Annotated in this window: 99 protein-coding genes, 1 tRNA gene and 3 pseudogenes (2 of these 103 only partly in view); 48 read left to right on the top strand and 55 right to left on the bottom strand. The window is 66.2% G+C overall.

Annotation, left to right across the window (positions count from 1 at the left end; all coding sequences use genetic code 11):
• From AC1RNC_RS09805 to AC1RNC_RS09735, 15 genes and pseudogenes are all read left to right on the top strand, one after another.
• Positions 1-176: the final stretch of a phage distal tail protein, Rcc01695 family gene (locus AC1RNC_RS09805; RefSeq protein ID WP_492885788.1), read on the top strand. The gene continues 436 nt to the left of window position 1, outside the view; the window shows 176 of its 612 coding nt (coding positions 437-612); its start codon lies beyond the left edge, outside the window; the stop codon is at positions 174-176.
• Entirely contained in the window at positions 176-802 is a 627-nt protein-coding gene (locus AC1RNC_RS09800) for a phage/gene transfer agent baseplate hub protein (protein WP_492885786.1), read from the top strand. The genes AC1RNC_RS09805 and AC1RNC_RS09800 overlap by 1 nt, the downstream gene beginning before the upstream one ends.
• A 101-nt stretch (positions 803-903) precedes the next feature.
• Entirely contained in the window at positions 904-1,353 is a 450-nt protein-coding gene (locus tag AC1RNC_RS09795) for an NlpC/P60 family protein (RefSeq protein WP_492885785.1), read from the top strand.
• A 10-nt stretch (positions 1,354-1,363) separates the two neighbouring features.
• Positions 1,364-5,050, top strand: coding sequence for a baseplate multidomain protein megatron (locus AC1RNC_RS09790; protein WP_492885783.1), 3,687 nt, complete (start codon positions 1,364-1,366; stop codon positions 5,048-5,050).
• Positions 5,051-5,154: 104 nt separating this feature from the next.
• The gene (locus tag AC1RNC_RS09785; protein ID WP_492885781.1) at positions 5,155-6,096 is read left to right on the top strand and encodes a DnaJ C-terminal domain-containing protein; all 942 of its coding nucleotides are present in this window, start codon (positions 5,155-5,157) and stop codon (positions 6,094-6,096) included.
• A 206-nt stretch (positions 6,097-6,302) separates the two neighbouring features.
• A complete protein-coding gene (locus tag AC1RNC_RS09780) occupies positions 6,303-7,373 on the top strand; it encodes a sensor histidine kinase (protein ID WP_492885779.1) in 1,071 nt (356 codons plus the stop codon).
• 158 nt (positions 7,374-7,531) lie between these two features.
• A complete protein-coding gene (locus tag AC1RNC_RS09775) occupies positions 7,532-7,858 on the top strand; it encodes a PepSY domain-containing protein (RefSeq protein WP_492839750.1) in 327 nt (108 codons plus the stop codon).
• Positions 7,859-7,868: 10 nt separating this feature from the next.
• On the top strand, positions 7,869-8,543 hold the full coding sequence (locus AC1RNC_RS09770; protein ID WP_492839749.1) for a response regulator transcription factor: 675 nt from the start codon (positions 7,869-7,871) through the stop codon (positions 8,541-8,543).
• Positions 8,544-8,664: 121 nt separating this feature from the next.
• Positions 8,665-10,044 (top strand): ATP-binding protein, encoded by a 1,380-nt coding sequence (locus tag AC1RNC_RS09765; protein WP_492885776.1) that lies wholly within the window; start codon positions 8,665-8,667, stop codon positions 10,042-10,044.
• Positions 10,045-10,244: 200 nt separating this feature from the next.
• The gene (locus tag AC1RNC_RS09760) at positions 10,245-11,576 is read left to right on the top strand and encodes a hypothetical protein (RefSeq protein ID WP_492885774.1); all 1,332 of its coding nucleotides are present in this window, start codon (positions 10,245-10,247) and stop codon (positions 11,574-11,576) included.
• A 75-nt stretch (positions 11,577-11,651) separates the two neighbouring features.
• Complete coding sequence (gene ccmI / locus AC1RNC_RS09755; RefSeq protein ID WP_492885772.1) at positions 11,652-12,758, top strand: c-type cytochrome biogenesis protein CcmI; 1,107 nt, start codon at positions 11,652-11,654, stop codon at positions 12,756-12,758.
• Positions 12,755-13,231: pseudogene (gene ccmE, locus AC1RNC_RS09750) on the top strand (cytochrome c maturation protein CcmE); the annotation flags it as partial. The gene ccmI and the pseudogene ccmE, both read left to right, overlap by 4 nt.
• Positions 13,232-13,341: 110 nt before the next feature.
• Positions 13,342-15,324 carry a heme lyase CcmF/NrfE family subunit gene (locus AC1RNC_RS09745; RefSeq protein ID WP_492885770.1) on the top strand — a complete coding sequence of 661 codons (1,983 nt, stop codon included), beginning with the start codon at positions 13,342-13,344 and terminating at the stop codon, positions 15,322-15,324.
• Positions 15,321-15,773: a cytochrome c-type biogenesis protein gene (locus tag AC1RNC_RS09740; protein ID WP_492885768.1), complete on the top strand. Its 453-nt coding sequence runs from the start codon at positions 15,321-15,323 to the stop codon at positions 15,771-15,773. The genes AC1RNC_RS09745 and AC1RNC_RS09740 overlap by 4 nt, the downstream gene beginning before the upstream one ends.
• Positions 15,774-15,918: 145 nt before the next feature.
• On the top strand, positions 15,919-17,493 hold the full coding sequence (locus AC1RNC_RS09735; protein WP_492885766.1) for a Do family serine endopeptidase: 1,575 nt from the start codon (positions 15,919-15,921) through the stop codon (positions 17,491-17,493).
• An 8-nt stretch (positions 17,494-17,501) separates the two neighbouring features.
• Here AC1RNC_RS09735 and AC1RNC_RS09730 read toward each other — a convergent pair.
• Positions 17,502-17,593, bottom strand: a pseudogene (locus AC1RNC_RS09730) (hypothetical protein); the annotation flags it as partial.
• Positions 17,594-17,765: 172 nt separating this feature from the next.
• Between AC1RNC_RS09730 and uczR the strand changes: the two are divergent.
• The 5 genes from uczR to AC1RNC_RS09705 are packed head-to-tail and all read left to right on the top strand — an operon-like array spanning position 17,766 to position 21,512.
• Positions 17,766-18,437 (top strand): two-component system response regulator UczR, encoded by a 672-nt coding sequence (gene uczR, locus AC1RNC_RS09725; protein WP_492885764.1) that lies wholly within the window; start codon positions 17,766-17,768, stop codon positions 18,435-18,437.
• Positions 18,438-18,469: 32 nt separating this feature from the next.
• On the top strand, positions 18,470-18,685 hold the full coding sequence (locus AC1RNC_RS09720; RefSeq protein ID WP_492885762.1) for a hypothetical protein: 216 nt from the start codon (positions 18,470-18,472) through the stop codon (positions 18,683-18,685).
• 13 nt (positions 18,686-18,698) lie between these two features.
• Complete coding sequence (locus AC1RNC_RS09715; RefSeq protein WP_492839740.1) at positions 18,699-19,001, top strand: type II toxin-antitoxin system RelE/ParE family toxin; 303 nt, start codon at positions 18,699-18,701, stop codon at positions 18,999-19,001.
• 3 nt (positions 19,002-19,004) lie between these two features.
• Complete coding sequence (uczS, locus tag AC1RNC_RS09710; protein WP_492885760.1) at positions 19,005-20,411, top strand: two-component system sensor histidine kinase UczS; 1,407 nt, start codon at positions 19,005-19,007, stop codon at positions 20,409-20,411.
• A 21-nt stretch (positions 20,412-20,432) separates the two neighbouring features.
• The gene (locus AC1RNC_RS09705; protein WP_492885758.1) at positions 20,433-21,512 is read left to right on the top strand and encodes a threonine aldolase family protein; all 1,080 of its coding nucleotides are present in this window, start codon (positions 20,433-20,435) and stop codon (positions 21,510-21,512) included.
• A gap of 40 nt (positions 21,513-21,552) precedes the next feature.
• Here AC1RNC_RS09705 and AC1RNC_RS09700 read toward each other — a convergent pair whose 3' ends face one another.
• Positions 21,553-22,443, bottom strand: coding sequence for a M56 family metallopeptidase (locus AC1RNC_RS09700; protein WP_492885756.1), 891 nt, complete (start codon positions 22,441-22,443; stop codon positions 21,553-21,555).
• A 107-nt stretch (positions 22,444-22,550) separates the two neighbouring features.
• On the opposite strand from AC1RNC_RS09700, the gene AC1RNC_RS09695 reads away from it, so the two are divergent.
• The 5 genes from AC1RNC_RS09695 (at position 22,551) to AC1RNC_RS09675 (ending at position 27,842) form a co-directional block, all read left to right on the top strand.
• On the top strand, positions 22,551-25,445 hold the full coding sequence (locus AC1RNC_RS09695) for a bifunctional [glutamine synthetase] adenylyltransferase/[glutamine synthetase]-adenylyl-L-tyrosine phosphorylase (RefSeq protein WP_492885754.1): 2,895 nt from the start codon (positions 22,551-22,553) through the stop codon (positions 25,443-25,445).
• Between the two features lie 232 nt (positions 25,446-25,677).
• Positions 25,678-26,124, top strand: a complete 447-nt coding sequence (locus tag AC1RNC_RS09690) for an EF-hand domain-containing protein (RefSeq protein ID WP_492885752.1) — start codon at positions 25,678-25,680, stop codon at positions 26,122-26,124.
• Between the two features lie 26 nt (positions 26,125-26,150).
• Positions 26,151-26,717, top strand: a complete 567-nt coding sequence (locus AC1RNC_RS09685; protein ID WP_492885750.1) for an RNA polymerase sigma factor — start codon at positions 26,151-26,153, stop codon at positions 26,715-26,717.
• Positions 26,718-26,730: 13 nt separating this feature from the next.
• On the top strand, positions 26,731-27,165 hold the full coding sequence (locus AC1RNC_RS09680; protein WP_492885749.1) for a hypothetical protein: 435 nt from the start codon (positions 26,731-26,733) through the stop codon (positions 27,163-27,165).
• Complete coding sequence (locus tag AC1RNC_RS09675) at positions 27,162-27,842, top strand: periplasmic heavy metal sensor (protein WP_492885748.1); 681 nt, start codon at positions 27,162-27,164, stop codon at positions 27,840-27,842. The genes AC1RNC_RS09680 and AC1RNC_RS09675 overlap by 4 nt, the downstream gene beginning before the upstream one ends.
• 3 nt (positions 27,843-27,845) lie before the next feature.
• Here AC1RNC_RS09675 and AC1RNC_RS09670 read toward each other — a convergent pair whose 3' ends face one another.
• From AC1RNC_RS09670 to sfsA, 6 genes are all read right to left on the bottom strand, one after another.
• Complete coding sequence (locus AC1RNC_RS09670; RefSeq protein ID WP_492885747.1) at positions 27,846-29,096, bottom strand: dipeptidase; 1,251 nt, start codon at positions 29,094-29,096, stop codon at positions 27,846-27,848.
• Between the two features lie 119 nt (positions 29,097-29,215).
• Positions 29,216-29,962, bottom strand: coding sequence for a RadC family protein (gene radC / locus AC1RNC_RS09665; protein WP_492885745.1), 747 nt, complete (start codon positions 29,960-29,962; stop codon positions 29,216-29,218).
• An 11-nt stretch (positions 29,963-29,973) separates the two neighbouring features.
• Complete coding sequence (locus AC1RNC_RS09660) at positions 29,974-30,240, bottom strand: hypothetical protein (RefSeq protein ID WP_492885743.1); 267 nt, start codon at positions 30,238-30,240, stop codon at positions 29,974-29,976.
• A 60-nt stretch (positions 30,241-30,300) separates the two neighbouring features.
• Positions 30,301-31,131 carry a type I methionyl aminopeptidase gene (map, locus tag AC1RNC_RS09655; protein WP_492840551.1) on the bottom strand — a complete coding sequence of 277 codons (831 nt, stop codon included), beginning with the start codon at positions 31,129-31,131 and terminating at the stop codon, positions 30,301-30,303.
• Positions 31,132-31,245: 114 nt separating this feature from the next.
• Positions 31,246-31,635 carry a hypothetical protein gene (locus AC1RNC_RS09650; protein ID WP_492885741.1) on the bottom strand — a complete coding sequence of 130 codons (390 nt, stop codon included), beginning with the start codon at positions 31,633-31,635 and terminating at the stop codon, positions 31,246-31,248.
• Positions 31,636-31,692: 57 nt separating this feature from the next.
• Positions 31,693-32,412 (bottom strand): DNA/RNA nuclease SfsA, encoded by a 720-nt coding sequence (gene sfsA, locus AC1RNC_RS09645; protein ID WP_492885739.1) that lies wholly within the window; start codon positions 32,410-32,412, stop codon positions 31,693-31,695.
• A gap of 52 nt (positions 32,413-32,464) precedes the next feature.
• Here sfsA and AC1RNC_RS09640 point away from each other — a divergent pair, with 52 nt between their 5' ends.
• A complete protein-coding gene (locus AC1RNC_RS09640; RefSeq protein ID WP_492885737.1) occupies positions 32,465-33,244 on the top strand; it encodes a competence/damage-inducible protein A in 780 nt (259 codons plus the stop codon).
• A gap of 18 nt (positions 33,245-33,262) precedes the next feature.
• Here AC1RNC_RS09640 and AC1RNC_RS09635 read toward each other — a convergent pair whose 3' ends face one another.
• Positions 33,263-33,661 (bottom strand): helix-turn-helix domain-containing protein, encoded by a 399-nt coding sequence (locus AC1RNC_RS09635; protein ID WP_492840543.1) that lies wholly within the window; start codon positions 33,659-33,661, stop codon positions 33,263-33,265.
• A gap of 709 nt (positions 33,662-34,370) precedes the next feature.
• Here AC1RNC_RS09635 and AC1RNC_RS09630 point away from each other — a divergent pair.
• Both AC1RNC_RS09630 and AC1RNC_RS09625 read left to right on the top strand, forming a co-directional pair.
• A complete protein-coding gene (locus AC1RNC_RS09630) occupies positions 34,371-35,285 on the top strand; it encodes a hypothetical protein (protein ID WP_492885735.1) in 915 nt (304 codons plus the stop codon).
• Positions 35,276-36,028 (top strand): hypothetical protein, encoded by a 753-nt coding sequence (locus AC1RNC_RS09625; protein ID WP_492885733.1) that lies wholly within the window; start codon positions 35,276-35,278, stop codon positions 36,026-36,028. Before AC1RNC_RS09630 ends, AC1RNC_RS09625 begins: the two co-directional genes overlap by 10 nt.
• 146 nt (positions 36,029-36,174) lie before the next feature.
• Here AC1RNC_RS09625 and AC1RNC_RS09620 read toward each other — a convergent pair whose 3' ends face one another.
• From AC1RNC_RS09620 to traA, 8 genes are all read right to left on the bottom strand, one after another.
• Positions 36,175-36,441 (bottom strand): hypothetical protein, encoded by a 267-nt coding sequence (locus AC1RNC_RS09620; RefSeq protein WP_172272169.1) that lies wholly within the window; start codon positions 36,439-36,441, stop codon positions 36,175-36,177.
• Positions 36,442-36,542: 101 nt separating this feature from the next.
• Positions 36,543-37,685, bottom strand: coding sequence for a Fic family protein (locus AC1RNC_RS09615; RefSeq protein WP_492885731.1), 1,143 nt, complete (start codon positions 37,683-37,685; stop codon positions 36,543-36,545).
• A gap of 204 nt (positions 37,686-37,889) precedes the next feature.
• Entirely contained in the window at positions 37,890-38,162 is a 273-nt protein-coding gene (locus AC1RNC_RS09610) for a hypothetical protein (RefSeq protein ID WP_492885729.1), read from the bottom strand.
• A gap of 43 nt (positions 38,163-38,205) precedes the next feature.
• The gene (locus tag AC1RNC_RS09605) at positions 38,206-38,526 is read right to left on the bottom strand and encodes a sigma factor-like helix-turn-helix DNA-binding protein (RefSeq protein WP_492885728.1); all 321 of its coding nucleotides are present in this window, start codon (positions 38,524-38,526) and stop codon (positions 38,206-38,208) included.
• Positions 38,523-39,005 carry a HEPN domain-containing protein gene (locus tag AC1RNC_RS09600; protein ID WP_492885726.1) on the bottom strand — a complete coding sequence of 161 codons (483 nt, stop codon included), beginning with the start codon at positions 39,003-39,005 and terminating at the stop codon, positions 38,523-38,525. The genes AC1RNC_RS09605 and AC1RNC_RS09600 overlap by 4 nt, the downstream gene beginning before the upstream one ends.
• Positions 39,002-39,433 (bottom strand): hypothetical protein, encoded by a 432-nt coding sequence (locus tag AC1RNC_RS09595; RefSeq protein ID WP_492885724.1) that lies wholly within the window; start codon positions 39,431-39,433, stop codon positions 39,002-39,004. Before AC1RNC_RS09595 ends, AC1RNC_RS09600 begins: the two co-directional genes overlap by 4 nt.
• Before the next feature lie 404 nt (positions 39,434-39,837).
• The gene (locus AC1RNC_RS09590; RefSeq protein WP_492885722.1) at positions 39,838-40,524 is read right to left on the bottom strand and encodes a DUF6118 family protein; all 687 of its coding nucleotides are present in this window, start codon (positions 40,522-40,524) and stop codon (positions 39,838-39,840) included.
• Between the two features lie 6 nt (positions 40,525-40,530).
• A complete protein-coding gene (gene traA / locus AC1RNC_RS09585) occupies positions 40,531-43,239 on the bottom strand; it encodes a Ti-type conjugative transfer relaxase TraA (protein ID WP_492885720.1) in 2,709 nt (902 codons plus the stop codon).
• A 176-nt stretch (positions 43,240-43,415) separates the two neighbouring features.
• Here traA and AC1RNC_RS09580 point away from each other — a divergent pair, with 176 nt between their 5' ends.
• From AC1RNC_RS09580 to AC1RNC_RS09570, 3 genes are read left to right on the top strand one after another with little or no spacing between them, the layout of a single operon-like run.
• Entirely contained in the window at positions 43,416-43,724 is a 309-nt protein-coding gene (locus AC1RNC_RS09580) for a conjugal transfer protein TraD (RefSeq protein WP_492885718.1), read from the top strand.
• Complete coding sequence (locus AC1RNC_RS09575; protein WP_492885716.1) at positions 43,675-44,001, top strand: conjugal transfer protein TraD; 327 nt, start codon at positions 43,675-43,677, stop codon at positions 43,999-44,001. Before AC1RNC_RS09580 ends, AC1RNC_RS09575 begins: the two co-directional genes overlap by 50 nt.
• The gene (locus AC1RNC_RS09570; protein WP_492885714.1) at positions 43,998-45,566 is read left to right on the top strand and encodes a type IV secretory system conjugative DNA transfer family protein; all 1,569 of its coding nucleotides are present in this window, start codon (positions 43,998-44,000) and stop codon (positions 45,564-45,566) included. Before AC1RNC_RS09575 ends, AC1RNC_RS09570 begins: the two co-directional genes overlap by 4 nt.
• A gap of 11 nt (positions 45,567-45,577) precedes the next feature.
• Here AC1RNC_RS09570 and AC1RNC_RS09565 read toward each other — a convergent pair whose 3' ends face one another.
• Positions 45,578-46,105: an antirestriction protein ArdA gene (locus AC1RNC_RS09565; protein ID WP_492885712.1), complete on the bottom strand. Its 528-nt coding sequence runs from the start codon at positions 46,103-46,105 to the stop codon at positions 45,578-45,580.
• A gap of 630 nt (positions 46,106-46,735) precedes the next feature.
• Here AC1RNC_RS09565 and AC1RNC_RS09560 point away from each other — a divergent pair.
• The 3 genes from AC1RNC_RS09560 to AC1RNC_RS09550 are packed head-to-tail and all read left to right on the top strand — an operon-like array spanning position 46,736 to position 49,447.
• Positions 46,736-47,389 carry a sugar transferase gene (locus tag AC1RNC_RS09560; RefSeq protein ID WP_492885710.1) on the top strand — a complete coding sequence of 218 codons (654 nt, stop codon included), beginning with the start codon at positions 46,736-46,738 and terminating at the stop codon, positions 47,387-47,389.
• A 53-nt stretch (positions 47,390-47,442) separates the two neighbouring features.
• Positions 47,443-48,081: an NAD-dependent epimerase/dehydratase family protein gene (locus tag AC1RNC_RS09555; protein ID WP_492885708.1), complete on the top strand. Its 639-nt coding sequence runs from the start codon at positions 47,443-47,445 to the stop codon at positions 48,079-48,081.
• Positions 48,082-48,139: 58 nt separating this feature from the next.
• Entirely contained in the window at positions 48,140-49,447 is a 1,308-nt protein-coding gene (locus AC1RNC_RS09550; protein ID WP_492885706.1) for a UDP-glucose dehydrogenase family protein, read from the top strand.
• Here AC1RNC_RS09550 and AC1RNC_RS09545 read toward each other — a convergent pair.
• Entirely contained in the window at positions 49,444-50,625 is a 1,182-nt protein-coding gene (locus AC1RNC_RS09545; RefSeq protein ID WP_492885704.1) for a glycosyltransferase family 4 protein, read from the bottom strand. The genes AC1RNC_RS09550 and AC1RNC_RS09545 overlap by 4 nt on opposite strands.
• A gap of 21 nt (positions 50,626-50,646) precedes the next feature.
• Here AC1RNC_RS09545 and AC1RNC_RS09540 point away from each other — a divergent pair, with 21 nt between their 5' ends.
• On the top strand, positions 50,647-51,792 hold the full coding sequence (locus AC1RNC_RS09540; protein WP_492885702.1) for a glycosyltransferase family 4 protein: 1,146 nt from the start codon (positions 50,647-50,649) through the stop codon (positions 51,790-51,792).
• 98 nt (positions 51,793-51,890) lie between these two features.
• On the opposite strand, the gene AC1RNC_RS09535 is transcribed toward AC1RNC_RS09540, so the two are convergent.
• The 8 genes from AC1RNC_RS09535 to AC1RNC_RS09500 all read right to left on the bottom strand — a co-directional run bounded on the left by AC1RNC_RS09535 (position 51,891) and on the right by AC1RNC_RS09500 (position 60,798).
• On the bottom strand, positions 51,891-53,117 hold the full coding sequence (locus tag AC1RNC_RS09535; protein ID WP_492885700.1) for a glycosyltransferase family 4 protein: 1,227 nt from the start codon (positions 53,115-53,117) through the stop codon (positions 51,891-51,893).
• 30 nt (positions 53,118-53,147) lie between these two features.
• A complete protein-coding gene (locus tag AC1RNC_RS09530) occupies positions 53,148-54,302 on the bottom strand; it encodes a glycosyltransferase family 4 protein (protein WP_492885698.1) in 1,155 nt (384 codons plus the stop codon).
• Complete coding sequence (locus tag AC1RNC_RS09525) at positions 54,299-54,910, bottom strand: acyltransferase (protein ID WP_492885696.1); 612 nt, start codon at positions 54,908-54,910, stop codon at positions 54,299-54,301. Before AC1RNC_RS09525 ends, AC1RNC_RS09530 begins: the two co-directional genes overlap by 4 nt.
• Positions 54,907-56,424, bottom strand: coding sequence for a lipopolysaccharide biosynthesis protein (locus AC1RNC_RS09520; RefSeq protein WP_492885694.1), 1,518 nt, complete (start codon positions 56,422-56,424; stop codon positions 54,907-54,909). The genes AC1RNC_RS09525 and AC1RNC_RS09520 overlap by 4 nt, the downstream gene beginning before the upstream one ends.
• A complete protein-coding gene (locus AC1RNC_RS09515) occupies positions 56,417-57,295 on the bottom strand; it encodes a glycosyltransferase family 2 protein (RefSeq protein ID WP_492885692.1) in 879 nt (292 codons plus the stop codon). Before AC1RNC_RS09515 ends, AC1RNC_RS09520 begins: the two co-directional genes overlap by 8 nt.
• A gap of 146 nt (positions 57,296-57,441) precedes the next feature.
• Positions 57,442-58,410, bottom strand: a complete 969-nt coding sequence (locus AC1RNC_RS09510) for an NAD-dependent epimerase/dehydratase family protein (RefSeq protein WP_492885690.1) — start codon at positions 58,408-58,410, stop codon at positions 57,442-57,444.
• A 346-nt stretch (positions 58,411-58,756) separates the two neighbouring features.
• Positions 58,757-59,560, bottom strand: a complete 804-nt coding sequence (locus AC1RNC_RS09505) for a WecB/TagA/CpsF family glycosyltransferase (RefSeq protein ID WP_492885688.1) — start codon at positions 59,558-59,560, stop codon at positions 58,757-58,759.
• Positions 59,561-60,069: 509 nt separating this feature from the next.
• The gene (locus AC1RNC_RS09500) at positions 60,070-60,798 is read right to left on the bottom strand and encodes an FkbM family methyltransferase (protein WP_492885686.1); all 729 of its coding nucleotides are present in this window, start codon (positions 60,796-60,798) and stop codon (positions 60,070-60,072) included.
• A gap of 197 nt (positions 60,799-60,995) precedes the next feature.
• Here AC1RNC_RS09500 and AC1RNC_RS09495 point away from each other — a divergent pair, with 197 nt between their 5' ends.
• A complete protein-coding gene (locus AC1RNC_RS09495; protein ID WP_492885684.1) occupies positions 60,996-62,297 on the top strand; it encodes a hypothetical protein in 1,302 nt (433 codons plus the stop codon).
• Positions 62,298-62,441: 144 nt separating this feature from the next.
• Here AC1RNC_RS09495 and AC1RNC_RS09490 read toward each other — a convergent pair whose 3' ends face one another.
• The 7 genes from AC1RNC_RS09490 to AC1RNC_RS09460 form a co-directional block, all read right to left on the bottom strand.
• Positions 62,442-62,864 carry a GtrA family protein gene (locus AC1RNC_RS09490; RefSeq protein ID WP_492885682.1) on the bottom strand — a complete coding sequence of 141 codons (423 nt, stop codon included), beginning with the start codon at positions 62,862-62,864 and terminating at the stop codon, positions 62,442-62,444.
• Entirely contained in the window at positions 62,861-63,970 is a 1,110-nt protein-coding gene (locus AC1RNC_RS09485) for an FAD-dependent oxidoreductase (protein WP_492886554.1), read from the bottom strand. The genes AC1RNC_RS09490 and AC1RNC_RS09485 overlap by 4 nt, the downstream gene beginning before the upstream one ends.
• 35 nt (positions 63,971-64,005) lie before the next feature.
• Complete coding sequence (locus AC1RNC_RS09480; protein ID WP_492885680.1) at positions 64,006-64,851, bottom strand: glycosyltransferase family 2 protein; 846 nt, start codon at positions 64,849-64,851, stop codon at positions 64,006-64,008.
• Complete coding sequence (locus AC1RNC_RS09475; RefSeq protein WP_492885678.1) at positions 64,848-65,825, bottom strand: hypothetical protein; 978 nt, start codon at positions 65,823-65,825, stop codon at positions 64,848-64,850. Before AC1RNC_RS09475 ends, AC1RNC_RS09480 begins: the two co-directional genes overlap by 4 nt.
• Positions 65,825-66,670 carry a sugar phosphate isomerase/epimerase family protein gene (locus AC1RNC_RS09470; RefSeq protein ID WP_492885676.1) on the bottom strand — a complete coding sequence of 282 codons (846 nt, stop codon included), beginning with the start codon at positions 66,668-66,670 and terminating at the stop codon, positions 65,825-65,827. The genes AC1RNC_RS09475 and AC1RNC_RS09470 overlap by 1 nt, the downstream gene beginning before the upstream one ends.
• Positions 66,670-67,650: an NAD-dependent epimerase/dehydratase family protein gene (locus tag AC1RNC_RS09465; RefSeq protein WP_492885674.1), complete on the bottom strand. Its 981-nt coding sequence runs from the start codon at positions 67,648-67,650 to the stop codon at positions 66,670-66,672. Before AC1RNC_RS09465 ends, AC1RNC_RS09470 begins: the two co-directional genes overlap by 1 nt.
• A 235-nt stretch (positions 67,651-67,885) precedes the next feature.
• Complete coding sequence (locus tag AC1RNC_RS09460) at positions 67,886-69,235, bottom strand: O-antigen ligase family protein (RefSeq protein WP_492885672.1); 1,350 nt, start codon at positions 69,233-69,235, stop codon at positions 67,886-67,888.
• 222 nt (positions 69,236-69,457) lie between these two features.
• On the opposite strand from AC1RNC_RS09460, the gene AC1RNC_RS09455 reads away from it, so the two are divergent.
• Together AC1RNC_RS09455 and AC1RNC_RS09450 are read left to right on the top strand one after the other, a co-directional pair.
• Entirely contained in the window at positions 69,458-70,471 is a 1,014-nt protein-coding gene (locus AC1RNC_RS09455; protein WP_492885670.1) for an acyltransferase family protein, read from the top strand.
• Positions 70,468-71,427 (top strand): SGNH hydrolase domain-containing protein, encoded by a 960-nt coding sequence (locus tag AC1RNC_RS09450; protein ID WP_492885668.1) that lies wholly within the window; start codon positions 70,468-70,470, stop codon positions 71,425-71,427. The genes AC1RNC_RS09455 and AC1RNC_RS09450 overlap by 4 nt, the downstream gene beginning before the upstream one ends.
• A 12-nt stretch (positions 71,428-71,439) precedes the next feature.
• Here the strand turns inward: AC1RNC_RS09450 and AC1RNC_RS09445 are convergent, their stop codons facing one another.
• From AC1RNC_RS09445 to AC1RNC_RS09435, 3 genes are all read right to left on the bottom strand, one after another.
• Positions 71,440-72,384 (bottom strand): IS630 family transposase, encoded by a 945-nt coding sequence (locus tag AC1RNC_RS09445; protein ID WP_492885666.1) that lies wholly within the window; start codon positions 72,382-72,384, stop codon positions 71,440-71,442.
• A 239-nt stretch (positions 72,385-72,623) separates the two neighbouring features.
• Positions 72,624-72,697, bottom strand: a tRNA-Cys gene (locus AC1RNC_RS09440).
• A gap of 274 nt (positions 72,698-72,971) precedes the next feature.
• Positions 72,972-74,843, bottom strand: a complete 1,872-nt coding sequence (locus AC1RNC_RS09435; RefSeq protein ID WP_492885664.1) for a hypothetical protein — start codon at positions 74,841-74,843, stop codon at positions 72,972-72,974.
• A gap of 193 nt (positions 74,844-75,036) precedes the next feature.
• Between AC1RNC_RS09435 and AC1RNC_RS09430 the strand changes: the two genes are divergently transcribed.
• Positions 75,037-75,270, top strand: coding sequence for a helix-turn-helix domain-containing protein (locus AC1RNC_RS09430; RefSeq protein WP_492840295.1), 234 nt, complete (start codon positions 75,037-75,039; stop codon positions 75,268-75,270).
• Positions 75,271-75,688: 418 nt separating this feature from the next.
• Here the strand turns inward: AC1RNC_RS09430 and AC1RNC_RS09425 are convergent, their stop codons facing one another.
• From AC1RNC_RS09425 to AC1RNC_RS09390, 8 genes and pseudogenes are all read right to left on the bottom strand, one after another.
• Positions 75,689-76,897, bottom strand: a complete 1,209-nt coding sequence (locus AC1RNC_RS09425) for a tyrosine-type recombinase/integrase (protein ID WP_492885662.1) — start codon at positions 76,895-76,897, stop codon at positions 75,689-75,691.
• Between the two features lie 147 nt (positions 76,898-77,044).
• Positions 77,045-78,265 carry a type II toxin-antitoxin system HipA family toxin gene (locus AC1RNC_RS09420; RefSeq protein WP_492885660.1) on the bottom strand — a complete coding sequence of 407 codons (1,221 nt, stop codon included), beginning with the start codon at positions 78,263-78,265 and terminating at the stop codon, positions 77,045-77,047.
• 2 nt (positions 78,266-78,267) lie between these two features.
• Positions 78,268-78,879 carry a helix-turn-helix domain-containing protein gene (locus tag AC1RNC_RS09415; RefSeq protein ID WP_492885658.1) on the bottom strand — a complete coding sequence of 204 codons (612 nt, stop codon included), beginning with the start codon at positions 78,877-78,879 and terminating at the stop codon, positions 78,268-78,270.
• Positions 78,880-79,175: 296 nt separating this feature from the next.
• Positions 79,176-79,328: pseudogene (locus AC1RNC_RS09410) on the bottom strand (PaaI family thioesterase); the annotation flags it as partial.
• Between the two features lie 42 nt (positions 79,329-79,370).
• Positions 79,371-79,697, bottom strand: a complete 327-nt coding sequence (locus AC1RNC_RS09405; RefSeq protein WP_492885656.1) for a HigA family addiction module antitoxin — start codon at positions 79,695-79,697, stop codon at positions 79,371-79,373.
• A gap of 15 nt (positions 79,698-79,712) precedes the next feature.
• Positions 79,713-80,009: a NadS family protein gene (nadS, locus tag AC1RNC_RS09400; protein ID WP_492885654.1), complete on the bottom strand. Its 297-nt coding sequence runs from the start codon at positions 80,007-80,009 to the stop codon at positions 79,713-79,715.
• A 28-nt stretch (positions 80,010-80,037) separates the two neighbouring features.
• Positions 80,038-80,352 carry a type II toxin-antitoxin system RelE/ParE family toxin gene (locus AC1RNC_RS09395; RefSeq protein WP_492885653.1) on the bottom strand — a complete coding sequence of 105 codons (315 nt, stop codon included), beginning with the start codon at positions 80,350-80,352 and terminating at the stop codon, positions 80,038-80,040.
• 178 nt (positions 80,353-80,530) lie between these two features.
• Positions 80,531-81,928, bottom strand: coding sequence for a tyrosine-type recombinase/integrase (locus AC1RNC_RS09390; RefSeq protein ID WP_492885652.1), 1,398 nt, complete (start codon positions 81,926-81,928; stop codon positions 80,531-80,533).
• 645 nt (positions 81,929-82,573) lie between these two features.
• Here AC1RNC_RS09390 and AC1RNC_RS09385 point away from each other — a divergent pair.
• Genes AC1RNC_RS09385 through AC1RNC_RS09375 form a run of 3 tightly spaced genes read left to right on the top strand, consistent with a single transcriptional unit; the run spans position 82,574 to position 89,983 of the window.
• Positions 82,574-85,624 carry a TonB-dependent receptor domain-containing protein gene (locus AC1RNC_RS09385; RefSeq protein ID WP_492885650.1) on the top strand — a complete coding sequence of 1,017 codons (3,051 nt, stop codon included), beginning with the start codon at positions 82,574-82,576 and terminating at the stop codon, positions 85,622-85,624.
• Positions 85,625-85,640: 16 nt separating this feature from the next.
• Positions 85,641-88,151, top strand: coding sequence for a zinc-dependent metalloprotease (locus AC1RNC_RS09380; protein WP_492885648.1), 2,511 nt, complete (start codon positions 85,641-85,643; stop codon positions 88,149-88,151).
• Positions 88,152-88,177: 26 nt separating this feature from the next.
• Entirely contained in the window at positions 88,178-89,983 is a 1,806-nt protein-coding gene (locus tag AC1RNC_RS09375) for a CIA30 family protein (RefSeq protein WP_492885646.1), read from the top strand.
• 131 nt (positions 89,984-90,114) lie between these two features.
• On the opposite strand, the gene AC1RNC_RS09370 is transcribed toward AC1RNC_RS09375, so the two are convergent.
• The 3 genes from AC1RNC_RS09370 to AC1RNC_RS09360 all read right to left on the bottom strand — a co-directional run bounded on the left by AC1RNC_RS09370 (position 90,115) and on the right by AC1RNC_RS09360 (position 96,333).
• Positions 90,115-92,058: a sialate O-acetylesterase gene (locus AC1RNC_RS09370; protein ID WP_492885644.1), complete on the bottom strand. Its 1,944-nt coding sequence runs from the start codon at positions 92,056-92,058 to the stop codon at positions 90,115-90,117.
• Positions 92,059-92,120: 62 nt separating this feature from the next.
• Positions 92,121-92,858, bottom strand: coding sequence for a FadR/GntR family transcriptional regulator (locus tag AC1RNC_RS09365; protein ID WP_492885642.1), 738 nt, complete (start codon positions 92,856-92,858; stop codon positions 92,121-92,123).
• A gap of 136 nt (positions 92,859-92,994) precedes the next feature.
• Positions 92,995-96,333: a TonB-dependent receptor domain-containing protein gene (locus AC1RNC_RS09360; protein WP_492885640.1), complete on the bottom strand. Its 3,339-nt coding sequence runs from the start codon at positions 96,331-96,333 to the stop codon at positions 92,995-92,997.
• Between the two features lie 383 nt (positions 96,334-96,716).
• Between AC1RNC_RS09360 and AC1RNC_RS09355 the strand changes: the two genes are divergently transcribed.
• Genes AC1RNC_RS09355 through AC1RNC_RS09335 form a run of 5 tightly spaced genes read left to right on the top strand, consistent with a single transcriptional unit; the run spans position 96,717 to position 104,031 of the window.
• Positions 96,717-98,903 (top strand): polysaccharide lyase 6 family protein, encoded by a 2,187-nt coding sequence (locus tag AC1RNC_RS09355; RefSeq protein ID WP_492885638.1) that lies wholly within the window; start codon positions 96,717-96,719, stop codon positions 98,901-98,903.
• Between the two features lie 7 nt (positions 98,904-98,910).
• Positions 98,911-101,073: an alginate lyase family protein gene (locus AC1RNC_RS09350; RefSeq protein WP_492885637.1), complete on the top strand. Its 2,163-nt coding sequence runs from the start codon at positions 98,911-98,913 to the stop codon at positions 101,071-101,073.
• Positions 101,074-101,081: 8 nt separating this feature from the next.
• A complete protein-coding gene (locus AC1RNC_RS09345) occupies positions 101,082-102,380 on the top strand; it encodes an MFS transporter (protein WP_492885635.1) in 1,299 nt (432 codons plus the stop codon).
• The gene (locus tag AC1RNC_RS09340; RefSeq protein ID WP_492885633.1) at positions 102,380-103,132 is read left to right on the top strand and encodes an SDR family NAD(P)-dependent oxidoreductase; all 753 of its coding nucleotides are present in this window, start codon (positions 102,380-102,382) and stop codon (positions 103,130-103,132) included. Before AC1RNC_RS09345 ends, AC1RNC_RS09340 begins: the two co-directional genes overlap by 1 nt.
• Positions 103,133-103,146: 14 nt before the next feature.
• Positions 103,147-104,031: an alpha/beta hydrolase fold domain-containing protein gene (locus AC1RNC_RS09335; RefSeq protein WP_492885632.1), complete on the top strand. Its 885-nt coding sequence runs from the start codon at positions 103,147-103,149 to the stop codon at positions 104,029-104,031.
• A gap of 369 nt (positions 104,032-104,400) precedes the next feature.
• Here the strand turns inward: AC1RNC_RS09335 and AC1RNC_RS09330 are convergent, their stop codons facing one another.
• The 4 genes from AC1RNC_RS09330 to AC1RNC_RS09315 form a co-directional block, all read right to left on the bottom strand.
• Positions 104,401-105,279 carry an alpha/beta hydrolase gene (locus AC1RNC_RS09330; protein ID WP_492885630.1) on the bottom strand — a complete coding sequence of 293 codons (879 nt, stop codon included), beginning with the start codon at positions 105,277-105,279 and terminating at the stop codon, positions 104,401-104,403.
• Positions 105,276-106,535, bottom strand: a complete 1,260-nt coding sequence (fes, locus tag AC1RNC_RS09325) for an enterochelin esterase (protein ID WP_492885628.1) — start codon at positions 106,533-106,535, stop codon at positions 105,276-105,278. The genes AC1RNC_RS09330 and fes overlap by 4 nt, the downstream gene beginning before the upstream one ends.
• The gene (locus tag AC1RNC_RS09320; RefSeq protein ID WP_492885626.1) at positions 106,535-108,559 is read right to left on the bottom strand and encodes a TonB-dependent receptor domain-containing protein; all 2,025 of its coding nucleotides are present in this window, start codon (positions 108,557-108,559) and stop codon (positions 106,535-106,537) included. The genes fes and AC1RNC_RS09320 overlap by 1 nt, the downstream gene beginning before the upstream one ends.
• 248 nt (positions 108,560-108,807) lie before the next feature.
• The gene (locus AC1RNC_RS09315; RefSeq protein WP_492885624.1) at positions 108,808-109,734 is read right to left on the bottom strand and encodes a LysR family transcriptional regulator; all 927 of its coding nucleotides are present in this window, start codon (positions 109,732-109,734) and stop codon (positions 108,808-108,810) included.
• Positions 109,735-109,826: 92 nt separating this feature from the next.
• Here AC1RNC_RS09315 and AC1RNC_RS09310 point away from each other — a divergent pair, with 92 nt between their 5' ends.
• On the top strand, positions 109,827-110,660 hold the full coding sequence (locus AC1RNC_RS09310; RefSeq protein WP_492885622.1) for an oxidoreductase: 834 nt from the start codon (positions 109,827-109,829) through the stop codon (positions 110,658-110,660).
• A 119-nt stretch (positions 110,661-110,779) separates the two neighbouring features.
• Here AC1RNC_RS09310 and AC1RNC_RS09305 read toward each other — a convergent pair whose 3' ends face one another.
• The 3 genes from AC1RNC_RS09305 to AC1RNC_RS09295 all read right to left on the bottom strand — a co-directional run.
• Entirely contained in the window at positions 110,780-112,915 is a 2,136-nt protein-coding gene (locus tag AC1RNC_RS09305; protein WP_492885620.1) for a phosphocholine-specific phospholipase C, read from the bottom strand.
• A gap of 11 nt (positions 112,916-112,926) precedes the next feature.
• A complete protein-coding gene (locus AC1RNC_RS09300) occupies positions 112,927-113,637 on the bottom strand; it encodes an alkaline phosphatase D family protein (RefSeq protein WP_492885618.1) in 711 nt (236 codons plus the stop codon).
• A 99-nt stretch (positions 113,638-113,736) separates the two neighbouring features.
• A protein-coding gene (locus AC1RNC_RS09295; RefSeq protein ID WP_492885616.1) for an HD domain-containing protein crosses the window boundary here: on the bottom strand, positions 113,737-113,986 show its 3' portion. 314 nt of this gene lie beyond the right edge of the window; 250 of the gene's 564 nt are visible here — the last part of the coding sequence; the start codon falls outside the window, past its right edge; its stop codon occupies positions 113,737-113,739.

The following is a 113,986-nucleotide window of genomic DNA, read 5'->3' as shown; positions in this document are numbered from 1 at the left end:
ACACGACGACAGGCCTGGTGACCCTGGCCACGGCTCCGACCGTCGGGGCGGCGGTGACGGCCGGTTTCGAGTTCGACACGCCGGTGCGCTTCGATCTCGACCGGCTGGACGTGACCCTGGAGGGGTTCGCCGCCGGCCGGGTCACCGCCTGCGCCCTGGTCGAGGTGCGGGTCTGATGCGCGCCCTGCCCGAGGGCCTGGACGAGGCCCGCCTGTGCCGCGCCTGGATCGTGATCCGTCGCGACGGCGTGAGGCTGGGCTTCACCGATCACGACCGCGACCTGGTGGTCGACGGCGTTCCCTGCCGGGCCAGCGGCGGCTGGAGCCCCGGGGCGCGCGACGCGGCCGCCGGCTACGCGCCGGGGCAGGGCGCGGCGTTGGGCGTGCTGGACGACGCGGGGATCACCGAGGCCGACCTGGCGGCGGGGCTCTATGACGGCGCGCGGGTCGCCGAACTGCGCGTCGACTGGAGCGCGCCCTACCGCGTCGTGCGCCTGTGGACGGCGACGATCAGCGCGGTCAGCCGCGAGGGCGAGGCGTTCAAGGCGACCCTGGCCGGACCGCTGGCCGAGCTGGACCGGGTGGCGGGGCGGACCTTCACGCGGCTCTGCGACGCCCGGTTGGGCGATGCGCGCTGCGGGATCGCCGCGCCGGCGGGCGCGACCTGCGACAAGCGCTGGACGACGTGCGTGGGGACGTTCGCCAACGGCGTCAATTTCCGAGGTTTCCCGACGGCGCCGGGCGAGGACTTCCTGACGCTCTACCCGGTCGAGGGCGAGCGGAACGACGGGGGGAGGCGGTGAGTCAGCACTTCCCCCCACCTGACCTGCTGCGCAGGTCTGTCCGCCCCCAGGAGGGTGGCGGAGAGAGAATCACCGCCTCGGATTGTTCTCTCCTCCCCCGCTTGGGGGAGGGGGACAGCCGAACGGCGGTGGAGGGGGCTAGCTCCATCCTCGATCAAGCCCGCCTCTGGCTCGGCACCCCCTACCGCCATCAAGCCTCCACGCTCGGCGCGGGCTGCGACTGTCTCGGCCTGGTCCGCGGCGTCTGGCGCGCCCTGCACGGGGCCGAGCCCGAACCGCCGCCGCCCTACCGCCCCGACTGGGCCGAGACCGGCGGCCGCGAGCTGCTGCTCGAGGCCTTCGCCCGCTGGCTCATCCCCATCGACGCCCCGCAGCCCGGCGACGTCCTGGTCTTCCGCATGGCCCCCGGCGCGGTCGCCAAGCACTGCGCGATCCAGTCCGGTCCCGACCGCATGATCCACGCCTATTGGGGCCGGGCCTGCGTCGAGAGCGTCCTGGGCCGCTGGTGGCGCGAGCGCCTGGCGGCGGCGTTCAGATTTCCCGCAAACTGAAGGAGGCCGCATGGCCCAAGTCATCCTCTCCAGCGTCGGCGCGGCGATCGGCGGGCCGATCGGGGCCGTGGCCGGCGCGGCGCTGGGCGCGATGGTCGACCAGGCGGCGATCAGCGCTCTGAGCCCCACGCGTCAGGTCGGGCCGCGCATCCCCGAGCTGCGCCTGACCGGCGCGGCCGAGGGCGCGGCGCTGCCGTGCGTGTTCGGCCGCGCCCGCGTCGGCGGGCAGGTGATCTGGGCCGCCCGCTTCCGCGAGAAGCGGGTCGAGGGTCGGGTCGGCGGCTCCAAGGGGGAGAAGACCGCCAGCTACGCCTATAGCCTGTCCTTCGCCGTCGCCGTGGCCGAGGGGCCGATCGACGGCCTGGGCCGCGTCTGGGCCGACGGCAAGGTCATGGACATGACCGGCGTGACCATGCGCCTGCATCGCGGGACCGAGGACCAGGCCCCCGACCCGCTGATCGCCGCCATCGAGAGCGACGCTCCGGCCTATCGCGGCGTCGCCTATGTCGTGTTCGAGGACCTGGCTCTGGACGCCTTCGGCAATCGCCCGCCGCAGCTGTCGTTCGAGGTGTTCCGCCGGCCGCGCGCCCCCGGGACCCTTGGCCTGGAGGAGCGGCTGAAGGGCGTGTGCCTGATCCCCGGGGCGGGCGAGTTCGTCTACGCCACGCAGGCGGTTCTCCGCCGCGAGGGCCTGACCCGCACGGCCTCCGAGAGCGTCCACAACGCCGAGGGGCGGCCGGATCTGGTGGTGGCGCTGGACCAACTTCAGGCCCAGCTGCCCGCCGTCGATCACGTGACCCTGGTCGTGGCCTGGTTCGGGACCGACCTGAACTGCGGCCAGTGCGAGATCCGTCCCGGCGTCGAGCAGGCGGCCAAGGACACCCTGCCGATCTCCTGGAGCGTGGCGGGAGTCGACCGCTCGGGCGCGCACCTGATCTCGCTGAAGGACGGCGCCCCGGCCTATGGCGGCACGCCGGCTGATGCGGTGGTGCTGCAGGCCATCGGCGAGCTGAAGCGGCGCGGCCTGAAGGTGACGCTCTATCCGTTCATCCTGATGGACACGCCGACCTATCCCTGGCGGGGCCGGATTAGCTGCTCGGCGGGCGCGGACGGAACGGCGGCGGCGACCAGCCAGGTGAACGCCTTCTTCGATGGTGAGTGGGGCTTCCGGCGGATGGTGCTGCACCAGGCTTCGCTGGCCGCGCAAGCCGGCGGCGTCGACGGCTTCGTCCTCGGCTCGGAGCTGCGCGGCCTGACCACGGTGCGCGGCGCGGGCGGGACCTATCCGGCGGTCACGAAACTGAAGAGCCTGGCCGCCGAGGTCCGCGCCGTGGTCGGTCCAGCGACCAAGCTGGGCTACGCGGCCGACTGGAGCGAGTATTTCGGCCACCAGCCAGGTGGGGGTCACGCGGTGTTCCACCTCGATCCGTTGTGGGCCGATCCGAACATCGATTTCGTCGGCGTCGACTGGTATCCGCCGGTCACCGACTGGCGCGAGGGCGAGGCCCATCTCGACGCGGACGCCGGCTTTCTGGGCTTGCGCGACCCGGTCTATCTGCGGGCCGGCCTGACCGGGGGCGAGAGCTTCGACTGGTACTACGCCAGCCCGGCCGATCGCGACGCCCAGGTCCGCGCGCCGATCACCGACGGCGCCCATGGCGAGCCGTGGATCTGGCGGGCCAAGGACCTCAAGTCGTGGTGGAGCAACCCGCACCACGACCGGCCGGGCGGCGTGCGCTCGGCCACGCCCACGGCCTGGGTCCCGATGTCCAAGCCGATCCGCCTGACCGAGTTCGGCTGTCCGGCCGTCGACAAGGGCGCCAACGCCCCGAACCTGTTCGTCGATCCCAAGAGCGCCGAGAGCGGCCTGCCGCCGTACTCGACCGGCGAGCGCGACGACTTTGGCCAGCGGCGCTATCTGGAGACGGTGCTGGCCTGGCTGGAGGAGCCGGCCGCCAATCCCGTCTCGCCGCTCTATGGCGGGCCGATGATCGAGAGCGCCAGCGCCTGGTGCTGGGACGCGCGGCCGTTCCCCGACTTCCCGGCGCGCGCCGACGTCTGGAGCGACGGCGACAACTGGACCCTGGGCCACTGGCTGACCGGCCGGGCGGGAATCGCGCCGCTGCCGGAGCTGATCGAGGCCCTGGGCGCGCGGGCCGGCGTGGCGATCGATCCGGGCGAGGCGGGCGGGAGCGTCGGCGGCTATGTCGTCGACCGGCCGATGCGCCTGCGCGACGCGCTGACGCCCCTGACCGAGGCCTTCGCCCTGGATCCGGTCGAGCGTGGCGATCACGTGAAGATGCTGGCTCGCGCGGGCCGCGCCGTCGGGGTGCTGGCCGAGGACGACCTGGCTCTGCCCGACGACGCGCCGCGCGAGACGCGGACCCGCGCGCTCGACCCCGCCGCCGAGGCCCTGCGCCTGCGGTTCCTGGACGCCGCCCGCGACTACCAGGTCGGGGCGCTGGTCGTCCGCCGCGAGGCGGGGCGGGGAACCCGCGACGCCGACGCCCCGATCGTGCTGGCGGCCTCCGAAGCCGAGGCCGTCGCCCACCGGATGCTGGCCGCCGACGCGGCGGCGCGGCGTTCGCGGATCGTGCATCTGTCGCCCTCGGCGGCTCTGCGGCTAGAGGCGGGCGACCGCCTGAGCCTGGACGGCGCGACTTGGCGTATTCAGCGGCTGGATCTCGACGAGCGGCCGCGCGCCACCCTGGTTCCGACCGTGGCCGAGATCGGGGTGGGCGGCGGCGTCGACTGGACGCCGGCCCCGCCGCGCGATCCGCCGTCGCCGCCGGTGCTCCACGTGCTGGACCTGCCGGCCGACGGTGCTCTGACCGACGATCCGAGGCCGCTGGTCGCCGCCGCGAGCGAGCCGTGGCGGCCGCTGGAGGTCCATGCCGGCGCCGGGGTCGAGACCTTGAAGCTCCGCGCCCGCATCGCCAGCCCGGCGACCCTGGGCGAGACGCTGTCCGACCTGCCGCCGGCCTCGCCGCATCGCCTCGACCGCGCGGGCCGCCTGACCGTGCGGCTGGAAGGTCGGAGCCTGGCCTCCGCGTCGCTGGCCGCCGTGCTGGCCGGCGACAACGCCCTGGCCGTGCGCGCGCCGTCCGGCGACTGGGAGGTGATCGCCTTCCAGGCCGCCGAGCTGGTCGCGCCGGACGTCTGGCGGCTCTCGGGCCTGCTGCGCGGCCAGCGCGACGGCGCGGCGAGCGAGGTCGTGATCCCTACGGGCGCCCCGGCCGTGCTGCTGGACGCGGCGGTGGTCCGGCTGGACGTCGCCGCCTTCGAGCGCGGGACGCCGCTGATCGTTCGCGCCGCGCCGGCGGGCGGCCCGCCCTCGGGGCCGGCGATGACGGAAGTGTCGACGACATGGGGCGGCCGCGCCCTGCGTCCGCTGGCGCCGGCGCACCTGCGCAAGCGCTGGGGCGGCGGTGACCTGCAACTGGCCTGGATCCGCCGCGCCCGGCTCGGCGGCGACGTCTGGGAGGGCGAAGTCCCGTTGAGCGAGGGCGCCGAGCGCTATCGGGTGCGGGTGCTGGACGGCGCGGTCGTGCTGCGCGAGGCCGAGGTTCTGGCGCCGGCCTTCATCTACACCGCCGCCATGCGGACGGCCGACGGGCCCTCGGCGGACGGGCGGATCGAGGTCGCCCAAGGCTCGTCGCTTTACGGCTGGGGCGTCCCGGTGACGACACTTATGTGATAAATTAGCCACATGGGGCCTTGCGCGGCGCGCTGGACGTTCTAGATGGAGGGCGGTAACCCAACCTCCCCGTTTCTTGGGCCCCCTTCTGCAGAGGACACTCCTTGGCGCGCGACCCCTATCAGGAACTCGGCGTTTCCCGCACCGCGACCGCGGACGAGATCCGCAAGGCGTTCCGCAAGCTCGCCAAGGCCCACCATCCGGACGCCAATCCGGGGGACAAGAAGGCGGAAGAGAAGTTCAAGACGGTCAGCGCCGCCTTCGACATCATCGGCGACGCCGAGAAGCGCAAGAAGTTCGACCTGGGCCAGATCGACGCCGACGGTCGCGAAACCGCGCGCGGCTTCGGCGGCCAGCCTGGCAACGGCCCCTTCAACGCCGGCGGCTTCGGTCGCGGCGGGTTCCACCGTGACGAGGGACCGGAGATCGATCTCTCGGACCTGTTCGGCGGCATGTTCGGCCAAGGCGGCGCCCAGGCCGGCGGACGCGGCCCGTTCGGCGGCGGGGCCGGCGGAGGCTTCTCGTCCAAGGGCGCGGACATCAAGGCGCGCCTCGACATCGACCTGGAAGACGCCATCAAGGGCGGCAAGAAGCGCGTGGCCTTCTCGGACGGCCGCACGATCGACGTCACCATCCCGACCGGCGCCCAGGAAGGCCAGACCCTGCGTCTGAAGGGCCAGGGCAGCCTCGGCCGCGGCGGCCAGGGCGACGCGCTGATCGAGCTCTCGATCAAGCCGCACCCGATCTATCGCCGCGAGGGCGACGCCCTGGTCATGGACCTGCCGATCTCGATCCCCGACGCGGTGCTGGGCGGCAAGGTCGAGGCCCCGACCCCGGACGGCAATGTGATGCTGAACGTGCCCAAGGGCAGCAACAGCGGCCAGACGCTTCGCCTGAAGGGCCGCGGCATGCCCGACGCCAAGGGCAAGCGCGGCGACCTGCTGGCCAAGCTGGTGGTGACCCTGCCGGAGACGGTCGATCAGGACCTGGAGAAGTTCGCGGAGGCCTGGCGGGATCAGAAGCCCTACACGCCGAAACGCAAGTAGCCTGGCCTCTGACGACCCGACGGCGGATCGCCCTTGCGGCGCCCGTCGGTCGAGTTCCTGTTGAATCGGGCGAAGCTTCTCGCGATCCGTGTTAGAGTGACGCCATTGATCGGCGGCCTCCCCGTTCCTGGCCGCCTGACCTCACGGACACTCTGCCCGGGTATGGCTCTCGTTTCGAGAGCCTCCGGTTCTCAGAACGGCCAACCATGGTTGCCGCCACCCCGCTCCATCCCGACGCCACGCTGAACCTCGCCCTGGCGCTCGTGGGCTCTTCCAGCGCGCCATTGTTGCTGTTGGACGGGGATCTCTCGGTGATCGCGGCCAGCCTGTCGTTCTGCGAGGCCTTCGAGATCGATCCTTCGAGCGTGGTCGGTCGCCCGCTGTTCGCGCTTGGCGGCGGTGCGTGGGATGTGCCGCAGCTGCGCGTCCTGCTCGGCGCCACGGCGCGGGGCGACGCCGACATCCAGGCCTACGAGATGGACTTCAAGAGCGTCGGCCGGGGAACGCGGCGCCTGGTCCTGAACGTCAAGAAACTCGACTATGGGGACAGCGACCACGTCCGGCTGGTCGTGGCGGTGCTCGACCTCACGGACGCGCGGGCGGCCGAAAAGCTGCGGGACGCCCTGTTGCACGAAAAGGACGGGCTGCTGCGCGAGAAAGGCGTCCTCCTGCAGGAGGTCCAGCATCGCGTCGCCAACAGCCTTCAGATCATCGCCAGCGTGCTGCTGCAAAGCGCCCGCAAGGTGCAGTCGGAGGAAACCCGCGTCCATCTGCAGGACGCCCACAACCGGGTGATGTCCATCGCCTCGGTGCAGCAGCAATTGGCGGTCTCGAGGCTCGGCGACGTCGCGCTTCGCCCCTATCTCGAACAGCTCTGCCAAAGCCTGGGCGCGTCGATGATCCGCGACCGCGACCAGCTCTCGATCGAGGTGGACGCCGATGACAGCGCGACCAGCGCCGCCATCTCGGTGAGTCTGGGCCTGATCGTCACCGAACTGGTGATCAACGCGCTCAAGCACGCCTTTCCGGGGCATCGCGAGGGCAAGATCGTGGTCGCCTATCGCAGCGCGCCGTCGAGCTGGTCTCTGACGGTCAGCGACAACGGCGTCGGCATGCCCAAGGACGCCGAGAGCGCCAAGGCGGGCCTCGGCACGAGCATCATCCAGGCGCTGGCGGCGCAGTTGCAGGCCGAGTTGAAAGTCTCCGACGTCGGCCCGGGGACGAAGGTCGCGGTCGTTCACACCCGCTCTTCCGACATCGACGCCGCCGCCGCGTGACCGAGAGAGCCGGCCGCCTGTTCGCGACGTGACCGTTCGCGCCGGAACCTGGCCGTCCTGTTCGTTCCGGGCGTGTCCGGTCGTGACAGAACGTCGCGGCCCGTTCATAACCCGGACGTTCAGTCTCCATTCAGCCGCGATCCCTTAGACCGGAGAGCATGAAAACGATCCGCGCCATCATCGTCGCCGCCGCGCTGGCCGCCGCCCTACCGGGCGCGGCGTGGGCGCAGCGTCATGACCGAGGTCCCGACTCGCTGGGCGCCGACTGGCGCGCGCAGTCGGACCAGGCCCGGGGCGGCGTGCAGTCGGGTCAGCTGGTGCCGCTGTCGCGGGTGATCGACATGATCGGCCGCCGCGTGCCCGGCCGTGTGCTGGACGCCGGCCTGGAAGGCTCGAACTATCGCGTGCGCTGGGCCGCCGCCGACGGCCGCCGCATCGACTTCATCGTCGACGCGCGGACCGGGCAGATCATCAGCGGCGGCTAAGGAGTCTTCCATGCGTATCCTGCTCGTCGAGGACGATCCCGACCTGTCGCGTCAGCTGAAGCTGACCCTGGGCGACGCCGGCTATGCCGTCGACCACGCCCCGGACGGCGAGGAAGCCCAGTTCCTGGGCGAGACCGAGCCCTATGACGCGGTGATCCTCGACCTGGGCCTGCCCAAGGTGGACGGCGTGTCGGTGCTGGAGCGCTGGCGCCGCGGCAATGTCGCGACGCCGGTGCTGATCCTGACCGCGCGCGGCGCCTGGAGCGACAAGGTCGCCGGCTTCGACGCCGGGGCCGACGACTACCTGGCCAAGCCGTTCCATACCGAGGAACTGCTGGCCCGCCTGCGCGCCCTGCTGCGCCGCTCGGCCGGCCATGCCGCGCCCTCGCTCTCCTGCGGAGCGTTGCGCCTGGACCCCCGCGCCGCGCGCGCCAGCGTCAACGGCGAGCCGCTGCGCCTGACCTCGCTGGAATACCGCCTGCTGCACTACATGATGATGCACCAGGGCCGGGTGATCGGCCGCACCGAGCTGGTCGAGCACCTGTACGACCAGGACTTCGACCGCGACAGCAACACCATCGAAGTGTTCATCGGCCGTCTGCGCAAGAAGCTGGGCGCCGACCGGATCGAGACCGTCCGCGGCCTGGGCTATCGCCTGACGCCGCTGGAAGGCGAGACGGCGTGACAGCCCGCGGGTCCGCCCTCGTCCTTCGACAAGCTCAGGATGAGGGCTACTGCTGCGCTGTATTTGAAATCCCCGTCCTGAGCCTGTCGAAGGACGAGGATTTCAGCTTCCAGAGCGCCTGATGCTGGACCTGCGCCGCCGTTCGCTGGTCCGCCGCCTGGTCCTGATCGCCGGGATCTGGACCTTGCTGGTCGTGCTGATCGCCGGGGTGTTCCTGACGGCTCAGTTCCGTAGCGCCGCCATCCGGCGCTTCGACCAGTCCCTGGCCGTTCTGACCGACGACCTCTATGCCGGCTCGACGGTGGAGGACGGGCAGCTACGCGCGCCGTTCCTGACCGACATCCGCGCCACGCGCGCCTATTCCGGCCGCTACTGGGTGATCCTGGACAAGCGGCCCGACGGATCGATGGGGCCGGTCGCGCGCTCTCGCTCGCTGTTCGACAGCGACCTGATGCTGTCGTCCAAGCAGATCGACCGGCTGGACGCCGCCCCGGGCCAGACCCAGTACTTCAACATGCGCGGCCCGCAGGACAAGCCGCTGCGCGCCGCCGCCATCCTGGCCCGCCTGCCGGGCTATGCCGACCCGGTGGTGTTCCTGGCCGCCGAGGACCGCACGCCGATCGACGCCGACGCCGACCGCTTCGCCGGCGTCACGGCCATCGCCCTGGCGATCCTGGCCGGCGGCCTGGTGCTGGCGACGGTAGTGCAGGTGCGTTTCGGCCTCACGCCGCTGTTCCGCCTGCGCCGCGAGGTGGCGGCCGTGCGCCGGGGCAAGGCCGAGCGGGTCGACGGGGTCTATCCGGAGGAGCTGGAGCCGCTGGCCGTCGAGCTGAACGCCCTGCTGGCCCACAACCAGGAGGTCGTCGAGCGCCAGCGCACCCACGTCGGCAACCTGGCCCACGCCCTGAAGACGCCGCTGTCGGTGATGCTGACCGAGGCCTCCCAGCAGCCGGGCCAGCTGGCCGAGGTGGTCGAGCGCCAGGCTCAGACCATGCGCGAGCAGGTCGACCACCATCTGCGCCGGGCCCGGGCCGCCGCCCGCTCGCAGACCTCGGGCGAGCGCACGCCGGTCGAGCCGATCCTGGACGAGCTGGCCGTGACCCTGGAACGGATCTTCCAGGACAAGGGTGTCGAGATCGACTGGCGCTGCCCCGAGGACCTCTGCTTCCAGGGCGAGAAGCAGGACTTCATGGAACTGGCCGGCAACGTGATGGAAAACGCCGGCAAGTGGTGCAAGGGCCGGATCCGCGCCGAGGCCGCGCCATCGGGCGAGGCGCGGATGCTGCTGACCGTCGACGACGACGGTCCCGGCCTGCCGCCCGAGGAGCGCGCCCAGGCCCTGAAGCGAGGGCAGCGGCTCGACGAAAACGCGCCCGGATCGGGCTTGGGCCTGTCGATCGTCGATGAATTGACCCGCGCCTATGGCGGATCGGTGCGGCTTGGTGAATCGCCGATGGGCGGATTGCGCGTGACCCTGGATCTGCCGCGGGCTCAAGCCTAACTTCGGCTTGCGTTCAATTGTTACGGGGCGGGCCTGCCATGCACGTGATGCCCGTGGCCTAAACTTCTGGTGGATAAAGGCTTTCAAACCGGGACACGCGGTCGCGGCCCGGGTGAATTTTTCACGATTTCGGAAATCCTTAACCTCGTTCCGAACATGGTTGACGCCTGTCGGAATCGGTTGCGCCGACACGGGGGACCATGGCCGCCATCGCCGCGCACAAATTGCAGATCATCCGGACGCTGGTGGAAACCGCTCCGGACGCGGCGCTGCGCAGCCTGGAGCTGGCCCTGTCGAGCGCCGGCGCGACGGGCTCCCTGGCCGCCGTGCGCGGCCTGGTCGAGGACGAGACCGCCCACCGCTTCGTCCGCAACAACATCCTGGGCCCCATCGTGCCGCTGTGCGCCACGCGCCGCGAGGGTCAGGTTCAGTTCCCTTCGGCGGTGCTGCCGCGCCTGTGGCGGGCCCTGAGGGCCGTGGCCCCGTCGCGAGTCGAAGAGGCCGCCGCCAAGTGCAATCCGTGGGATCTCGAACAGGGCGTGCCCGACGTGTTCGACGAACTCTGCAAGACCGCCGCCGCTGGCCTGCGCGATCCCGAGAACGCCGCCTTCGACAGCGTGCGCTCGATCTGCGACCCCGAGCAGCTGGCCATGTGCCTGCAGCTGTCGGCCATCACCCGCTCGTGCTTGCCCAAGCTGTCGGAATGGGTCAGCCGCATGTCGGACGAGCGCGCCGCCGCCGCGCGCCTGGCCTATCGCGACGCCTGCCGGATCAGTGATGACGCCGGTCCCCTGATGCTGGACATCCTGTCGGCGCACCTGCCGGACGACTGGCGCATCCTGCGGGTGATCTCGGCGGTCATGGACCGGCCCAGCGATCGCTACCTGGCCTCGTCGGAGGTCAAGGCGTTCGGCGAGCGCGTGCTGGCCGAGATCGACGCCGCCATCGTTCAGGTCGAGACCTTCAACTTCTCTGACGGCGAGCGGGCGGGCCGCGCGGCCGCCCAGGCCGCCCACAGGGTCCAGCTGCAGATCGCCGAGTTCCAGCAGTCGGTCGACGTCGCCAAGGACGGCCCGTGGGGCAAGCGTCTGGCCCGGCACAAGCAGGCGATGGCCAAGGCGTGCGAGCAGCGCATGGACCAGGCCGACAAGACGCTGGAAGCGGCCCTGCCGCTGCGGTCGCTGTCGATGATGTCCAAGAAGGGCAGCAAGGGCGCGGCCAAGCTGACCGACGAACCGGACGAGGCGATGATCCGCCGCGCCCAGTCGGCGCTGGCCTTCATCGCCGAACTGCGCGCGTGCGCCGACAAGGCCGGCTACGGCAGCTCGCGCAACAAGGTCCTGGAAAAGCTGAACAGCCGCCTCGATCCCTATATCGAGGACGTCCTGCACGTCGCCCGCACGGGCGACGGCGGCGACGCGGGGCTGGCCGTGAAGTACCTGGACGTCGCCGCCGGCTTCGTCGCCTACACCCGCGACGATAAGACCGCCGAGATCGTGCGACGCCGCGCCGCGGCGGCGATCGCGGCCTGACAAACCTGGTCTTTCGGCCGCCCTTACGCACTTTTCCTACTAACGGCGGACGCGGGAACACGCTACCACGCGGCCATGATCGCTTTCTGGATCGCCGCGGCGGGGCTGTCGGCCGCGACGGCGGGGCTGGTGCTGCGCGGCGCGGCGCGCGCCCGGCCCGTCGACGACGCCCAGGCCAGGCTTGAACCGCATCGCCGCCGTCTGGCCGAGGTCGAGCGCCTGGCCATAGACGGCCTGCTGGCCGAATCCGAACTCAAGGCCGCCCGCGCCGAGGCGGGACGCGGCCTGCTGGCCGCCGCCGACCAGGCCGAGACCTGGGCGCGCGACGGCGCTGGTCCCCGCAAGGCGGTGGTGATCGCCGTCGGCGCGGCCTGCGTCGCCGCCGTCGGCCTCTATGTGACCGTGGGCAAGCCGGAAATGGCCGACCAGCCCTACGCCAAGCGCGTGGCCGAGTGGAAGGCCGCCGATCCGGCCACGCTGGAACCCGCCAAGATCGCCGCCGTGCTGGAAGGCGTCGCCGCCGAGCGGCCGAGCGATCCCGAGCCGCTGGTGTTCCTGGCCAAGGCCCGCGCCGCGGCCGGCGACCTGCCCGGCGCCGAGGCCGCCCTGCGCAGGGCTGTCCGCCTGGCGCCCAAGCGCGGCGATCTCTGGAGTCTTCTGGGCGAGACCTTCGTCATGGAAGCCAGGGGCCAGGTCGGGGCCGACGCCAAGCTGGCCTTCGGCGAGGCGCTGAAGGTCGCCCCGAACGACATCCGCGCCCGCTATTACCTCGGCCGTGGCAAGGTCGCCGACGGCGACGTGGCCGGCGGTCTCGCCGACTGGCGCGCCCTGGTGGCCAGCCTGCCGGCCAACGACCCGGGCCGCACGGCGCTGGGCCGGGAAATCGCCCAGGTCGAGGCCCAGGGCCGCCTGCCCAGCGACCAGCCGGCCGCCGACGCCAATCCGCAGGTCCAGGGCATGATCGTCGGCATGGTCGAGGGCCTGGCCGCGCGTCTGGCCCAATCGCCCGACGATCCGGACGGCTGGGTCCGCCTGGTCCGCGCCTACGCCGTGCTGGGCGAGAGCGCCAAGCGCGACGCGGCGCTGGTCTCGGCCACGGCCCGCTTCAAGGATCAGCCCAAGGTGCTGTCGGCCCTGCGCCAGGCCGCCGACACGCCCGCTCAGAAGATTACCCAGCCATGAGTTTCTGGCCCAAATCGCGGAAGGCGCGCCGTCGCCTGACCATCTTGCTGGCCATCGCGCCGGTGCTGGCCCTGGCCGTGGGCCTGGCCCTCTACGGCCTGCGCGACAGCATCTCGCTGTTCTACACGCCGGCCCAGGCCAAGGAGGCCCACGTCGCCCCCGGCCGCAAGGTCCAGCTGGGCGGCCTGGTTCAGCACGGCAGCGTGGTCAAGCATCCCGGCGGCGATGTCGATTTCGTGGTGGCCGACCACAAGGCCACGGCGAAGGTGACCTATCACGGCGACCTGCCGGACCTGTTCCGCGAGGGGCAGGGGATCGTCGCCGACGGCGCGTTCAATGAAAGCGGCGTCTTCGTCGCCAAGCAGGTGCTGGCCAAGCACGACGAGCGCTACATGCCGCGCGACGTCGCCAAGGCGCTGAAGAAGCAGGGCGAGTGGCGCGGCGAGGGCGCGGGGGCGCCGAGCTATGGATCCTCCCCCCAAGGGGGAGGCGGTCGCGAAGCGACCGGTGGGGGAAGTTCTGCCGCCCCGGCCACGCCCCCCTCCGACCTTCGGTCGCCTCCCCCACGGGGGGAGGATCGTCGATGATCGTCGAACTGGGCGCCTTCGCCCTGATCCTGTCGCTGATGCTGTCTGTCGCCCAGACCGGACTGTCGGCCGTTGGCGGCGCGCGGCGTTCGCCGGTGCTGGCCGGGGCCGGACGCGGCGCGGCGGTGGCGACCTTCGTGGCCGTGGCCGTGGCCTTCGCGGCCCTGATCCACGCCTTCGTGGTGTCGGACTTCTCGGTGGCCAACGTCGCCGCCAACTCCCACACCGCCAAGCCGCTGCTCTACAAGGTGGCCGGGGCCTGGGGCAGCCACGAGGGCTCGATGCTGCTGTGGTGCCTGGTTCTGACCGGGTACGGCGCGGCCATGGCCTTCTTCGGCGACAGCCTGCCGCCGCGCCTGCGCGCCTACGCCATCGCCATCCAGGGCGCGCTGGGCGTGATGTTCCTGGCCTATACCGTGTTCGCCTCGAATCCTCTGACCCGCCTGGTCGATGTCCCGGTCGAGGGCCGGTCGCTCAATCCGCTGCTGCAGGACTGGGCCTTGGCCGTCCACCCGCCGTTCCTCTACAGCGGCTATGTCGGCTTCTCGGTGGTTTATTCCCTGTCGCTGGCGGCCCTGATCGAGGGCCGGATCGACGCGGCCTGGGCCCGCTGGGTGCGGCCCTGGACCCTGGCCGCCTGGAGCCTGCTGACCATCGGCATCACGCTCGGCGCCTTCTGGGCCTATTACGAACTGGGCTGGGGCGGCTGGTGGTTCTGGGACCCGGTCGAGAACGCCAGCTTCATGCCGTGGCTGATCGGGGCGGCCCTGCTACACTCGGCCATCGTCACCGAAAGGCGCGGGGCGCTGCCGGGCTGGACGGCGTTCCTGGCCCTGGCGGCGTTCACCTTCTCGATGCTGGGCGCCTTCCTGGTGCGCTCGGGCGTGCTGACCAGCGTCCACGCCTTCGCCGTCGACCCGACCCGCGGCGTGCTGCTGCTGATCATGATGGGCGTCGCGGCGGGCGCGGGCTTCCTGCTGTTCGGCCTGCGCGCCGGCAGCCTGAACCCCGGCGGCCAGTTCCGCCCCGTGAGCCGCGAGAGCGCCATCGTGCTCAACAACATCCTGCTGTCGACGGCGACGGCGGTGGTGCTGCTGGGCACCCTGTATCCGCTGATCCGCGAGGCCATGGACGGCGAGGCCGTCTCGGTCGGCGCGCCGTTCTTCAACCTGACCTTCGTGCCGCTGATGGTGCTGGCCTTCGCCGTGCTGCCAGCCGGCCCCCTGCTGGCCTGGAAGCGTGGCGATGCGAAAAGCGTGGCCCGCAAGCTGTGGATCGTGCTGGCCGCCGCCGCCGCGCTGGGCCTTGTCGCCTACGGCGTCGTCCAGCCGCGCAAGGCCCTGGCCAGCGCGGGCCTGGCGCTCGGCTTCTGGCTGCTGGGCGGGGCGCTGCTGGAGATGAGCGAGCGCTTGAAACTGTTCCGCGCGCCCGCCGCCGAGAGCGCCCGTCGCGCCAAGGGGCTGCCGCGCGGCGCCTGGGGCACGACCCTGGCCCACGCCGGTCTCGGGATCTTCGTGCTGGGGGCCTCGTTCGAGACCGCCTGGCGCGTCGAAGCCGCTCAGGCGCTGAGCCTCAACGACAGCCACGCCCTGGGCGCCTACACCCTGACCCTGACCGATGTCGGCACGGTCGAGGGACCGAACTACCTGGCCGAGCGCGGGATCGTGAAGATCGTCGACAAGGCCGGCAACGAGATCTGCCACGCCGAGCCCGAACGCCGCTTCTATCCGACCGGGTCGCAGACCACCTCGGAAGTCGCCATCTGTCCGCGCATGCTGGACGACATCTATGTCGTGCTGGGCGAGCGCCGGGCGGGCGAGGGCGGCAAGCCGGCCTGGCTGGTGCGCGCCTATGTGAACCCGTGGGTGCGGCTGATCTTCCTGGGGCCGCTGATCATGGCCCTGGGCGGCGCCGTGTCGCTGTCCGATCGCCGCGTGCGCCTGGGCGTCGGCCGCCGCGCCGGCGAGGCCGTGTCGTGAGCCGCGTCCGCGCCCTGCTGGTGGCCCTGGCCGCCGTCGCCCTGATGGGCAGCGCCTCGGAACCCACCGAGCGTCTGCCCGATCCGGCGCAGGAGGCCCGCGCCCGCGTCCTCTTCAAGGAAGTGCGCTGCCTGGTCTGTCAGAACGAGTCGATCGACGACTCCGAGGCCCAGCTGGCCGGCGACCTGCGACGAATTGTCCGCGAACAGGTCAAGGCGGGCCGCAGCGATGGCGAGATCCGCGCGTTTCTTGTGCAGCGTTATGGTGAGTTCGTGCTGCTGAAGCCGCGCTTTTCCGCTGGCAATGCAGCGCTTTGGCTGGCGCCGGTCGGTGTTCTGCTGGTGGGCGGCGTCCTGATGGTCGGCCTTCTGCGGCGTCGCCGGACGGTCGAGACAGAGCTTTCGCAGGACGAAGAAGACCGCGTCGCTAAATTGCTGCAAGACGATTGACACGATTGCGCCGAAATGGAGCCGCAAGAAGCGGGCTCCAATGACGCGAAGGTAATCCGAGAACCATTGCACCTTTCGCCGTCACGACTAGGTTCTCAGATCCAAAGGGACCGCGCGCGGGACGCGCGGGTGAGGAAAGCAGAGAATGACCGCTAGGAAGTCGGGTTTCGTTGTGGGCGCCATCGCTGGCGCGGGCGTGGCTTGCGCCGCTCTGGCCGGTGTGGGCATGCGCATGGGAACGGCGGCCGCCGAGGCCCCCGTGGCCCGTCCGGCCGTGGCCGGTTCGCCGTCGTTCGCGCCGCCGCCGGGCGCGCCTTTGTCGTTCGCCGACATCTTCGAGAAGGTTTCGCCCGCGGTCGTCCAGATCAACGTGACCTCCAAGGCCTCGCCGCAGGCGCTGCGCATTCCGGGTCTGGAAGGTTTCGACATCGTGCCGCGCGGCCAGAAGGGCAAGCCGGGCCAGGACGGTGAGGACGGCGACACGCCGACCACGCCGAAGCAGCAGTCGGCCGGTTCGGGCTTCTTCATCTCGGCCGACGGCTACATCGTCACCAACAACCACGTCGTGGCCGACGCCGACGACATCCAGGTGGTGATGAAGGACGGCCGCGAGCTGAAGGCCACCCTGGTCGGCCGCGACGAGGGCACGGACCTGGCGGTGGTCAAGGTCATCGACCCCAAGGCCAAGGGCGCGGACTTCCCGTACGTGAACTTCGAGAACCAGGCCAAGCCGCGCGTCGGCGACTGGGTCATCACCATCGGCAACCCGTTCGGCCTGGGCGGCACCGCCACGGCCGGCATCATCTCGGCCTATGGCCGCGACCTGGGCGACAACACCTCGTCGTTCGTCAACTACATCCAGATCGACGCGCCGATCAACCGGGGCAACTCGGGCGGTCCGTCGTTCGACATTTACGGTCGGGTGATCGGCGTCAACAGCGCCATCTACTCGCCGTCGGGCGGCTCGGTCGGCATCGGCTTCGCCATTCCGGCGGACATCGCCGAGGCCACCGCCAAGCAGCTGATCTCGGGCGGCAAGGTCGTTCGCGGCTATATCGGCGTCACCATCCAGGACTTCAGCGCCGAGTCGGCCGAGGCCCTGGGCCTGAAGGACGTGAAGGGCGCGATCGTCGCCGAGCTGGTCCCGGGCGGTCCCGCCGCCAAGGCTGGCCTGCTGCCGGACGACATCCTGACCGGCGTCAACGGCGTGACGATCACCAACCGCTCGGAACTGACCCGCGAAGTGGCCAAGGCCCGTCCGGGCGAGAGCATCAAGATGTCGATCATCCGTGACGGCAAGCCGCGCGTGGTCGACGTCAAGTCGGGCACCCGTCCGGCCGAGAACGCTCTTGGCCTGAACGACGACGACGACGACAAGGATGGCGGCGCCGCGCCCACCCCGGACAAGCCCGTCAGCCAGAAGGTTGACGCCCTGGGTCTGACGCTCGGCCCGATCGATCCGGCCTCGCGCCAGACCTACAAGATCGACAGCGAGATCAAGGGCCTGCTGATCACCGGCGTGAAGGGCGACAGCGACGCTGGCGAGAAGGGCCTGGCCAAGGGCGACGTCCTGTCGAACATCAACGGCATGGCGGTGAACAGCGTCGTCGACGTCAACAACGCCGTGGCCTCGGCCAAGAAGGCCGGCCGCAACAGCGTGCTGGTCAAGGTGATCCGCCAGAACCGCCCGGTCTTCGTGCCGCTGAAGATCGCGCCGTAAGGCTGGCGCTTGAAATCCTCGTCCTTCGACACGCTCAGGATGAGGATTTCACGGCGACCGCGGTAGTCCTCACCCTGAGCCCGTCGAAGGGCGAGGGCGGGCCAACGATCAGCCCCGCTTCGGATCTCCGGAGCGGGGCTTTTTCTGTCCAAGGTTTAAGTTACGGCGCTCGCCGAAACCGCTATTGCAAGAGCAACTATCGCGCGATGCGTGGAATCGGGGGAACGTCGATCGTTCCGCCATTCCGCCCGAGCGCATGAGGGGCTCTGACGATGCGTATTCTGATTATCGAGGACGACCTGGAGGCCGCCGCCGCCATGGCTCACGGCCTGACGGAGGCCGGCTACGACGTCCAGCACGCGCCCGACGGCGAGGCTGGCCTGGCCGAGGCTCAGAAGGGCGGCTACGACGTTCTGGTCGTCGACCGCATGATGCCCAAGCTTGATGGTGTCCAAGTCGTCGAGACCCTGCGCCGCGAGGGCGACCAGACGCCGGTGCTGTTCCTGTCGGCCCTGGGCGAGGTCAATGACCGCGTGGTGGGCCTGAAGGCGGGCGCCGACGACTACCTGGTCAAGCCGTACGCCTTCCCCGAGCTGATGGCCCGCGTCGAGGCCCTGTCGCGCCGCCGCGAGACCGGCGCCGTCGCCACGACCCTGAAGGTCGGCGAGCTGGAGATGAACCTGATCAACCGGACGGTTCATCGCCTGGGCAAGGAGATCGACCTGCAGCCGCGCGAATTCCAGCTGCTGGAGTTCATGATGCGTCACGCCGGCCAGTCGGTGACCCGCACCATGCTGCTGGAGAAGGTCTGGGAATACCACTTCGACCCGCAGACCAACGTCATCGACGTCCACATCTCGCGCCTGCGCAGCAAGATCGACAAGGGCTTCGACCGGGCCATGCTGCAGACCGTGCGCGGCGCCGGCTACCGGCTCGATCCGTAGGCGATGCGAGGGCGGCGTGGTAGGATCAGACCATGAACAAGCTGACTAAGCCTGTCACGCCGCCGCAAGATGCGTTCGAGACTTCGATGTCCGACGCTGGCGTGGACGCTTGGATCAACCGTAACCGCGAGGCGCTTACGGTTCTCATTGAGGAAGCCTGGGAAGAGATCGAGCGCGGAGAGTTCGACAATCGCGGTTTCGCCGAGATCATCGCCGAAGGAACCCTGAAGCTCCGCGACGAGCACTAGTCGAGGGGCTGGGGTGGGGCGTGTTCTGAGAGCGAAGGCCGTCAATGGCGACCTTATGGCTATCTTTCGCGAAATCTCTCGAAACAACGGCGCGGCGGTCGCAACGGAACAAGTGGACCGTATCGAAAGCGCGCTCGAACGCTTGGGCGATTTTCCGAACTTGGGTCGGGAGCAACCAGAATTGAGACAGGGCTTGAGGATTTGGTCTGCATCGCCCTGGTTGGTGCTCTACCGCCTCAAGGGCCCTGACGTCGCGATTCTGCGAGTGGTTGATGGCCGCCGAAACCTTCGCGCCATCTTGCGCGGAAAGTCCTAACTCATGCGTCTGCCGCGCCTTCTCCGCACCACGCCGTTCCGGCTGACACTGCTGTTCCTGGCCCTGTTCGCGGCGGCCGCCAGCGCCTTCCTGGGCTACATCTACGTGGCCACGGCGGGCGAGGTGAACCGCCGGGCCCAGGCCGAGATCAGCCGCGAGTTCGAGAGCCTGGAGGCGGCCTACCGCCAAGGCGGCGTCGACGCCCTGAACCAGACCATCGTCGAGCGGGCGACGGGCGAGAAGCCGTTCCTCTATTTCCTGGCCGACAAGACCGGCAAGCGCATCTCGGGCTCGATCGAGGAGTCGCCGGTCAGCGACTTCACCGGCGACGGCCCGCAGTGGGCCAGCTTCAAGGTGACCGAGACCGACCTCGACGGGGCCGAGGTCAAGGCGGCCGCGCGCGGGGTGCAGCAGCGGCTGGACCATGGCGAGATCCTGTTCGTCGGCGCCGATGTCGACGCCTCCGAAGCCTATGTCCGCAAGATCGTCCGGGCGCTGTGGGGCGCCGGGGCGCTGGTCATCCTGCTGGGCATGGCCGGGGGCATCCTGATCAGCCGCAATGTCAGCCGCTCGATGCAGGGGCTGGTGGACGTGGTCAACGACGTGCGGGCCGGCGACCTGCACGCCCGCGCCCGGGTGCGCGGCACGCGCGACGAGTATGACGAACTGGCCGAGGGCCTGAACGACATGCTCGACCGGATCGAACGCCTGATGGGCGGCCTGCGCCACGCCGGCGACGCCATCGCCCACGACCTGCGTTCGCCGCTCACCCGGCTGCGCGCCCGCATGGAGGTCGCCCTGATCGACGCCGAGAACGGCAAGGGCGATCCTGTGGCGGCGCTGGAGACCGCTCTGCAGGACGCCGACGGCGTGCTGAAGACGTTCAACGCCGTGCTGGCCATCGCCCGTCTGCAAGCCGCCGGCTCGGCCCCGGACCAGCGCATTTTCGACGCCTCGGAACTGGCCAGCGACATGGCCGAGCTCTACGCGTTCTCGTGCGAGGACAAGGGCCTGGACTTCAAGGCCGAGATCGTCCCGGCCCTGACCATCAAGGGCAACCGCGAGTTCCTGGCTCAGGCGCTGGCGAACCTGCTCGACAACGCCATCAAATATACGCCCGAGGGCGGGGCGATCATGCTGCGCGCGCGGCGCACCTCGTCCGGCGAACTGGAGTTCTCGGTCACCGACACGGGGCCGGGCGTGCCCGAGAGCGACCGCGCCCGCGTGGTCCAGCGCTTCGTGCGCCTGGAGAACAGCCGCAGCGAGCCCGGCGCGGGTCTGGGGCTGTCGCTGGTCCAGGCCGTCGCGGCCTCGCACGGCGGACGGCTGGAGCTGTCGGAGGGGCCGGGCGAGTACAACGGCACGGGCCCCGGCCTGCGGGTGGCTCTGGTGCTGCCGCGGGTGGAGTAGTTTTGGCTTGAGGAGGGCTTGATGGACCGTCGACAGTTTCTGGCTGGATCACTGCTCGGCGCCGTCGTCGCGCCGTCCGTGGCGCTGGCCCAGACGCAAGCGTCGCCCCCGCCGTTTCCGCCCGTCGACGCCAGGAGCGTCTGGCTGGTCGGCGACAGCGCCCCGCCCGATCCCGTGCGCACCGCCACCCGTCTGGCCGAACTGGAGGCTCGGTTCGCGGCGATGCTGGGCAAGGAGGACTGCGCCTTCCTGCCCACCGGCACGCTGGCCAATCACGTGGCCGTGCGCATTCTGGCCGGCGACGCCACGCGGGTCATCGTCCAGCACGAGAGCCACCTCTATCGCGACGAGAGCGACGCCACCCAGCTGCTCTCCGGCCTGAACCTGGTCAACCTGGCCCCCGGCCGCGCCGGGCCGACTCTGGACGAGATCAAGGCCGCCGTCGACGAGGCCGAGAACGGACCTTACCCCCTGAGGATCGGCGCGATCTCGCTGGAGAGCCCGGTCCGCCGCGTCCATGGGGAGCTGCTGGAGGTGTCGGCCCTGCGCGACATCGCCGCCTACGCCAGGTCCAAGAGTATCCGACTGCACCTGGACGGCGCGCGGCTGCTGCTGGCCCCGCCCAGCTATGACGTGGCCGGCGCGGCGGCGCTGTTCGATACCGTCTATGTCTCGCTCTACAGGTATCTGGACGCGCCGTTCGGGGCGGTGCTGGCCGGTTCCAAGGCCGACATCGCCAAGGCCCGCGCCCTGCGCCATCAGTTCGGCGGCGCGATCTATCAGGGCTGGGAGAGCGCGGTGCTGGCCCTGGCGGCGCTGGACGACTTCCAGGCCCGCCAGAAGGCCGCCTTCGCCACGGCCGACCAGGTGTTCGCCGCGCTGGACAAGGCCGGCGCGGCCAAGCCGAAGCCCGCGCCGAACGCCTCGAACATCCGCCAGTTGGTCGTGAAGCCCAGGGTCGCCGAGGGCCTGTTCGATCGGATGCGCGTGGCCGGCGTACGGCTGCCGAGGCCCGACAAGGACGGCGTGGTCGACTTCTGGATCAACGACACCATCAACCGCCGACCGGCCGACGACTATGTGAAGCTGTTCCTGGGCTAGGGGGCGGACCCGATCGCGCCCTTCGGACCTGGCCGATGGGTCAGCGGTCTGCCTTCACCCAGACGATCGCGCCGGTATAGGGATCGATCTGCGCGGCCATGCCGAGCCGCAAGTCGCCGGGGTTAGGCCCTCGCGGAGCCACGCTCCAGACGATGACCATGGCTGTGATCGCCAGGAACGTCATCGTGAGGAAACCGGCGATGTCCCGCGTCAGGCTGGGCTCCCGACGATTCAGCAGCGACACGCGCAGGATCAGCGGATGGGTGGCCCAGCCACAGGCCAGGGGCGAGACGGCCGCGTTCATCTGGACCTTCATCAGCGCCTTGGCGTAGTCGGCGCGGATGTCGGAGCGCAGGGCCACGACGGTAGCGTCGCAGGCCAGCTCCTGGTCGATGCGCACCAGGCCCGACGCCAGATAGATCATCGGGTTGCACCAGCCCAGCACGCCGATCACGGCGACGACCAGGTTGGCCATCGGATCGCCGCGATTGATGTGGGTGCGCTCGTGCAGCGTGATCATCTCGCGCTCGCGGGCGTCGAAGCGCTCGGCGAAGTCGGACGGCAGCACGATGCGCGGCCACAGGGCCCCGACGACCGCCGGGCCGACCTGGCCCTTGTCGACGCGGCGGTGGAACAGGCGCTCGCGGACAACCAGCACCGCCGTGGCGACCACGCAGCCGGCCAACCACAGCAGGACGAGCTTGCCGGCCCAGGCGCCCCACGGACGGGCCGGATCGCCGATCTCCATGGTTTCGGCCAGGCTGGGGAAGAAGGCGGCGGCCGCGGCGGCCGGCACGATGGCCCACAGGCCGTAGGCGCGGCGCGGTCCGAACAGCTGGCGCGCGGACGGGCGCAGCATCACGACCAGCAGCACGGCGGCGGCGGCGGCGATCTGGGCCCGGACCAGGGCGAGGGCGAAGAGCTCGATCATCGTCGGAGCGGTTCCTGCCGTTTCCTCGGGTTTAATGGTTACAACTGTAATTTCGAACGTCAAGGGCGAGTCTTGTTTGAAGGCCTGCGGCGGGTCACGGTGCCGGCATGACTCGCTTCCCCAACGCGCTCGGTGAACGCCTCGTCCCCTGCGGCCCGATCCTCGACGCCAAGGCCGCCGAGCGAGCCCATGAGATGATCGCCAAGCGAACTGGCGAGGCCATGGCCCGCGTCGACGCGGCCTGGGACGCTCTGGCGCCGGTGTTCGGCGCCTCGCCCTATCTGGCCAGCCTGGCCCGGCGCGACGGCAAGCGCCTGCCGATGATCCTGGACGGCGATCCGGCGGAGACCCTGGCCGCCACCCTGGCCGCCGCCGAAGCCGTCGCCGCCGAGCCGGACTTCGAGATCGCGCGGCGGGTTCTGCGCGAGCTGAAGGCCGACCTGCATCTGCTGACGGCCCTGTGCGACCTGGGCGGGGTCTGGGACCTGGACCAGGTGACCGGCGCCCTGACCCGCTTCGCCGACGCCACCTTGAAGGCCGCCCTGGCCCAGGCCATCCGTCAGGAGGTCGATCGCGGCGCCCTGACCCATGTCGGGGAAGGGGACGACGGTCCCGCGCCGGGCCTGTTCTGCATCGCCATGGGCAAGCACGGCGCGTTCGAGCTGAACTATTCCAGCGACATCGACTTCTCGATCTTCTACGCGCCTGAGAAGCTGCAGGTGGCCGAAGGCGTCGAGCCGCAGGCCGTGGCGGTGCGGATCGCCAACCACCTGGGCCGGGTGCTGCAGGAGCGGACCGCCGACGGCTATGTCTTCCGCATCGATCTGCGCCTGCGCCCTGATCCGTCCTCGACCCCGCCGGCCATCCCGGTCGACGCGGCCATGGACTACTACGAGAGCGTCGGCCAGAACTGGGAGCGCGCCGCGCACATCAAGGCCCGGATCGCGGCGGGCGACCTCAAGGAGGGCGCGGCGTTCCTGGAAGGCCTGCAGCCCTTCATCTGGCGGCGGAACCTGGACTTCGCGGCCATCGCCGACATCCACTCGATCAAGCGCCAGATCCACACCTACAAGGTCGACGACCGCCTGACCGCCAAGGGCGCGGACCTGAAGCTGGGGCGCGGCGGCATCCGCGAGATCGAGTTCTTCGTCCAGACCCAGCAGCTGATCCTGGGCGGCCGCCAGCCGGACCTGCGCGGGCCGCGCACCCTCGACGCGTTGCTGGCGCTGGCGACCGCCGGTCATGTGAGCCTGGAGGACGCCGGCTGGCTGTCCAAGGCCTATCAGGACCTGCGGGCCCTGGAGCACCGCGCCCAGATGATCGCCGACGACCAGACCCACAAGCTTCCGGAGTCGGACAACGACCGCAAGAAGGTCGCCGCCCTGTGGGGCCAGGACAACCTGCGCAGCTTCGACGCGGCGGTCGGCAAGATCCTCAAGGGCGTCAACCAGCGCTACGGCCGCCTGTTCGCGGGGGAGGAGGAGCTGTCCTCGCGGTTCGGCTCCCTCGTCTTCACCGGCGTCGAGGACGACCCCGAGACCCTGGCCACGCTCAAGCGCATGGGCTTTTCCAGCCCCGAGCGCGTCGCCGCCACCATTCGCGGCTGGCACCACGGCCACATCGCCGCCACCCGCACCGAGCGGGGCCGCGAGCTGTTCACCCGCCTGGCTCCGCGTCTGCTCGACGCGGCCAACGCCACCGGCGCGCCGGACCAGGCCTTCAACCGCTTCGCCGACTTCTTCGCGTCCTTGAGTTCGGGCGTGCAGATCCAGTCGCTGTTCCTGGCCCAGCCGCGCCTGTTCGAGCTGATCGTCGAGGTCATGGCCTTCGCCCCGCGCCTGGCCACGACCCTGGCCCGGCGACCCACGGCTCTGGACGCCCTGCTGGATCCGGCCTTCTTTGGCCCGATCGAGACCCCCGCTGTCGCGCCCTGGGATCCGGCCGATTTCGAGGGCGCGATGGACGCGGCGCGGCGGCTGTTCCGCGACCAGAGCTTCCGCATCGGCGTGCGGGTGATGAGCGGCAGCGCCGACGCCCGCGACATCGGTCGAGCCTTCGCCGAGCTGGGCGACCTGATCATCAGCGGCCTGGCCCCGGCGGCCCTGGCCGAGACCGAGCGCCTGGGCGGCGCCTTCCCCGGCCAGGTGGCGGTGGTGGCGCTGGGCAAGGCCGGCTCGCGCGAGATGACGGCCAAGTCCGACCTCGACCTGATGACGCTCTACGTCGCCGATGGGCCAGCGGCCCACTCCGCCACGAAGGAATGGAGCGCCGACACGTTCTACGCCCGCTTCACCCAACGGATGATCGCGGCCCTGTCGGCCCCCACCGGCGAGGGGACGCTGTATGCGGTCGACATGAAGTTGCGCCCGTCCGGCGCCAAGGGGCCGGTGGCGGTCAGCTTCGCGGCGTTCGAGGACTATTACGAGCGCGAGGCCGAGACCTGGGAGCTGCTGGCCCTGACCCGCGCCCGGGTGGTCTGGGCCAGCTCGCCGGACTTCAAGGCCCAGGCCGAGGGGGCGATCGAGGCGGCCCTGCGCCGGCCGCGCGACTGGAAGAAGACCGCCGCCGACGTCGTCGAGATGCGCGAGCTGATGGAGCGCGAGCGGCCGGGCAAGGGCGATTGGGATCTGAAGCTGGTCCCCGGCGGGCTGGTCGACATCGAGTTCGCCGCCCAGTTCCTGCAGCTGGCCCACGCGGCCAAGGGCGGCCCCCTGCGCCAGAATACCGGCGAGGCCCTGGCGGCCCTGCGCGAAGCCGGCCTCGCCGACGCCGGCGCCCTGACCCGGCTGGAGACCGCCTGGCGGCTGGAACAGGACCTCTCGCAGCTGATCAAGGTGGCCCTCGAGGACGGCGGCGACCCCGAAGCGGAGCCCAAGGCGTTCAAGGCGTTGATGGCCAAGGCCGGCCGTGTCGGCCAGTTCAAGTCGCTGAAACCCAAGCTGGCCAAGGCCAAGGCCGAGGCCCGGGCGGCCTATTCCGCGATCGTGAAGGCGCCGGGGTAGAGGCCGCCCAGCTTGTCATCCCGGCCGCACCCCGGCGAAGGCCGGGGGAAGAGCCGGGACCCAGGGGCAACCGCTCGGGACCTGGCCCCTGGGTCCCGGACAGCCTCCGCGAGGCTTCCGGGATGACAAGGATTTTCAGCGTCGATTTCTCGGATGAGGCGGCGACGGAATCGCCATCGTTACGCGTTTCACTCTTCGGGACGGTCCTTCCTCCATGGAGACCTTAAGACTGATGATCGTACGCACCCTGATCGCCGCCGGCGCCGTGCTGGCGCTGGGCGGACCCGCCTTGGCCCAGAACGCGGCTGCCCAAAACATGCCGGGGAAAGCCGCGCCCGCCGCCACCGACGGCATGACCCTGCAGCAGTTCCAGGCCAGGAACGGCGACAAGCTGTTCGCGCGGCTGGACACCAACAAGGATGGCAAGATCTCGCCCGACGAGTTCGCCGCCTTCCGCAAGCAGGACGCCGAGGTCGACGCCAAGGCGTCGGGCAAGGCCGGCAAGCGCGGCCAGCGCCTGTTCGCCCGCTTCGACACCGACAAGGATGGCGCCCTGTCGCGAACCGAGGCCGACGCTCTGTTGGCCTGGCGGTTCAAGCGGATGGACACCAACAATGACGGCGTCCTGACGCTGGAGGAATTGCAGGCCAAGCCCGGCAAGGCCAAGGTTGGGGTCTGATGGTGACGTGCGCGGCGGAGTGACGGTTGGCGTCCGACGGGAACGACCCCGACGAAGCCTTGCTGGCGGGGGTGGGCCGGGGCGACCCGTCCGCCGTTCGCACGCTGCTGGACCGACGCCTGCCGCGCATCCTGGCCCTGGCCAGGCGCATGCTGAACGACTCGGGCGAGGCCGAGGACGTCGCCCAGGAGACCTTCCTGCGCGCCTGGAAGCAGGCGCGGGCCTGGAAGCCGGGCGCGGCCAGGTTCGACACCTGGCTGCACCGGGTGGCGCTGAACCTCTGCTACGACCGGCTGCGGCGACGGCGCGAGATCGCGACGGACACGCCGCCGGAGCAGATCGACACCGGTCCGGCGCCGGATGCGGGCCTGATCGGCGCGGACCTGTCCAGGCGCGTCGAAGCGGCGCTGGCGGCCTTGCCGCCGCGTCAGCGCGAGGCGATCGTGCTCTGTCATCACCAGGGGCTGGGCAATATCGAGGCCGCCGGACTGATGGCGATCAGCGTCGAGGCGCTGGAGAGCTTGCTCTCCAGAGGTCGCCGGGCGCTGAAGGCTTCGCTGGCCGACCTGGCCGGTACGGGGGCGGGGGGATGAAGGACGCATGGTCATGATGACGCTCGAGAGGTTCGAGGCGCTGGCCGAGGCCTATGGTGGCGAGATCGCCCGCTGGCCGGAAGGCGAACGCGAAGCCGCGCGCGCCCTGCTGGCGGTGAACGCGGCGCGCCTGGCGCCGGTGCTGAGCGCCGCCGCGCAGATGGACCGCCTGTTGGACCTGGCGCCCGCCCAGAGCGCCGACGCCGCCTTGCTGGGCCGGCTGATCGCCGCGGCGCCGCAAGCGCCCGACACCGCTCGCCGTTGGATCGCCGGCTTGGGCGCGGCCCTGGGCCTGTCGGCCGCCGCCTTCGCGGGGATCGCCGTGGGCGTGGCCGTCGGTCGCCCCGAGGCCGCCGCGCCGACGATCGTGGCCGAGCAGCCGGTCATCACGGCCGTTGACACCTCCTCGGCCCTGCAGGACGCCATCGCGGAGCCCTCCGAACTATGACGTCGCGGCCCTGGATCATCGCGCTGGCCGCCTCGGCGGTGGTCAATGTGTTCCTGGTCGGCGGGCTGGCCGGCATGGGCTATGCGCGTCTGACGGCGCCGCCGGTCGCGCCGACCGTCGCGACCGCGCCGGCTCCGCGCATCGTCGCCCCGCCCAGCCCGCCGGCAGCCGCTCCGATCGCGCCGGCCGAGGCGCCGTCGAAGCCGCCCCGTCACGCGGCGACCAGGGAGCCGCCGGCCGCGCCGGTCGCTACCCCGTCCGCCTTGCCCGCGGTCGCCGCCGCGCCGTCCGTCGAGGGCCCGCCGCCGACGGCCCAGGCCCGGCCGCCGCTGATCTCGGCCGGCGACGTGCTCTCGCCCGACAGCCGGCGGGCGTTCCGCAAGGCGCTGGGCGAGGCCAACAAGAAGAACAGGCCCCTGACCCAGCAGGCCCGCGCCGAGCGGCAGGCGGCCCTGGCGGCCCTGGGCTCGCCCGGCTACGACGCCGCCGAGGTGGCCAGGCGGCTGGGCGCGGCGCGCGCGCTCGATCTCCAGGCGCGCGGCAATGTCGAGGCCGCCCTGGCCAGCTATGCCGCCACCCTGACCCCACCGGAGCGGGCCGTGCTGGCCGAGGGCCTGGCGCGGGTCTACACGCCCGCGGCGGCGCGAAGGGCGGCCTTCGAGGGGCCGCCCCGCTAGACCCTATTTCCCCGCCACGCTCTTGGCGTAGGCCTGCGCCCCGGCGATGAGCCGCAGCACATTGCCGCTCCAGATCGCCTGGATGTCGGCGTCGCTATAGCCTTCGGCCTTCAGGCGGGCGGTGATCTTGGGCAGGTCGGCCACGTCCTCCAGGCCCTCGACGCCGCCGCCGCCATCCCAGTCGGCGCCGATGCAGACGGCCTTGGGACCGGCGATCTTCAGGGTGTGCAGCATGCTGGCCATGAAGATCTCGAAATTGGCGCGCGGCGGGAACTTATACTGGGCCTTGAGCGCCGCCATCTTGACCATCCGGGCCTTGACCTGGGCCTCGGTGGCGTCGTCGTCCATCGGACCCAGGGCTTTCAGCGCGGCCATGAGTTCCGGGCTCGGTTGCTCCGAGGCCTTCAGATAGACCGAGTTGATGCAGACCGCGCCGCCGCTGTCGGCGATCTTCTTGATGCGACCGTCATCCAGGTTTCGCGGATGGTCGAAGATCGCCTTGGCGCCGGAGTGCGAGGCGATGATCGGGGCCTTCGACAGGGCCACCGACTGATCGACGATGTCGTCCGACGCGTGGCTGACATCCACCAGGATGCCCAGGCGGTTGGCCTCGGCCAGCCAGCGCAGGCCCAGCGGCGAATAGCCGTGCCAGATCTTGCCCTTGGGATCGGTCGAGCTGTCGGCGAACTGGTTGTTCAGGAAGTGGACCGGCCCGGCCATCCGCACGCCGGTGGCGTAGAAGGTCTGCAGCAAGGTCAGGTCCTCGCCGATCGGCCAGGAGTTCTCGATGCTCTGGAAGACGAAGACCTTGCCGGCCTTGTTGATCCGCGCGGCGTCCTCGGCGGTATAGGCGAGTTCGAACTGGTCGGGATGGGCGGCGACCATCTCGCGGATCTCGGTCGCGCGGTTCAGGGCGAAGTCGCGGGCCTTGCGATAGCCCTCGGCCGTCAGTTCGCCCTGGCCGGTGTAGATGACGAAGAACCCGCCATCCAGGCCGCCGGCCTTCATGCGAGGAAGGTCGACCTGGGTGCCGTCCTCGGTGACGGCGTGACGGTCGATCATCGACCAGCCCTGACGCGCGAAGTGTTCGGGCGTGTCCAGGTGGGTGTCCAGGGTCAGGAAGCCGTCGTGCAGCGTCTTGATCGCCTTGGGGATCTCACCGGGCTTCTCCGGGGCCTTCTTGGCGTCGGCGGCGTGCGCGACGCCGGTCAGCAGGGCGGCCGAGCCGAGAAGAACGGTGAGCAGGCGACGCATGCGAAGACTCCGGAGCAACTTCAGGGGCGTAAACAGGAGCCGTGACGCTCACGGTTTCGGCGGAGGGCGTCAAGCCGAGCTTGCATGTCCTGTCCGGAAATTAATGTCCTGATCCGGATCTACATCAATCCCAGCGCCTTGAAGCTGGCCACGCCTTCACGGCCGACCACCAGATGGTCGTGGACGGCGATCTTCAGGGCCTTGCCGGCCTCGACGATCTGCTTGGTCATGTCGATGTCTGGCCGCGACGGCGTCGGGTCGCCGGACGGGTGGTTATGCAGGATGATGATGTTGCTGGACGACAGCTCCAGCGCCCGGCGCATGACCTCGCGCGGATAGACGGGCGCGTGGTCGACCGTGCCCCGGTTCATCACCTCGTCGGCGATCAACTGGTTCTTCTTGTCCAGGAACAGCACGCGGAACTGCTCGCGCGACTCGTTGGCCAGGGCGACGCGGACATAGCCGAGCAGGGCGCTCCAGGAGCTGATCACCGGGCGCTTGACGATCTTGTCCCGCCCGGCTCGCAGCGTGGCCTCGTGCAGCAGCTTGAGATCCATGGCCGCCGTCTCGCCGACGCCCGGCACGGTGGCCAGCTCCTCGATCGTGGCGCCCAAAACGCCGCCCAGCGAGCCGAATCGGGCCAGCAGGCTTTTGGCCAGCGGTTTGACGTCGCCGCGCGGATAGGTGCGGAAGAGATAGAGCTCCAAGAGCTCGTAGTCGGGCAGGGCGACGAAGCCGCCCGCCTTGGCCCGCTGGCGCAGCCGCTCGCGATGGCCGGCGTGATGGGCGTGGGCGGACTTGCGCGCCGGCTTCTCCGGCGCGACCGGCTCAGGATCCGAGATGCTGAGCGACACCGCCTGGACCATGCGCTCGCCGCTTAGCTGTCGAGAACCAGGGCGGGCTGACGATGCGCCTGCCGTTCTTCCGCGAGGCGACGCAGCCGGCGATCCTCCGCGAAGGGGATGATGATCGCCACGACCAGGGCGGGCACGGCGAGCGCCGCGTACCACAGGAAGTCCGACACCGAGATAACGCCGTCATGCAGCCGGAAGGCCCGCAGGACCAGCCAGGAACCGACCATGAAGGGCGTGTAGCCCCAGCACATGAAGCGCTGAAATCGTCTGCGTTTCTCAAGCTCGGTCATGGACTGAGCTTTGCGAACTTCGCAAAGATTGTCTATCGCAATAATGCGCCTATAGCGCGATCAGGCGCCCAGGATCGGCGGCTGGAACAGCCCCGCCGGCGAAGCGGTGAAGATCTCGTAGCCGTCTTCCGTCACGCCGATCGAGTGCTCGCACTGGGCCGACAGCGACTTGTCGCGGGTCACGGCGGTCCAGCCGTCGTTCAGCACCTTCACGGCCGGCTTGCCCAGGTTCACCATCGGCTCGACGGTGAAGAACATGCCGGGCTTCAGCACCGCGCCCTGGCCCGGACGGCCGAAGTGCAGGATGTTCGGGGCGTCGTGGAACACGCGACCCAGGCCGTGGCCGCAGAAGTCGCGGACGACCGAGCAGCGCTGGGCCTCGACATAGCTTTGGATGGCGTTGCCGATGTCGCCGAGCGTCGCGCCGGGCTTCACGGCCTCGAGACCGCGCTTCATGCCCTCATAGGTGATCTCGACCAGGCGACGGGCGCGCGGGCCCACCTCGCCGACGCCGTACATGCGCGAGGTGTCGCCGTGCCAGCCGTCGACGATGACGGTGACGTCGATATTGACGATGTCGCCTTCCTTCAGGTTCCACTCGCCCGGAATGCCGTGGCAGACCACGTGGTTGCGCGAGATGCAGACCGTCTTGGGATAGCCGCGATAGTACAGGCAGGCCGGCAGGGCGCCGTGATCCAGGATGAACTCGCGAGCCAGTCGGTCGAGCTCGTCGGACGACACGCCCGGCTGCACGTGCGGAATCAGCATGTCCAGGCACTCGGCGGCCAGCTTGCCGGCCTTGCGCATGCCCTCGAAGTCCGCGGCCGTGTGGATCTTGATCTGGCCCGTGCGGGTTTCGGCTTCGATCTCGAGGGTGTCGTCTAGGGTCATGCTCTACTCGGGCGTCGCCGCCGCGTTTCGGGCGGCGATCTGGTCGGCGGAAGGGGCGTATCTGCTCATCCTAGCACAGATTTCAACCCCAAGCCCGCCTTCAATGGCCCGCCTTCACTGAGGATTGATGCGCCGCACCGTGTCCGTCGCCGGGCGGATCTCCTTGACGAAGGTCGCGTCCAGGGTCGTGGGCCTGTCGCGGCGCACGTGGCAGACGCCCTTGTAACGCGTCACCCGGCCGGTTTCCTTCTCGGTCAGGTCCGCCGTGAACTTGACGTCCCATTCGCCGGGCTTGCCCGTCGAGACGGGATCCATGTCGTTGGAGGTGACGCCGGAGATCGTCTTGAGGCCGAAGCGATCCTCCAGCTTTCCGGTGCAGGCCTTGAAGGCGAAGATCGCCCGCAGACCCGTCATCATGCCGCTCTCGGACTTGCCGGGGTCGCTGGGTCCGCACCCACACAGGGCGAGCGTCAGGGCGGCCGCGGCCAGGACATTCGTCTTCATGCGATCCCCTCAGTTCGCGCGCCCGGAATGGGTAGCGAAATGCGAGCCGATTGCAGCTTAAATCGCTGTTAGGTGAGTGTTGGTCCACAGGATCCGGCGGTCGATCCGCACGGCCTCCGTGCTCATGGCGCAGGCGTAGACCAGCACTTCCACGCCGGCCCTGGCCGCGGCGTCCAGGCCCGCCGCGAACTTCGGGTCGAGGTCGGCGCAGGCCTGGAAGGTCTCACAGTCCTCGCGCTGGACGACGAACAGCACCACGGCGCGGCAGCCCTCGGCGACCTGGGCGGCGAGGTCCGACAGGTGACGCGTCGAGCGTTCGGCCTTGCAGTCGGGGAACTCGGCCAGGCCGGGCTTGCGGCTGAAGTGGCAGTTCTTGACCTCCAGCCAGCAGGGCGGGCGGTCCTCGTGGGTCAGCAGGAAGTCGACGCGGCTGGCCTCGGCGTATTTGACCTCGGGGCGGATGGTCGCGTAGCCGGTCAGTTCGGGGATGGCGTCATTGGCCAGCGCCTCGGCGACCAGCCTGTTCGGCAGCAGAGTGTTGATCCCGACCAGCGCGTCGCCCTGCTCGACGCATTGCAGGGTGTAGGCCAGCTTGCGCTTGGGATCGTCCGACCACGACACCCAGGCGCCCTGGCCGGGATCCCGGACGCCCAGCATGGCGCCGGGGTTGGGGCAGTGGGCGGTGATCTCGCGGCCATCGTCCAGCACCAGGTCCGCGAAGAAGCGCTTGTAGCGGCTGACCAGCCGGCCGTGAACGAGCGGTTGCGGGAGCAGCATGCGGAGCCTAAGTCGAAACGGTAGGAACGAAGCGACATAGGGGATCGAGCGGATGACGGCTACCCGAACGGGAACGGGCGAACGCGTGACGGCCGCCGTGATGATCATCGGCGACGAGATCCTCTCCGGCCGGACCCAGGACGTGAACCTGTCGGCCATCGCCAGGTACCTGGCCACCTACGGCGTCGACCTCTGCGAGGCCCGCGTGGTGCCGGACATCGAGGGCGAGATTATCGACGCGGTCAACGCGCTGCGGACCCGCTACGACTACGTCATCACCACCGGCGGCATTGGTCCGACCCACGACGACATCACCGCCGATTCGATCGCCAAGGCGTTCGGGGTGACGGCCCCCGAGCATCCGGAGATCATGGCCATGCTGCGCGAGCGCTGGGGCGAGCCCAACGCCGCCCGCCGTCGCATGGCGCACGTGCCCGAAGGCGGCAGCCTGGTGAAGAACCCGGTGCAGGGCCCGCCCGGGTTCCAGAAGGACAATGTCTTCGTGCTGGCGGGCGTGCCGGCGATCATGCGCGGCATGCTGGAGGACGTCGGGCCGCGCCTGCGGACGGGCGCCGTCGTGCTGGCCAAGACGGTGCGGGTGACCGGCACGGGCGAGGGCTCGATCGCCGCGCCGCTGGAAGCAGTGGCCAAGGCCCATCCGGACATGTCGCTGGGCAGCTATCCGTTCTTCAGCCCGCCGGACATCTACGGCGCCAACCTCGTCCTGCGCGGTCGCGACGCCGCCGAGCTGGACGTGGCGGTCGCCGAACTGATCGCCGCCCTGACCGAGGCCGGGGCTCAGAACATCGAGCTCCTGGCGGATCCGGCCTAGAAGGCGTCGGGGGAGCGCCTATTCCTCTCCGGCGATGGCCTTGGCCAGGTCCACCAGATGCTTGCGCATGCCCGTCGACGGGATCGCCAAATACGAGCGCGCCAGGTCCGGGCCGCCAGGCTGCGACCAGAACGCGGCCATCTCGTTGGCCAGGTCGGCGGCGGTGGTGTCGGCCTCTTCGGGATCGTCCAGGCCTTCGAAGAAGAAGCCGATCGGCGTCTTCAGGAACATAGCCGTGGCGTGCAGCTTGCTGGCGCTGATCCGGTTGGACCCGCCCTCGTACTTCTGCACCTGCTGGAAGGTCAGGCCCAGGGCGTCGGCCAGCGACTGCTGGGAATAGCCGAGATCCTTGCGACGCATACGCAGGCGACGGCCGACGTGGATGTCGACGGGATCAGGGGTCTTGTCTTCAGCCATGCTCACAAACTCGGACGCGACGGTGGGGAGGAAATGACTCATCGAGTGGCGATACGCGAAAGCCTCCGCGATCTTGAGCGGAGTCGAGATCCCAAGAAACGTATAATCTATGCGGTTCGTCGTATTCACGCAGGGCGAGCAAGCCCTTCAAGCGTACGCCTTTCGGTCACATCGCGCGGCGCGGGTTCCTCGCCGGGATCTCAACCGACCAGAGGGCGGGATGGTTGGCGATGGTAGGGACGGTGGGACTCGAACCCACACGGATTGCTCCAACGGATTTTAAGTCCGGTTACATCGTTGATTTTAAAGGGAAAAAGCCGATTGTGCTAGAAGAGTGTGCTAAGCGCGGCTTTTGCCAATCATAATCGCGCGTTCGGCGCGGACTGTCCAGAGAAGGTAGCGGTAGGCGTCGTCAGACTCGTCAAGGCCGCACTCGACGACGCTGATAGTCGTCGGACTCGTCTCGATGAGTCGCTCCGACTCTTTCCGGCCGAGGCTTCGGTCGCCAATCTGAGCCTGCGACAGAGTATCGTGGGTCGCTCGTTCGCTAACAGTGCACTTGAAGATAACATCAGTGATGTTAATTTCGCACGTGATGTTACGGACGTGGAAAGACAAGTGGGAGCAGCAGCTCGCGGAGAAGGCTGAGGCCTATCTGCGGGAGAGCTTCGGCGCGAGCGTTTGGTTGGTTCGTGCCGAGCCCACTGGCATGCCCTTCTTCATAACCGATCAATACGCCCTCTGGCGCGCCGAGATCTTCGAGCGGTCCTGCGTGCTGATGGCCGTCCGGGCGGCCACGGGCGCGACGGCCGACGAGCTGGCCCGCCACGTTCATGTCGTCCGGGAGCGCAGCAACACCCCGACAGTGGTGTTGGTGTTTGAGACCTTGTCGCCATCGCGGCGCCTGAGCTTGCTGAAGCAGCGGTTGGCGTTCCTGGTGCCGGGGGCGCAGCTCTACATCCCCGAAGCCTTGATGGACCTGCGCGAGCGGGCGCCCAGGGCGCCGGTGCATGACGTCGAGACGTTTTCGCCTACCAGCCAGATGATCGTCATCGGCGCCCTCCTGCGGCGCGAGACCGAAGCGCCCAGCGCAACGGCCCTGGCCACCCGCTATGGCGTGGCCACCATGAGCGTGAGCCGGGCCTTCGACGAACTGCAGGCCGCCGGCCTGGCCGACACCTCGCGCACCGGCAAGCAGAGGGCTCTCAGGTTCGTCAGCCATGGCCTCGATCTTTGGGAGGTCGCCGCGCCGCGTCTGCAATCGCCCGTGCGCAAGGTTCGGACCGTCGGTATCCCCTTTCCCCAGCACTTCCCTGGCCGGGTAGCGGGCGAGAGCGCCCTGTCGCTTTATACCCCGCTGGCGTCGCCACGCGTCCAACGACTTGCCGTCGCCGCCGCCAACTGGCCCCAGCTGGTCCGCGACCACGGCCTGATCGCGCGCGAGCCGGGAGACCCGGCCGGCGACGAGGTCGAGACCTGGAGCTACGACCCGGCGGCGCTGGCCGATCGCACCGACCGCAATGTAGTCGACCGCCTCTCCTTATACCTGAGCACGCGCGACCACCCCGACGAACGTGTCGCCCAAGCCGCCGAGCAGCTCCTAGAGGACATGTCGTGGTCGTAGGCCTGAAGCGTTGGCGCGAGCACTTCGCCGACTATGCCGACCGCTACGTATTGGTCGGCGGCGTGGCGTGCGAGCAGGTGATGGAGGAGGTCGGTCTTACCTTTCGGCTGACCAAGGACTTCGATATGGTGCTGCTCGTCGAGTTGCTCGACGCGGCCTTCGCCGACGTCTTCTGGGCCTTCATCGAGGCGGGCGGCTACGAGCGGCGCGAGAAGGCCGATGGCGGCAAGCTCTATAGGTTCCAGCGCCCCTCGGAATCCGACTATCCGCAGATGATCGAGCTGTTCTCCCGCGCGCCTGACGGCATCGATTTGGCGCCGGGAAGCCAGCTAGTCCCGCTGCCGATCGACGACGCGGCCGCCAGCCTGTCGGCGATCCTTCTCGACGGCGGCTACTACGATTTCTTGCGCGAGAACGCCCGTGTGGTCGACGGCCTGCCCTTGCTGAACGAAGCGGCGATCATCCCCTTCAAAGCTCGCGCCCACCTCGATCTGGCGAAGCGTAAGGCCTCCGGCGAAGCCGTTGATGGCGGGAACGTCAAGAAGCACCGCAGCGACGTCTTCCGTCTGTTGCAGCTCTTGCCAGAAGGCGAGGTTCAACCCCTACCTGAAGCGATCCGGGCCGACATGACTGCCTTCGTCGACGCCGTGGCCAGCGACAAGACCTTCAAGCCGGTCGACTTCAAGCTCAAGATGACGCCGGACGAGGCCATAGCCCGTCTTGTGGCGGCCTACGGTCTGTAGATCCGGCGAGGACGACCTAGCCTTCGAAAAGGAAGGCATAGGACCTGACGGATCAATCACGGCTTCTGGCGGGTCGTGGATTCTGCGGCCAGATGTTCGTACCCGTCGGATGATCTGAATGAGGCGCTCTGGCGCATCGCTACCGATCAGCGCCGAAAGGGCACCACGTTCGATCGACCCAGCAACGCCGCCATCCCTTCGTCTTGTAGAACGGACCGAAAGGCTTCCATGGCTAAGTCATCTGTCGGAAATTGATCATCCCAGACAGTGGATGTGCCTTCCTCGTCCACGACCTCAAGCGCCCAGCCCGGTTGATTTTCAAGCCGATAGATTTCCACAGTCGCGCTTATTCCATCCGCAGACACCGGGCCGGAAAGTCCCGATCGGATGATGTTCGGATCGCGTTGATTCATTGTAGTCTCCTAGCCAAAAGGGTAGCGCGTACCCCGCTGAACGTCACGTTCCCGGTGGTAGGCCAACGTCCCTTCATGGTGCTTACCCATTTGTCGTGCGGCTAGATGATGTCCTGTCCGCTCATTGGTGTTGTGGCAGGAACGGCGATGTTTAAGTGATAGCGCGTCGCCTTGTTCGCGCCGGTGCGGGTCAGCGCGCCGATCTCAACCAGTGAGGCGAGGTCGCGGGTGGTGGTCGCCGAGGGCGCGCCTGTGATGGTCATGTAGTTGGCGGCGCTGAGCCCGCCCTTGAAGCCTTCCGGCCCGGCGGCGAATAGCCGGATGAGCGCCTTTTCCTGGCGCTCGTTTAGTGCGCCGCGCAATCGGCCCATGAGGCGGGCCTTATCCAGCACGAATTCGACCTGGCGGAGCGTACTTTGCTGCGCCTCGAGGGTCTTGGCGGCAAACCACAATAGCCAGTCGGTGATTTCGAGTTCGCGATGTGCTCGCTCAAGCTCGGCGTAGTAGGCCTTGCGATGCTGCAGCAAGGTGCTGGCCATGCCGGTGACGACCGGGTTGGCCAATCCTTGCGCCAGGATCTTCTCACTGATCGCGCGACCGACACGGCCGTTGCCGTCCTCGAATGGATGGATGCTCTCAAACCAGAGGTGGGCGATGCCGGCGCGGGTGATGGCGGGGAGAGGTGTGTCGCCGCCCGGCGCGGTGCGCTCCAGCCAATCCCAGAAGCGCTGCATTTCCGCGGTAAGGGCGGATGAAGGCGGAGCCTCGAAATGCACTTTCGGGGCGTGCAGCGAGCCCGAGACGATCTGCATCGGATCTGTGTGGGTGCGATAGCGCCCGATATCGACCAGATCGGTGCGCCCGTTGGTGATCCAGCGATGCCAACGGAACAGGGCCTCTTCGGTCAGTGGCGTAGTTGCCCGCTCATAGAGATCGACCATCATTTCCGCGATGCCGGCCTCGGCGGGCGACGCGCGGCGACGATCGCTGGCCAGGCCTAGGCGCCTGCGGATGGACGACTGGACGCTATCTCGGTCGAGCGGTTCGCCCTCAATGGCGGAAGTATCGACGGCCTCATGGCTCATCAATTCGATGCGCAAGGCATATTGGTCGTCGGCGTCTAGATGTTTGGATGCACCGATGAGCACGCCCGCGTTCTCGATGAAGAGCGCTTCGGCGCGCACCAATGTGCGCTGATCCCAAGTAAACTCGGGCCAGCCTTCCTGCTGCCAATTCCAAACCATGATCGATATCTATCCGATATATCGATCAAAATCCATTGGAATGTGATCTGTATAAGCCATTCCAATCGATCATGGACATTGTGCCGGTAGGTGGAGGGGGGGGGCGGGATGCGCAGGTCTTTGATCAACCGCTTCTCGCGTGTTGGCGAGAAATAGAAGGCCGCGAACAGGGCGGCTGGCCCGGCGAACACCCTTCACCTCATACTAGCTGACGCCGAGAGGCGTCAGCCTCCGAAATTCGCTCTCGGCGCCGGCGATCAACGCATCGATCGTTGCCGCGACCTCCGGCCCTAGCTCCCGATGGAAGTTGGCGCCGTAGGTGGGCATGGCCGAAAGGCCGCCAGGATAGGTCACGGTCGCGGGCGATCCGTTCTCGAACACGACGGCTTCGACATAGGTCGGATCTGCGTAGGTCTCGGCCCGGATCTCGAAGGCCCGGCCGGCGTGCTCAAAGGTGCTGGTTCTCAGAACGGACATGGTGGGGACCTCCATCGAACTGCTGAGAGACTGATGGGCGAGTTCATCCGACGTCAAGCCGGGGGCGAGTTCGCTCAATGAAACGGACCAGGGAGTCGATCTGATAGAGCGCAGCCGCCAGATGCGCTTCGACCTCTGGAATTGTCAGGGCTAGGTGACGGCCGATCTGGTCGTAGTCGAGCGCTTCGATGCAGCTCAGCATGAAAACGTCTCGTGCGGCGCCGCGCAGTCGCAGGAGGGCGTAATAGGTCACCTCCTGGCTGTCGTGAGGATCAAAGCCTCCGCCGGCCCATAGACGCGGGTGGCGCCAACGCCACCATTGGATCGGATCAAACTGCCAGTATTTCCAAGCGTGGCGCATCATCCGCGCTCACGGGGGATCGCATTGGTGGGGCCGCCTGGAACCTGAGCCCCGATGGCGATCCCAACGGCGGCGATTAGGTCGTCCACCGTCTGGCAAGCGTCGAGCCAGCACACCGATGCGATGGTCTCCGCCGGCATGTGGGGAATGGTGTGGGTTTTGTAGTAGGGATTGAGCGCCGCCGCGATCTTGGCCAATCCGGGTGGCGCGCCATCGAACCCGGCCCGCTTTGCGCTTTTCAACGCTTTGAGCAGGTCATGGCGGACGTGAATGCGGTTCCAGTCGTCGCTGATCCCCCGGTGAAGAAGATAGGCCTTCAACGCAAGCTCGATCGCGATGGCCAGGAAGTGCCGCGCGCCGTCCGGGAACCGTGGGACCAACTCTTCCGTACCATTCCAGAAGCTCCTGGCGTTGCGGAGGAACCGCTCGGCTAGGCGGCGGTCGTTGCGGCCGTGCCGTCGATGGAGCGCGTCATTCCTCATGTTGGACGGCTCAGCGTCTTGAGGTCTTGCACTGCCCGAACCATGAGGCCGTGGACCTCTTCGTACCCGTCAGGATAGAGGAGCCGCGTCGCGATGGTCAGGTTTGCCACCACAGCCGCCACGCTCGCCGCAGGCGTTGAAGGCAACGCCTTCAGCAGCGCATCGCTCTTCCTATCCAACGCTTCGAGTTCAACCGCTATGTCGTCGAGCTTACGCGCCTGCGGCAACGCGCGGCGTTGGTCCTCGGAAAGACGAAACCAGTTGAATTCGCGAGCCAGAAAACTCTCATGCCGACCCCACTCGGCGCTCAAGCGCTCCCGCTCTGCTTCAACGGCGAACCACCTTTCACACGCGGCGATAGTCGGATCGGTGGCGGTGGCGCCAGCCTGTCCGGCAAGCACCGGCGTGGCAGAAGCGCCGACTAACACGGCGCGTCTCGACAGTTCGGGCAGGCGCGCGACCGCGCCTCCCGTCTTTCGACGTGAGCCCATAACGACTAACCTGTATGTTGATTGTCTAGCTGTTCGATGAATCAGTTCATACAATACGAAAAGTATCACATGAGTCGTGACGTATCAATCACTGCGGCGCAAATTCGTGCGGCTCGGGCTTTGGTGGACTGGAGCGGTCCGCAATTGGCCAATGCCTCTGGGGTCTCAGTCCCCACAATTCGGCGTATGGAAAGCGCCGTCGGGCCGGAACGCAGCTCCATCGTCAACGTAGAGGCGGTGCGACGTGCGTTGGAGGAAGCTGGAGTGATCTTCCAAGGTCCCGACGATTCCGCAGGACCGGGCGTGAGACTGAAGAAATAGCGGAAAGGCTGGCGCGGCTTTCAGCGCCTCCGGACGATCACCTTACAGGTCTGGTCCTTCCCGCCCTTGGCCGCCGCTCGCCGGCAGGCCTCCAGCGCTTCGCGATTGTCCCGCTCGAACTGCGACATCTCAACGATCCGAGCCCAATCCTGCGGGCTGACGCCGTGCATCATCTGTCCGCCCGCCGTCCAGCGATCCTGCTTCAGCGTGGCCGCCGCCATCCGCTCGGCGACCTGCCAGCGATCGGGTAACGCCCGCGCGATCGGCCCGGACAGGCCGACCCAAAGGACGATGCCCGCCATCACGCCTCCGGCGCCGGCGGCGATCACCCACCTGCGTTGATCGCGCGTGGCGCGCGGACGCGGCACGACTTCGCCGAGCGCTCTCACGGCATCGTCCAAACCGCGCTGCGCTCGTGACCAGTCGCCCTGGGCCTCCTGTCGGACGCGTGTCGCGGCGGCCTGGACCTCTCCCGCCACACGGGCCGGCGTCAGGCTGAGCAACGGCGACTGCGCCAAGGCCTCGATGCGCTTGTCCACCGCCGCGAGCTGACTGGCCATCTTGCCTAAGGTCGGACCATAATCGACCGGCTCATGGCGCTCTTCCGCCGCCGCCAAGCCCTCGACCGCCCGTCGCAACAAGGCGACCTCGGTCCTCAGTTGACCAAACGCTTCCTCGGCCGGATCGCCATACGCCTCGTCCGTCACGCCACTTCACCTTTCCCAACCGCGATCACGGTTCTTGCTGGGCTCGTCGCCGGGTCCGCGCCCACGATCATGATCCATGCCCTTCTTCAAATCTTTCTCCCGGTTGGGGGCTGGCGCGCCGCGCGCCTTGTCGGGCGCCAGCCGTTCCATCTTCATCGCCGCCAGGGTCGGCCCGGTGCGGCCTTGGGCCGCCGCCGTCAGCAAGGTGGGATTTTTCTCGACCACGCTCGCCAGGTGCTTGGCCGCGCCGGGCCACAGACCCGCCACGGCCTGGGCGCCGCGCTCCAGGCCCTGCTTCTGGTGCTCCAGCATCGGCAAGCCGGCCTGCCGCATGCGCTGCACGTCCATCACCGCCGCCGCGTAGCCGCGAACGGCGCGATGGGCGGCCCGGTCGTCTTTGGCGATGTCGGGGGTCTTGGTCTGCGCCGGCTTCGGATTGAACCCGGCGAACCGGCCGCGTCCGGCGCTATCGGCCGGGCCGTCGATCGACCGCCGCGCCGCGAATGTCTTGGGATAGTCGAGCGCCATCTCCTTGGGCCGATCGCGACCCAAGGTCCTCACGAGATCGCGCCGTTCGGGGAAGTCCTGGCGGCTGTAGTGCAGCGCGACCCCGTCGCGGTGCCGGCTGAGCGCCACATAGGCCGCATGCCGGTCCATGTGGCCGCTGGCCAGCACATGGGTGCGATCGACGGTGACGCCCTGGGACTTATGGATGGTCGCCGCGTAGCCGTGATCCAGATCGTTGTAGGTCTTCAGATCGACGCTGATGCGCCGCCCATCGTCGAGCCGCACGCCCATTGCGCCCTGGCCGATGGTTTCCACCGTGCCCAGCGTGCCGTTCTTGACGCCCAGCGAGCGCTCGTTGCGCAGGAACATCACCCGGTCCTGGGCCGCGAAGTCGCGCATGCCGCGCGTGGTCTTCACGCCATGGTCTGGCCCAAGCTCGCCGTCGGCCTTCATGCGCTCGCGGGCCAGGGCGTTGAGGGCGCCGACGTCTTCTCGGGTATAGGCCAGCATCATCCGCGACGCCTGCGGATCGGCTTGGCGTTCGCTGGCCCAGCCGTCGATCACGGCGCCGCGCGCCGCGTCCTTGCTGTCATGGCCGTGGACCATGCCGGCCGCCTCATAGGCAGCTAGGGCTTGGTCCGTGCGTCCGGTCGCCAGATGCCGCGTGGCCTGCCGTTGCCAGTCCTCGCGCTGACGGCGGATCTGGCTGATCTCGGCCGCGCCGTGCCGCTCGGTCAGGGCGCGGAACGCCGCGCCGGCCTCAATGGCCTGAAGTTGCTCGGCGTCGCCGACCAGCACCACCTTGGCCCCGGCCTGCTCGGCGTGATCAAGCACCCGCTGCATTTGCCGTGAGCCGACGAGGCCCGCCTCGTCGATCACCAGCACGTCGCTGGACGATAGCTGATCGCGGCCACGCGCCCAGCCATATTCCAAACTGGCTAGCGTGCGCGAAGGGATGGCTGATCCGCCCTCCAGGTTCTCGGCGGCGATGCCCGATAGCGCCGCGCCCTGAACCCGATAGCCCTGCGCTTCCCAAGCCTCCTTGGCGACGCCCAGCATGGCGCTCTTACCGCTGCCGGCGTAGCCGACGACTAACGACAGTCTCTCGCGCCCGGCGACATGGGAGAAGGCGTCGCGCTGCTCATCGGACAGCGTCAGACCGGCCGCCGCGCTCTTGGCCAAAGCGGCGTCCTGCCGACTGGTGCTAACACCATGGTCGCGGCGCTCGGCCATCGCTTGCGCCGACTGCTCCAGCCGCCGTTCGACATTGAGCATCTCGCGGCTGGTGAACCGCTCGCGGCCCTGGCCGTCGCGCCCCAGCGCCACCAGTTCCGGCGAGGTCCTGATCGCGCTTCTGACTTGGTCGAACTGCGCCTTGCCGTCGCTGTGGCGATGGGCGAACCGGGCGAGGTCATGATCGGTGAACGTCGCCTGTTGATGGGTAATCGCCGACAGGGCGATCCTCGGCTCGGCGATGATCCGCTCGCCGTTGCGCCGGGCGATCTCGCGATGATCCTGAGCGCGCTGCGCGCTCTCCCCGCGATCGTCACGCCGCGCGCCGGCCGGGCCGATCTTGTCCTGTGGCTCCAGGTCGATGCCCTGATCTTTGAACGAGCGGTGATCGATCCGCGCCTCGATGCCCAGTTGGGCCAAGCGCTCGTTGACGTGCTCGCTCCAGGCGCCGCGCCAATGGGTCAAAAGCTCGGTGCTGTTCCAGTCGCGGACCTTGGCGCCGAACCGCGCCGCGCCGTCTTCATCAACCGCGACCTCGCGCATGGTCAGCATGACGTGGGCGTGGGGCTTGGGACCGCCATCCTCGGCGATGTCCCAATGCACATTGAGATCGGCGACCATGCCCCGATCGACGAACTCGCGCTGCACGAAGTCACGGGCCAGGGTCACGCCCTGCTGCTGATCCATCTCGCGCGGAATGGAGAACTCGACCTCGCGCGCGAGCTGGGCGTCCTTGCGCTTCTCGCCGGCCTCTACCGCGTTCCACAAACGCGCCTGGTCGGGCCAGGCCTCTCGGGCCGCCGCGTTGGGCGTCAGGATCTCCGAATGGACGACGCCGGCCTTGTTGGTGAAGTCGTGCGCCCGGTCCAGACGCTCGTCATGCAGACGGGAGGCTGAGCGATATGCGGCGGCGGCCACCGCGCTGGAGCCGTTGGCGCGGCTGATCACCTTGGCTGAGAAGTGATAGATCGCCATCGCGGCGTTCCTTCAGCTTCGCTCCTTCGTGCACGTCGGAACGACGTATAAGCGCGCACTCCGATCGCAGATCGGCCTGACTTGCTGCACACGGCGATTTTAAACAACTTGCGCGCAAGCTACAACCTTTGGTATTTGTGGCGCGGGGCGGGCTCCATCGCAGGAGGCCTTGAGCTATGCGCAAACCCCGCGACATCGACGCCGAGCTGACAGCTCTGGCGGCGAAGGCGAAACAACTCAGAAGCCAGAAGATCAAGCAGCTAGGCGAACTCGTCATCGCCACGGGCGCGGACGAACTCGACCCGGAAGTTCTGGCCGGCGCGTTGCTGACGGCGAAGGCTTCCAAGGACGCCAAGTCGCGGGAGGCCTGGAAGTCGGAAGGCGAGGCCTTCTTTCGCAAAAGTGCCGGCCGCAAGCTGGCGTCGGCGGCTGCTGGTGACGGTGCGGGCTCTGGCCAAGACCCTGGCGCTGGCGCGACGGGCTGAAGCCGCCGCCGCGCGCCTCGATACGAGAGCCTGGGTCGTGCAGCGCCGCGAGCGCACTCACCACCTGATCGAACTTGGCGGCCTCGTCGCCAAGGCCGGCCTGGTCGATCTTACCGACGACGACCGCGCAGCCCTGCTGGGCGGCATGCTCGAACTTGCCGACCAGCTCCAAGACGCTGACCGCGCCGACGTGCTCGCGCGGTGGCGGCATCGCGGGCGGCATGTTTTTGAAGCCGATACGCAGAACGATCGGCCGAAGCCGGAGGCGGCGAGATGATCCGCACTGTTACCCTCGTCGGCGCGATCCTGCTCGGCCTCTTCATCGGCCGGCTGGTCGGGGGCTTTATGCTCACCGTCATTGCCGCCGTCGGGCCGGTCGGCTCTGGCGTGAGCATTCCGGTTCTGGTCGTCGCGAGCTTGCTGGGTTGTGTGGTTGGCTTTCTTCGGTGGCGGCGCTGGTGGCCGGATGGAGCAGTCTCCGACACGCACGGCTCGGCGCGGTTCAGTCGCGAGTACGAGATCGCTCGAACACTCGGTGGCGACGAGGGTCTAATCGTCGGCCGCTCGATGCGCGACAAGCTGCTTCGCTACAATGGCCCCGCGCATCTGCTGACCATCGCGCCGTCGCAGGCCGGCAAGGGCGTCGGGACGATCATTCCGAATCTCCTCACGCTTAGGCGCTCGGTGCTCTGCGTCGATCCGAAGGGGGAGAACACCCGCATCACGGCGGCGGCGCGCGCACGGATGGGGCCGGTGTTCGTGCTCGATCCGTTCGACGTGTCGGGCCAGCCGTGCGCGGCGTTCAATCCGCTCTCGGCGCTGGACCCCGATAGTCTCGACCTTGTTGACGACGTCGCGGCGATCGCCGAGGCGCTGGTCTATGATCCACCCGGCCAAACCGGCGAAGCGCACTGGAACGAGGAAGCCAAGGCGCTGATCTCGGGCGTCATCCTCCACGTAGTAACGACGGCGCCCGACTACCTTCGCAGCCTGATCACCGTGCGGAATCTGCTCACCGCTGCGCCAGACGCCTTCGCCAAGATGCTGAGGGCGATGCAGGACAGCGGCGCGGCCGGCGGTCTGGCCGCGCGCGCGGCCAACCGGCATCTTGGCAAAAGCGATCGGGAAGCCGCGGGCGTGTTGTCCGCGGCGCAGCGACATACACACTTCCTCGACAGTCCGCGCATGGCGCGGGTGCTGGAGCGGTCGGATTTCTCGCTGAGCGAATTGCAAACTGGGCTCGTGACTGTGTTCCTGGTCCTGCCGCCTGAGCGGCTGCGAACCCATGCGCGTTGGCTGCGGCTGATGGTGGTGCAGACAATCGACGCCTTGGCGCGCGGTCCGGTAGGTGCGGAACGCGACGGTCCTGACGTACTGCTCATGCTGGATGAGTTTTCCGCCCTCGGATATCTGGAACCGGTCGAGCGGGCGTTTGGCTTGATGGCCGGGTATGGACTTCAAATCTGGGCGATCCTCCAGGATCTTCACCAGCTCAAGAGCGCATATGGCGATCACGCCGGAACGTTCCTGGCCAACGCCCGAGTCATTCAGGTCTTCAACGTCGCCGATATTGACACCGCAACTTGGGTATCGCGGTCGATGGGCGTCACGACCGAAGTCTACAGCACTAGCGGCCAGTCAAAGACGCAGGCCGGCGACAAGCTCTTTTCGACGCATGGCAGCTCGACGAACGTCAACCTCGCGCGGCGCGACCTCCTCACGCCCGACGAGGTCATGCGGATGGATACTGGGTCGTTGATCCTACTCCGGCCGGGAGCGAACCCGACGCTGGCGCGGAAGGTTCGCTACTACAGTGATCCTGAATTCAAAGGCCTGTTCTGAGCGCCTTCGCCTCATCGCGCCCAAAAAACGTGGACCTTGTCGTGAGCCGTCCGGAGCGTGAACACCTCGCCGCTCAGCTCCGCGTCCCGCGCCATGGCTTCGTAGTCGATATAGAGGCGGAGGGGCTCCGGGATCATGACCGTTTCTTCAGTCAGTTCCTGAAAGTAGTCAGCGAGACATTCGAACGCGCCTCGGTACCCGTCGTCGAGCGCCTCGCTCGCCTCGTCGATGTTCCCGCCGAGATGATCGAGCACCAGTGCGCCAAGCTGGCCGCGCTCGCGAAGAAACGATGCGATTTCGACGACCCGCCCGATGTCCTCGTACTCGCCGATGGTCACGCCGCCAAAGCCGTCATGATCATGGATGGCGAACTCTTCCGCGCCGGCGACAGGCGAGGCGTTGAGCATAGCTGTGATGGCGTCTCCGATGGTCTCCTCGTCCTCGACGTCGATCCACGCCCCGTGAAGGCGGCCGGCATTGTAGGCCGCCAGGCAAGCGACAAAGATCCTGGGCGATAGCCGGTCCGCTGCGTTGGACATTGTGATCTCCTTCGGTCGTTGGGTTGCGGACGCAAAAGGCGCGTCTGAAACCCGACGCCCGTCGGCGAGACCGGGGGTGCAAGCGGAGGAGCGGCTTCGCGGGGAACCGGCTGCAGGTCCGCTGGCGCGCGAGCGACATCGGCCGAAGCTGGGCGGAAGCCGCTTCGCAGCGCGCTGGGGGCTGGCCCTAAGTCCCCTGTGGGGCGCCGACAGAGCCGACCAGTTCCCGGCCATTACTGGATCGGCCGCTCGCCAATGCGCGCAGTCCTTATCGGCCAGCTCCCGTTTACCGAGTATTGGGGACATTCAAGAGCGGGGGCGCAAAGACCCTGTCGCATATTCTTGCGACGCATATGACGGTTCAGTGAGGCGCGGCAGCGTTTACCGTGTGCATTCCGTCACAGTCGGAGGCGCCGGTGCTCGCTGATTTAGCGTGCTGAAGTCGTCATTATTCACACGGGCGCCCGTCATTAGGGCTGAGAATGTCACTCGAACGCGCAGGAATCGCCGCGCCGCGAAGAAAGGTTGGTTAACAACCACTGAGGGCGGTTGTTTGCGGAACGCTGATTTAGTAAAGGCTTGTTAAATCATCGGGCAAAGACCCGGATACATAACACTGGTGGGGACCACGTGCTGATAGCCTCTAATCCGTCAGCGGATCAGCGAACCTGTGCCGTGAAAGCGTCGCCGGTGGCTAAAGATCCGCTCAAGCGAGCGATGGATATTCTGGTGGCAGGCGGCGCTTTGCTGTTCTTCGCGCCGCTACTCGCTCTCATCGCTATTCTGATCAAGCTGGAATCGCCGGGTCCGGTGATGTTCCGGCAGTCCCGCGGCGGGCTGAACGGCCAAGCCTTCACGATCTTCAAGTTCCGCTCGATGCGGTGCCAGGAGGACGGTTCGAAGGTCGTCCAGGCCCAGCGCGACGACGATCGGATCACGACGCTCGGCAAGATCATCCGCAAGACCAGCATTGACGAGCTTCCCCAGCTTATTAATGTTTTGCGCGGCGACATGTCGATCGTCGGCCCGCGTCCACACGCTCTCGCTCACGATGATCAATACGGCGCTGTGATCGCTAATTACCGTCTGCGCTTCCGCGCTCGTCCCGGCCTAACCGGTTTGGCCCAGATCAAGGGCCTGCGCGGCGGCACCAGCGCGGTCGAGGTGATGGCTGCCCGCATCGATGCCGACAACGAATACATTGAGCGCTGGACCCTGGGCGGTGACGTCAAGATCCTGTTGATGACCGTGCCGCACCTATTGATGGCGGAGAATGCCTACTAACATTAGGCGGTAGTGGCCAGGATCAAGCTTCTTCGTCGCGTACGGGGGAATTCATGCGGACCGTTCTAGTAGCTGGCGGTGCCGGCTATGTTGGCTCGCACTGTTGTTTGGCCTTAGCCGAGGCAAGTTTCAAGCCCGTAGCCTTCTATGACCTCTCTAACGGTCATGGGGCGCATGTACAGTGGGGACCGCTGGAGCAGGGTGATATCCGCGACGCTGCCCGTCTTAACGCGGTGTTCGCCGCTCACTGGCCTGTTGCTGTACTCCATTTTGCGGCTCGAATCGAAGTGGGAGAGGCCGTTAAAAATCCCGGCGGGTTCTTGGACAACAATGTCGGCGTCGACTACGACACGAGAGATGGCACGGCAGTTCGAGATTATGTCCACGTTCTGGACCTTGCCGAAGCTCACGTCTCCGCCTTGCGGCGACTCCTCGCCGGCGGCTCATCTGAGTCTTACAACCTTGGAACCGGCACAGGGACGGCGGTGCGGGAACTCGTTGACGGCGTGGAGCGAGCGACGGGTAAGCCGTTGTCGGTGCAGATGGCTCCGCGAGGTGCTGGAGATGCGCCGGTCCTTGTGGGGGACAACACCAAAGCGCGCGATCCACTCGGCTGGAAGCCGTTACGGGATCTAGACGCCACGCTCTCGAACGCTTGGCGCTGGCACCAGGCGCAGGCCTTCGGACAATAGGGGGGGGGGGGCGCCGGGCGAGGCTAGCCGATTCACGAGTATAAAAAGGGAAGTTTCGATGCGCGTAGCGATGATTGGCACGGGTTATGTGGGCCTGGTGTCTGGGGCGTGTTTCGCCGACTTCGGCCACGTGGTGACGTGCATCGACAAGGATCCGTCGAAGATCGAGCGGCTGGAGAAGGGCGAGATCCCGATCTTCGAACCGGGCCTTGACGACCTGGTGGCGCGCAACGTCCGCGAGGGCCGGCTGTTCTTCACGCTGGACGGCGCCCAGGCCATCAAGGACGCGGACGCGGTGTTCATCGCCGTGGGCACGCCGACCCGCCGCGGCGACGGCCATGCGGATCTCTCCTACGTCTACGCCGCGGCCGAGGAGATCGCCGGCCTGATCGACGGCTTCACCGTGGTGGTCACCAAGTCGACCGTGCCGGTGGGCACCGGCGACGAGGTCGAGGCGATCATCAAGAAGACCAATCCGAACGCTCAGTTCGCCGTGGTGTCCAACCCCGAGTTCCTGCGCGAGGGCGCGGCGATCGAGGACTTCAAGCGTCCCGACCGCGTGGTGGTCGGGACCGACGACGAGCGGGCCCAGGCGGTGATGCGCGAGCTCTATCGCCCGCTGTCACTGAACGAGACTCCGATCGTCTTCACCGGCCGCCGGACCAGCGAGCTGATCAAGTACGCAGCCAACGCGTTCCTGGCCATGAAGATCACCTTCATCAACGAGATGGCCGACCTGTGCGAAAAGGTCGGGGCCGACGTCCAGCAGGTGGCCAAGGGCATCGGCCTGGACAAGCGGATCGGCGGCAAGTTCCTGAACGCCGGCCCCGGCTATGGCGGATCGTGCTTCCCCAAGGACACCATCGCCCTGGTGCGCACGGCCCAGCAGTATGGCGCGCCCGTGCGGCTGATCGAGACCACGGTCGAGGTCAATGACGCGCGCAAGAAGGCCATGGCCGACAAGGTGGCCAAGGCCATCGGGACCCAGGACCTGACCGGCAAGACGATCGGTGTGCTGGGCCTGACCTTCAAGCCCAACACCGACGACATGCGCGACGCCCCCAGCCTCGACATCGTCCCGGCCCTGCAGGCCCTGGGCGCCACCGTCCAGGCCTTCGATCCGGAAGGGGCCAAGGAAGCCGCGCACATGCTCACGGGCGTGGACTTCAAGGCCGGGGCCTATGAGGTCGCCGAGGGCGCCGACGCGCTGGTGATCATCACCGAGTGGGACCAGTTCCGGGCCCTGGACCTGGACCGCATCAAGCTCCTGATGAAGACGCCGGTCGTGGTCGACCTTCGCAACGTCTACAAGCCGGCGGAGATGGTGCGGCACGGGTTTACCTACGCCTCCATCGGGAGAATTTAACTCAAAGGTGGGCCCGCCGATCTTTCGCGCCTGTTTGAGATCGCCGCACGGTAGATGTCTTCCAACTCCGCGATATTCTTCTGCGCGGAGTATTTGTTATGGTGGTCCGCCTTCGCGCCGGCGCTGCAAATTCTCAACGTGTCGCCTTGCAAGACTTGGTGAACGGTCGATCGAAGCTGCTCAACATTGCCTGCCTCAAAGAGAAGGCCGCTGTGTCCGGGCGTAATTATTTCGGTTAGAGAGCCGATCCGAGATGCAAGAACGGGCAGGCCGGTCGAGAATGCCTCCACGATGTTCATCGGGAAACCTTCGTACCAAATGGAAGGAATAACCATGAATGCGGCGGATTGCATCGCGCGATGAACTTCGCCGGAGGAGAGTCGCCCGGTGAACGTGACGTTGCTTGGGGCTATGGATTTAAGTCTTTCAAGCTCTGGCCCATCGCCGATGATGGTCAAGTTGATGTCGCCGATCTCTTTCCAGGCCTGCAGTAGTATATCAACGCCCTTTTCCGGCGACAGGCGCCCAACGTAGATTGCGCCGTTTCGCTCCCCGCGGACTTCAAGCGCGACGTCGGCAGTGAAGTTGGATTTCACCGCGATGCGTTCTGAATCTAAACCGGACTGTACAAATTTATTTTTGGAGAAGTTGGTCAAGGCGATGAATTGATCCACGCAATCCCAAGTCGACTTTACTTTTGCTCGCCACTGCATTCTGGCGAGCGCTAGCGAACCAATCGCGGAATTGCGGTAACATCGGTGAGCCACAGCCCACCCCTTGTTACCGTCTATGCACTTCTCACATACTTTGCCGTTTCTCAGAAGTAGGCCGTTGGCGCAGATGAGTCGATAATTATGTAAAGTTTGAACGAGTGCTGTGTCAGTACTGTCAATGCCGACATGCAGTGCGGGTGTTAAAAGCGGAAAGAAATTGTGAACGTGGACAACTGTCGGATTTATTTTAAGCGTTATTTTTCTCGCCCATTCCGCCCTTGCTGGGTCAAATGGCGTGTTGATAAAAGCCTTGGCCTTCTGGGGGAGGCTCTCGATGTCGTCGTTCGAAACTTCGACCAATTCAACGTGATGCCCCGATGCGCGAAGTAGATCGCATTCAGCTTCAACGACGGTATCCTCGCCGCCACGTTGCTGGTAGCGATTGTGGAAAACTAGAACTTTCACATTGCACCCAGATATAGAATTTTGGACGAGGATCTGATGTCGGTAAAGGAAGTCCTATTCCTAACTAGGATACTCACACACTACCGAGTCCCATTCCATGAGCGTGTTCGCGCAATCCTGGCGGATAGCGGTATAATATACCGGCTCGCTTACAGCGATCCTACCCCGCGTGAGGCGGCAAAGGGGGACCTAGCATCGCTCGACTGGGCAGAAAAGGTGCCAGCGCGTTACTGGGGAAAGTCCGAGTATGTGTGGCAGTCGCTGCCGAAGGATCGAGGTTTCAGTCTGATAATCGTAGGGCAGGAAAGTAAAATTCTAAGCAACTACTCCCTGATCGTCACTCGTAAACTGCTTGGCCGAAAGGTGGCGTTCTTTGGCCATGGAAAAAATTTCCAGGCAAAAAACGACAAGAGCTTCGAGGAGTTATTCAAAAAATTTTGGATAGACAAGGTGGATTGGTGGTTCGCGTATACGAATAGGGCCGCCAATATTGTCAAGGAATCTGGATTCCCCTCATCAAATATCACGGTATTCAATAACTCCATCGACACAAAGGCGATTTCCGAAGAGGTGTCGTCCTTGGCCCCCGCGCAAGTCCACGCGTTGCGGACTTCGAGATTTTCCGGATCCTCCAACGTCGGCATTTTCATCGGCGGGCTGTACGAGCAAAAGCGGCTGCCGTTCCTCATAGAGGCGGCCATTTTGCTGCGCTCCAATGTGCCTGACTTTCAGCTGGTCATCGTGGGATCTGGCGTGGAGGCGAATGTCGCCACAGAGGCGGCGAAGAGCCATCCGTGGATCCACTATGTCGGTCCAAAATTCGGAGCCGAGAAGACGCTGTTAGCGAGCGCCGCCAAGGTGATGCTGATGCCGGGACTGGTCGGCCTGGGAATTCTGGATGCCTTTGCTTACGGCATCCCCATAGTCACGACAAACATAGATTATCATAGCCCCGAAATTGACTATTTAATAAATTGTGAAAATGGAATCATCGTGGATGATGGAGACGATGTAGCGGCGTATGCTGGAGCGGTTGAGAGGGTTATTTTGGACGACGAATATCGTCTTCGATTGGTTCATGGTGGCGAGAAGGCCAGGGGTGACTTTACTATCGAGATGATGGCCGAGAGGTTCTGCGAGGGTGTAAGGGCCGCGCTGGCTTCCTGAGGCCGCGGTCCGCAGCGCTTTGCCAAACGGTTTCGGATAAACGAAGCCCGCGCGGGCGTCGTTCATCCGCGAACGGCGTCAGAGATCATGTGGGCCTGTCAGTGCTGATCTGCGGCGTCGATGACGTCCCTCAGCCGCGAACGATATTCATCCCAGGTCAAGCCCGAGCGTAGCGCTCGAGATCGTTCCTTGTAGCCGGCGAGACGATCGGGGTCCTCCGCCAGGGCGACGATCGCCGCGCGCAAACCCTCCACATCCAAGTCGGCCAGTTGGACGCCGTTGCCGTAGTCAGGGTGGCCGCTGGCCGCGGTGTGGATAAGCGCTAGGCCGCTTCCTATCCCTTCGTAGAGCACAAGGGCGCTTCCCTCAAATAAGGTCGGCAGAACGATGACATCGTAGTCCGACATCAGCTCAGCGACTTCATGCTTCGGGCGTTGGGCAATCAGGGTCATTTTGTCCTGATACAGGGCGCGGACCTTGTCGGGTATGTCGACGCGGCCGAGCACTGTCAGCGTCGCCAAGTCCGCCGGAATACCCGCGAAGGCCTCCAGCAGATAGCGCGCGCCCTTGCGGGCGGCGAGGGTGCCGGCGAACAGGCACCTCAGCGGCGCGTCCGCCTTGCGCTCTCCCGACACCGTTGTGTGGAGCCCGCCGTCATAGCCATAGCCGACCACCTGGATCTTGCTGGCGGGCACGCCCTTGGCGATGAGGGTTTTGGCGCAGAAGTCCGAGCCGGCGAGGATGAGGTCAGCGCTGTCGTGCTCGGCCAACTGATCCTCCAGCCACTTGCCCTGCTGCTTGTCTGGCCGGGTGTGGAAGAAAGCGGGACCCTTCTCATACTCGGCCAGCAGCGCCTCGTGTTCGGCCTGTGGGTGGCCGATGGTCTGATCGAGAACCCTGAGTACGCCGCTGTCGGTGTTCTCGAACACCGCGCGCGACGAAGTATTGTAGCCGAGCACGACGGGCGTCTTCGTCTTCTTCGCCAAGCGGCTGACGTTCCGCTCGAACTGTGCATTGCCGGCGGCGTTACAGGCCTGCTCGATCGTGCGCCATTTGAGCCGGCGAGCAAGAATTTCAGCCAACTCAAGGCCGCCGAACTCGACCACCTTGGCGTCGTTCAGCGGAGAGAAGCTGCGGCGCACCAATTCGCGCTCCAGCGGTGTGCGGATCGCGCCGGGCAACTTGGACAGCTGACGGTATAGCGGGGCCTGAGGGCGGTAGAAGATCGAGGTTGTATACCAGGCGAGGCGGTTCGCTTCATGGAAGGCGTGCGCGGTGTGCCAGGAATGCTGGGTGCCTGGATGAAAAACGCCGACTTGTTTCACCTGAATTTCCTATTAAGGCCAAGATCAACGCTAGCCGACAATCCTGGCGTAGAGGGATGAATATTTGGCGGCGATGGCCTCGTTGGAGAACCGTTCGGCGGCGTCATCAAAGGCGAGGCGGCTGGCGCGATTATAGGTTTGCTTATTGCCGACGAGGCTCAACGCCGCTTCGGCGATCGCTTCCGGGGAGCGAACATCGACCGTCATCGCGCCGCCGTTGTCACCGCAGGCATACGCCACGCCGCCCGAATTTTCCCCCGCCACGACGGGCACGCCTCGTCCCTTGGCCTCGGCGATGATGACCCCGAAGGTCTCCAAAAGGGAGGGGTGTATCAGCAAGGTCGTCTTATCGGCCAGGAAAGCCATCAGCGACTGATGATCAACGGGCCCATGGCCGAAGACACCCGGTTCGCCGGCCGCGTATGCCTCGTCGAGCCCCGGACCGAATAGATGCAACTGTGCCTGCGGCCTTTCCGCTCGTAGCAACCGGAAGGCTTCGACACTGCGCTGAATATTCTTGATCCGCTCCGAATTGCCGACCGAGGCGATGACTGGCGCATCCACCGAGCGAGCGTCGACCAGGGCGGCATTGTAGGGTGGCACCGCCACACCGTTCGGCACGACGTCCACCCGGCCGAAATAGCCATACTGCTTTGCTTTGGAAGCCATGAACGGAGCTACGACCGTCAGGTGCTTCACCCGCACCATCGTCCGGTACTTCATTATCACGCGCATGAACCTATAGGCGTCCCGGTAGAGCCAGAAATAGTCCCAGCCGAGATCGTGCATGGTCACCAGGTGCGGTAGGCGCGTCCGCACGGCGGCCTCGGCGAACTCGTAGGTCCAGTGGGCGTGCACGATATCCGGCTTGGCTTGGCGCATGGCGGATTCGAGGTGGACGATCTCCTTCTCGAATAGGTCAAGCGAACGGTTCCGGGCGCGATAGCGCGGCTCGGCCCGCACCGGGCAATAGGTCACGACGACGCCGTCTTCCTCGAAGGTGACTGGCTCGTCGATATTGGCGTCGAGGCTGATCACCGTCACCTGGTGGCCGAGCTTGCGTAGTCCAGCGGCCAGCGGCGCTATCGGTGTCTGGGCGGACCCGGCCGGGGCGCCTTCAAGCTTGAGACAAAGCGCAACCCGCAATGCGCTTGTCAGGGTTGGGCCGGAAAGGACGACCCTCATTCGGCGGGCGCCGCGAGATCTCGGACGGGCTTGGCCGGGACGCCGGCCGCGACACAGTTCGGCGGCAGGTCGCGCGAGACAACGCTGCCCGCGGCGACGATTGTTCCCGAGCCGATCGTCACGCCCTTGCCGACGATCACCCGGGCGCCCAGGAAGACGTCGTCGCCGATCACCACCGGCTGGCTGATTTCGTCCCAGCGCGGGGCGGAATAGCGTCGCGGCTGCCCGCCGGCTTCGATTTCCAGATTGTGGAAGTCGGTATCAAAAATCATGCAATCGGCGCCGATGAGGCAGCGCTTGCCAATACGCACCGATTTGGCCGCGCAGATGGCCGTGCCGCTCATCCCCGTGTCATCGTCGATCTCGATCGTCGCGGTCGAGTTCAAGCAACGCAGGATGATGGTGGCGCGAACGCCCAGCGCCGTGGCCGTGCTCTTGCTCGTCAGCACAATCCGGTCGCCTAAGGTGATCTGGGCGCCCGCCGGCGCGGCGATGATCGGTTGGCCGAAGACCCGAAGACCTCGCCCCACGATACTGCGCTTCGCCATCAGGCGGCGCCGCGCGATGAACGTATCGACCTCAAGCAGAATTCGATGCCACTTGCTCAAGGTTGCTCTCCGGTCGTGCTGGCGATAGGCCCCAGACGCAGCAGTCTGCGCAGGGGCTGGGGCAGCTTGTCGCTGCGGGCGACGATGGTCATCAAGGGGCCCTTGGCGAAGCTTCCGTAGAAAATGGCCAGGGCGATGGCGACGAAGACCCCGGCGCACGCTATCAGGCCGATGAGGCGCACGATGGCGGTTGCTCCTGTGGTCGGCAGCACGTGCTCGACCCCCGCGAGCAGGCCGGCCGCCAGGAAGGCGCAGGCCGCAGGCGGCCACAAGGTGGCTAGGACTCGCAAGGGCGACAACCCGATCGCCCGCTGCAACTGCCAGAGCAGGAACCCGAAGCGCACGATATAGGCAGCGACGACCGACCAGGCGACCATCACGGGCGAGACCTGCGCGCCCAGCAGCACCAGCGGCACGCCAACCATGGCCGACAGCAGCTGCGCCCGGAACTCGCGCATCGGCTGCCCTACGCCCGAAAGCACGGGGCCGATCTGGGCCAAGACCATGTGGACCATCAGACCCACGGCCAGCGGCCGCAGCACGACGGCGGCCTCCACCCACTGCGCCCCGTAGACCCCGAGGATCACCGGAGTGGAGACGGCCGCGACGCAGGCCAGCATAGGGAAGGTCAGGAAGGCGACGCCTTGAGTCGCGGCGAGGAAGGCGTTGGCGACCCGGTCGGGCGCCCCTTGCCCGCGCGAGACACCGCTGAACAGCACGGGCTGCATGCTGGCCGAAAGTGTGTTCACCGGCGTATTGATCAAATTGAAGGCGCGGTTGTAGAGGCCTAGCCAGATCGGCCCGAATAGGCGGCCGATGACGATGCTGTCGATATTCATGATCAGCCAGCTCAGCAGATTGGCCCCGGCGACCGGACTGCCGAAGCGCAGCATGTGGAGGAAGTCGCCATGGAACGACAGCCGCGGCATGCGACGCACGAAGATCGCCGTGACCAGCGTATAGGAGGTAGCTTGCGCCAGCTGGGCGGCGATCAGGCTCCAGGCGCCCCAGCCCAGTATGGCGCCGCCGGTTCCGACGATGGCGAAGCCGAGCACATAGGAGCCGATACTCAGGCCCTGGGTGACCTTGAAGTTCATCTCGCGGTTTAGCAGGGCCGTATTGCTCTGCGAGGCGGCGCGGATCACGAACAGCATGGAGGAGACCCGAATGAGGTCGGCCGCCTGTGGCTCCTTGAAGTAGGCGGCGATCACCGAGGCCAGCAGGAATACTGAAACGGTCAGCACACCGCCCAGAAGGAATTGCAGGGTGAAGGCGGTATCGATGTCGTGGCTGTCCAGTTCGCGCTTCTGAACCAGAGCGGCGCCGAAACCGGCATCGGCCAGCAGGTTGCCGAAACTCATCAGTAGCCAGACGATGGCCACGGCCCCGAAAGGGCCGGGCCCGAGCAATCGGGCCAGAAGAACCCCGACGCCAAACTGTAAAGCCACTCGGGCGAGGTTGCCGCCCAAGTTCCAGGCCAGGCCGGTTAGGCCGCGCCTGAGGAGACTACTCATGCCGCTCGCGCGGGAAGAGGGCCAGGCGAAGTTCGCGCAGGTACTTCAGCCAGAAAGCCGCCACGGCCGCTGCCCCGCCATGCTTCCACATGAAATGTGTCCAGGGCTTCGGCGGGTAACCGAGCACCGAGTTGAGGATTTTCAGCCGCTTCGGCAGCGGCGTATCCTTGAAATGCCAACGCTTCGGCCGCTCGCCGCGGGCGCAGGTGCCCACCGCGACAGGGGCGATCCAAAGCTTGGCGCCGGCCTTCACCGATCGGTAGCCATAGTCGATGTCTCCCATCTGCTGGACAAGACGGGTGTCCACCGTGCCGAGTTTGCGGACAAGCGGCTCAGGATAGAGGACGAAATTGCCGTTCATGGTGTCGCACGGCGTGAGCTTGCCCGGTTGCGGCGGAATGGGCCCCAGCTTGGCCGGGTGCCAGGTGCTCAGGCGGCGGAATCCAGTATAGCTGCACTCCCCGGTGTCGGGGTCGTTAACCGGGCCAATGATGACGTGCATGCTCGCCGGGTCGGTCGCCAGGGCTTCCTGGTAGGCGTCGAGCGCGCTTTGGACCGCGGTCGGCGTGAGGCGGACGTCGTCATTGAGCCAAAGGAGGAAGTCGAACTCCCCGTTCAAGGCGGCGGTCATCGCCGCGAACATGCCCCCGCCCCAATAAGCGTTGCCGTCGCCCTTGAGGATGCGAACCTCGGGAAACAGGTCGGACACGGCTTCCGACGTCCCATCGGTGCTGCCGTCATCGAAGAGGTAGACGGTGAACTTCAGGCTATCGGTCGTCTGCGCCTGCAGGCTTTCCAGGCAGCGAAGCGTCAACTCCCGCCGGTTGAAGCATGCCAACACGACGGCGACACTTGCCATACTGCTCGTCACTTACCCGCTCCCGCCAAAACCATGGATCGCTTGGCCGGCAGGCCGCGCTCTCTCGATGAGAGGAAACGGGGCGCCGCAACCACTGCGGCGCCGCAGCTGCAGACCCATCCACCTAAGGGTGGCTAGGAGGGCGCCCCGCTCGCCACTTACGCCGCGTTGCGGCGGATCTGCTGTTCGATCCAGTTGTAGGTGGTCTCCAGGCCCTTGATCAAGGGTTGGCTGGGCGCCCAACCGAGGCGCTCCTTGATCAGGCGGTTGTCGGAGTTGCGCCCGCGAACCCCCAGCGGGCCCGGGATGTGCTCGATGTGAATCTTCTTGCCGGCGATGTCGGCGACGAGGCCGACCAACTGGTTGATGGTCACCATCTCATCCGAGCCGATGTTGACCGGACCCTCGAAGTCGGAACGCAGCAGGCGCGTGGTGCCCTCGACGCATTCATCGACGAACAGGAACGAGCGGGTCTGCTCGCCGTCGCCCCAGATCTCGATCGACCCGTCATTGGCGGCGCGCGCCACCTTGCGGCAGACGGCGGCCGGAGCCTTTTCCTTGCCGCCGTCCCAGGTGCCTTCTGGGCCGAAGATGTTGTGATAGCGGGCGACGCGATTCTGGGCGCCGTGGTTGCGATTATAGGCGAGGAACAGCCGCTCGCTGAAGAGCTTCTCCCAACCATATTCGCTGTCAGGCGCGGCCGGATAGGCGCTGTCTTCGGCGCAGTTGGGGTTGTCCGGGTCTTCCTGATTGTAAGCCGGATACATGCAGGCCGACGAGGAATAGAAGGTGCGCTTGATGGTGCGCTTCATGCAGGCGTCCGCGACGTTCAGATTGATGGTCGCGGAGTTGTGCATGATGTCGGCGTCGTGGGCGCCGGTGAAGATGTAGCCGGCGCCGCCCATGTCGGCGGCAAGTTGGTAGACTTCGTCAAAGCGGCGATCGACGACGCCGCGGACCACATGCGGATCACGCAGGTCGGCGATGACGAAATCGTCGGCCTCCGTCTCAGCATGCTCGTTGAACTTGAGGTCGACCCCCCGCACCCAGAAGCCGTCCCGCTTCAGGCGCTTGACTAGATGGCCCCCGATAAAGCCACCAGCTCCCAGAACCAATGCCGTTTTCATGAATAGCCAATCCCCACCGATCGTGACTTTCGGCCTTATAATCGGCTATTCGTTTAGAGAAAACTGCATTTCGCATTTGCGAGAAGAAAAAAAGATGACGGGGTGGCGTGCTCATCATTCGTGCATCGGCGCGAAGATCGGCATAGGTGGAGAGCTTTGTTGCGGGTCAGTGCAGCGTATCGCGCGCACCGAAGCCCAACTCTCACGACGACAATGTAAAACGCCAACGTATTGTTCCCCCATTAAGGGAGCAATAGAATACGCGTCGCGCTAGGTCGGCGTCATTACGGCTTGCCAGGGACGGAGTTGTGGGCGGAAGTAGCGGCTATCGATTGGGCGCGCATGATCATTTGGCCCTCAAACTCTCGGCTGCAACTTTCGCGACAAACCGGGGCGCCAATACAAGATAACGATACCAAAGGCGCCGAGGCTCACTCGTCAACCTGTGCAGCCATTCAAGCCCCATCACGCGCAGCCATCGCGGCGCCCGCTTCACGGCTCCCGAGTGAAAGTCGAAAGCGGCGCCAACCCCGATGAAGACGCCCCGGCCGAGCAAGGGCGCGAGACGTGACATGAGGTGTTCCTGCTTGGGGCTCGAGATCCCGACCCATATGATGTCGGGGGTTGTTCGCCGAATCGCGTCAAGCTCATCGAGAATTTCGGTGCTCAGTTCGAAATCCGGACCGAGATCTCTCATCGGCGGGCTGAAATAGCCCGAGATCTGAATTTTCGGATTTGCTTCCTCGAAATGTCGGGCGACGCGGTCTGGGATCCCCGACTTCCCCCCATAGAAGTAATGCCTGAGCCCTGATGGGCTGCGGCAAAGGGTCTCCATCAGATCGGCGCCTGGAACCTGGCCAATTTTCTCGCCGTGACCCCGCTGCCGCCCGACCACGGCCAGGGGCGCGCCATCCGGTACTATGAGGTTCGCAGAATGGTGCAGTGCAAGGAGCGGCGGGCTTTCCGACGCCAATACGAGACTTGCCACATCTCTCACGAATACCACCTTGCTGGCGCCCGCTTTGGCCCAGCTGGAAATTATACCGGCTGCGGAGTCCAAGTTTACTATGCTGACCGGAACGCCCAGTACAAGCATCCGATCGGGATCGGCGGCCTGCTTTGAATTGTCTGTGTGCGAGGAGGGGCTCATCTGATCTTTGCAAGTTAATCTTTTGGAAAGATGGATTTACGCCGTAGGTCAAAGTCGGGTTGTGGCGAGGCGAAGTTTCCTCACCACCATTAGATGCTTTCTGTGTCAGCTATCCCGCACTGGCGAACGGTTCCGGATAGACCCTTCGCATGACCGCATCGACGCGTTTTATGGCGTAAGTGATGTTTTCACGCCAGCGCCCATTGGACAGGTGAAGAAACGACCTTCCTCGATCGCCATTTAGCTTAGATTCTAGCCTCCGTCTCGCTGCGTTACAGTTGGCGCGATCGCCTTTTTTCCTCCAGCCATGGCGAGAGTTCTAGGTTGAATTGAACCTTGGCGGTGGCGGGCAAGGGACGGTGCGGGGTTTCGTCCGGCGGCGACTCGCTCAACTGCCCATTGAGACTCTCGTCATGGCCGTTCGGTTGGGCTTGACTGGCGAGCGGCGGCGCCGTCGCCGTCATCTCAAAATGGCGCGAACGGAGTTCGGATCGGCAATGTCCTAGCCGCTAGGCGGTTGCCTGGGACCTGAAGTACACGCCGTCAAATTGCATCATCTGACCCGTCTGGCGGTGTCTGAAGCCGGGGATCATGTCCCAGAGCTCAAAGCCAAGTCCCGTCAGTTGGTCATCCATCGCGCGCCAGAGTGTTTGTCCGTCATAGAGCGTCTGGAGCGACATCTCGACCTGGATGCCCACCGCATGCTGGAGGGTCTTGGTCGCACCGGCCAGCACGAGACTTTCAGCCCCTTGCGTATCGATTTTCATGAAGTGCGGTCGGTTGCAGCCAAGCACCTCGGCGAGAGCGTCCAGGCGCGCCGTGGCGACTTCAAACGTCCGGCAAATGGCGCTTTCGGGGGCCGCATTCACGTGGGTTTCGTTCATCGTCATAAGCGAGCTGCTGGCGCTGTTGCCGGCCTCATGGAACGTGACGACGCCATCTGAGTCGGACAGGGCGACGGCGGGGGCCATGGTCCATCCGTTGCGACTAGCGGTCGCCAGCAAGAGGGCCTGTCGCGCATCGGGCAGCGGCTCGAAAGAGATCATCTCGCCGTCGTAGCCCGCGCCGTAGATTTCCCGGCCGTAGCCGCCGTCGTTGGCTCCGATATCCAGGATCAGCCCGGTCTCTCGCCTGGCCAACTCCTTGATCAGCCGAGCGGCGGGGACGGTCAAGATGGTGGCGCGTTCGACGAGTATGCCCGCGCGGCGCGCAAGACGTCGTATGCTGGCCCCAGCCACTGTTGCCTCCCCCGGGATTTTAACATGAGCCTAGAAACCGAGAAGGCCGTCAACTGAGGGCGGTCCCTCGCGCCCTGTATCGCCTCAATCAGCGGTCGGTTCGGTGACTGTTGTCTCTAATTTGCGTCAGTAGCGGGTTTCTTGAGAAGGGGCAAGAGCCGTGCTAACAGAAACGGCGCAAATTGGGGGAAGATATGGTGGCGGCTCGACTGTCGGAGCGGTGGTTTGCGATACTGCCGATCGCTCTGATCTATTTGCTCTGTATGTCCAGCTGGGTGATCATTACCGGCAATGGTCGCACGCCGCATTTGCCGTTTCACGCCGAAAGAGCGGTAAGCCGACCAGATATCAGTTCCGAGAAGCTGATTGCTGATGCCTTTGCCGAGGATGGGCGACTAGGAGATCGCGACATCGGTGGATTCATGGCGGTTCGCGACCTGGACGTCCATATCGCGACAGTAAAGGCTATCGATGGGCCAAATTCGTCACGGACACGTTACCCGTTCATTTCTCATTTTGGCCTGCAGTACGATGCGTTCAAGGGGTTTTCACACTGGAACAACGGTCGTGTAAGCTTATTGGCCGCCCACATAGGCGCGATGCTCGGCATGAGTGCTGTTGTTGCGTTGTTGTTTTTGTGGGTCTGGAAACGATATAGTGTATTTCATGCTATAGTCGCCACCTCGGCTTTTTTTGCCCCCTTGATGCTCGAAAGAGCGGCTAGTGGATATTGGCAGATATATTTGTGCTTCCTTCCATTTCTGGCCATGCTTTGGCTTTACCCAAAAGCTACGTCGTATTCGCGCTTTGGATTGCTTGCGGCCATGGTCGCTGTGCTTATGGCCATTAAGTGCCTCACGGGCTATGAATATATAAGCACAGTAGCCCTCAGCGCCGCGATTCCGATTGTCTATTATGACACCTTGGACGCGGGTGGCCGGCTTTCGAATGCCTGGAAGCGGGTGTTTGTTCGCTCGGCTATTATAGGTGTCGCGGCGATCGCTGGATTTGGCATTGCGGCATTTTTCCATGTGGCCAAGGCGACCGCCCTGTTCGGAGCATGGAAAGCCGGGATCGACGCGCTGATAATCCCCGCCACCTATTCCTCCATAGGTTCGGACACGGGCATCAGAAGTGACGCGCTGCCAACGCTTAAGAATATCGTGAGGCACGGCATATTCACCTTTGGAATGTACAATGCCCCAGTCAATGCGGCGCTATTGGCGCTCCTGGGACTCGGTGCGTTTTCAATATTGAGAAAAGAGGACGATAGCTGGGCCACGGCGCGTCTTCGTGCTCTGGCCTGGGCCACGCTGTTTGCTCTTGCCGGCAGCTTGTCGTGGTTCTTCTTGGCCATTCGCCACTCGATGATCCACCCGCATATCAACTGGGTGACGCTGTATATCGTGTTCATCCCCATGGCGGCCTTGCTGGGAGCGGAGATGGTGAGTTTGGGGAGCATTGGCCGATCGGCTACACGTCGGCCGGCCGCTGGCTAGCTATCCATTCAAGCCGCGATACGTCCGGCTGTCGAGTATCACGCATGCGCCTCCAGCGCACGGTGGCGTTCTCGACGTCCGACAAGTCGAACTAAATGCGATGACGGGCGAAGTCAGCTCAGAGAATGCGGTTGCCGTAGCGTCTCACACCGATTTTCTTCTGAATAGTCTCGAAACCAATAGAAAATTGACCGTCACCGAGGCTCCGGCCCCCATCACCAGCAGGATGGCCTCCCGCATCGGCAGCGCCGGGAGAACGCGCCCGAGGGCCAGGATCACCGAGACCCGAGCGGCCAGGGCCACCAGGGCCGCGAGGATGGTGAGGGCGAAGCGCCGGACGGAAAGGCCGGCGCGAGCCTCATCGCCGGCGAATGCCCAGAGTTCGAACAGGAAGTAGTTTAGCGCCAGCGCCGCGCAGAAGCCGACCGCCGCCGCCGCCGCGGGCGATAGGGTGAGCATGTGGATCAACGTCAGGCTGACGCCGAAATCGACCGCGAAGCCGAGTACGGTCACCGCCAGATAGCGAACCTGCCGGGCCCGGAAAAGGCAGAGGGCTTGAGCGATCATTTCAGCACCAGGTCGGCGTTGGCGTCCGCCCATCGCGGATCCAGCTCGGGCAGGGCTTCGAACAGGTCGTAGATGTTGTCGATCTTGCCGCCCATCACCGAGATCAGCGCAGGCGCGTCCGCATGGCGATGCAGGAGGATCGGTCGCCCGTCGTCGCGCTCGTTTTTAACCAGCAAGGTCTTGACGTCGAACAGCGACTTTCTGTGGGTGACGGCGCCCAGGCAAGGCATGTAGCGCTGCGCGTCCTTGGCCATATAGCGCCAGCGACTTTCCTTGGGCAGGCCGGCCGCGACAGCGTAGGGAGAAGGGTCTCCCGGGCTTTCGGTCCAGCTGAAGTGCGGTGTGTAGCGCACGTGGGTCAGGGAATAGAGGTCGCCCTCGGAGGGATAGGGCATGGCGGAGAAGAACGGCCCGTCCATGACGGTTACGCCGAGGCGCTTAAGCTCGGACGGCGGCTCGACAAGGGCGACTTCGGCCAGCTCATGCTTCATCGCGAATTGCTGCAGGTCGGCAAGGCCGGTGACGTGGTTCACATTGGCGTAGGTGACATTGAAGGCCGTTCCCGCCCTGATCTCCGAACCGTCGCCGAGGGCGAGGAGAGCTTGGCCGTCCTTGAAAGATAGGCCCAGCAGCTCGGTGGCCGTTCGCACGGACACGCCGTTGGCGTCCAACCGGTCCAGCAGATGGCCGCGCAGGCGGGTCCAGTCGAACGCAAATTCCTTGCAGATAAAGGCGTCCTCGATGAGTCCCGGGTCGAACAGGCCCCGCAAATGCAACGGCGCCCGGGCCAGGGGCGCGTCGATGCTCTGGAACATCCGCAGAAACCGCGAACTGGTGACCTTCGAGCGGCGGGACGCGATCGCATAAAGCATATCGAAGTCGTCGAGCACCGCATCCTCGAAATCGCGGACGAAGCGCTCCTGTAGAATTCGCGACCGCAAAGCCGTGGTGAAGCTGCGTGGATAATGGAAACCGGTGTGAACCCGGGCCTGGTTGACCCGCGACGCCCTCTGGAGGACTCCATCTCCAGCCTCAATGACCAACACCCGCGGGGTGACGCTACGCAAGAAGAGCGCGAGGCAGCAGCCAAAGAAGCCGCCCCCGATGATGACAACGTCAAAGTCGGCGGTGGCGGACAGGGTCAGCCCCCGGCCGATTGGCTTGCGGTCCGCGGGGGATTGTACAGGCCACCGACCGCGCGCAGGACGACGAGCACCAGATTGACCAGGGCGCCGACGCCGGCGATCTTCGTGGGGATCGCCTCGCCCTTCGGGTAGATTCGCGACGTTGGCAGCTCACGCACCCGATAGCCGAGCTGCGAGGCGCGAACGGTCAGATAGGCGAGCAATTCATAGCGTACGAAAGTGTCGCGGAACGGCTGCACCCGAGGGTCCATCAGATAGGCGCGGGAATAGGCGCGATATCCTTGGGTGGTGTCGGTTAGCCAGACGCCGGCGCCGAGGCTGAGCAGCGGCGCATGGATCACCCGGATCGCCACGAAACGCGACAGCGGGGTGTTCTCGGCGTGGCCGCCCTTGATGAAGCGGGAAGCCTGGACATAGCCGTAGCCCTCGTCGAGCGCGCGGGCGAAGTCGGGCAGGGTGTCGACCCCATCCTTGCCGTTGCCGTCGATGGTGATCAGGCCGTCATAGCCCTCGAGCAGGGCCCAGGCGTAACCGCAACGCAGCTGCGCCGACAGCTTGCCGGGTCCGGTCTTGGTGATCAGGGCGCGAACCCCGACCGTGCGCAGGAAGGACTCGTCCAGCGAACCGTCGGTCGAGCCGCCGTCGACCACGACAATGTCGATGAGGCCCGCGAGGTTCAGGGCGGCCATGTCGCGCAGCTGGCCGCGGATCCGCTCCCCTTCGTTGATCACCGGAACGAGGACCACGGTCTTCGCCGCCGCCGGGGAGAAGATGTCGACGCGAAAATCGGGAACTGACCAGCCGTTGGCGGAGATCTCGGATCGGTGAGTCTGTGCGTTCATTGGGACCGATCTTCGTCGTCGTCGTGGGCTTCGATGTTCAATCGATTGGCCTGGGTAAAGAAGTTGATGTTGCCGATCTCGTCGACGATGGCGCGGTCCGTGGCGCCCCCCGACTGCTCGACGATCCGCGCCACCCCGAGCGATACGATGGTGAAGCCGAGGGCGATGTAGCCGACCGACCCGCTTTGGACGAGCGAGGCTGAAAACCAGCCGGGCTGGACGTCATCCCTCAGGATGTAGACCGCGACGGCGTAGACCGCGTAGAGCCCCGCCAGGAAAAACACGAGCAACGATATGAGGGCGTAGCTCTTGAGAAAGCGCGGTGCCGAAGTCGAGATGATCTCGGCGAGGAGCTCAAAATGATGCATGCCCACCCGCCGCGCCGGCGCGCTGTTGAAAGCGCGGCGGACATATCGCCCGGCTCCGCGTTTGGGCTGGAACCGCAGATCAACCGTTGCCGTGGGGCGAGCGAGCACGGCGGTCAGGCGAGCCCGGGGAAAGATGACCGTCTTCAGGTCGCGCGGATCAATCCGGTAGGGCGAGACGACATCCAGCAGCCAGTGGGCGGGCGAGAAAGCCGGGGCCGTGCCCTGGGCGATCAGGGTGTTGCCCGATTTGAGAGCCTCCTCCGCCAGCCCGACGAGGTCCAATAGGGGAAGCTCGCCGAATGAAGACAGGACGACGACGTCACCGATCGCCTCCGAAGCGCTGATCACCCTTGCCCGGTAGAAGGTGACATCGCGGTTGGTGAAAAGGATGCGCAGGTTGCGGACCTGGGCGAGGCGCGACGCGGCGGCCTCGATCGTCTCACGCCGACCCTCGTTCACCACATAGAGCGCTTCCCAGTACTTCAGGCGCGTGTCGCAAGCGGCGGCGAAGGACACCAGTGCCTCGATTTCCGCCGCGATGTCACCTTCCTGGACGAAGCAGAAGCTGATCAAGGCGTCGACGCCGGCGGGGAGGGGCGGCGACATCAGGCGTCCGCCCGGGCGCGAGAGACCGAATGGAGACAGGCTTCGAGGGACCGACGAACGATCGGCAGGTTATCTTCCGCCGACTGCCGCATCTCGACCGACCACCAGCCCTTGTAGCCCGCCGCGGCGAAGGCCTGTTCCAGCGCCGCGACGCGGGCGGGAGCGGTGGGCGCGGGCGCGAGCTGCGGCTCACTGATGTGAACGTGCGAAACGCGCGGCGCGCACTGGGCGAACCAGCGCTCCGCTTCATCGATCTCGCCGTTCATGATCAGGGCGCCGAGATCGAAATTCACCGTCACGGCGGGGTGGCCCACCGCTACCGCCACCGCATCGGTCTGGCCGATGGTGTTCATGAAATTGGTGCCGTAGGCGGCCGGATTGGGCTCTAGCGCCAGGGTGCAGCCGCTCTCCAGGCACAGATCGCCAAGGCGGCCGAAGACCTGCACGGCGATCGCCAGCGCGGTCGCCTCGTCCATGCCGTCCGGCACGATGCGATTGGCGGGCGACCCGAAGACGATGTTGGGCGCGCCGATGCGACCGGCCAACCGAATGGCTCTGCCGAGAGCGTGTTCGATCGCCGCCCGCTCGTCCGCGGTCCCGAAGAGGGCGCAGCCCGAAGCGCCGAACAGCAGGGACTGCATGGATGCCAGCTCCAGGCCGGAGCGTTCCAGATCCCGACGTAGGGCGCGCACCGCCGCCTCGCCTGGCTCGAAGGCGTCGGGCTCGGCACCGAACGTCAGGCCCGGCGCTATCTCAAGTCCGCGAACGCCAAGTTCGGCCATGATATCGTAGGCCGCTGCGCGCTCTTCCGGCCGCCAAGCGATATTCGAGATGGCCAGATGCATCAGACGGCGACCTGGTCCAGGACGCGCCCGCGCTCCGCCCGCACGAAGTCGATCAACGCGGTCTCGATTGTCGCCCGGTCGTAGAGGTAGGGTCCCGACGCCCCGAAGGCCCCGCCGTGTTCGGTTCGCATGTCCTCGTTCACCAGGGCCGGCGCGGTGTTGAGAAAGGCGTGGCCGGTGAGGGCGTGGTGCACGTCGCCAGCGCGCCAGGGCTCGACGCTCACGTTCAGGGCGCGGATGTCATTGTCGAGGCAGATGTTGATGTCCCTGAAGAGGTTCTTCACGCCGTAGTACTGGAACCGGCTATCGCTGTTCGTGAAGTTGGTCGCGAGGAAGTCTTGGGCCGCGAAGGCGTTGGTTAGCGGCGTTTCGTCGATTGAGCCGCTAACCGCCGCCCGATCCAGTTTGAACATGCCGGTGGCTTCATCCGGGCTGTAGTAGCGATGCAGCAAAGCGCGTTCGGCTTTGGAAAAGGCGGTCTCCAACGCTTGATGCTTGGCCGACGCCACGAAGGACGGCAGTGGGTTCATGATGTCGAAGACGAAATTCTTCTTCAGGCCGGTCCCAAACAGCGCCGGGAGGCGCAGCACATAGGCGTTGAACCGCTCCATGACCTGCTCCTCAAGCCGCCGCCGGTTGCGGCCATAGGCCTTGTCGACAGCATATCGAGCGCTCGTTTCTGTGAGGCCCGCGCTGGCGTCTTCGAGCACCGCGATGGTCGAGATCAAGACAAGCCGGTCAACCTTCGCGCTGGCCATGTGGTCGACGAGGGTGTCCAGGTTCGCCATATCGGCGCCCGGATTGTTATTCGCCAGCCACATGGTGGCCGGAGCGCCGGCGCAGATCAGAGTGTCGAACGTCTCGCCAACGATCTCGCCGATGTTGCGCGACGAATAGTTGCGAGCGAAGCGATGGTCCCTCGCCAGGATGCCGCCAACAAATCCAGTCGCGCCGATCAAGCCCGCCCGTTCGAAGCTCATGACCGATCACCCCCCAGGCGGATGCTGCATCGCACCCAACCCTATCAGGTCGCGTGTGCGCGGTGCAACCGGATGGGCGCCGAAACAAACAGTCCGACCGGTCATTGCCCGGTGCTTGGTCGGATCGAGACATCTGGGATCCGACACGCCCTTCGAGCCAGACGGCGTATGGGGACGTCTCGCCGACCCGTCGCTTGCCTAAGGCGCTAAATGGGCCGCGAACCGGCCGGAACAACTATGCGTTCAGGCCACTTCGCGACGAGAGTCGCGGCGCCGGCCGACGTACGGCTTGGGTGGCTGGGAGTGAGGCGCGGCCGGCATATCTTAGCACGGACACCGTGACGGTGAGCGTCAGGGCGGCATACGACGTCCCGGCGTGAGGGGAGACCTTTGCTTCAAAAATCCCGTACAAGATCGCCGCGAAGACACCCAGAGCAAAATATACCCTGCTGTCTTCGGGTGTGCGTGTATTGATGCCGTCTCTGGCGAGAACGATCAGCCAACCCAGAAAAATCACCACGCCGACCAGGCCCAATGAAAAGAAGATAGACAATATTGAGCTGTGGGCTGACGTCATGCCGCCGGCATTCTGGCGCAGGTAGCCGAAAATCGCGTTGGCGGTAACCGATGCGCCAGCGCCGTGGCCGAAAATCGGATTGTCTAAGCCGAGCCGGAAATAGGCTAGCCAGATTGAACTTCTACCCGTGAACGTCCAATCGAAACGGCTAGCGAGCGGACTTACCGTGAACGCAATGGTGCTCAACGTGAAGAGCATCACAGTACTCGCGGCGCTTCCACCCATTGATAGTCTGAAGCCTCTTCTCGCCACAAAGTATGCGAAGCCAACAAGTGCGGCCATCACCAGGGTCAATTGTCCAGATTTTCCCCTCGATAGGAATATGAGTATCAAGGACAGGGCGATCGAGGCGGATGATATGAATTTAATTGAAGCGTACCGCTTGAGGCACAAGACTAGAAGCAATGATGATATGCAAAATCCCGACAAATGGTTCTTGTGTGCGAATGCTCCTCGCCAACCGTATTGTTCGGAACCAACAACATTACTGTTGACCGTAATTGTGCGAAATCGTCCGTCTAGCGTGGATAGAATCAGTGAACAGGAAAGGATAATAAATATCCCAATGATGGCCGCTCTCGCGGACTCTTTTGTCCCGAGAACGCGCACGCAGTAATCAACCGCGATTACCATCGCTATGCCTTTGAAGATGGCGCCCAGCGCCGCCGCGTTGGTGCTCAGCCCGCCTGAGGCGCTCCATAGGAAAGAGGTCGCCGCGTAGATACAAAACAGGCACGAGATCGTCGCGCTGGCGCTTAGGCGTATTGTGCCTCTCATCAGCGCGAGCCCAGAAAGAAGAATGCTCAGCGCGGTGACGGCCGTGCCGATGATCGCGGTCGGCCCGGACTCGCCGACCCGGCCAAGCGCCTTGGATGGGTCGAAATTGACGTAAGCGAAATAGCCCGCGCCCGACGAACTGAATATCGCCCCGGCCAGCATGAGCCCCGCGAGTACGGTCAGCAGTCTCGAATTCTGTTGAGCTGGCTGGCCGGTGGCAGTGAAATTCACCAAAATCGCGTCCCTCGGCTTCAAACCGCCCACGCGCGGAGATAGCCCTGTCGCAGGGCTCTTCACAAGTTATGAATTCGCATAAAAGTTTTGGTCAAACGATAGCTTCCCGCGACATTCTAGGCGATCGCCCAATCTTTCAATTGGACGCGAACTCCGAGCTTGGCTTCAATCCGTGATGCATGCTAGCCGTTCAAAATCTGTACGAACCGCGAGCGGTGCATGAAATATAGAGCGGATATTGATGGTCTTCGATCGTTGGCCATATTGCCTATACTGCTGTTCCATGCCCGCGTTCCAAGCTTCGAGGGTGGGTTCGTGGGGGTTGATATATTCTTTGTTATATCTGGTTTTCTAATCACAAAAATTATACTATCCGATATAGGTTCAAATAAGTTCTCGATTGCAAAATTCTATGAGCGCCGTATTAGGCGCATATTTCCAGCGCTATTTGCAATGTTGATCGTTGTTTCAATCGTTGGATGGCTTGTGCTGATACCGTATGACCTGAGAATGCTCGGGAAAAGTATGGTCGGCGTGGCTTTATTTTCGTCAAATATCGTATTTTTTTCCGAAGCTGGTTATTTCTCAAGCGCCTCATCCGTGAAGCCATTGCTCCACACTTGGTCTCTTGGGGTCGAAGAGCAGTTTTATCTATTTCTGCCGATACTTCTGTGGATCTTGCGGTCGAGATCGCGTTCCGTGCGTTTGATTTTTCTCGGCGTATTTTCTGCGGTTTCGCTCGCCATATCCGTGGCTGGGACGGAGCGTTGGTCGGATTTTGCGTTCTTTATGCTTCCGTCCCGCGCGTGGGAGTTGCTTCTAGGCAGCATTCTGGCGGCCGTGGGAGGTATAGTTGTTCAAAGGGTATACTCGGAGATATTGGCTAGTGTCGCGCTTCTGGGGATAGCCGCGTCGGTGTTCCTATTTTCGGAAGCGACGCCATTTCCTGGGTGTGCCGCCATTTTGCCAACCGTGTGCACGGCGATCCTAATCGGGGTGGGGGCGGATACGTTTGTAGGAAAGCTATTGTCGTCCGCGCCGTTAGTGTTTATGGGGAAAATATCTTATTCGACCTACATATGGCATTGGCCGATTATTGTATATATCGAGTATATTACACTTAGAGAAATCAGCGGATTGACGTCCGCCATGATTGTGGTCGCCTCTATTCTAGTTGGCTTTTTGTCTTGGCGGTTCATCGAACAGCCATTTCGCCTGAAGGCCGCCCCATGAAGTTGTCTTTCATCTTTGCCTTTACGGCGAGCATCATCGCCGCCTTACTCGGTTCATTCTTCTATGTGAGCGAAGGCGCTCCATTTCGGCGACCTTTGGAGGCTGCGGGCATCAAGGCGTATTACACTGAGCGCGAGGCCATGATGGCGTCCCCTTGTCTGGTGGCTGAGAGATCGGGGGCCTCGCCCGATGAATGTTTTCGGCGGATCCGTGCCGACGAGGGTAGGTCGCATGTCATTCTATGGGGTGACTCACACGCGGGGCAGTTAGCGCCGGTGTTGCGTGAACGCTTGAGCGGGAGCCGGGAGTTTACGCAGCTAACGAAGCGGAGTTGCCCGCCGATTCTGACGAAAAACCTATTTCCACGGGACGCGCTTCGGGAAAAATGCCCCGCCTTTAACGAACGTGCGATGGAAATCGTCTCGTCCGCGAGGCCCGGGTCGACCGTGATCCTTGCTGCCAGGTGGGACGCGATAACGTCTGGCGAGCTTCGTTTTGGCCACGGCAGCGGAATGCCCAGTGTTCAAGATTCCTTGGCGGAAGCTACGCGAAGCTTACATCAGGTAATTGAGACCCTTGAGGGCCGGGGCGTGAGGGTAATCATCGTCGCCCAAACCCCGTTTCCTGGAAAAAATCTGGTCGGTTGCCTGGCTGTGGCGAAATTCAATCATCTGGACCAGAGCCCTTGTAGCCGCTTCGAAATACGGAATGGCTCCGTCGAGGCGGAGGTGCTGTCTTTCCTCCGAGCGGCATCCGCCGGGTATGACATCCCTATCATCCGGCCTTGGGCAATGCTGTGCGGTCCGCGATGGTGTCAGGCTGTCGGCTCAGAGGGCCTTCTTTACCTAGATGCGACCCATCTTTCGCGTGCTGGAGCCGCAAGAGTGGTGAAAAGTATTGTCGCGGATCTTGAGGCAGCTGATCAGCGATCCCGCTCTCAAAAGCCGGCAAGCTAGAGCATTCGGCGTTTAAGTTGATGCATATCCGTCATGGCGGAAGTAGTTGGCGCATTCTGTTGGCGTGAAGGCTTTCAGGCCGTCGCCGATGCGGTTCCAGAGGCCGCTGACGGTGGTCTCGGCGGCGCTTCGCAGCAGGGTCTTCAGCTTGGCGAAGGCGAGCTCGATGGGGTTCAGATCTGGTGAGTAGGGCGGCAGGAACATCAGCCGGGCGTGCCTGGCCTCGATCAGGGTGCGGACCTGGTCGCCCTTGTGGGCCGGCAGGTTGTCCATGACGACGATGTCGCCGGGGCTGAGCGACGGCCCCAGCACTTTGTCGATGTAGACTAGGAAGGCTTCGCGGTTCATTGGGCCGTCCGGCACGAAGGGCGCGGTCGGGCCGTCGCAGCGCAGTCCGGCGGTGAAGGTCGTGGTCTTCCAGTGCCCGAACGGCTGGCGGCCGAGCGCGCGGCGGCCCCGGGGGGCGCGGCCGTAGCGCCGGACCATCTTGGTGTTGGTCCCCGTCTCGTCGATGAAGACCAGGCGGCGCGGATCAAGGCTGAGTTGGTTGGCTTTCCACAAGGCGCGCGCCTCGGCCACGTCGGGCCGCGTCTGCTCGCTGGCGTGCAGGGTTTTTTTGAAGCTGATCCGCCGCCGCTTGAAGAACCGCCGAATCGAGGTTTCGGTGATCGACAGCCCCCGCTCGTCCTGCAACCGCTGACCGATTTGGGCCAGGGTCAGGTCATTCTCGGCCTCGTTTAACTCCAGCAGCCAGACCGCGTGCGGTTCCAGCGGCGACCGGCTCCGACCGCCACGCGGACGCTGGGCCACGCCGCCCGTCTCCGCCTTCAGCGAAACCCAGCGAACCGCGGAGGCCGCGCTTACCTGAAACCGCGCGGCCGCCTGCCGACGTGACATCCCCGACGCCACCGCATCGACCACCCGCTCACGCAAATCCTCCGACCGAGCCTTGCCCATCGCCACCTCCCAAAACAGGCCGCAATGGACTCACGCTTCAATCAACTTGGGAATCCCAAGCCCGATCACATTCGATTCAACTCACCGGGCCGATGCTCTAGGCCGACCGTGGCGCGATCGCCGAAGCGACGGCCAAGCGGATCAACGAACGCCTCGCTAGGGGCTGAACCAAGAACGAATTCCGCAAACCGACCTGCAAACTGGTCGATCGTCAAAGGAGCTAAGTGCTTGAAAAATGGTGGAGGCCCGGCCCGGAATCGAACCGGGGTGCACGGATTTGCAGTCCGCTGCGTCACCACTCCGCCACCGGGCCATCCGGTCGTCGACGCAAATCACGTCGGCGGGGGAGGGCGTTCGATACAGGAGCCTCCATGCGCTCGCAACTGTCAAATGCGGTTCAGCGCGGGCATAGGCCTCGCATCGCCATCGGCGTGGCATTGGAGCCTGTTCCAAGGTGGCGAAAGCGGGGAGAGGGCCGGCAGCACTCACTGAACGCCGCCGGCTAGGTGCTCGTCGGTGGGGTGACGAGAGGGGCGCGAAGGTATGTCGCGATGTGCCCTGAAGCAAATGGTGATCACTTAAACGCATCAGGCTGCTTCCCACACCTCGTCAAGGATCCGCGCGGCAATGGCGGCCTTGTCGTTCGGCAAGAAGCGCGCGTAGTAGCGCGCGACGGTTTCGGCTGTGTCCTGGATCGCGTAGCCAGCCTGCTCATACGAACCGGTGCGCTTCAGAACATGGGTCGCCAGTACGTCGCGGACGTTATGGGGGCCGTGAGGCAAAAGCCCTCTTATGGCGCCGCGGCCGGTGTAAGGATTGTACACCCCATAGCGCTCGATGGTGTGGCGCCACGCTTCATAAAACGAGGTCTGGCAATAGCTGGCGTGCCTTAGGTGTGGGTACCGGGCGGTCTTTACAAAGAAGGTGCCTGGGTCCTGTGCGTTGAACAGGAGCGCGGCCCGGTGTGTCCGAAGGTACGCCTCGATCCGGCCATAGAGATTTCCAACGTCGGGTAGTAACAGTTTGTACGGTTGGTCCGAAAAATAGGAGGAGGCGGCATTTTTGAATGCGGCAGCCGGGATCGTGATCATCCATCCCTGTCGCACTACGTCCCAATGCAATTCGCCTCGCTGCAAGGCCTCTAGCGTGCGGAGCGGTGTTGGCGCCTCGTCCCGCTGGCGAACGCCCAGCTCGCGAAGGTTCCGCTGCCTCAGTCCCGTGTGAAGTCCAAGCCGTATCATCAACAGGCTTCGAACCGCTTCGGCCGCTGCGAGGGGGTATTGTCGCGAGTCTGGCGTGCGCCGATCGATTTCCTCGGCGATCATGTTGTAGACCCCAACCGGACTTTCGGCTTCCAATACGGGTAAAATCGGCTCGAACGTGTCGCGATGCACTCGCGCTACGCGCTTGATGTCCTTGCGCCAGGCGCTGGCGTAACTGTAGCCAACGTCACATGCGCCCTGCCAGTCGCGCTGCGCGCTGGTGATCTCTTCATCGGTCAGGATGCCCGGTATGGGTAGCAGGTGTTGAGAGAGCTGCGGCGATTGCCGCAGCCAGCCTGTTTCTCGGCGTAGAAGCGAGACTGCCAGACAGAGCATGTCCGACTCCCAGCGCGTGTGAAAGCCGCGGCGTTGTAGGCGCCATTCGATGTACCAATTCCAAATCTTCGGAAAGGCGAGCAGGGCGACGGTCAAATGGGCCTGCGGAACGCCAAGGCCTGCGATCGGGCCACTCGCCGAAGCTGACAAGGCGCCAAACAGAAGGCCCAGGTGCGCCGCCTTCTGCTGACGGGTCTGGGCTCCCCACACGCCAACGCGCCGAAACCCGAGCGGCGTGATCTTGGCGGCCTTGAAGCGGAGCAGGCTGGCTAATTCCTGATCGAGAATGGGCGGCGCTGGGACGCGGTGAAAGTGAGCGGCTTTGGCCAAGCTTCGTTTTCGTTCGCCGGGCTGCCGATAGGGTGCGGAGGTGTCTAGCGCCTCTTCTGAGAACCCGATCGCAAAAGGACGTTTCTGGGAGGCGCTCTGGTAGCGGCGGTACGCCGTGGAGCCGGTCAGGATCACCGAGCGCGCCCAGCCTATAATCTCGGCCTGCTGCTCGAGCGGCCGGTCGTTGAAGTCTTCTGGCAAATGCCAAGCAAGGCGCCTGCGCTCATTCGCCGTCAGCCCGGTCGGTTTATGGCCAGCGTAGGCCCTGGCTTGATGAGGGATGAGGCCCTTGAGTTCGCCGGCATGAAGGCCGTAGCGGCGCTCGATGAACTTGAGCGCTCGAATGCTCTCCACGTGGCGCGGGTGGTCGTCGCCTCGGCACCAAGCATAAAGGCTCGTATACGGCACCTTGTAACCCGCAGCCCGCAGCGCGCCGTAGAGCTGGTAGCACGTTTCGCCACCTGCTCGGATCGCCGATTTAAGGGCGCTTGAGAAGGTTTTCTCGCGCCCGTTTCCAGTCGTAGGCGCCAAGGCCCCGCGCCAACATCGTCCGTCGTCGGTTGTTTGGTTCGCGTGCTCGGCTCCACCGCACCCCTGACGTCCAGCTTCGTTCACACCACCCATTGCCACGCTTGTGTCACTCCCAAGTGCTACTCATCGTCATCACTTACAATGCTACTTATCGTCTGTCGACTCATAGTCATCAGGCGTCTGATTTGGCGCGATGAAAGCGCCTCCTTCCGACCTGCGCCGCGTGGTGGCTGACAACGTGCGGCGTCTTCGGCGGGAAGCACAGCAAAGCCAGGAAGAGTTGGCTGAGCGCGCTGAGTTGCACCGCACTTATGTCGGGTCGATCGAACGCGCCGAGCGCAACCTCTCGCTAGACAATATCGAGCGGCTGGCCCTGGCGCTGCGTGTCGAACCGGCCGACCTCCTGAAGCGCCCAGATCGCGACTGAGCCGCCGCCGCGGTGTAGCGGCCATAGCGGATGCCGAGCGTAAGATCTGGCTCGGAGAGGTGGGGCAGCTGGGGCTGCCGCGAGATTTGGGCGACGACAGAGTTTGGTGCGGGCGGCCGGAATCGAACCGGCATAGCCTTTCGGCTGACGGATTTTCATACCACTTCGGCTTTCGCCGCCGCGGCGAGGCCGCGTTCGTGGTCTGGACTATCCCTTCGCCATGCCTCGACCGAGGTTTAGGCGCCGCCCGTCTAGTCTCTACACCTTCCCCAAAGGGGCTTGGCTCGGGATCGCCATTTCACAGGGTTCCCCGAATTTGAGCGGTTCTACGTCCTGGGTTTCCCCAAGCGCACTCAATCCTTGGCTTAAGTCCGTTGCGTCTACCAGTTCCGCCACGCCCGCTTAAAACCAACGCGAGCTATAGTCGGCCGGCCGCGGGGCGTCGAGCCTTTCGCGTGGCGCCGGCGGTGGGCTTCGTGGAGCCGCTGGCCTGTCGACGGACTTTGCGGACGTTGACCGCGCCAGCGTCGATGACATCCTTGATGTGGGCCGCGTAAAACGTCTCGATCATCTCGACGCTCGTGCGGCAGTTCTTGGCGATCTGGTAGATGTCCGCGCCTTCGATCAGGCGCAAGCTGATGTAGGTGTGGCGAAGGCTATAGGCCGTGCGACGCCGTCCCTCGCGGTCGAGCTTCAGGTCGAGGGCGTTCAGAACGGCGTTGAGCCGATCGCGTTGCGAGGTTGGAAAGAGGCGGTCTGACGGTGCGCCGCTGTGACGAGCCTGAAGGCGCTGAAACGGAACGACGGCATTGGGCATGCTTTTGCACCACCCGACGCCGCGTTTGCCACGAACCTTGATCTCAAGGATTTGGCCGCCGCCTTGATCGCTTGCGATCGTTACATCCCGGTATTCGAGCCCCGCCGCCTCGTCGGGGCGAAGGCCGGTGTTGACCATGAAGAGCACATAGTCGTGGAGATCCTTGTCGCCAGGAGAGGCGTCTTTACGCCGGGCCCGTTCGCGCGTCTCGGTATAGAGGCGCTTGTAGTCGTCCGGCGACAGCCAGGCGCGATGGGAGACCTTGGTCGAGCGCCGGAAGGGCGTGGAGAGATCTGGAAGGCTGTCCAGCCAGCGATGGCGGTTGGCGGCCTTTAAGATCTGGCGCAGGCAGACGATTTCCTGGTGCAGGGTGCTTGGCGAAGGGGGCTTGCCGTCGCGTAGTTCGCGCATGCGATGGATGCGATAGTCCTGGACCATGCCGGCGGTGATATCGCCAAGGACGGTTGCGCCGAAGAACGGCCCTAGATGGTTGGCGATCCTGGCGCGGTGGCCTTGAACATAGATCGGGCTGCGCTCTCCGCGCGTGATGACTTCGAACTCGTCGATGAAGCGGTCCGCGGCCTCGGCAAAGGTCTTGCCCGCCTTGATGTCGCTGGCGCGGTACTTGCCAAGAAGGCCCAGGTACCAATCCAAGGCGACGTCTTTGGCGCGCGCCAGACTGTCTTCGCCTGTGGTCTTGCGCCGCTGGCGGCCGGCGATTGAGCATGAGCATTGCCAATGGGGGCTGCCGGCGCGCCGGTAAACCTGCACCCGACCATCCATCAAGGCATGACGCACGGACTCGGCCAAAATGCCAACCCGAAAGCTATAGCTACTCTATCCAGGATAGCAGAGATGCTGCTCTCACGCGAGTGCGTGCGGGGGCACGGATTCGCGGTGGGCGATGGCTGCGCGCCGTGTGGGTGTCGTAGCAGGGCCGCGGGGTTCGCGAGCTAGCTAGCGCCCGGACGCCAGCGGCACGACCCCAAGCAGCCGCTCAACCTCGGCTTCCAGGTCCTTTGAGATCGGCAGATGAGACCGCTCGCTACCCCAGACCTCATGGAAGCGGCTTACTGCTTCGGTGGCCGCGTCGCGCGCGAGGCTTTCCGGCGCGCCGGCCTTGGCGGCCATGTAGGTGATCTCATCCTTCGTGAGCTCGGCCACCTTCTTGGTCCTGGCAAACTTGAGGCCGGCGCTCTCGTCGGGAATGTAGATCGTCGTGGAGAGGAAGTCGTACCCCGGCGAGAGCTGCGGCGTCTGACCGTCGGGGTAGATCAGAGACCAGTTCTTCAGATGCATATCGGCGTTGCCGATCAGGGCGTTGAAGACCAACCGTCGAATGAACTCTCGAACGCCGGCCTCGCCCGTCTCTAGCCACAGCACCTTGGCGATGTGGCGGTAGGAGCCCTTGTTATATTTGTCGTCGGGATAGACGCCGAAGACCTGGGCGAAATCCTCGATGTGGACCCGACCGCCGTCTTCCCGGCGATCGAACCGGCGGATGGCGAAAGCGTCCTCGTCGATCTTGCCGATGCCCTCCGGCAGGCCCTCGATCTGGTCGAGAGGTACGAGTTCCACGTCCGGGATGTCCATGCCCATGGTGCGCGCCAGCCTCATCATCGAGAACTCGTTGGCTGCGACACCCCTAAAGCGCACGGACGGCAGCTTGACGATCCAATCGCCGCCTTTGCCGCTCGCCGGAATTGTCAGTCCGCCACTGGTCTTCTCCACCGCGGAGAACTTTAGCTGCACGCCGGCGAGGGAGAACCTCAACGGTCCCTCCTGCGGAGCGCGAGAGGTCTCCTCTGGCAGGTTGTCTTCGTCCGCGACGCCGTCGCCGAGCGGTTGAATGGTTATGGCGCCCGGCAGGTCGGGGCCGAGGACCTCAAGGAGCGGATATTCGCGCACCGGCTTCACACCCGCACGCTTCGCTAGGTAGTCGCGGAGGGGGCCTTCGGGCAGCAAGTTGGAAAAGAACGGCAGTAGGCGCGTCTGCGTGGTTTTGTGATCGCGTAGCAAGCCGCCGCGCTCGCCCTTGAAGGACAGGCTGAGCGTCGGACGTTGTAGATCCTCGGCGTAGGCGTCCTCGAACGAGAAGATCGATTGATCGCCGCCCAAGGCGGTGATCGTTCCAACCCGGCGGTCGTTGAGCAGCACTTCTAGGACGTCGGCGGTCATCGCTAGTCCTCCTCGTCATCGAGGCTGTAGGCTGGGCGTTCCGTCTGAGGCGCATGGACCAATTGGTTTCGAAAGCGCCGTAGCCAGCTCGCCGCGTCGACGTAGCCCTTGGCGTGCCGTCCACGCTGGGCAGGCGGATAGACGGTGAACTGCTCCAGATTTAGCAGCAGACCCTGGAGTTCCTTGATGACCTCGACGCCGCGGATGAGCGGCGCCAGATGTTCGAGCTCGCGGAGGCTGCCCCGGATAGACGCGATGTCCTCCCGGTCAGGCGCCGACTTCAGCGCCTCCTCGGCGGCGGTCTGAAGCTTCTTTAGAAGCTCTCTTATGGTGCGTTCCTCCGAGCGCTCCTCGGCGGACCGTACGGCAGCCTCCACGGCAGTGATGGCCGAGCGCGGCACGAGCTGCAGTTCGAGGTCGAGCGTTCGTGCAAGTTCGATCAGGGTGGAGACCTGGGGATCGACTTCACCATTTTCGAAGCGGGAGATTTGCGCTTGAGGCATGTGGGAGCGCGCGCTGAGATCTCGCTGTGTCCACCCCTTCTGGAGGCGCGCTTGGCGAACGGTCTCTGCGAATGGCGCTAAGCCATAGCGTTTTGATAGCTTATCCTGCATCGGAATTATCCCGTGATGTAGGATTATATATATACGGCTGGGTGGCTCGTCCACATATGATGCAAAATTCTGCATCAAATAGGCCATCTGATATCGCTACATATATCAGAAAAAATAGCGCGGGCCTGTGAATGCGACCGAAACCGTCGTGTAGCTCGCTACAGGAGTAACGCCTAGGCGGCCTTGTCCCGCAGCGTGGTGACACCGATAGGTCTGGACAGGCGCCAAGTTCATTCTTCGACCCAAGCTGGGCGTTCGCGCGGGATGGGGCATGAGGGCGGAGGCGGAACGGACGTCTATGTCGCTGACATCGCCTCGATCGCGGCCTGCTCTGCGGGCCAATGGTCGAAGGCCATAAGAATTTGTTGAGCGGTGCACTCGGCGATCAAAGCACCGTCTTCCCGCCGGAATTCGGCGCGCGCGGTAATGAGCTGTCTCGTCTGGATGACCCGGTTGAAGTTTGTCTTGTCTTCCATTGATGCAGTCCTTCGTCACTGAGGTCTGGCGACGGCCAAAGGAGGGATTGCCTTCAACTCAGCGCCGCTCAAAATCGCGGCCTTCGAGAGCTCGTACTGGGCTTGAAGGCTCATCCAGAAATGAGCGCTGGCGCCAAACACGCGCTCCAGCCGAAGGGCCATATCGGCGGTCAACGCCTTACGCTCGGAGACGATGCGCTCGATGCGGTCGGCTGCTTCCACGCCCATCGCTTTGGCCAACGCCCTGGCGGTCATGTTGCGCGGGGCCAAATAGGCCTCACGCAAGATTTCGCCAGGATGGGGTAGGGGAGAGGTGAAGTCGTAGTCCAAGAATGAGGCCATGATCGCTTCCCTCCATCAATAAAAAAGAGCTCGCTGGACTGCGTCCGGTTCTCGTTCGATGACACGCAGGAGGACGCGCGCGCTCGCCTCCGGCCGTCGCCGCTTCTGCTCCCAATCGCGCACGGTCGCGACCGCGAACCCAAATCGCTCGGCGAAGGCTTCCTGGCTCAATCCCATCTGGGTCCGGATGGCCCTTACGTCGATCTCGGCGGGCACGTGGACACGATAGTTCGCGGGGTCTGCTTTTCCCGCCGAGATCGCGACGGCGTCCTTGAGCCCCGCGGCGATGCTTTCAAAGGCTGTCTTCGTCATTGCTCTCTCCATGCCTGGCTCATCAGATTCAGAGCAGGGCGGTAAGGTCCTTCAGGGCGTTGCGCTCGCGCTGGGTCAGGTTGGCGCGATCGCCCTTGGCGAACACGGTCAGCAAGAACACTTGCTCACCCACCTTGTAGAAGGTGATCAGGCGATAGCCCCCTGACTTCCCTTTGCCTTTGCCGGCCAGACGCACCTTTCGGCAACCGCCCGTTCCGACCATCAGATCGCCGGCCTCCGGGTTAGCCGAAACCAAAAGCACGGCGGCCTTCATCTCGGCTTCGGTCATGCTCGCTGCCTTGGCCGCCTTGAGGTAGGTTGGCGTTTCGACAACCACTTCCATGTCGTCACCCATATACGGCAATGCCGCAGTTCGATCAACAGTTATCTACGGCGCTGCCGTAGGGGACGTTGCGATGGCTGCGCGCCGTGCGGCGCGCGGACGCCAGCGGGCTAGGCCGTTCGGCCCATCCCTTCGCGCTTGGCCGCATCGGCCGGTTCCGGCCTTGGGCGACCAAGGATCACGGCGCGGGTGTCGCGCCGACAGGAGAGGGGCGGACCTTGCGGACATTGATCGCCGAGGCGTCGATGACATTCTTGATGTGGGCGGCGTAATAGGTCTCGACCATCTCGACGCTGGTCCGGCAGTTCTTGGCCACCTGGTAGATGTCGGCGCCAGCCATCAGGCGCGTGCTGATGTAGGTGTGGCGCAGACTGTAGGCGGTGCGTCGCCGGCCCTCGCGGTCGGTCTTCATGCGCAGCTCGTCGAGGATGGCGTTGAAGAGCTCGCGCTGGAACGCCGGGAAGAGGCGATCGAGCGGCTGGCCGCCATTGCGCGCCTTGAGGCGGAGGAAGGGCTCCACCGCCTCGGGCATGCTCTTGCACCAGCCGACGCCGCGCTTGCCGCGCACGGCGATTTCCAGGAGCCGCTCGCCGGTGGCCTCGTCGGCGATCACCGCGACATCGCGATACTCCAGGCGCAGCACCTCGTCGGGACGAAGGCCGGTGTTGATCATGATCAGCGCGTAGTCGCGCAGGTTCTCGCTGGCCTCGCGCCAGCGCTCTTTCCGCGGCCGCGCGACGCGATCATGCAGCGCCGCCTCGAACAGCGCCCATTCCTCCGGCGAGAACCAGGCCCGGTGCGAGATCTTGCCCGACCGACCATACGGCGCAGAGAGGTCGGGAAGGTGATCGATCCAGCGCAGTCGGATCGCCGTCTTCAGGACCTGACGCAGGCAGACGATTTCCTGATGCAAGGTGCTGCGGGCGGGCGGGGCGCCGCGATGGCGGTCGCCCATGCGCATGACGCGATACTCGGCGATCACTCCCGCATCGATCTCACGGACGCTCATCGCGCCAAAGAACGGGATCAAATAGTTGGTTAGGCGCGCGCGATGGCCCGCGACATAGATCGGATTGCGCTGGCCGCGGGTCAGGGCCTCGAACTCGACCATGAAGCGGCTGGCCGCTTCGCGGAAGGTCTGACGGGACGCGCTGGCGGCCGATCGCGGACCGCGCCGGCCCGCGAGCGGCCCTGGACGGGGGATTGGCCGGGCCGCCGTGCGGCCGGCGCCCGCGCCCATGGCGCCGCCGATGGCGGCGTCATGGGCCAGCGCCAGATACCAGTCGTGGGCGAAGGCGGCGGCGCGGGTGAGGCCATCCTCGCCGGTGTTGGCGCGGTGCTGGCGCCCGCCGACCGAGCAGGCGCACTGCCAGTTGGGGCTGCCGTTGCGCAGATAGAGTTGAACCTTGCCGTCCAGGATCGCGTGGCGGCCGTCGCGCGGCGACGAAAGTCCTATGGGGCGGGATTGTGCTAGAGCCCCGGCGGAGTGTGCTAGCTCTGTGCTAAGCTTTGCCTTGGATTTGCGATAAGAAGTTGTTGTTTCTAGGGTTTTTCTAGATTTTGCGGTGGGGCGCATAGGATTTTAAGTCCGGCGCGTCTACCATTCCGCCACGTCCCCGTCCCGCGTGGCCTAAGGGTTTTCGGGCGTAATCACAAGGCTTCGGTCCGCGTGAAGACCGGAACGATCGGCGAACGTCAGGAGGTCTCCGGGACCGCCGTAACGCAAGATCGACCACAGTCCGTTCCCGTTTTCGTCGCGCGTGGCGTCCGCGCCCGCTCCACCCTGAGGGCGCAGCCCCTGGCCGCGTCGGTGGCCGGCTGAGATGAAGCCCGCAACGGACCCGCGCGTCCCGCGCGTGGGGCGACGTCGAACGTCCGGCGGCAGGCCAAGGCCTGCCCGAAGGGCGCGCCCAAGAACAGCGGCGGCCGTGATTTCAGGTTTGATTTCCTCTCGCGTGAGGGCGTTTTCCCGCCCTCGTCAATCCCTTTATCATGGGCAAATATTTGCCTTTCCGTTGAGCAAAAGGCCTCGTTTAGGGTTGTTTCTATGACCATCCCTGCGGCGCCTGTCAGAAAAATTCCCCTTTTTAAAACCCTACAAGTTTGATGGGATTACCTTCCATCGATCCCTTTGGGTTCGGAGTGTGGCGTGAGCCATGCCCTGCTTCGTCTGGAGCAGGGCGGGGGTGGCTCGCGCGTCGCGTTTATTGGAGGGGCTTCCATGATCAACAATCATCGCAAACTCGTGCTTGCGACCACGGCGCTATGCGCCGTGGGCTTCGCCGCCCACGCCTGGGCCCAGACCGCGCCGCCAGCCGGCGCTGAACCCACCGAGATCGAGGCCGTCGTCGTCGTCGGCTCGCAGATCAAGGGCGCGAAGGTCAACGCGGCCCTGCCGGTGACGGTGGTCGGCGAGGACCAGATCAGGGCGTCCGGCGCGGTGTCCGGCGACGAACTCTTCCGGTCGATCCCGCAGATGGGCGACGTGAACTTCAACGCCCAGTACCTGCCAGGCAGCAGCAACAGCGCTCGGGGCGACGTCGGCTCGGTGAACCTGCGCAACCTGGGCATCGGCAATACGCTGGTGCTGCTGAACGGTCGTCGCGTGGTGACCCACCCGACCAGCCAGGCCAACGACAACCTGGTGCCGGTGCTGACCTACAACACCAGCGCCATTCCGGTGTCGGGCCTCAAGCGCTTGGAAGTGCTGCGCGACGGCGCGGCGGCCATCTACGGCGCCGACGCGGTGGCCGGCGTGGTCAACACCGTGCTGCGCGACGATGTCGACGGCCTGACCACTTCAGCGCAATACGGCTTCGCCGAAGGCACGAACCTGAAGGAGTACAACTTCAACGCCTTCGGCGGGAAGAACTTCGCCGACGGTCGCGGCAATGTCAGCGCCTTCGTCTCGTACGACCAGCGCACGAGCATGCGTTCGACCGACCAGGACTACACCGCCTCGCTGGATCGCCGTCCGCTGTTCGCCGGCACCCGCTTCGAGGGCGTCGCCAGCCTGGACGGTCGCAGCGCCACGACGCCATGGGCCTATGTCCAGACGCCGCAGAGCTTCGGCACGGTGCGCCAGGGAACCACGGCGCTGACCAGCAGCGCAGGCTATTTCCACATCCAGCCCTCGACGTTCGCGGGCTGCCAGCTGAACATCAGCGGCGGCATGTGCATTGACGACGGCGCCCTGGCGACCTCGGCCGCCGACCGCGACCTGCGGTTCAACTCGGCCGCCCTGGGCACGACGGTGATCCCGGAACTGAAGCGCACCAACGTCTTCCTGACCGGCCACTACGACATTTCCGAAGACCTGACCGTCTTCGGCGAACTGGGTCTCTATCACGCCAAGACCAGCGCCCTGCAGGCGCCGATCGCCACCCTGTCCTCGGGCGTGATCAGCATCCCCGCCAGCAACTACTGGAATCCCTTCGGTCCGGTGACCTTCGCCAACGGGACGGCCAATCCCAACCGCCTGCCCAATCTGAACGTCCCGGCCAGCGGTCTGTCGTTGACCCTGCGCGGCTACACCTTCGCCGACCTGGGCCCGACGCATGTCGATGTGACCAACGACCAGTATCGCGTGCTGGCCGGTGTTCGCGGCGAGAAGTTCGGCTTCGACTGGGAATCGGCCCTGGTCTATTCGGAAGCCACCGCCGACGACATCAGCGACAACATCTCCAACACCAAGCTCTACGCCCAGCTGGCCCTGTCCACGCCCGACGCCTACAACGTCTTCAACGGCTCGGACATCAACAACCCCAGCGGCGCGGACACCACCCGCAACAGCGAGGCGGCGATCAACGCCATCCGCGTCAAGATCAAGCGCCGCACCAAGAGCAGCCTGGCCTCGTGGGACTTCAAGGTCTCCAAGCCCGACCTCTTCAGCCTGCCGGGCGGCGACGTCGGCGTGGCCTCCGGCGTCGAGGTGCGTCGCGAGACCCAGCTGGACGACCGCGACAAGCGCATCGATGGGACCATCACCTTCACCGATCCGATCAGCGGCGCGGTGCTCAGCGACCTGATCAACTCCAGCATGAACCCCGACACCAAGGGCCATCGCTCGGTCGCTTCGACCTATATCGAGTTCGCGGTTCCGCTGGTTTCGCCCGAGATGTCGATCCCGCTGGTCCATCGCCTGGATCTGCAGCTGGCCGGCCGCTACGAGCACTACAGCGACTTCGGCAATACGGCGAAACCCAAGATCGCCGGCGCCTGGGACCTGGTCGACGGCTTCCGCATCCGCGGCTCGTGGGCCAAGGGCTTCCGCGCCCCGAACCTGGAGCAGATCAACGCCACGGTGGTGTCCCGCTCGAACAACCGCACCGACTACGCCTTCTGCGAGGCCGACCTGCGGGCGAAGCGCATCACCTCGTTCGCGGGCTGCTCGCGGTCACTGCTGACCACGGCGCGCCGGGCGGGCAACCCCGACCTGAATCCCGAAGAGTCCGAGACTCTGTCGTACGGCGTGGTCCTGGAGCCGAAGTTCATCCCGGCGGAATATGGCCGCCTGACCTTCACCGTCGACTACTGGAAGGTCAAGCAGACGGGCCTGATCGGGGTGTTCGGCGAGGGCAACGCCCTGATCCTCGACTACCTGCTGCGCCAGTCGGGCTCGAGCAATCCCAACGTCATCCGCGCCGCCCCGACGGCCGACGACAACGCCGCCTTCGCCGGCACCGGCCTCGCGGCCGCCGGCCAGGTCCTGTACGTCAACGACAAGTACACCAACCTGCAGCCGCAGGACGTCGAAGGGCTGGACCTGGGCCTGATGTATCACCTGTCGACCGACAAGCTCGGCGACTTCGACCTGAACGTGAACGCCGCCCACCTGATCAAGTACTACCAGTCGCCTTCGCCGGGCATCGCCGAGCTGATGGCGGCGCGGTCGGCGGGCAAGATCAACGCCGGCACCACCATCACCGGCGGGGGCGACCTGTTGAAACAGAACGGCAAGACCGACTGGAAGGTCTCGGCCGCGCTGACCTGGCGCTACAAGCAGCTGACCGTCGGCGGCTTTACCCAGTACATCGGCGAGTACAACGACACGGCTCTGCTGGACTCGACCGGCGCGCCGTGGGTCGTGGACTCGCAGATCACCGCCAACCTTTACGGCGAGTACGACTTCGCCCAGGCCAACACCAAGCTGCGGCTGGGCGTGCGGAACATCACCGACAAGAATCCGCCGCTCAGCTCGACGGGCTACGACGGGACGGTCTATCTGCCGTACGCGCGCTACTGGTACGTCTCGGTCAAGAAGACGTTCTAGGAACAAGGGACCGATTGTGAAGTACGAGTTCAGCGCCGACCGGGCGCGCTGGCGGGTTTCGAGCGCGCTTGTCGCGCTCGCGCTCGCCGCCGCGCCGGCGACTTTCGCTCAAGCCGCTGGCGCGCCCGCGCCGGCGGCCGCCTCGCCCTTGGGGCTGCTGCCGGTGAAGACCGACGCGGCCAAGGGCGCCGTCGTCATCACCCTGCCGGCGCCCGCCGCCGACGGCGTGTCGGGACGGTTCCTCTATCAGCCCAGCCTCAGTGGCGGCCTCGGGTCGACGCCGGTGGGCCTGGACCGGGCCGCGACGGGCGAGACCCAGGTGCTGATCTTCCGGCGGGTCGGCAAGAAGGTGCTGATCGCTTTCGAGAACTACGGCTTCCGCGCCGTCGGCGGAACGCCCGAGGAAACCCGGACCGTCCAGGACAGCTTCCCGGCCTCGGTCGTCTGGTCGGGCGAGGTGATCGCCGAGAAGCCGGATGGCGGCGTCTCCGTCGACATCGCCTCGTTTCTGCTGCGCGACGCCTTCGACATCGCCGGCGGCCTCAAGCGCGGCAAGCAGGGCGCCTACAAGCTGGCCCCGGCGCTCAGCTATGTCGACCTGCCGGTCACCGGCGTCTTTCCCGACAACCTCGAATTCGAGACGCGGCAGACCTTCACCGCCGATGATCCGGGATCCGAGGTCAACGGCATCGCCCCGGACGGACGAGCGGTGACCTTCGGCGTCCATCACAGCTTCATCCGCCTGCCGGCGCCGGGCTTCGTTCCGCGTCCGCAGGATCCGCGCACGGGCACCTCGGCCCAGGTGCTGTTCGCCGACTACGCCACGCGGTTGGACCAGCCGATCGTCCAGCGTCTGGCGCGTCGGTTCCGGCTGGAGAAGACCGATCCGACGGCGGTCCGCTCGCGGGTCAAGAAGCCGATCGTCTACTACGTGGACCGCGGCGCGCCCGAGCCGATCCGCACCGCCCTGATCGAAGGCGGCCAATGGTGGGCCAAGGCCTTCGAGGAGGCCGGCTATATCGACGCCTTCCGGGTGGAGTCGCTGCCCGAGGGCGTCGACCCGATGGACGCGCGCTACAATGTCGTCAACTGGATTCACCGGCAGACCCGCGGCTGGTCGACCGGGACCACGGTGGTCGATCCGCGCACGGGCGAGATCGTCCGCGGCGTCGTCCAGCTGGGCTCGCTGCGCGTGCGCCAGGATCGCCTGATCTTCGAAGGCCTGGTTGGCGCGGACAAGACGGGGAAGGGTGGTCCCGACGATCCGCTCAACGTCTCCCTGGCCCGCATCCGCCAGCTGTCGGTGCACGAGATCGGCCATACTCTGGGCCTGGCCCACAACTTCGCGGGCAGCACCTACGACCGCGCCTCGGTGATGGACTATCCCGCGCCGCTGGTAAGGATCGAAGGCGACCGCCTGGACCTGTCCGACGCCTATGCCAAGGGCGTGGGGGCTTGGGACCGGTTCGCGATCAATTGGCTTTACTCGCAAGGCGCGCCCGGCTCGGACGAGGCCGCGCGTCTGGATCGCCTGGCGCGCGACGCCCAGGCCAACGGCCTGCGCTTCGTCACCGACGGGGATTCGCGCAGCGCCGCGGCCGGCCAGCCCTATGGCGCGCTGTGGGACAATGGTCCCGATGCGGTCGCCGAGCTGGAGCACGTGCTGGCCGTGCGCAAGATCGCGTTGAGCAAGTTCGGCCTGGTCAACCTGCCCAGTGGCGCGCCGGCGGCGGACCTGAAGCGTGTCCTGGCCCCGATCTACCTGTTCCACCGCTACCAGGTCGAAGCCGCCGTGAAGCTGATCGGCGGCGTGGACTATTCGTACGCGGTGCGCGGCGACGGCCACGAGGTCGCGTCGATCCCGTCGGCGGCCGTCCAGCGCAAGGCGCTTGACGCCCTGCTGCTGACCACCGACCCGGCCACGCTGGACCTGCCCGACCCTCTGTTGAACCTGCTGTCGTCCGGCCAGTCGGGCGTGCGCGACAAGGCCTATGAGATCGAGATCTTCCCGACCTCGGGGCCCGCGGTCTTCGACCTGCCGACCGCCGCCGAGATGGCCGCCGACCAGACCGTGTCGCTGTTGCTGAATCCGCAGCGGCTGAACCGGGTGGTCGAGCAGAACCGCCGCGATCCGGCCCAGTTGGGCGTGGCCGAGCTTGCCGAGCGCCTGCTGGCGGGCGTGACCCCAAGCAAGGCCGAGGGGCGGTTGGGCGACCTGCGTCGTCGCATACGCGCCCGCGTCGTCGGCGACCTGGTCGAAGCGCAGGGCGACAAGGCGCTGTCGCCGACAGCGGCGGTCCAGATCGACGCGGCGCTGCGCACCTTCGGCAAGACCCTGGCCGCCTACAAGGGCGGCGGGGCCGAGGGCGACCAGGCCGCGGCGCTGTCGCGCGCCCTGCTCAGCGACGACATCGCCGTCAGGCAGGCCCTCGCAGCGCCCCGCTCCGGCGCGGTCGAGAGCCTGCCGCCCGGCATGCCGATCGGTGGGGAAGACTGCTGGTTCTGCGCCCCGAGCGCAGGTTTGTAATGCGTATCCAAGAAGGAAAGCGTCCCATGACCGCTCACCATGCCAGGCTGCTCGAGGTCTCCCGTCGAGGGGCGCTGATCGTCGCCGCCGGCGTCCTGCTGCCGATGGCCGCCGCCCAGGCCGCGACGCCGGCCCTGGCGATCGTCAACGCCCAGATCTTCGACGGCGCCGGCGCCGCGCCCTACAGGGGCGGCCTGGTCGTGCAGGACGGCCGCATCGTCGATGTCGGCCGCAGCGTGAAGGTTCCCAAGGGCGCCAAGACGATCGACGCCAAGGGCGAGGCCGTGGTGCCTGGCTTCTTCGATGTCCACACCCACTGGACCCCCGCCGGCGCGCCGAACATCACCCCCAAGATCGCTGACGCCTATGTCGCCGCGGGCGTGACCACGGTGAACGACTTCCACCAGCAGCCGGAATCCTTCGCGCCGCGTCGCCGATGGCTGTCGACCCTGACCACGCCGCACGTCAACTTCGTGGCTCGGGTCAGCACGCCTGGCGGTCACGGCGCCGATTGGGCCGACGAGGCCACGACCCGCTGGGTGAACACTCCCGAGGCGGCCAAGGCCGCCATCGAAGGCTTGGCCCCCTACAAGCCCGACGCGATCAAGGCCTTCACCGACGGCTGGCGCTATGGCTCGGCCCCGGACAACACCAGCATGGACGGCTGGACGCTGAAGGCCCTCACGGACTCGGCCCACAAGCTGAACCTCAAGGTCCTGTCGCACACCGTAACGGTCGAGCGCGGCACCGTCGCGGCGACCAGCGGCGTCGATATCATCGCCCACAGTCTGCAGGATGGCCCGATCGACGCCGAGACCGTCGCGAAACTCAAGGCCAACGGCACGTTCTACGCCCCGACCCTGGCGGTCTACGAGCCGGTCAAGCCTGGCCAGGCGCCGCCGTCCGACCCCGATAGCCCGCGCGCCAAGCTGGCGGTCCAGAAGTTCGGCTATGCCCTGGCCAACGTGAAGACGCTGAAGGACGCCGGGGTGCCGATCGCCCTGGGCACCGACGCCGGCATGCCCGGCACGCCGCACGGCGCCTCGACGCTGCGCGAGATGGAACTGCTGGTCCAGGCGGGCCTGACCCCGTCCGAGGCCCTGATCGCGGGCACCGCCACCAGCGCCAGGGCTATGAACCTGTTGGCCGACCGCGGCACGCTGGAGAAGGGCAAGCGCGCCGATTTCGTGATGATCGCCGGTCAGCCGTGGACGACCATCACCGACATCCGCAAGGTCGATCGTGTGTTCATCGACGGCAAGGCGGTGTTTGGGCCCGGCTCGACCCGCTCGGCCGACAATGACAAGCTCACCATGCCGACCCTGAAGGCCAAGGGGCCATTGGTCGACGACTTCGAGCGCGCCGACGGCCGAACCAGCCTGGACACCCTGCGCCTCAGCGACTTCGACGGCGGCCGTGATCGCAGCGTCGAGGTCCTGCAGACCGTCGACCGCGGCAATGGCGACCACGTGCTGAGCGTCGCGGCCAAAATGGCCCAGAAGGCCGAACCGGACGCCGGCGTCCTGCTGCCGCTGAGCCGTGGCTCGGTCGAGCCGGTCGACGCCTCGGCGTTCAAGGGCGTGACCTTCGAGCTGCGCGGCGACGGCGGCGCCTATGTCGTGACGATCAACAGCGTCTCGGGCGCGTGGGTCGCCACGGTCTCGGCCAACGGGACCTGGGAGAAGATCACCATCCCGTTCGCCGACTTCAAGCGATCGGGTCGGGGCGCGGGGGCCTGGACCGGGACGGACCTGCTGGAGGTGGGCGTCTCGGGTTCGCGTCCGGCCGGTCGAAAGCTCTGGTTCGAGCTGGACGATGTGACCTTCTACTGAGCCTTTCCGCTGACCCCGCCGCCGGACGCCCTCGCTCGAAAGGCGAGGGCGGCTTCTGGCGCGGGTTCGACCGCCAGTTCCCAACGTGTCCTGCGCGCCGACGCGCGAAGCGGCGTCCGCCTCGCGCGTCGCTAGTCGACGGGGATCTCGAAAGGCCCCACAGGCAGGTCTTCGCTGTTGAACAGGTTGACGAACGGGGAGTCGCTCCAGGCATAGCGGATGGCGCGGATTTCGGGCCGATTGGCGCCGGATAGCGTCACGTGGTCACCGGCGGCCATGGCGGACGCGTAGCGGCATCGCCGATCGCGGTCGCAGACCTCGAAGCCGATGGCGGTGTCGCTGCTATAGGTGCGCAAGCCGTCCGCGGCGTCGCTGAAGCGCACGACCAGGTCGTCGCCCGAACGCGTCGTCGCCACGGGGGAGGGGCTTTGCGCCACCGTCTCGCCATAGGCCACGCGCCGGGCGGTCAAGGCCAACCGGTTTCCCACGACTGTCTTCTGGCCGGGGTGAATGTCGTAGCGGTCGCCGATGTCGATAATCGAGGTCAAGCCCACAAGGTCGAACGTCTGGGCCGTTCGCCGCTGATGCTCGCGCACCTCGGCGGTCTTCGACGCGCCGGGATGGTCGCCGACTGGACCGTAGTTCGGCAGCTGGGCCAGCACGAAGGGCAGGTCCGTCACGCCGAACGCCGCGCGCCACTGTTGGATCAGCGCTGGCAGAAGACGACCGAAGCCCGCCGGGTCATGGACGTTGGACTCGCCTTGATACCAGGCGACCCCTTTGACGGTGTAGGACGTCACGGGCGCGACCATGGCGTTGTACAGACTGCCCGTGCCCTTGGTCGGATCCCAGGGGGTCACCGGAACACCGCCCAAGGCGTCCAGCGGCGCTGAGACGCGATAGCGCCAGGCTTGCGGCAGCGGCGTCTTCGTTCCGTCCGCCAGGGCCAGGAAGCGCTGGTCGTCGGTGTCGTAGAGGCCGCCGGAGCCGCCAGAATCCAGCACCCGGACCGCGACGACGTTCCGGCCCGCCACGAGCAGGCCCTTCGGCAAGGCGTAGCCGCGTCGCGTGGTGCGCCCCTCGATGCCGCCGACGCGCACGCCATTGACGAAGGTGGTGTCGCTATCGTCGATCAGGCCCAGGGCGATGCGCGTCGCGCCCTCCGCCTGGGCCTTGGTCAGGGTGAAGGCGGTGCGATACCAGACCGCGCCGTTGAAGCTGGCCAGCTCCGGGTCGCCCAGGCGCTCCCAGACCCTTGTCGGATGGACCGGCTTCCAGCCGGCGTCGTCGAAATCGGGCCGGGCCCAGGCGGCCTTGGCGTCGGGTTCATGGGCCGTCCACCAGGCGTCGAAATAGCGCGCCTGACGCGCCTCGCCGGCCTGCGCATCCTTGGCGTAAAGGTCCAGGCGATCCAGCGCGTCGTCATAGGTCTTGAGGGGACGCAGCCCGGCCTCGCCGATCCAGGCCTGGGTCTGGGTGCCGCCCCAGGTCGCGGTGATGAAGCCGACCGTCACGCCGAAGTGGGCCTGCAGCGCCTTGGCCATGAAGTAGCAGGCGGCCGAGGCCGGGCCGACGCTCGCCGGCGCCGCCAGAGCCCAGCCGCTGACGGCCTTGGCCTCGTCGAGCGGGCGCGGAGCGACATCGCGCCCGACGTCGGTGAACCGCAGCAGCGGGTTCTCGGAGTCCCGGACCTCGTTGCCGCCATTGGTCGCGTCTTGCAGCTTAAGGCCCATGTTCGACTGTCCGGAGCAGAACCAGACCTCGCCGACCATGACGTCGTTGAGCACGGTCCGCGCGCGGCCGTCGGAGACGGAGAGCGTGTAGGGGCCGCCGGCCTCCATGGGTTTGGTCGTCACCGCCCACCGCCCGTTCGCGTCGGCGGTCGTCGCCAGGCTCTGGCCGCCGATCTCGACGCTCAGGGCGGCGCCCGGGGCGGCCCGACCGCCGAGCCGAACCGGTTCGCCCCTCTGCAGAACCGCGTGATCGCTGAAGAGGTTGGTGAAGCGGGGGGCTTCGGCCAGAGCCGGGCCGCACCACAGGGTTCCGGCTAAGGCCAGAGTGGCGACGCTTTTCATGCCGTTTCCTCGATGTCGTCGGCTGGGTTCGTCCGCCCAGTCTTGTGTTGCCCGCTTTGGGCTCAGGCGGCGCCGTGCTGCACGGAGAGCTTGAAGCGGTCGCGGTGCTGTAGCGCCTTGCGGCGCAGCTGCACGATGGCCTCGGTCTCCTCGGCCGCCAGCATGGCTTCGAAAAGGCGGCTGAAGTGCTCGCGCATCGCCAGCCGCGCGGCGTTGGGATCGCGGTTGCGGATGGCCTCGAACACCGCCCGATGCTCCTCGATCCGGTCCTCGAACCCGCTCTTGCAGACGTTGCTGTAGACTTGGACGACCCGCGGCGCCTCGTTGCGCATCCGCCAGAGGGTGCGCACGAAATGCTCGATAATGGGGCTGCCGCTGTTCTCGGCGATCAGAAGATGGAAGCGCTCGTCGGCCTCTTCGGCCGCCTCGTCATTGCCCGCCATCACCCGCATGGTCTCTTCCAGCAGCGCCAGGGACTCGGAGGACATGTTGAGCGCCGCCAGCGCCGCCGACTCGGCCTCGACGACCGCGCGGACCGTCGTGAGCTCGAACGCATCAACCTCGGTCAGGGGAGACAGGTCGGCCGGCCGACGGGGGCGGACATAGACGCCCGAGCCCGTCTTGACGGCGATGTAGCCCTGCGCCTCGAGGGCGATCTCGGCTTCCCGCACGGTGACGCGTGACACGCCCAGCCGCTCGGCCAGCTCACGCTCGCCGGGCAGTCGGCCGCCCGGGGCGAACTCACCAGACTCGATGAGCTCGATGATCTGCTTCGCGACCTGTTGGTAACGCCTATCCATGGTCATCCGCCGATGCTCCGCTGCCGCTCGTCCGGGTCGTCTTGAGACGACTCGGCGTTCCCAACTCGGGCTGATGGGACATTGGAAGGTTCTATCAGGGGTGAACCAAAGCGGTATACCCCTGATAGACCAAAGCCTAGTGCTTGAACCGGAACCCGACCGTGAACTGTCGCCCGGGCGAGCCATAGAGCGCCGCCACCGGATTGTCTGCGTAGTAGTACCGGCTGGTCGCCTGGTTGGTCATGTTCAAGCCCTCGATCGAGAAGGACGCCTGGCTCGACAGCTTGTAGCTGAACGCGAAATCGACGTTCAGCGTGTCCTTGGATCCGCCGAAGTCGTTGATCAGCGGCGTGTCGCACGCCACGCCGCCGACGACGCCCGGCGCACAGGCGCCGGCCACCAGCGGGTAGGTCGTGTAGTAGCCGTCGCGTTGGGCCAGGGAGACCCGCGTGTTGATGCGCTTGTCCTCGTAATAGAGCGTCAGGTTGACCGCGTTGGGCGACGCGCCGAGCCACGGGGCTTTGCCCAGGGTCGCCGGCGTCGTGTCGGTGCCGGGATCGAGGATGTAGGTGAGCTCGGACTGGATGTGGGTGGCGTTGAGCTGGATGCCCGTGTTCTTCAGCAGTCCGGGCAGGAAGGTGAAGGCCTGCTGGTAGTTGACCTCCCAGCCCTTCAGCTCTCCGCCGGGGGCGTCGCGGAACTGGCGCGCGGTCGCATCAAAGTCGCCGCGGATATAGGCGGCCTGGTCGCTGTTGGCGCCGAACTGCTCGATCAGGCTGGCAAGCCCCTCGGCGTCGAGGAAGGTCGACAGCGGCGCGGAAAAGCGCACGGTCTGCGGATAGGAGCCGATCTTCTTCTTGAACACCGCCACCGAGATCAGGCCGCCCTCGGCGTAGTACCACTCCACGGCGGCGTCGAAATTGTTGGCGCGGAAGGGCGACAGCTTGGGATTGCCGATCGTCAGGGTGGCGCCGGAGGTCATCCCGCCCTCGGGAATCGTCAGCTGGGTGATGGTCGGGGCCAGCTGCTGCAGGGTCGGGCGCGACATGGTCTGGGCCGCGCCGAACCGGAAGTAGAGATTGTCGCGCGGGCGGATGGCGATGTTGAACGACGGCAGGACATCCGAATAGGAATTCCCGCCCTGGACGGTGCGTCCGCCGGTCGAGCGGCCGGTAGAGTCCACGTCGGTCTTGGCGTAGCGCACGCCGATGTTGCCGAAGGTGTTCCAGCCGTCCAGGAAATCGTAGTTGAAGTTGACTTGGCCGTAGGCGCCCTCGGTCTTCTCTTGCACGGCGAAGGTCTCGCGCCCCTGCTGGCGGAACTGGGTCAGACGCCAGTCGCCCCACTTGTTGATGCACTCGCAGGTGAAGCCGAACAGATCGTCGAACTTCTGGATGTCCGGGCCGAACCACGACGTCGTCGTGCCGGCGGGCACGTCCAGGCCCTGGCCGAAGTTAATGACCTTGCCGAGGCTGGCGATCGAGACGCCCGCCTCCTTTTCGGTCGGGTTGATCTGGACGTTCTGGCGCTCGGTCTGCGAGGTCGAGAAACGATAGTCGCGCTGGGTGCCGCCGAACTTCAGGGTCAGGTTGTCGTTGAGCTCCCAGGTGAAGTCGGCCTTCCACGAATTGTAGCGGTTCTCGACGACCTTCTTGTGATAGCGCAGGAACGAGACCCCCTTGAGGATCGTCCACTGGCTGGGATCGGCGGCGTTGAAGCCGGCGTCGAACAGCGGCATGTCACCGCCGCCGCGCTCGTCATAGGTGAAGGTGGCCGGCTGATCGAACTGACCCCACTCGGCCATCTTGCCGTAGGAATTGAGCTTGGACCGCGACAGGCCGTAGGTGAAGTCGGCCTTGAACCGGTCGCTGAACTCGTGGGTCAGGTTGAACGACAGCTGGTCGAAGGTGGTGTTGTAGCTGCCCTGGTCGGCGCGCGCCGACCAGTCCAGGTTCCGCAGCTGCAGGTAGTCGGCGACCCCGTTAGTGACATTGGCGGCCAGCACGTCCGTCGCTGGGCGACCGATCTGCTGGGCGCGCATGGCCAGGCCATCGGCGGAGGGGACATAGCCGGGCGAGACTGGCGAGTTGTAGTAGTCGTAAACGTCGAAATTGTTGGGGTTGTACGAGAAGCTCGTACCGGCGACGAGCGCGCCGCCATAGGTCGCCTGGCCGCAATCGATCGGCGAGGCGTAGGCCCCGCCGGCCGTGTAGTTGCAGGTCCCCGGATAGAGCCCGCGCTTGGAGTTCAAGGCGGTCGCGGCGCTGGCCGTGGCGAAGGTCGCATTGGTGTTGTTGCGGTTCAGGCCGAACGGCAGCAGCTGGTTCAGCGTCGAGGTGCTCTTCTGGTTCGAATGCAGCCCGTCGATGGTCAGGCGCGTCCGCGACGAGATATCCCACTGGTAGGCTGCGGTGAGGCCCAGGCGCTTTTGATGCAGGTCCTGTTGCTCGGGACCGGCCAGGGCGGGGAAGATGATCTGCGAGCCGTCCAGCGAGGGGTGGAGCAGGGCGTAGGCGCCCGGATCCGAGCCGGTCACCGCGTCGATATAGGCCGGATTGGTGATGGCGGGCGTGGCGGACACCGTGCCGGGATTGGTCGCCGTCGGATTCGAGATGCGGTTGGTGAACAGCGTGCCGACCGGCGCCGAGAAACCGGCGCGTCGCGGATTTTCCAGCGTCGCCCACGTGGCCGAGCGATAGACATATTCGCCGGTCACGATCTGGCGGCGGTACTGGTCGGTTTCGGAGTCCCTCTCCGAATAGGCGGCCGAGGCCAGGAAGCCCATCTTGTCGTTGGCGAAGCGCTTGGAGAACAGGCCCGCCAGGCGCGGATTGTGGTGCTTGCCGTTCTGGTAGTAGGCGTCCTCGACCGAGAGCGCGTAGCGGTCCTGGCGATAGTCGAACGGCCGGCCCGTCTGCAGGTCGACCGTGGCGCCGAGCGAACCTTCGTCGGTCTCGGCCGAGGCGGTCTTGCGGACCTTCAGGCTGTTGAAGAGCTCCGAGGCGAAGACATTGAAGTCGAACGTCCGGGTGGAATTGATCGCGGTGGAGTTGGTGTCGTTGGTGCCCGCCGTCGATAGCGCCTCGAGGTTGTTGATGCGCACGCGGGTGAAATCGCCGCCCAGCCCGCGGACGGTGATGGTCCGCCCCTCGCCGTTGTCGCGATCGATCGAGATGCCGGGGATGCGCTGCAGCGACTCGGCGAGGTTGGCGTCGGGGAAGTCGGCGATGTCTTCGGCGTTGATGGCGTCGATCATGACGTCCGACTGCCGTTTGACATTCAGCGCGCTCTGCAGCGAGGCGCGGTAGCCGGTGACGACGACGGCCTCGACCTCCTGGGCCTCCCCGGTCGCGTTCGGGTCCTGCGATGCCGGCGCTTCCTGCGCGAAGGCTTGGCCGAAGCCCGAGCCGATGATCAGGCACGTCGATGCCAGCAGCATGGCGCGCACACCGGCGCGCCGTGGATGGGTGTCCATAGTTCTCATCCTCCCCGGATACCAATTTTCTATATTTGGCTTACCTATTTGGTTGACCGCTTGAAAACGAATGTCAACTCCCCATCACGCCGTTTTCCTGAAGCGCTCCCCAATCAGAGCCTAGCAAAGCCTGGCCTTGTCGCGGCCGAACGCCCGGGTTTGAAGCCATTCGGCGCAGAAGCAGTGTGGCGGACACAGGCAGGAAATTCTCGTTGTTCAGGGCATGGTTTGCGACCAGCTTGAAAATTGGTCGACAAATTGGTTGACAGCTTATCGCTCAAATGGTCGGACTGAGGTGTCCTTGTCATCGGACGCGCACGTCGCGCGGCGCCGGTTTGACGGACACAGGAAGCGGTCACAGCTTCGAGCGGGGAGGACGTCGATTGAGAAACCTGCGCTCGAGCCTTGCCTCCCTGATGGGCCTGGGCGCCTTGGCCGGCTCGATCCACGCCGACGCGGCGGAGCGTCTGGCGCGCACGCCGGAAGCGTTCGAGGCGGCTGTACAGGCCGCGGTCCCCGGCGACTCGGTGGTGCTGGCCAATGGCGTCTGGCGCGATTTCGAGATGGTGTTCACCGGCGAGGGGACGGCCGCGAAACCGATCACCCTACGGGCCCAGACCCCTGGCAAGGTCGTGATCTCCGGCAAGTCCAACCTGCGCATCGCCGGCCGGCATCTGATCGTCTCGGGCCTGATCTTCAAGGATGGCTTCAGCCCATCGTCCGAGGTCATCTCGTTCCGCAAGGACAACCAGGCGCTGGCCTTCGACTCCCGCGTCACCGAGACGGTGATCGACGGGTTCAACAAGCCCGACCGCGCCGCCGAGGACTATTGGGTCGGCCTCTACGGCCAGAACAACCGCTTCGATCACAACCACCTGCAGGGCAAGCTGAACAACGGCGTGACCCTGGCCGTGGTGCTGAGCTCGGTCGAGAGCCAGCAGAACCATCACCGCATCGACCACAACTATTTCGGCCCGCGCCCCCCGCTGGGATCCAATGGCGGCGAGACGATCCGGGTCGGGACCAGCCAGTTCTCGCGCACCCGCTCCCTGACGGTGGTCGAGGACAACTATTTCGAGGGCTGCAGCGGCGAGGTCGAGATCGTCTCGAACAAGTCCGGCGGCAACATCTATCGCCGCAACGTCTTCGTCCGCTCGCAAGGGTCGCTGGTGCTGCGCCATGGCGACGGCAACCTGGTGGAGGACAATGTCTTCCTGGGCGGCGGGGTGGCCCATACCGGCGGCGTGCGCGTGATCAACGCCCGCCAGACGGTGCGCGATAACTACTTCCAGGGCCTGCGTGGCGATGGCTTCGCCGCGGCGCTGGTGATGATGAACGGCGTCCCGAACTCGCCGCTCAACCGCTACAATCAGGTGCTCGACGCCCGCATCGAGAAGAATGTCTTCGTCGACGTGAAGCAGGTGCTGTTCGGCGCCGGCGCGGACCAGGAGCGCACCCTGCCGCCCGCCCGGAGCACGCTGTCGGGCAACGTCTTCCTCGGCGCGGGCGGCGAAGCGATCTTCAAGGCCACGGCGCCGATCGACGGCCTGACCTTTGCCGGCAACCGGGTCGACGGGGTCGCGCCGCCAGCCGGCGCCTCGGGCTTCGAGACCAAGGCGATCGGTCGCGAGACCCTGCCGGATGGCCGCATCTACCCCGACGCCGCCGCGCGCAGGGCCCTGGGCCTGAAGGAACCGGTCAAGCTGTTGACCCGCGAAGAGACGGGCGTGGCCTGGTATCCGAAGGGCGACCGGACCGTCGCGCTCGACAGCGGCCAAGTCCTGAAGATCAAGCCAGGCCGGGACCAGCTGTCGGCCGCCGCCCTCAAGGCCAAGGCCGGCGACATCATCGAGCTGGCGACCGGCGACTATGCCGAGGGCCACCTCATCGAGGTCCGCCAGCCCCTGACCTTTCGCGCCGGGACGGGCGCCGAACCATTGGTGACCTTCGATCATACGACCCTGTTCAACCTGGTCGGCCAAGGCGCTCTGAAGCTGCAAGGCTTGCGCCTGTCGGGCGCCAAGGCGCGGGACGCGATCGGCAATGCCGTGATCCGCGTGAGCCCTAGCTATCCGCCGAGCAATTACGCCGTCGAACTGGTCGACACCGAGGTCTCACATCTGGGCGGCCAGGCGTTCGCCGTCCTGATGGGCGAGAAGAGCACCTTCGCCGACCATGTGACGATCAGCGGCTCGCGCTTCGCCGACATCAGCGGGCCGGTGCTGGACCTCGCCGGCGAGACGGGCGGTTCGGGCCTCTACGGGGCCGAGACGGTCGACATCACCGGAAGCCAATTCACGCGCCTGGGCGGACCCGTGCTCGACCTTCAGCGGGGCGGGACGGACGAGAGCACCTTCGGCCCCAGGGTCCGGGTCAAGGACTCGGCGTTTCGCGACATCGCGCCGGGCCAGCCGTCGATGCGACTGGACGGAGTCCAGGTCGCGAAGCTCGACGGCAACCTCTTCGAGCGCGCGGCGCCGGCCCGCGTCACCATTCACGTCGGCAAGCCCGATCTCAGCGAGGCCGGCAACATCGGCGCGGCGCTCGAGATCGTCGATCAGCGCAAGTAGGCCAGCCATGTCCAAGTTCCGCGTCCATCTCTTCGCCGGCCTCGCGGCCCTGGCCTTGGCTGGAGCGGCCCAGGCCGCCGCGCCGGCCAAGCCCACGCCAGTCGCTTCCGCTCAGGCGCCGCCGCTGTTCGCCGCCACCCTGGCCAAGAGCAAGGCCTTCGTGGATCCGCAACTGCGCAAGACCATCGACGTGCCGGTACCGGCCGACGCCGGCGGCGGCTACACCCACGAGCGGCACAAGGACAACTACCGCCTGATCTATGAGGCGGGGATGCTGTACCGGCAGACCGGCGACAAGGCCTATGCCGACCTGGTGCGCCGTGTGCTGCTGGACTACGCCAAGCTCTATCCGTCCCTGCCGCTGCATCCCAAGCGCGCCAACCAGGTTCCGGGCCGGCTGTTCTGGCAGGTGCTGAACGACAGCGTCTGGCTGGTCAATTCCATCCAGGGCTACGAGGCGGTGATGGACGCCATCCCGGCCGCCGACCGCGCGACGATCGAGGCCGGTGTGTTCCGGCCGATGGCGGCGTTCCTGTCGACGGGCTCGCCCAAGACCTTCGACAGCATCCACAACCACGGCACCTGGGCGCTGGCGGCGGTCGGCATGACCGGCTACGCGATCGGCGATCAGGGCCTGGTCAAGCAGGCGCTGTACGGCCTGGACGGCTCGGGCAAGTCAGGCTTCTACAAGCAGCTGCAGGAGCTGTTCTCGCCCGACGGCTACTATGCCGAAGGCCCGTACTATCAGCGCTACGCCCTGTCGCCGTTCCTGCTGCTGGCCCAGTCCATCCAGCGCCACGACCCGTCGCGCAAGATCCTCGACTATCGCGATGGCGTGCTGCGCAAGGCCGTCTACGCCACGATCCAGGAGAGCTATGGCGGCCTGCTGTTCCCGATCAACGACGCCATCAAGGACAAGGGTCTGGACACCCCCGAACTGGTCCACGGCGTGGCGGTGACCTATGCCGCGACCAAGGACCCGGCCTTGCTGTCGATCGCCATCCAGCAGGGCTCGGTGGTGCTCAGTCCCGAAGGCCGCGAGGTCGCCGCCGCCATCGCGCGCGGCGAGGCCAGGCCGTTCCCGTTCGCCTCGATCAAGCTGCGCGACGGGGCCAAGGGCGACAAGGGCGCGCTGGTCGTGCTGCGCTCCGGACCCAAGCCCAAGGACCAGGCCCTGGTCTTCAAGGCCACGTCGCAGGGCATGGGGCACGGCCATTTCGACAAGCTGTCCTGGCTGTTTTACGACGCCGGCCAGGAGGTCGTGACCGACTATGGCGCGGCGCGGTTCCTGAATGTCGAGGCCAAGGCCGGCGGCCGCTACCTGCCCGAGAACGACAGCTGGGCCCAGCAGACGGTCGCTCACAACACCCTGGTGGTCGACGAGAAGAGCCAGTTCGGCGCCAACACCGACATCGGCGAGAAGCATTGGCCGACGATCCTGGCCTTCGATAGCAAGGACGGCGTCCAGATGACCGCCGCCAGCATCGACGACGCCTGGCCCGGCGTGCGCTATCGCCGCGCCATGGCGCTGATCGACCGGCCCGAGGTTGGGCGTCCGATCGTCCTGGAGCTGGTCCGGGCTGAAGGCGGCGGCAAGCATCGCTTCGACCTGCCGCTGCACTATGACGGCCAGATCGTCGAGTCCGGCCTGAAGTTCCAGGGTGGGATCAGCGACCTGAAGCCCCTGGGCAAGGCCGACGGTTATCAGCACCTGTGGGATCGCGGCCGCGCGCCGGTGAAGGAGGGGGCGCGCGTTTCCTGGTTCAACCAGGGCCGGTTCTACGACTACGTCTTCGCGTCCAGCGACGTCGATCAGGTCGTCCTGACCGAGCTGGGCGCCAACGACCCGAACTACAATCTCCGCAACGAGCGGGCCTTCATCCTGCGCGGCGACGACAAGGACAGCTTCACGCTGGCGGGGGTGCTGGAGCCACACGGCGCCTACAGCGCCGCCGAGGAATACGCCCGTGACACCATCGCCTCGGTCAAGGCCGTCGAGCGCGTGTCCGAGAACGGCGCCGACCTCGTTTTCATCCGCCTGAACTCCGGCAAGAGCCTGGCGATCGGCGTCTCCTGGGATCCCGATCCCGCCAAGCGCCATCGGGTCACGACCCCCGCCGGCGCCTACGCCTGGACCGGGTTCTCCGGCCTGGCGGGTCCCGCACAATGAGGCGCGAGATGAAGTTCAAGGGCCTTCGCTGGCTGATCGTCGGCATGGTCGGCCTGGCCACGGTGATCAACTATATCGACCGCAACGCGCTGGCCGTGATGTGGCCGCAGATCTCCAAGGACATGGGCGTCGGCAAGGAAGAGTACGCGCTCATCCTGACCTGCTTCATGCTGTCCTACGCGGCCGGTCAGACGATCTTTGGCAAGATCTTCGACGCCCTGGGCACGCGGGTCGGCTTCATGCTGTCGATCCTGGCCTGGTCGGCGTCGATCGCCCTGCACTCGGTCGCCCGGTCGATCCTGACGCTCGGCCTGCTGCGCGCCGCCCTGGGCGTCAGCGAGGCCGGCAACTGGCCCGGCGCGGCCAAGGCCAACGCCGAGTGGTTCCCCGTGCGCGAGCGCGCCTTCGCCCAAGGCATCTTCAACGCCGGCGCCTCGGTGGGAGCGATCATCTCCGCGCCGCTGATCGCCTGGCTGTTCCTGACTTTCGGGTGGCGCGCGACCTTCCTGGTCATCGGCCTGCTGGGCGTCCTGTGGGTGGTCCCGTGGGCCATCGTCTGCCGCGCCGTGCCCGAGGACCATCCCTGGCTGTCGGAGGAGGAGCGCCAGCACATCCTGACCGGCCAGCGCCCGGCTTCCGGCGACGCCGAGGTCGACTACAAGCCGACATGGTCGGGTCTGCTGCGCCACCGCGAGGCCTGGGGCCTGATCCTGGCGCGCTTCTTCATCGACCCGGTCTGGTGGCTGTTCGTCTCCTGGCTGCCGATCTACCTGGCCGAGCGCTTCGGCTTCGACATCAAGCAGATCGGCCTGTTCGGCTGGGTGCCCTATGTCGGCGCGGCGGCGGGCAGCCTGTTCGGCGGCTGGATCTCCGGCTGGCTGATCGGTCGCGGCTGGCGGCCGGTCAAGGCCCGCAAATGGGCGATCACCCTGGGCGGGGTCTTCATGCTGCCGGCCCTGCTGCTGACCATCGGCGCGTCCTCGCCGCTGCACGCGGTGCTGCTGATCGCCGTGATCCTGTTCGGCTTCCAGATCGCCATCAACAACATCCAGACCCTGCCCAGCGACTACCTGCCTCGGTCGGTCGGCTCGCTGGCCGGGATCAGCGGCACCGCCGCCGTGGCCGGGGTGCTGATCACCACCTGGATCGTCCCGGTCGCCACCAAGGTCAGCTACGCCCCGGTCTTTGTTATGGGCGCCAGCCTGGTTCCCCTTTCCATCCTGTCCATCTGGCTCTTGGGCGGCCGAGGCGAACGCCTCGTCGATCCCGCCCTCGCGGCCCGCACTACCAACGGAGCAAAATCCTGATGCGCCTCACCAACAAGACCGTCATCGTCACCGGCGGCGCGCGCGATATCGGCAAGGCCGTGTCGCTGAAGCTGGCGGCCGAAGGGGCCAATGTCGCGATCAACTATTTCGGCAGCGAAGAGGGCGCCAGGGCGACCTTGGCCGAGATCGAAGCCGCGGGCGGCCGCGCGCTGATCCTGAAGGGCGACATGACCTCCGCCAGCGACGTCCAGGCCCTGGTCGATGCGGCCCTGTCGACCTTCGGCGGCCCGATCGGCGCCCTGGTCAACGTCGCCGGCGGCATGCTCGCCCGCAAGACGCTGGACGAGATGGACGAGACCTTCTTCGACCATGTCATGCGCCTGAACCTGAACTCGGTGTTCCTGACCACCAAGGCGGCCGTCCCGCACATGGCCGCCGGCTCGGCGATCGTGAACCTGTCCTCGCAGGCCGGCAAGGACGGCGGCGGTCCCGGCGCCACGGCCTACGCCACGGCCAAGGGCGCGATCATGACCTTCACCAAGGCCATGGCCAAGGAGCTGGGGCCGCAGGGCATCCGGGTGAACGCCCTGTGCCCCGGCATGATCGGCACCACCTTCCACGACACCTTCTCCAAGGACGAGGTCCGTGCCCGTGTCGCCGCCAGCACCCCGCTGCGTCGCGAGGGTCGCGCGCCCGAGGTCGCCGACGCGGTGGCCTATCTGGCCAGCGACGAGTCGAGCTTCCTGACGGGGGTCTGCCTGGACATCAACGGCGGCCTGCTGATGAGCTGATGGGAGAGGTATCGATGATCGCCCAAACTCTGGCCGCTATCGCCCTGCTGGGCGCGACGCCCGTCGTCGCCCAGGCGCCGACCGAACCCGCGCCGCCGGTGTCGGTCAAGGCGCCGGAGGCGACCAAGGACGTCGTCTACCTGCGGGCCAGCGGCAAGGACCTGCATCTCGATGTCTATCGCAACACCGCCTTCAAGGGGCCGCGCCCGGTGCTGGTCTATATCCACGGCGGCGCGTGGTGGAAGGGCGAGAAGCCGGCCGGATGGGGCGGCTTCCGCGCCTATCTGGCGGCGGGCTTCTCGGTCGTCACGGTCGAGTATCGCTTGAGCGACCTCGCCACGGCGCCGGCGGCGGTGCAGGACGTTCGCTGCGCCCTGTCGTGGGTCAAGACCAACGCCAAGACCTATGGCTTCGACGCCAAGCGGGTCGTGCCGTATGGCACCTCGGCCGGCGGTCACCTGGCCTTGATGGCGGGCATGCTGCCCAAGACCAACGATATCGACCTGCCCGCCTGTCGCGACCAGCCGACCGTGCCGGCGATCCTCGATTTCTACGGACCCTATCACCTGCGATCCAACCTTCCCGGCGCCTTCAAGAGCCCGTCGACGGCGCGGTGGGTCGGTGAAGGGCCGGAGACCCTGTGGACGACGATGTCGCCGGCGACGTACGTGCGCAAGGGCCAGCCACCGGTGTTCATCGTTCATGGTGATGCGGACCCGACCGTTCCCTATGAGGCGTCGCTGGCGCTGAAGGCCGACCTGGACAAGGCCGGCGTTGCGAACCGCCTCCACACCGTGCCGGGCGGCGTGCATGGCAAGTTCCCGAAAGAGGAGCAGGACAAGATCGAACGCGAGGCCCTGGAGTTTCTCACGATGAACCGGGTGGTTGGCGCCCGCTAGCGCCAGGAGCTGGCCGCAAGTCGGCTTTCCGGCGCGGGGGGGCCAAGGTCAGCAGATGGCGCATCTTTAACGCGAAGTCGCGATTGACCGGACCGGATGGTTCGCGCCCGCACCACCCTTGTTTGGACATTTTGGCTTAAAGCCGAAGCGGTGTTCGACTTGGGGTGTCAGGTCTTCTTGGCCGATGGTCTCGGTTGGGACGGTTGGAGATCGGTGGGGCCGCGCAGGCCGCGCGCCGCCCTTGCCGAGACCTGAGCAACAAGGATCAGGGCCGGTGCGATCAGGACGTAGGCGACGAGGTCCCAGGGGCCGCGGCCGGGAAGGCCAGAACGGCGGCGAGCGTGAGGCTAGCGATGAAGGCGGCGGATTTCATGGACGATCCTCGGCGGCCAGGCGCAGGGCCAGGGGAAGAGACATTGTCAGGGCGCCGCCGTGCGACTGGCCGGGCAGCACGGTGACGTCGACGATCAGGCGCGGTGTGGCCGCCAGGCTCTCGCCCAAGGCGCGGACGCGGGCGACGGAGGCGGCGAAGTCATCCGGCGAAGGCGGCGAGCCGCCGGTGCGTCGCGCTTCGCGGTCGCCGACCATCAAGGCGACGCGGACAGGACGGCTTGGGGAGCGGAACGGCGCGGCCGCGATCGCGCCGTCGCGCCACCAAAGCGAAGGGCTGACCGGAACGTAGGTCCGAAAGGCTTCCGGGGCCGCCCGCAAGGTGTCCAGCACGAAGAGCGCGCCGTACGAGTGTCCCCAGATCGCCGCCTTGTCGGGATCCAGGCGACCGAGTTGTTCGAGGCGCGGCCGGATCTCTCCCAGCAGCAGTTCGCGAAAGGCGGCCGATCCTCCCTCGGGACGGCCCGGCGTCTCGGGCGGGCCGGGCAAGGAAGGCGTGTCGTCGAAGGTCCGCGCCAGGTTGTCGAACCGTTGCTCGGTCTCGTAGCCGATGGCGATCAGCGCCAGATTCGGAACGCTCGCCAGATCCGCGGGCGTCAGGATCGTGAAGGCGGCGTTGCCGTCCAGGAGGTAGAGTGGGGGCCAGCCCCGCCGGGGCGGCCTGCTCTTGGGCGTGGCCATGTCGACCCGATAGCGGCGCTTGCCGTCGGCCGAGAGGAAAGCGTGGCGGGTGATCCTGTGCGTCTCGGCGCCGGTTTCGAACAGGCCGGGGCCGGCGGGACCTGTTCCGGGCTGAGCGAGCGCCGGCGCGGCGGGCAGGCTGGCCAGAAGGGCCAGCGCATGGCGTCGGGAGATCATCGCAGGTCTCCAAGCAGATGGATCAAGCCGTCGGAAAGCGTGCCGCGCCAGGCCAGGTCGTCGTGACCGCCGGCGAACTCGACCTGCCGGATTTCATAGCCCTTGGCCCGAAGGACGTCGGCCAGCTTGCGGGTGGTCGAAAGGATGCTCTCCGAGCCGCCGGTCGACTCCAGCAGGCCGGCGTCGAGATAGAAGCGGACGGGCTTGCGGTCCTGCGCCTGGACCTGGCGCGCCACCCAACCGGCGGCGTCGGAAGGGGGCTTGCCGTTATCGGGCTCCCACCAGAATGATCCTGACTGGCCGAGCACCGCGCCGAACCGTTCTGGACGCCTCAGGGCCGCGCAGGCGCTGGCCAGCCCGCCGAAGCTGGAGCCCGCCAGAACGGTTCTGGCCGGATCATCCGAGACCGACGCTCTTCCGCGGATCCAGGGCAGAAGTTCATCGGCCAGCATGTCGGCGAAAGCGGGGTTGCAGGCCAGCTCGACCCCGCGCGACTCTCGCGTGGGATTGGCCACGAACACCGCCGTCACCGGCGGGATGGCGCCGGCGGCGATCAGGTTGTCCAGGATCGTCGGCGTCGGGATCGACGACAGGTAGCGATCGGCGTCGAAGACGATGATCAGCGGCGTGTTCCTGGTTGGGCCCGGCGGCGAATAGATTGTCACCTCCCGCCGGGCGCCCAGGGTCTTGCTCTCGAACACGCTGGTCGCCAGCCGCCCCTTGGCGACCGCGCGCGGGGAGACCCAGGGCTGAGGGGACGCACCGGGAAGCTCGACAACCGAGGACGTCTCCCAGCGATGCGGGTTCAGCGGATCGGGCGCCAGCGCCGCGACCAGCCCCGCGCGATACGCGGCGCGGTCGCCTGGGGCGCCGCGCTTGGGATCTGGCGCGAGCTGGTAGGACAGTCGGGTTCCGGCCGGCAGGCGCACGGTCTTGAACCAGACGTCGCTGCCGGCCAGCCGTTGGAGATGGTTCTCGCGTCGGTCCGCTGTCCACACCGGCCAACTGAGTTCGACCTCGCGATGGGTCTCGCCGCGCCAGAGGAAGGTGACCAGCGCCGAGCCGTCGGGCCTGGGCTCGACCAGGGGCGCGCCCCTGGCCTTCACGCCGGCCCAGAACTCCGCCGCGGCGCCGGGCGCCGACAGCGTCTGGCGCAGGGCCTCGAGCCGCGGGCTTTCCAGCGGCGCGGCCAGGGCGACCGCGGCCAGGGCGGCCGGCGTCAGGCCGGCCACGATCGCCCAGGGGCGCGAGACCATCAGAACCGCCGCGTGACGGCGGCGAAGAAGCGGCGACCTTCCTCGTTATACTCGTCCGAGGTTTGGCGCTTGATCGCCTTGTCCGCGGTGTTCAGCACGCCGAACCGCACCGTGGTCTCTGGATTGAGAGCGTAGGCCGCGCCGATATCGACCGTGCCGTAGCCCTGGCGCTTCACGTTGTTGGCGGCGTTCGTGTAGACGGCCAGGAACTGCTCGCCGACATAGTTCCAGGTGGCGAACAGCGACCAGGCGTCGGTCGGACGCACGTTGACCGTGGCGTTGGCCGAGTGCTTGGGCTGATAGATCATCGCCAGTTCGACCGGATTGCTGCGGTTCTTGCTGTCGAGGTAGGTGTAGTTGGCGGTCAGATCGACCTTGTCGCTGACTCGGAAGCGGGCGTTCGCCTCCAGGCCCTGCGAGCGGACCCTGGCGATATTCTGGTAGCGGAAGATCGGCCGGCCATCAGGCAGGAAGCCCACGAAATTGGAATAGGTTGGCGCCAGCTTGACGTCGCGCGTGCGGCTGGTGATGTCGATCATGTTCTTCAGGTCGTTGCGGAAAACGGTGACCCCGCCACTGAACCGGTCGAACTCGGCGCGCACGCCCAGTTCGCGACTGGTGGCCGTCTCGGGCTTCAGCTCGGTCGAGCCGATGATGTAGCAGCCCGTCGTGGCGCTGCCGCAGGATACCGAACCCCAGTTGGGGCTGTTCTGCAGAAGGGTAGGCGCGCGGAAGGCCTTGGCCGCGCCGCCCTTGAACGTGATGTTCGGCGTGGCGTGAAAGACAAGATAGGCGCGGGGGCTGTGGTGACCGCCGAAGTTCTCGTGGTCGTCATAGCGGTCGCCGATCGTCAGGCGCAGATCGTCGGTGAAACGAACCTCGTCCTCGATGAAGGCGGCCTTCTGGTCAACCTGGGTGACCGGGTTCTGATTGTAGGTCGGCGTTCCGGGCAGGCCGCGCAGGTTGGCCGGATCCTTCAGTTCCTGGCGCCGCCACTCCGCTCCCAAGGTGATGGTCTGGCGCGCGGCGTCCCAAGGCAGGGTGACACGGCCGTCGACAGCGGCGTTGGTCGCCTTGTTCGGATTCTTCTGACCCGTGACGTTGCCGATCTCGTTCTCGATGCGGTCGCCGTAGGCTCGCAACTGGGTGGCGCCGAAACCATACTTGCCCTTGTGGGTAAGCGACCAGTCACGACGCTCCATCGGGAAGCTGTCGTGGGTCAGGCGGTTCCAGCCGAGGTTGGCCAGGACGGTGTTGGCCTTGTCGGGCGTCCAGGCCAGGGTTGCGTCGACATAGCCCTCGTGCTTGTCGCGGATGCCGAACAGCGGCGCGCCGCCGCTCGTCGTGGGAGGGTTGACGTTGTTGGTGTCGCCGAGGCGGCGGTTGTAGCCGCCATAGATCTTCAGACCCAGGACGTCGTCCTTCAGGGGGCCGCTGGCGAAGAAACCAGCCTTGTAGGCGTCCCCCGCGTCGCCGTCCTCCTGCAGCACGTAGTCAAGACTGGCCGAGCCCGTCCAATGCTTGCCGACCGGCTTGGTGATGATGTTGACCACGCCGCCGATGGCGTCCGAGCCATAGAGCGAAGACATCGGGCCGCGCACCACCTCGACCCGCGAGATCGCCTCGACCGGCGCCCAGCCGGCGTCGAAATCGTTGCCGCGGAACATGGCGCTGGTCGAGTTCACGCGCTTGCCGTCGATCAGGAAGAGCGTGTAGGCGCTGCCCAGGCCGCGGAGCTGGATCGTGCGCTGATTGCCCGAGCGGTTGAGGGTCACGCCTTCGACCCGGTCGAGGATATCGGTCAGGTCCCGGACCGGACGGACGTGCAGATCCTCCTCGGTGACGACCGAAATGCTGGCGGGAGCATCGGTCAGCTTCTGCTGGGTGGCGGCGGCGGTGACGACCACCTGTTTGACTTGATTGACGTCAGTCTTGCTTTCGTCGGCGTGGGCTAGGCTGGCCGGGGTCAGCAGCGCGACGCTCGCCCCGGCCATGAGCAGCGCCCGGCTCTTGATTCCGATCATCGTTGGACCCCCGTGGCTTTCGTACAACGACCGGGCTTCTAACGAGCCATATTTGCAAATGCAAATCAGTCGCATCACTTAAGGGCGATGCGAAGCGGAGCCATGACCGCGCAGCGGCCGTCAGCCCATCAGGCGGCGCGGGCGCTTGCCCGCGAGACCGGCGCGTCTTCACGTCGAGCGTGGCCAGCCGCGTCAAGTCCGCCAAGTTCTCACGGGCTCAACGCTTTCGCCGCTCGTTGGCAAGCGGACTAAGTGGCCGAAGCGCCGTCGCGGACCGCGTCGATGAAGGCGCGCAGGGCTGGGCTCATCTGGCGCTGCTGAGGAAAGCACAGGTGGTGGCCCGGGAAGGGCTCGCACCAGGGCTCCAGCATCGGAACCAGCAGGCCATCGGCGATGGCCTGGCGGGCGGTGCGCTCGACCGAGAAGGCGATGCCGACGCCGTCGATGGCGGCCTTCAGGGCGATGTCCTTGCTGTTGACGATCAGCGGCCCGTCGACCTCGACCTCGAACCAGGCGCCGTTCTCGAAGAACTCCCAGCGATAGGGCTGGGTGCGGCCCGGCCAGCGCCAGCGGATGCAGTCGTGGCCAAGCAGGGCGCGGGGATGGGTCGGCAGGCCGCGTTCGGCGATATAGCTGGGCGCGGCGACCGGGATCTGCCGCACGGGCGGCTCCAACGGCACGGCGATCATGTCGCGCTCGATGACCTCGCCGATGCGGATGGCCGCGTCGAACCCGGCCGCCACGGTGTCGACGACTTCGTCGTCGATCGTGATGTCCAGCACGACCTGCGGAAAGGCGCTGCGGAACGCGGGCAGGATCGGCTGGATGTAGAGCTCCGCGGCCGAGCGGAACACATGGACCCGCACCGTCCCCGACGGACGCTCCTGGTGGAGGCGGGCCTGGCCGACGGCCTGGCTGAGCTCGGCCACCGCCGGAGCGACGCGGCGCAGCAGGTTCTCGCCGGCCTCGGTCAGCGAGACGCTGCGAGTGGTGCGGTTCAGCAGACGAACGCCGATCCGGTCCTCGAAGGTCCGAACCACCTGGCTGAGGGCGGACGGCGTGACCCCGAGGATCTCGGCGGCGCGGGTGAAGCTCAAGGCCTGGCCGACCGCCACGAAGGCGCGCAGGTGGACGAAGTCGCCGCCGCTCAGCATCGCGTTGGTGCTCGTGGTCATTGTTTAGCCCGGCTAATAAGCTCACACAGATATAGTTCTATTCTGAAGTTGCTCTGACGGGCGCACAAGGTGCGCCTCACAAGGAGCATGCGATGACGAAGCATTGGTTCATCACCGGGATCTCGCGCGGCCTGGGGCTCGCGCTGGCCCAGGCGGCCCTGGCGCGGGGCGACACCGTGGTCGGCACGGTCCGCTCGGGCGCACCGGCGATCGAGGCGGGGCCGGGGATGCTGCACGTCCTGACCCTGGACGTCACCGACGGCGCGGCCATCGACCGAGCCGTCGACGAGGCCTTCCGCCTGGCCGGTGGAAGGTTGGACATCGTGGTCAACAACGCCGGCTACGGCCTGCTGGGAGCGCTGGAGGACGCCACGGACGCGGAGGTCGAGCGGCTGTTCGCCACCGACGTCTTCGGGCCGTTCAAGGTCATCCGCGCGGCCTTGCCCCGGCTGCGCGCGCAGGGCGAGGCCCGGATCCTCAACATCACCTCGATCGCCGGCCGAGCGCCGGGGGCGGCCTCGGCGCTCTACGCGGCGGCGAAGTACGCCCTGGAGGGGCTGACGGCGTCGCTGCACCAGGAGGTCGCGCCGCTGGGCGTCAAGCTCACGGCCGTCGCGCCCGGCGCCTTCCGCACCGACTTCCTGTCGACCCACTCCATCCGCCTGAGCGAGACGCGGGCCGAAGGCTACGACGCCACGGTCGGCAATGCCCGCGCGGCCTTCTCGTCGATGGCTGGCCAGCAGTTGGGCGATCCAGACCGCGCCGCTCAGGCCCTCTTGCGCATCGTCGACGCGTCCGATCCGCCGTTGCACCTGCTGCTGGGCTCCGACGCACTGCGCCGAGCCCGCGCCAAGCTGAAGGCGGTCGAGGCGGAGATTGGGACTTGGGAGGACCTCACGATCAGCACCGACTTCCCGGAGGCTTGAGGCGTTCTCAGAACGCCTCAAGGTCCAGCGCCTGCTTGCGGAGCTGAAGGCTCGGTGGCCGTCCGTGCGGCTATACGCGCACGACCCGGCCCTTTGATGTTTCGGTTCTTCTGTCCGGATTACAGAGTCAGCACCATCGCCCCAATGCCGGGGTCGGTGCGGCCCGGTTTGCCGTTTTCGACGCGCCCGGCATAGCGCCACAGGCTGTCGGCATCGGCGGCATCCGTCAGGCTGATATCGTACCAAAGGTCGCTGGCGGCGAGATCGAGGGCGATTTCGCGCTGCTCGCCGGGCTCCAGTGCGATGGCCTGCTGGCGTGAGGCGCCGGCGGCGACGGGATAGCGCGGATCGACGCCAAGGCTGAGCTTCGCCTTGGCCGAGGCCTCATTGCGCAGGCTCAGCATGACCTTTCCGGTCGCCGGTTCTTCGCGCAAAGCGACCCGGACATAGCCGTTCTTGGACGGGCGACCGCGGAAATGGCGGTAGAAGCCATTGGGCCCATGCACGGCCAGATCGTAGGCTTCCTTGTCCTTGTGGTTCCACTGCGCCGCCGTGTGGCGCTCTCCCGGGATCAAGGTGTAATGCCACGGCGCGCTCAGGCCGTAGGGCGCATAGTCATGGATGGTGAAGACCGCCGCGTGGCCGCCGGTGTTGGCGAGCTCGACCAGCAAGTTTTCCCCGTCCGGCCGCAGATCGGCTCCCAGGCGATAGGGCAGGGCGCGCGCCGGTCTTTGCACGCGAGGCTGCTCGGCGGGGGTCTGGACCGCGGGGATTTTCAGGGCGGGCTGGCGCGCGGCATGGGCCAGGCGCTGCGTGTAGTCGTCGGTGGACGGCAGGTCGACGCCCCGCGCGTTCGGAGTCTTGAAATCGAAGCACGAGGTCAGATCGCCGGACACCGCGCGCCGCCAGTCGGAAATGTTCGGCTCCTTCACGCCGAAGCGCTTTTCCAAGAATTTCAGGGTCGAGGTGTGGTCGAAGACCTGCGAGCAGACATAACCGCCACGGCTCCACGGCGACACGACGATGGCCGGGACACGGATGCCGAGGCCCAGCGGCTGAGGGCCGCTGACGCCGGGGTGGGGATGTTTGTCGTAATCCTTGAACTCGCCGGCCACGCTGACGCCGCCATAGCCCCGCGTGGCGTCGGCGGCGGGCATGGGGGGCAGCATATGGTCGAACAAGCCGCCCGCTTCGTCGTAGTTGAGGATGAACACGGTCTTGGAGAAGACCTCGGGATGATCGACGAGAGCTTCGATCAGCTTGGCGGTCAGGTTCTCGCCGTCCGCTGGCGTCCAGCGCGGGTGTTCGGACAGGGCGGCCGCCGTAACGATCCACGACACCTGCGGCAGGCGTCCAGCGGCGATGTCGGCGCGGAAGGCTTCGACAAGCTGCTTGCCGTCCGAACGGGTGCGGTCAGGGCCGTCCTTGTGCTCGGACACCCATGAACGGCCACGCTTGTAGAGGTTGGAATCCTTGTCGCAGGGGCGGAAGGGCTTGAACACCGACAGGATGTTGTCGCCGAAATTGTCGTATTCCTGATAGACCTTCCAGCTTACGCCCGCCGCCTCAAGGCGCTCGGCGTAGGTCGTCCACTCATAGGCCTTGATCGGCTGATCGGTGGCCATGTCGGCCGAAGGCGTTTCGTCCTCGCCGTAGTTGCTCATCACCGGGTCGCCGCCCACATGCCCGCCGCCGTTGCAGCCGGTCCAAAGATGCAGGCGGTTGGGATAGGTCTGGGTCAGGGTCGAGCAGTGGTAGGCGTCGAGGATGGTGAAGGTCGAGGCCAGAGCGTGGTAAAAGGGCAGATCCGAGGCCTTGTAGTAGGTCATGCGGTGTTGAAGCTGCCGGGAAACGCCCCACTGATCGAAACGTCCGCCATTGACGATGATCGTCGCGGCGCTGTGCCCCTGATCCGCGCCGTCGACCACATAGGCGTTGGCGGTCTTTGAATCGGCCCAGTAGGGCTGCACATAGCCGTCCGGGTGCTGATCGCTGGGCTGACGCCAGACGGTGTGACCGTTCCGCAGCCGCAAGGGGCGCGGATCGCCCAGGCCGCGCACGCCGGGGAAGCCGCCGAAATAGTGGTCGAAGGCGCGGTTTTCCTGCATCAGGATCACCACGTGCTCGACGTCCATGATCGTTCCGGTGCGGTTATTGGCCGGGGTGGCCATGGCTTTTTCCAGCGTCGCCAGCGTGGCGGCGCTCAAGCCGGCGGCGCCCAGCGCCTTGAGGAAATGGCGGCGGTCAGCGGTCATGGCGACGTCCCTCAGCTATAGGTCAGTTCACTGAAATCGAGGCGATAGGCGATGTCGGTCGCGCCTGTCTGGCTGTCGCTGACGCGATAGAGGATGTGCGGCGCGTTGTAGTCGTCCGCCTCCCACTGGATATCCAGGAGGCACATGGCGTGCAGGCTCGTGGACACAGGGGAGACGCGGTAGAGGTTCTTTTCCGGCTTCTCGATCTGGTTGAGGCCGCAAAACTGCAGTTCGACCGCGTCGTAGCCCAGAGCGCCGCGCGCGCGGGCCACCTCGCCATAGTGTTGATCGCCGGTGATGAAAACGACGCCTTCGCGGCGATGCTTGCGGATCATCTTGAACAGGCGGTCGCGGGCGCGCGGATAGTCTTCCCAGGTCTCGGAGCCCGTGCCGGCGTTGAGCAGGATCTGCGTGCCGCTGATCACCAGCGTCAAGTCGGCCGGAACAGCCAGTCGGCCGTCCAGCCAGCGCCACTGCCCCTCGCCCAGAATGTCGCCGTGGCCATCGGGCGCGTCGCGACGCCAGCGCACGTCCAGCATGATGACGTGCAGCCGGCGCTGGCCGAACGTGAACAGCCGGCTGTTGTAAACGCCGTCTTCCGGCGCGAAGGTGTCGGTTTCGAGGTTCCAGAAGCGCTGGAAGGCCGTCTTGGAGACCTCCTTCAGCGGATAGGTCCGATCGGCGTCGTTCGCGCCATAGTCGTGATCGTCCCACGTCGCCATGTGCGCGCCCTGAGTGTCCCCAATCGGCATAATATCGCATTATAGAGTCGTTAATATAATGCGATATTATTATGATCGCGTGACGATCAGGGGGATGGCTTACGGGTTCAGCGCCGCCACAAGGTGGCGCTCGAGAAACTCGTCCAGGCTGTCGGTGACGGCGTTCTTGTCCTTGGCCAGCTCATCGATACGCCGCAGGGCGATGGCTTGATCGGCGAAGGGCTCGTGCAGGAAGGCCAGCTGTTCGGCGTCGTCCATCACGCCGCCCTGTAGCGCCAGGGAGATGCGGGAATCTTTCGACAGGCCGTCCTGATAGCCGGGCTCCACGCTGCACAGATAGCGTTTGGCG

This window comes from Caulobacter sp. GW822-FHT01G02 (assembly GCF_058802865.1).
The sequence above is the reverse complement of the archived record's forward strand: the minus strand, read 5'-3'. Positions and strand labels throughout refer to the sequence as shown.

What these genes read in the sequence shown, in the direction of transcription:
- AC1RNC_RS09770 (WP_492839749.1), top strand. Translation starts at nt 7,869, where the DNA reads ATGCGTATCCTGCTCGTCGAGGACGATCCCGACCTGTCGCGTCAGCTG.
- AC1RNC_RS09635 (WP_492840543.1), bottom strand. Translation starts at nt 33,661, where the DNA reads ATGGCTGAAGACAAGACCCCTGATCCCGTCGACATCCACGTCGGCCGT.
- AC1RNC_RS09505 (WP_492885688.1), bottom strand. Translation starts at nt 59,560, where the DNA reads ATGAGCCCCTCCTCGCACACAGACAATTCAAAGCAGGCCGCCGATCCC.
- AC1RNC_RS09670 (WP_492885747.1), bottom strand. Translation starts at nt 29,096, where the DNA reads ATGCGTCGCCTGCTCACCGTTCTTCTCGGCTCGGCCGCCCTGCTGACC.
- AC1RNC_RS09510 (WP_492885690.1), bottom strand. Translation starts at nt 58,410, where the DNA reads ATGAAAACGGCATTGGTTCTGGGAGCTGGTGGCTTTATCGGGGGCCAT.
- AC1RNC_RS09430 (WP_492840295.1), top strand. Translation starts at nt 75,037, where the DNA reads ATGAAAGCGCCTCCTTCCGACCTGCGCCGCGTGGTGGCTGACAACGTG.
- map (WP_492840551.1), bottom strand. Translation starts at nt 31,131, where the DNA reads ATGACCCTAGACGACACCCTCGAGATCGAAGCCGAAACCCGCACGGGC.
- AC1RNC_RS09565 (WP_492885712.1), bottom strand. Translation starts at nt 46,105, where the DNA reads ATGTCCAACGCAGCGGACCGGCTATCGCCCAGGATCTTTGTCGCTTGC.
- AC1RNC_RS09450 (WP_492885668.1), top strand. Translation starts at nt 70,468, where the DNA reads ATGAAGTTGTCTTTCATCTTTGCCTTTACGGCGAGCATCATCGCCGCC.
- AC1RNC_RS09405 (WP_492885656.1), bottom strand. Translation starts at nt 79,697, where the DNA reads ATGGCCTCATTCTTGGACTACGACTTCACCTCTCCCCTACCCCATCCT.
- AC1RNC_RS09660 (WP_492885743.1), bottom strand. Translation starts at nt 30,240, where the DNA reads ATGACCGAGCTTGAGAAACGCAGACGATTTCAGCGCTTCATGTGCTGG.
- AC1RNC_RS09360 (WP_492885640.1), bottom strand. Translation starts at nt 96,333, where the DNA reads ATGGACACCCATCCACGGCGCGCCGGTGTGCGCGCCATGCTGCTGGCA.
- AC1RNC_RS09370 (WP_492885644.1), bottom strand. Translation starts at nt 92,058, where the DNA reads ATGAAAAGCGTCGCCACTCTGGCCTTAGCCGGAACCCTGTGGTGCGGC.
- AC1RNC_RS09345 (WP_492885635.1), top strand. Translation starts at nt 101,082, where the DNA reads ATGAAGTTCAAGGGCCTTCGCTGGCTGATCGTCGGCATGGTCGGCCTG.
- AC1RNC_RS09490 (WP_492885682.1), bottom strand. Translation starts at nt 62,864, where the DNA reads ATGATCGCTCAAGCCCTCTGCCTTTTCCGGGCCCGGCAGGTTCGCTAT.
- AC1RNC_RS09390 (WP_492885652.1), bottom strand. Translation starts at nt 81,928, where the DNA reads ATGCGCCCCACCGCAAAATCTAGAAAAACCCTAGAAACAACAACTTCT.
- AC1RNC_RS09375 (WP_492885646.1), top strand. Translation starts at nt 88,178, where the DNA reads ATGACCGCTCACCATGCCAGGCTGCTCGAGGTCTCCCGTCGAGGGGCG.
- AC1RNC_RS09695 (WP_492885754.1), top strand. Translation starts at nt 22,551, where the DNA reads ATGACTCGCTTCCCCAACGCGCTCGGTGAACGCCTCGTCCCCTGCGGC.
- AC1RNC_RS09675 (WP_492885748.1), top strand. Translation starts at nt 27,162, where the DNA reads ATGACGTCGCGGCCCTGGATCATCGCGCTGGCCGCCTCGGCGGTGGTC.
- AC1RNC_RS09335 (WP_492885632.1), top strand. Translation starts at nt 103,147, where the DNA reads ATGATCGCCCAAACTCTGGCCGCTATCGCCCTGCTGGGCGCGACGCCC.
- sfsA (WP_492885739.1), bottom strand. Translation starts at nt 32,412, where the DNA reads ATGCTGCTCCCGCAACCGCTCGTTCACGGCCGGCTGGTCAGCCGCTAC.
- uczR (WP_492885764.1), top strand. Translation starts at nt 17,766, where the DNA reads ATGCGTATTCTGATTATCGAGGACGACCTGGAGGCCGCCGCCGCCATG.
- AC1RNC_RS09415 (WP_492885658.1), bottom strand. Translation starts at nt 78,879, where the DNA reads ATGCAGGATAAGCTATCAAAACGCTATGGCTTAGCGCCATTCGCAGAG.
- fes (WP_492885628.1), bottom strand. Translation starts at nt 106,535, where the DNA reads ATGGTCTCGCGCCCCTGGGCGATCGTGGCCGGCCTGACGCCGGCCGCC.
- AC1RNC_RS09385 (WP_492885650.1), top strand. Translation starts at nt 82,574, where the DNA reads ATGATCAACAATCATCGCAAACTCGTGCTTGCGACCACGGCGCTATGC.
- AC1RNC_RS09420 (WP_492885660.1), bottom strand. Translation starts at nt 78,265, where the DNA reads ATGACCGCCGACGTCCTAGAAGTGCTGCTCAACGACCGCCGGGTTGGA.
- AC1RNC_RS09365 (WP_492885642.1), bottom strand. Translation starts at nt 92,858, where the DNA reads ATGGATAGGCGTTACCAACAGGTCGCGAAGCAGATCATCGAGCTCATC.
- AC1RNC_RS09555 (WP_492885708.1), top strand. Translation starts at nt 47,443, where the DNA reads ATGCGGACCGTTCTAGTAGCTGGCGGTGCCGGCTATGTTGGCTCGCAC.
- AC1RNC_RS09350 (WP_492885637.1), top strand. Translation starts at nt 98,911, where the DNA reads ATGTCCAAGTTCCGCGTCCATCTCTTCGCCGGCCTCGCGGCCCTGGCC.
- AC1RNC_RS09735 (WP_492885766.1), top strand. Translation starts at nt 15,919, where the DNA reads ATGACCGCTAGGAAGTCGGGTTTCGTTGTGGGCGCCATCGCTGGCGCG.
- AC1RNC_RS09465 (WP_492885674.1), bottom strand. Translation starts at nt 67,650, where the DNA reads ATGAGCTTCGAACGGGCGGGCTTGATCGGCGCGACTGGATTTGTTGGC.
- AC1RNC_RS09780 (WP_492885779.1), top strand. Translation starts at nt 6,303, where the DNA reads ATGGTTGCCGCCACCCCGCTCCATCCCGACGCCACGCTGAACCTCGCC.
- AC1RNC_RS09630 (WP_492885735.1), top strand. Translation starts at nt 34,371, where the DNA reads ATGCCCTTCTTCATAACCGATCAATACGCCCTCTGGCGCGCCGAGATC.
- AC1RNC_RS09760 (WP_492885774.1), top strand. Translation starts at nt 10,245, where the DNA reads ATGGCCGCCATCGCCGCGCACAAATTGCAGATCATCCGGACGCTGGTG.
- AC1RNC_RS09705 (WP_492885758.1), top strand. Translation starts at nt 20,433, where the DNA reads ATGGACCGTCGACAGTTTCTGGCTGGATCACTGCTCGGCGCCGTCGTC.
- AC1RNC_RS09300 (WP_492885618.1), bottom strand. Translation starts at nt 113,637, where the DNA reads ATGGCGACGTGGGACGATCACGACTATGGCGCGAACGACGCCGATCGG.
- AC1RNC_RS09775 (WP_492839750.1), top strand. Translation starts at nt 7,532, where the DNA reads ATGAAAACGATCCGCGCCATCATCGTCGCCGCCGCGCTGGCCGCCGCC.
- AC1RNC_RS09470 (WP_492885676.1), bottom strand. Translation starts at nt 66,670, where the DNA reads ATGCATCTGGCCATCTCGAATATCGCTTGGCGGCCGGAAGAGCGCGCA.
- AC1RNC_RS09550 (WP_492885706.1), top strand. Translation starts at nt 48,140, where the DNA reads ATGCGCGTAGCGATGATTGGCACGGGTTATGTGGGCCTGGTGTCTGGG.
- AC1RNC_RS09765 (WP_492885776.1), top strand. Translation starts at nt 8,665, where the DNA reads ATGCTGGACCTGCGCCGCCGTTCGCTGGTCCGCCGCCTGGTCCTGATC.
- AC1RNC_RS09305 (WP_492885620.1), bottom strand. Translation starts at nt 112,915, where the DNA reads ATGACCGCTGACCGCCGCCATTTCCTCAAGGCGCTGGGCGCCGCCGGC.
- AC1RNC_RS09445 (WP_492885666.1), bottom strand. Translation starts at nt 72,384, where the DNA reads ATGGGCAAGGCTCGGTCGGAGGATTTGCGTGAGCGGGTGGTCGATGCG.
- AC1RNC_RS09745 (WP_492885770.1), top strand. Translation starts at nt 13,342, where the DNA reads ATGATCGTCGAACTGGGCGCCTTCGCCCTGATCCTGTCGCTGATGCTG.
- AC1RNC_RS09800 (WP_492885786.1), top strand. Translation starts at nt 176, where the DNA reads ATGCGCGCCCTGCCCGAGGGCCTGGACGAGGCCCGCCTGTGCCGCGCC.
- AC1RNC_RS09530 (WP_492885698.1), bottom strand. Translation starts at nt 54,302, where the DNA reads ATGAGGGTCGTCCTTTCCGGCCCAACCCTGACAAGCGCATTGCGGGTT.
- AC1RNC_RS09790 (WP_492885783.1), top strand. Translation starts at nt 1,364, where the DNA reads ATGGCCCAAGTCATCCTCTCCAGCGTCGGCGCGGCGATCGGCGGGCCG.
- AC1RNC_RS09330 (WP_492885630.1), bottom strand. Translation starts at nt 105,279, where the DNA reads ATGATCTCCCGACGCCATGCGCTGGCCCTTCTGGCCAGCCTGCCCGCC.
- AC1RNC_RS09605 (WP_492885728.1), bottom strand. Translation starts at nt 38,526, where the DNA reads ATGATGCGCCACGCTTGGAAATACTGGCAGTTTGATCCGATCCAATGG.
- AC1RNC_RS09615 (WP_492885731.1), bottom strand. Translation starts at nt 37,685, where the DNA reads ATGGTTTGGAATTGGCAGCAGGAAGGCTGGCCCGAGTTTACTTGGGAT.
- AC1RNC_RS09610 (WP_492885729.1), bottom strand. Translation starts at nt 38,162, where the DNA reads ATGTCCGTTCTGAGAACCAGCACCTTTGAGCACGCCGGCCGGGCCTTC.
- AC1RNC_RS09320 (WP_492885626.1), bottom strand. Translation starts at nt 108,559, where the DNA reads ATGATCGGAATCAAGAGCCGGGCGCTGCTCATGGCCGGGGCGAGCGTC.
- ccmI (WP_492885772.1), top strand. Translation starts at nt 11,652, where the DNA reads ATGATCGCTTTCTGGATCGCCGCGGCGGGGCTGTCGGCCGCGACGGCG.
- AC1RNC_RS09680 (WP_492885749.1), top strand. Translation starts at nt 26,731, where the DNA reads ATGATGACGCTCGAGAGGTTCGAGGCGCTGGCCGAGGCCTATGGTGGC.
- AC1RNC_RS09620 (WP_172272169.1), bottom strand. Translation starts at nt 36,441, where the DNA reads ATGAATCAACGCGATCCGAACATCATCCGATCGGGACTTTCCGGCCCG.
- AC1RNC_RS09315 (WP_492885624.1), bottom strand. Translation starts at nt 109,734, where the DNA reads ATGACCACGAGCACCAACGCGATGCTGAGCGGCGGCGACTTCGTCCAC.
- AC1RNC_RS09395 (WP_492885653.1), bottom strand. Translation starts at nt 80,352, where the DNA reads ATGGAAGTGGTTGTCGAAACGCCAACCTACCTCAAGGCGGCCAAGGCA.
- AC1RNC_RS09580 (WP_492885718.1), top strand. Translation starts at nt 43,416, where the DNA reads ATGCGCAAACCCCGCGACATCGACGCCGAGCTGACAGCTCTGGCGGCG.
- AC1RNC_RS09570 (WP_492885714.1), top strand. Translation starts at nt 43,998, where the DNA reads ATGATCCGCACTGTTACCCTCGTCGGCGCGATCCTGCTCGGCCTCTTC.
- AC1RNC_RS09480 (WP_492885680.1), bottom strand. Translation starts at nt 64,851, where the DNA reads ATGAACGCACAGACTCACCGATCCGAGATCTCCGCCAACGGCTGGTCA.
- AC1RNC_RS09720 (WP_492885762.1), top strand. Translation starts at nt 18,470, where the DNA reads ATGAACAAGCTGACTAAGCCTGTCACGCCGCCGCAAGATGCGTTCGAG.
- AC1RNC_RS09455 (WP_492885670.1), top strand. Translation starts at nt 69,458, where the DNA reads ATGAAATATAGAGCGGATATTGATGGTCTTCGATCGTTGGCCATATTG.
- radC (WP_492885745.1), bottom strand. Translation starts at nt 29,962, where the DNA reads ATGGTCCAGGCGGTGTCGCTCAGCATCTCGGATCCTGAGCCGGTCGCG.
- AC1RNC_RS09340 (WP_492885633.1), top strand. Translation starts at nt 102,380, where the DNA reads ATGCGCCTCACCAACAAGACCGTCATCGTCACCGGCGGCGCGCGCGAT.
- AC1RNC_RS09310 (WP_492885622.1), top strand. Translation starts at nt 109,827, where the DNA reads ATGACGAAGCATTGGTTCATCACCGGGATCTCGCGCGGCCTGGGGCTC.
- AC1RNC_RS09690 (WP_492885752.1), top strand. Translation starts at nt 25,678, where the DNA reads ATGATCGTACGCACCCTGATCGCCGCCGGCGCCGTGCTGGCGCTGGGC.
- AC1RNC_RS09650 (WP_492885741.1), bottom strand. Translation starts at nt 31,635, where the DNA reads ATGAAGACGAATGTCCTGGCCGCGGCCGCCCTGACGCTCGCCCTGTGT.
- uczS (WP_492885760.1), top strand. Translation starts at nt 19,005, where the DNA reads ATGCGTCTGCCGCGCCTTCTCCGCACCACGCCGTTCCGGCTGACACTG.
- nadS (WP_492885654.1), bottom strand. Translation starts at nt 80,009, where the DNA reads ATGACGAAGACAGCCTTTGAAAGCATCGCCGCGGGGCTCAAGGACGCC.
- AC1RNC_RS09475 (WP_492885678.1), bottom strand. Translation starts at nt 65,825, where the DNA reads ATGTCGCCGCCCCTCCCCGCCGGCGTCGACGCCTTGATCAGCTTCTGC.
- AC1RNC_RS09600 (WP_492885726.1), bottom strand. Translation starts at nt 39,005, where the DNA reads ATGAGGAATGACGCGCTCCATCGACGGCACGGCCGCAACGACCGCCGC.
- traA (WP_492885720.1), bottom strand. Translation starts at nt 43,239, where the DNA reads ATGGCGATCTATCACTTCTCAGCCAAGGTGATCAGCCGCGCCAACGGC.
- AC1RNC_RS09640 (WP_492885737.1), top strand. Translation starts at nt 32,465, where the DNA reads ATGACGGCTACCCGAACGGGAACGGGCGAACGCGTGACGGCCGCCGTG.
- AC1RNC_RS09520 (WP_492885694.1), bottom strand. Translation starts at nt 56,424, where the DNA reads ATGAGTAGTCTCCTCAGGCGCGGCCTAACCGGCCTGGCCTGGAACTTG.
- AC1RNC_RS09700 (WP_492885756.1), bottom strand. Translation starts at nt 22,443, where the DNA reads ATGATCGAGCTCTTCGCCCTCGCCCTGGTCCGGGCCCAGATCGCCGCC.